Origin of the sequence: Brevibacillus laterosporus (assembly GCF_030489605.1) — a bacterium.
GTDB classification, from domain to species: Bacteria; Bacillota; Bacilli; order Brevibacillales; family Brevibacillaceae; genus Brevibacillus_B; species Brevibacillus_B laterosporus_E.
Genome location: NZ_JAUKFY010000002.1, coordinates 230,686 through 346,028 on the forward strand (window position 1 = coordinate 230,686; position 115,343 = coordinate 346,028).

Here is a 115,343-nt window from a genome sequence, read left to right on the forward strand (position 1 = left end):
ATGCAAAAGGTATTCTCGGTCGCTCGACCTGGTCTTGTCAAGCTTATGACATTAGCTCCTGAGCTGGTTACCGAAGAAGAGGTTTTTGATCTATTGCGCGAACAAAAGGTCATTGCCTCTGTTGGACATTCCTTACAAGATTATGATGGCGCATGCCAATGCTTACGCAAAGGGGTAAATCATGCGACCCATTTAGGAAATGCGATGAAGGGCTTGCACCATCGCGATGTGGGTATTATCGGGTTAGCCATGCAGAATCCGGAAATGACATTTGATTTTATCTGTGATGGTATTCATCTGTCTCCTAACTTCATCCGTATTTTGGCAAAAGCATGCGAATTAAATCAAATGATGTTAATTACCGATGCGATGCGTGCAGCAGGCCTAGATGATGGTGAATATGATTTGGGTGGACAAAATGTGATCGTACGTGGGGATGAAGCGCGTCTTTCTGATGGTACATTAGCGGGAAGTGTTCTTACCCTAGATAAAGCATTGTCTAACTTTATGAAGTTTACAAACATCCCTTTGGAAAAAGCAATTTACTTGCTTACAATGAACCAAGCAAAAAAATTAGGCATCAGTGATACAAAAGGTAGCATCCAAGTAGGCAAAGATGCTGATCTAGTTCTGTTATCGAAGGAATATCAGGTTATGGCTACTTGGGTGGAAGGAAAAATCGTATTTGAAAAGACGGAGGAATAGATGATGCAGGTACAGGTTTTTGAGGATTATAATTCACTCAGCCGTTATGCAGCAGATATTTTTTTAGAACAGATTAAGAAAAAATCTGATTCCGTTCTGGGGTTAGCTACGGGCGGAACACCAGAAGGATTTTATCGGCACCTGATTACTAGTTATAAGGATCAAAAGCTGGACTTTTCACGATTACGCACTTTTAACCTGGACGAATATTATCCGATTAAGCGTGAGCATCCACAAAGCTATTGGACATTCATGCATGATCATCTGTTTGCTTATGTCAATATACCAACAAGCAATATCCACCTTCCCAACGGCGAAACGACCAATGTGGATGCAGAGTGCAACCGATATGAAGAAGAGATAGGAGCCAACGGAGGAGTAGATATTCAAATACTAGGAATAGGTGAAAATGGTCATATTGGCTTTAATGAACCAGGAGCTTCTTTCGATTCGCGCACTCGCATGGTCGAGCTGACTGAGAACACGATCCAAGCCAACTCTCGTTACTTTGACAGTGTGGAGGATGTACCGCGTCATGCGATCACAATGGGGATTGCTAGCATTATGCAAAGTAAAAAAATCGTTATTCTCGCAGCGGGTGTGAAAAAGGCAGAGGCAGTAGCGAGAGCGATTCAAGGTGAAATTACCGAAGCGCTGCCAGCTTCAATTTTACAAAAGCATCCTGATGTAACCTTCCTTCTAGATAAGGAAGCAGCCTCCCTGCTCAATCATAACTAGCACATAGCGCTAAAAAGACTGTCTATACCAAGTAGACGGTCTTTCTTTATGTAGAAGAGAAGAATTGTTGAATCGTTCATAGTGAAGAGGACAGGTCTGAGTTGAGTTGCTTTTTTTATATAAAAAGGTTTTTAATTTTAATTTTGTATAAAATTACATTTCACTATATTTACCACAACATATCAATCTCCGTCTTAAGTTGGATAAAAGCTCCACCTGCTGGCTGTTCTGTTATTTCAGAAAATTAGAGAGAATAGAATAAAAAAGGAAAGAGCTGGGAGGAACAGATGTGAGACGTGTTGTCGTATCGGTTTTGGGTGCCTCTATGTTGATAGTTAGTGGCTGTGGGGGGCATGTGGAGCCAGTAGCTAGTGTACAAGAGGAGAAAAATAACAAATGGGTGGAGACCTATAAGATTGAACAAGCACCAACGTCAACTTTACAAGGATATTCGGGAGTAGTTGAAGCAAATAAGCAGGTCATGCTAGGCTTCGGCAGTTCAGGAAAAATCGCACAAGTAAACACCGAAAAAGGGGCACAGGTACAGCAAGGTCAGGTCTTGGCCTCTTTAGACGCGAAAGCATATCAGGTTGCTGCTCAGGCTGCCGCAGGGCAAGTACAGTCTGCAACTGTTGCCGCTCAGGAAACAAGGAAAGGAGCCTCTCAAGAAGCACTCGCGCAGCAAAAAATCAGACTGGAGCGAGAGCAGCAAATTGCAGCAGAGGCCAAAAAAGCCGCGAAGCAGGGCGATGTTTTGTTTCAAGGCGGTGCGCTTTCAAAAAATGATTATGAGGCTCTTCTTCTCAAAGAAAAGCAAGCAGAGATGAGTGTAAAAAATGAACAGATTGCCCTTCAGGAGCTTCAAAGAGGAGCAAATCCAGATCAGCTAGCTAGAGCAAATGCTGCCATTACGCAGGCAAACAGCGAGGCTGTACGTGCACAGGAGAGTTTGCAACAAACCAAAATCATTGCCCCGTTTTCAGGAACGATCGTAGCTGTGCATGAACAGACAGGTAAGGTCGTCGCTGGGGGACAAAGCGTAATTGAGCTTGTTGATTTGAAAACCGTTAAGGTGGTTTTGGCTGTTGAAAACGACGAGGTAGGATTTTTTGCTGAAGGGAAGCAGGTAGAGGTACAGGGTGCTTCGGGTGTGAGCAGTAAGGGGACTATTCAGTTTGTCTCACCTGTGATTGACCAAGCAAACGGGAAATATCGAGTGGAAATTAATATGAATAACTCAGATAAAAAATGGCGAGGAGGTATGATTGCAAATGTAAAGGTACCTCGCCCGTTGCAGGGATTTTTATTGCCTCTAGAATGTGTAGGACTTGCAAATGAGACCCATTTCGTCATGAAGGTGGAGAATGGCATTGTTAGGAAACAACCTGTGCAAGTCGGACAGATTATTAATGGAAGTATTGAAATTGTAAAAGGTGTCTCAGCAGGGGAACAGGTGGTAAAAAGCGGAATCACCTATATCGTTGACGGTGAGAACGTAGCAGTGAAGGGAGTAAAACAATGAATAAACTCCTATCATTCTTTCTCCAACGAAAGCTTATTGTGTATCTCTTAACTCTAATGATTTTATTCGCTGGCTTTGCTTCTCTAGCTTCCTTTAAAGTATTTCTGGTTCCAAAAACGAATTTGCCTTGGATTATTGCTACTATTTCTGGCGGGTCACTTCCTCCCGAGGAAATGGAGAAAAAAGTAGCCGAGCGAGTAGAAAAAGAAGTGAAGGGAATGGAGGAGGTAAAGGACTATTTTTCATCCTCTTCTAGCGGCAAGGTTCAAATCACTTTGGTAGCTAAGGAAGGAAAAGGGGAGGCAGCAAAGCAAAAACTGGAGAGCATTATTAATCGTGAGCGTTCCAATTTTCCCAAAGAAGTCGAACATAGTAATATCTATCAGGCCAATTATGGTGATGAAACCCTGATGGTGTTGGGTTTAACAGGCAATGATCCTCAATCATTATATAATTATGCTCAGGATACGCTAAAAGAGCGAATTGAGGCAGTATCTGGAGTGAAAGGCGTAGAGATTAGCCAAGGAAGCTTTGAAAATAAAATCGCAATCATCTTATTGCCAGAGAGACTCTCGGCTTATCAGGTAACCCCTGCACAGATCTATCAGGAGCTACAAAAACAAAATTGGAAGCAGGCGCTAGGGACACTTGATAACGCCGGCTATCAGACGGTTATCGAATTGGATAAGACACTACATCATGTAGAGGAATTAAAGTCTGTAATGATCCCAACACCAAGGGGAATGACATTGCTGGACCAATTGGCAACCGTGAAAGATTTACGGGGAAGCGAGAGTGATCAAACTCTTGCCATCTATAAAGGAAAACCCTACGTAGGTATCTCGGTAAAACGTACAGAGGGCAGCGAAATTATACCGACCCAAGCAAGGGTAGAACAGCTTATTGCCCAGATCAATCAAGAAGCAAACGGAATTTATCATCTTACATCCATTTTTGAAGCGGCTTCTTTTATCGAGCATTCAATCAGTAATCTAAGCAGAGATGTTATGATCGGCGGGGCTCTCGCTATTTTGATCTTGTTTATCTTTTTACGTAACTGGCGGGTTACGATGGTCATTGCTACCACGCTGCCGCTTTCGATTTTAATGACATTTATTGCACTGAAGATATTTGGCTATAATTTCGATATGGTAACGCTTATTTCTCTTAGTCTGTCCGTTGGTTTAATTGTTGACGCTGCGATCGTGGTACTGGAGAGTATCTACCACTACCGAGAGCAGGGAAAAGCATTGCGAGAGTCGATTTTACTAGGTACGAAAGAGGTGCTTACGCCTGTATTATCGTCACAGATCACCATGGTAGTTGTATTCTTACCTTTAGTATTGGCAGGCTTTGATGAAGCGTTGACCCCTATTTTCACTACGATTGCTTTTACCGTGACAGCAGCTATTGTATCATCTACGATTGTATCAATTTTCTTTGTGCCGATTTTCTCAGATAGCTTTCTAAAAAATGATAAGCAAAAGGTGAATGGAGAAAATCACAAGGATAATATTCTAGTGCGGGGCTTTGACCGTATCTTGCATCTGTGTTTGCGTCGACGATTTGTTACACTTGGTCTAGCTTTTCTCATGTTTTGCAGTATCTTTGTACTGGCCCCCCATGTTAAAACCAATCTGGGAATTGATGTGAATGAGAACTTTATCTTTGCAGACATTACGTTGCCGCATGGAACGTCCTTGGAAGCTGCCAAACAAGTCATTTCTCAAACGGAAGAAAAATTGTCTGCGATAAAAGAAATAAAAGATGCATACATTGGTGGAAATCTAGAACGGTTGCAGTTAAAAATCGCATTATTACCGAGAGCAGAGCGCTCACTGAGCAAAGAAGAAATTAGCAAGCTGGTCATGGAAAAAACAAAAGAAGTAACAGGTGTAGAACGCTTTTCCTTTAGCACCGATAGTCCAGACGGTGGTGCAGTAACTGTTGAAGTCGAGATTACTGGCAAGGATTTAGAGAAGGCAAAAGAATTAAGTGAGCAAGTATCAGCAATGCTTGTTGGTATAGAGGGTATTTCAGGTGTTCGCAACGATTTTAGTGAGGGGAAAGAAAAGATAACTCTTATTCCTATAAAAGAAGCAATGAATCGATTACAGGTGGAGGAACTTGTTCTAGCTCAGCATTTATCCAGCATGATGGGTGAGCAAAAAGTGGCTGAACTTACAACCGACGGAACAAATGTGGATGTAATGGCTCGTTTGCCTGAGCAAGAAATGAAACATCCTGAGCAACTAAAGAAGCTATTGATTCCCACACAAAATCAAACGATGATACCATTAATAGATGTCGTCGAATGGAAATATGGTAAGACACCGCAACAAATTAATCACCGAAACGGGGAACGTGTCATTAAAGTGTCTGCCGATCTTGTAGGAATCGATCCAGGGAATGCTACCCGTTTGTTACAAACGAAGCTGGATCAATTGGTAGTGCCGGCTGGCTTGCAAGTGGAGCTAGCAGGCAGTCTTAAAAATCAAGAAAGCAATATGTCCAGTGCATTGTTTGTATTTTTAGGCGCTATTGCTTGCATCTATCTGATTATGGTTGCGCAATTCGGACGTTTGTCGCATCCATTTATCATAATGCTGACATTACCTATGGCTGGGGTAGGCGTTGTTACTGGTCTAGTTTTGACACAACGCATGATGACAGCTATGTCCATCATTGGCATCATTATGTTAATCGGTATTGTCGTCTCCAATGCGATTTTGTTAATCGATCGCATCAATTTACTTAGAAAACGCGGCGTGTCGTTACAAGCAGCAATTATTCAAGGGACTCATGAGCGAGTGCGCCCCGTTTTGATGACTAAAATTACCGCCATTTTGGGTATGGTACCCATGGCTTTGGCATTTGGAGATGGGGCTAGCTTAGAAGCTCCACTTGCAACTGTAGTAATAGCTGGACTTGTGTTTCACACGTTAGTTACACTAGTGCTGGTGCCGGTGCTGTATTCCGTATTTGAAGAAATTCGGGATTGGCGGGACCATAAAAGAGACAAGCGCATGCAAAAACGATTACAGAGATCATTAGTGGCATCTGCAGAGGGTGCAGCAGTGGAAGAAAAATAGAAATGTAGCATAGGGATAAAAGAACGAAACCAAGAAGGGCTCTCTTTACGCCATTAGGAGTGAGGAGAAGCCCTTCTATTTATTTCGACCAGTTCTAAAGATTTCTTATGACATGCTAGATTTGTTTGTAGATATCCTCTAAAATATGGAAAAGGGAGAGGGGAATTACATGACAAACGTATTTGCTCTACATATACCAGCAGAACTAGATAAGGATACATTTACCCGTTTATTAGATCATGTATCCCAAGAAAAACGTGAAAAAATTCTTCGATTTCAAAGACGTGAGGATGCTTATAGGGGATTGCTGGCTGATTTACTCGTTCGCTATATTTTGCTTACACATCATTTTATTCCTAAAGAGGAGATTGAATTTCAATACAATGAGTATGGTAAACCTTACCTGCCACATACAAATTGCAATATTAACTTGTCTCACTCCGGTGAATGGGTAGTGTGCGGTACAGGCATTGAACCTGTAGGAATTGATGTAGAACAGCAAAAGCCCATAGATATGGAAATTGCTAAGCATTACTTTTCAAAGCAAGAGTACATGGATTTAGTAGAAAAATCAGAAGGAGAAGAACAACTTTCTTATTTTTATGACCTTTGGACGTTAAAGGAGAGCTATATCAAGGCAGTTGGGAAGGGACTGTCCATTCCTCTTTCCTCTTTTTCCATTAGAAAAAATGAGAATGGTGCCATTGATTTTAGCGAAGAGACACCGTCACAGACGAATTGGTTTTTTAAACAATATCAGCTAGCTAAAGGATATCCGTTGTCTGTATGCAGTGCCAGTAATCAGTTTGCAGAAGAAATAAAAATGATTCGAGTAGACCAATTGATTCAATATTTTGTCTCCTAAATCTAATGAGAATGTCATTTGTAGCGAAAAGGAGGGAGGAAATATGTATCAAGCATTGCTACATCACGGTCAATCAGGCTTAAAAGGGGTTACATTAGGAGTACGAGCTAAACGGATATTGGCTGCTGATGAGGTGCTAGTTCGGCTGAAGGCATCCGGTTTAAACCGTCGGGATTTACTCACTATTATGTGGCGAAGCGAACAAGACGCTCCGCTCGTTCTTGGTGCTGATGGTGCTGGAGAAATTGAAGAAATAGGTAGTGAAGTAGAGGGATGGCATGTAGGTGACGAAGTAATCTTGCATGCAGGTGTAAATTGGTTAACCAAAAGCGATGCTCCTCCTGTCTCGTTCGAAATTTTAGGGACTTCCTTCGATGGTACCCATGCGCAGTATATCGCAGTTCCTGCTTCCCTGCTCGTGAAAAAGCCTGACTATCTAACATGGGAAGAAGCCGGGGTACTATCTGTAGCAGCTCTTACTGCTTATCGGGCAATACGTACAAAAGGACAGGTCAAAAAGGGAAATACGGTGTTGATTCCTGGAATTGGGAGTGGAGTAGCTACCTTTTTACTTCAAATGAGTAAGGCCTTGGAATGTCGTGTCATTGTTACTTCCCGAAGCAAAGCGAAACAAGAAAGGGCTCTGCAACTAGGTGCTGATGTTGCAATTGATACAGCAACCGATTGGAACGAGGCCTTACAGGGCGAGAAGGTTGACGTCGTGTTTGACAGTGTGGGTCCCGCTACATTTCAGCAATCATTGCATCAACTGCGCCCAGGGGGGACATGCGTTACATTTGGTGCCACTACCGGTGATATCATAGAATTTAATCTAAGAAGCTTTTTTTACAGCCAATGTAATATTCTAGGGACCACACTTGGCAGCAAGGAAGAATTTATTGAGATGCTAGGCTTTATGGAACAACATCAAATCCGCCCGATTATAGATCACGTCTATGAGCTAGAGCAAGGTGCAACTGCCCTTCAACGACTACAGGATTCGGAACAGTTTGGCAAAATCGTATTACGCAGAAGAGAAGCAAGGGATTTATCCTAAGGGCTAAGACGCTTAGATTTTCGAAGAAAAAGAAAGAATTTCTCAGATAAGATTTGATGAAAAATATAATCCACATATGCTTGTAGCAGTTTTCTGCAAGATTTACTTCTAACTCTCTTCATTCTCGCGTATGCATGTACAAATAGGGCGGAAAGGGAGAGTTACGAATGAAAGTATTTGTAATTAGTTTGCGCAAGTTGCTATATGGCTCTGCTGTAGGGGTTGGCTTAGTACTTGCCATCGTACTGGTAATATGGAAAGATCCATTACATGTCGCAACCCTGTTCCAATTTGATCGGGAAAGCATGGAGACAACAGCAAAAGTAGCAGACAACCCGTTTGCCTCCGAAAGGCCTCAGGTAGCTATGGATGTACAGGTAGAGAATAATGAAATAGCTGTTAATCTCATTACAACAGGCTTTACCTTTACGGAAGAGCAGTCCAACGCGGAACAAAAGTTGGAGTCCATGCATGGGAAGGGACATGCACATCTATATGTGGATGGAAAAATGATTCAGAAGATTTATCAACCCCAATTTACTATTAAAAATATGCCTAAAGGGGAACACGAATTGAAAATAGAATTAGCTTACCCGAATCATCTATCCTACAAGGTAGAAACAGTAAAAATACTGCAAATCAAATAGATGGGAAAGAAGTGCCTCGATGGTTGATACCTTATCGGGGACTTTTTGCTATATAAAATGACCAATAAAAGATATGATGGTATATAGCAGGAAAATTTATGGTTCGTTGAAATGTTCTGATTAATGTGCCTGGGAGGTCGAAAAATGGCTGATCTACGTTCTATTACAATGGGAGATTTATTAGATGAGACAGCAAATATGTTTCCTGACAAGGAAGCCATTATTTATCATGAGCGTGAACTTACGTATACATATCGGGAGTTTCAGTTGGTATGCAATCAATTAGCTCGGGGATTTATGGCCTTAGGCATCCGGCCAGGCGAACATATAGCAATTTGGGCTAATAATGTTCCAGAGTGGGTATTAACTCAGTTTGCCGCAGCTAAAATAGGTGGTGTACTCGTGACCGTTAATACAAACTACCGTACACATGAGCTTGAATATTTGCTGCATCAATCGGATGCTACTACATTATTATTAATTGATCAGTTTAAGGGTGTTTCGTATGTTGACATGTTGCATGAAATTTGCCCTGAACTGCAATCCGCTACACCTGGAGAGCTTCAAGCAGAACGCCTCCCTCAATTACGACGGGTTATCTATCTGGGGGAAGAGCGCCAGCCAGGCATGTATTTATTTAGGGATCTTTATGAGCTAGCTGAACAAGTGACAGAAGCGGAGCAGATTGATCGTCAAAAGACGATACATCCCGATTCGGTAGTTAATATGCAATATACTTCAGGTACGACCGGGTTTCCAAAAGGTGTCATGCTTAGTCATAACAATATTATTAATAATGCAATTCAAGTAGCTAGTTGTCAAAATTTATACTATAAAGATCGTGTATGCATTCCAGTGCCTTTTTTCCATTGCTTTGGCTGTGTCATGGGAACTTTAGCCTGCGTAGCAACGGGAGCGACGATGGTTCCTATCATTACGTTTCAGCCCAAAGTTGTTTTGGAAGTGGTTTCTAAGACCAGGTGCACTGCACTGTATGGAGTGCCGACTATGTTTATTGCTCAGCTGAATGAACCCGCCTTTGCGCAGTATGATCTAAGCTCATTACGCACCGGTATCATGGCGGGTTCTCCTTGCCCTGAAGAAGTAATGAAAAATGTGGTAGATAAAATGGGGATTCGTGATATTACTATTGCATATGGGCAGACGGAATCATCGCCAGTCGTGACTCAGACGAGAGTAGATGATAGCATCGAGCTTCGTGTGTCTACAGTAGGTCGTAAGCATGATCCGGTTGAAATTAAGCTAATGAATCCGGAAACAGGGGAAGAGGTGGCTATAGGCGAGCAGGGTGAACTTTGCACGCGAGGCTATCAGGTTATGAAAGGATACTATAAAATGCCGGAACAGACAGCTCAGGCGATTGATTCTGAGGGCTGGCTCCATACTGGAGACTTGGCCACCGTTGACGAATCGGGGTACTATCGCATAACAGGACGCCTGAAAGACATGATCATTCGCGGAGGGGAAAATATTTATCCGCGTGAGATTGAAGAGTTTCTGTATACTCATCCCAAGGTGTTGGATGTCCAGGTTATTGGTGTTCCTGATCCCCACTATGGTGAACAGGTATTGGCATGCGTTAAAGTACGGGAGGGTGAAACCCTGACATCAAATGAGCTTAAAGATTTCTGTCAGGGGAAAATTGCTCGCTTTAAGATTCCATATTATGTACAAATTGTAAGTGATTACCCAATGACAGCCTCTGGCAAAATTCAAAAATATAAGCTGAGAGAACAAGCCATTGAGATCCTTGGTTTGAATCAATCTGCCGCTACTAGTGAGTCATTCAAGAAATAAATACTATGTCAAAGCATATTTCGGCCTGAATAATGTTTGGTTGACAAAAAAAGTTTTTTATGCTATATTTTACTTTATAGGATTAAGGTATATAATAGGATTCTCCTAGCCAGGGGAATCCTATTTTTTTTATAAATTGAAGGAGAGTGTTTGCATGAAAAAAGGTGAGTCAAGTTTAACTGCGTTAATATCAGCATTTGGCAGAGCCTATCATAGTCAATTTGATACCCCTAAAATCTTTAATGACTATATAGCTAAAGACTTAATTTCACAGAAAGAATGTAATGACATCAAAGAAAATATGGTTCAAGGCATACATTTCTTCAACAAAGATATTGCGCAAAAATTTAGAGAGAATACAGAAGAAATATTAAAATGGATTACACAGGTCCAGCTTTCTCCAACACCCTTAGCACGTGCTGCGTATTGTGAAAAAGTATTACTTCATGAAGTTATGTTAGGGTTAAAACAATATGTCATACTTGGTGCCGGTTTTGACACCTTTAGTTTTCGACATCCAGAATTGGAAGACAGCTTAGAAATATTTGAAATTGATCACCCTGTTACACAGGAATTTAAAAAGAAAAGGTTGGATGAATCTAATCTTAAAATTCTGAATAATCTTCATTTTGTTTCGGTGGACTTCACTAAAAAGTTTTCCTATCAAAAACTAATAAATGAAGGATTTGATAACAAAAAAACTTTCTTTAGTCTTTTAGGTGTTACTTATTATTTAACTAAAGAGGAATTTTCTGATTTGATAGCTCATTTATTCACCAAGGTCCCATCGGGAAGTTCCATTGTTTTTGATTATGCCGACGAAAACTTATTTAAAGAAAAAGGCATCTCTAATAGAGTTGAAAACATGGTCAAATTGGCTTCAGCAAGCGGTGAACCAATGAAATCTTGTTTTTCTTATTTTGAAATGGAAAAAATATTGGAAGAATCAGGTTTACTGATTTATGAACATTTGTCTCCGGCTAAAATTAATGAACTTTATTTTGAAAATCGAGACGATTACCTGTCAGCTTTTGAAACCATTCATTATCTTCATGCTATTAAAAAATAAAACACATTTATAGATATACTTTCACTTAAAAATGGGAAGCCCCACAATCTGACTGAACAATCTCTTATTAGAGTTTGATCAGTCTTTTTTTATGAAAAAGGCTTTCTTCTTACCGTCTACTTTAAGGGAATAATATCAAATTAGACAGTTGGAGGACTTTTTTGATTGATAAACATGTAGTTTTACCCATTGCATAGTCTCTGCATTTAATAAAATTAAATCGTATTTTTGTATCTGAGGAGATATTTTGATGGCTAGCAAAATTCTTGATCCACTTGTAACGAAATTTATTTTGCCAGAGCATATAGAAATGTTACGTCAGCTTCATGAGGATAAGAAACGGATCATTCCCAGATATGAACGTTTCTATAAGGTTAACACGCATTTTAGTAGAGGAGAAATCGCTCGTATAAAGGCGGGGCACTCCCAGCGTCCGTAACACCAGAGGCAAAAGTGTGTAAAAGACTAGGAACAATTTTAGGAAATTCCACAAATGGTTAGAAAAGGAATATATCTGAACGAAAACGAAGAAATATATCGAAGTTCCTTTTACAATATTAACAATTTCAAAAGCCCTCTTGACACTCGGTATATGTTGTAACTATAATGGTTACATCGAGAGGGTGTCAGTAATGAAAATAAGTAGCAGATTTTCCATAGGGGTTCACATTCTTTCGTTGCTATCTACAGCCAAGGATGCGCACTGCACGTCGGAATGGATTGCTGGTAGCGTTGGAACGAATCCGGTTATCATTCGGAAAATACTCGGACAGCTAAAGAAAGCAGGATTGGCGGACGTTCGAGCCGGCAAAGGCGGTGCTTTTTTGCTTAAAGGGCTGGAAGAAGTTACGCTGCTGGATGTTTACCGGGCGGCGGAAGTCGTGGAGGAAGGGGAGCTCTTTCATCTTCATGAACAGCCGAATCCCGACTGTCCGGTCGGTGCGAACATTCAAGCCGTTCTGGAACTGATCGTAAGACGGGCCCAAAACGCTATGGAAGCGATCCTGGCTGACATAACGATGCATGAGTTACTTTCCGAGCTTGCCGAACATAGTAACATGAAAAAGTGAACCCATTTTTTTGGAATTGTTGTAACTGAAATGGTTACAATATCAAATCTCGAAATAAATGGAAAGGAGGTTCCCGGAATGAAAGTTGAAGTTTGGTCCGATTTTGCTTGCCCCTTCTGTTACATCGGCAAACAACGGATCGAAGCGGCGCTTGATAAATTTGAACACAAAGATGATGTTGAGCTTGTTTTCCGAAGCTTCGAGCTGGATCCGAAAGCACAGAGGGACGTGGATTACGACGTGCATGGCATGCTGGTCGCCAAGTACGGCATGAGCCGGGATCAAGCGATTGCAATGAACGAAAATCTTAGCAGTAAAGCGAAGGAAGTCGGGCTTACATTCCAATTTGACACCTTGATTCTGACGAACACATTCGATGCCCACAGGTTGGCGAAGTACGCATTCAAGCAAGGGAAAATGAACCCGATGGCGCAGGAACTGTTCCAGGCATACTTTACCGACTCCCGGCATTTGGGTGACCACGAAACGCTGGTGGAATTAGCGGTGAAGATCGGTTTGGATCGCGATGAAGCGCTCAAGGTGCTTGCCAGCGATGATTATTCCTCCGAAGTGCGTGCAGACGAGGAAGAAGCAAGCAGGCTTGGCGTCAGCGGAGTGCCGTTCTTCGTCATCGACCGCAAATACGCCGTATCGGGGGCGCAATCAACCGACGTGTTTCTGAATGCTTTGCAGACAGCTTGGAAGGAATCTCAGTCGTTGAACGTGTTGGACGATACCGGAAGTGAATCTGAGTGAACAGCTTGTGCTGACGGCGTTACGTTACGGTTTTGATAATCGTTATCAATATTAGGAAGAGGGAGATTTACCGATGTTTAGCAAGAAATCTTCAATAGGAGTTATTTTGATGTTTTGTTTCACGCTATTGCTGAGCGCATGCTCCAGCGAGCCGAGTAAGACGAAAACCGCGAGCGAAGGAACCGAGAAACCGGCGGCTGAACTTAAGATCACGCCGTTCAACCCTGGGGAAAACGGTCTCTTCTCCGTCACATCGAGCCTGATCGAAGGGCCGAGCGAGGTGCTGCTCGTTGATGCTCAGTTCGAAAAGAACAACGCCGAGCAACTGGTTAAGATGATCCGCGAAACCGGCAAGAAGCTGACTACAGTTTATGTCAGCCACAAGGATCCGGATTTCTACTTCGGCCTGTCGGCGATCCGCGAGGCGTTTCCTGACGTAAAGATCGTTGCCACTCCGGCTACTGTTGAAGGGATCAAGGCAACCATCAAGATCAAAAGCGAATTCTGGGGTCCGATCATGAAAGAAAACGCCCCGACTGCGCTGATCGTCCCTGATGTCCTTGAAGGGGATAAGCTAACGGTTGATGGACAAACCGTGCAGGTGATCGGTCTTGACGGTTCGGATCCGTCTCACACAGTTCTTTGGGTTCCGTCGAAAAAGACAATCCTGGGCGGTGTGCCGATCTATGAGAACCTGCATGTCTGGATGGCAGACAATCAGACTCCAGAGAGCCGTGACCACTGGCGCGAGATTCTGGATCGGATTCTTGCCCTGAAGCCTGAACGAGTTATCCCGGGCCATTACATGGGCAAGAGCTCTGAAGATAAATCCACCGTCTCCTTCACCCGTGACTACATTGTAGAATTTGAAGCTGCGGCAAAGCAGGCTAAGAATTCCACTGAGTTGATTGCTGCGATGAAGAAGGCACATCCGGAATTGAAGAACACAAGTGATTTGGAACTGAGCGCCCAAGTAATCAAGGGTGAGCGTTCCTGGCCGTGATATAACGCCGAAACCGCCCGTTAGGTGTGGATATGGTAACCACTGTCTACGGCTTCTAAAGGCGCCCGGGTTTAGACCCGGGCGTTTTCATAATTTTGGTCTGTTTGACGGGGACACGTCGATAATTTCTTATTGTAATCTATCATCAAACATTAATTGGATTTGAATACCGAACGGGTCCTCAATTATACCGTATGCTTTGCTAAACACATTTTTAGATAAAGGGAGAATGACTTTCACTCTATCATCTGTAAGTAAGCTATTATAAAAATGTTCAATTTCCTCCAAGTCAGCACTTTGAATACATAATGAAGTGTTATTACCAACTGTATATTCTTCACTGGTATTGATTGTATCTTCTGCTATCATTACTTTTGTTTTTCCGATTGATAAGACAGAGTGAGAAATATAATTCTTATTTTCATCAGTAAGCTGTATTGAGCTGTCACGTTTTGCCATATCTTGATAGGTAACAAGTAACAATTCCTCTGCATTAAAATGGTTTTTGTAAAAATTTATAGCTTCTTTTGCATTTCCGTTCATTGATAAGAAAATAGCTATTTCTAGTGTTGTACTCATAGTACCAATCTCCTTTTATTAAATGATTTTAGGTAGATATCTTAACTATTTGATATATTACCTTGAACTTATGATAATCTATAAAGGTATCAAAACATGACACCTTTATAAGGGGATTTATATGAAGAAATCAGAAAGATTAAATGACATGATGAGATACTTAAACAATCGAGAGTTCTTTAATTTAAATGATCTAATGGATAAATACAATATTTCAAAAAGTACAGCTCTACGTGATATTCGTTCATTAGAACAATTAGGTATGCCAATTTTTTCGGAACATGGCAGAAAGGGACGATATGGCATCCTAAAAAATAGATTGTTATCTCCCATTATTTTTACTATTGATGAAGTGTATGCTCTGTACTTTGCAATGTTGACGTTAGACTCTTATCAATCAACACCATTTCATTTGAGTGTCAATAAACTGAATGAAAAGTTTGAAAACTGTCTTTCGAAAAATCAAATACAGCAGATTCACAAGATGAAAAAAGTCCTGCAATTTGAAATATATCAGCATAACAATGTTAGCCGTTTTTTGGATAAAATTCTAAAAAGCATTCTAAATGAGAGCGCCTGTAAGATCCAATATGTAAAAAACAATCAGAACAAAAGTTATCATGTTCAATTTTTCAAAATTTCCGCTAAGTTTGGGCAATGGTATGCTACTGGAATAGAGGTAAATACAAATAAATATAGAGTTTTCAGATGCGATCGAATAACCTTTATAGAAGAAGAGGAAATCAAATCTCATTTTTCTATAGATGAACTCGTTAGTCGTTCATTAGAAATTTATCAATCTGAGATGAGGATTGACTTTGAAGTAGAGATAGCAGAACAAGCAAAGGATATTTTTTATAAAGAACATTATCCTTCTATGAAAATAGAAAATGGGAATAAAACAGTCATTAGGGGATTTTATAATCTAGGAGAAGAGGAGTTTATCGCTAACTATTTTATGAAATATGGTAAAACTGTTATATCAGTGAAGCCTGAATCATTGAAACAAATAATCCAAGAGAGAATAGAGAATCTCTTCCATCACTATCAAAAATTATAAATCATCATGCAGATCACATTACTGCAGGATATGCTGGTTCCTTTTGTTTGCGAACGATCCGAAACTGAAGGGACGGATTATAAAATAACAAGAAACCGTCATCTAATCTAAACGATAGATGACGGTGTGAATGTACATTTACTTGCTTGCAAGGATTATTGATGCAGCATAAAAAAGCAATAACAAAGATATTTCCTGTGTGCTGCTGGTAAAACCTTCACGGTCAATCATAACAGCTTGTACATAGGCGGAACGTTCGCAGTTGGCCAAAATAGATTCCTTTCTTTAGGCATAGTTTGGGGGGAGGCTTTAGCATTCGTAAACCATTTTCAAAAATTTAAACTTACCTCCATGATATTTTTATAGACTTTATAGTAAAAACGCCCTCAGTCTGGATACTGAGGGCACCTTTTTATTAGTTAACAGAGTCGAAAAGTTTTAATTGATGAAACCATGTCATTAAAATCTTCATGAATGTTGAAGAGACGAGATCGGTTTCTTGCATTTTCAAGTATCTTTGTTCTGCCTGTAAAATTTATGTGCTCATATAAAACCACAAGAGTTCTAGGTGCTACACGTACAGATGAAATTCTGTCGTTCCAAGCATCCCCCACGTATGACAATCTATCTCCTGTGTTCAGAGTGAAAGACGCGCCGTTTCCGTCTATATGTTCAAAAAAACGATTGACGCGTTGCTGAACCTCTACATAATGATACGGGTCATAGTAATGCGGATTATAATGATACGGATTATAAAACATGAACACCTCTCCTATACTTTTTTGATCCATACAATGTATGCCTAATTGTCATATATGTGCATTGACACAGGTCATTTGTGAAATACGAGGAAGGATGGGGCATAGGAGCTTTTTAAGAGGCCAGAGTTAGCCAGAGCAGCTATTTTTTCAGTTCTCTTATCTGATAAATTCTTTTTCAACAAGACCTTCGTGGATTAATAGATTTCGAGAAATTTACAAGCAGTAGGTTTTCCGTAGACGAAGAATAAGGAAGGAACTTCAAATAGCGGGATTCTAAATGAAAAAAGGCCACCTGCTGGTGACCCCTTTTTCTCTGTGTCTTAACTATTTACTATCTACCATACAGGCATCTTTTGTTCATAAGCCACAATTTTGTCTTCTTGTTGTAGAGTAATTTCAATGTCATCCAAACCATTCAACAAGCAATACCGGCGATAAGAATCTACCTCGAAAGGATAGGAGAGACCCCTGTCATCCTCTACTACCTTATTTTCTAAATCAATGGTCAATGTATAACCTTCTGTAGCTTCCGTACGTGTAAACAATTCCTCTACCTGTGCCTCTGTTAATTTGATTGGCAAAATTCCATTTTTAAAGCAGTTATTATAAAAGATATCTGCAAAGGACGGTGCAATGATTACTCTAAATCCAAAATCTAATAACGCCCAAGGTGCATGCTCGCGTGAGGAGCCACAGCCAAAGTTATTGCGTGCAAGAAGGATCGTTGCTCCCTCATAACGCGGCTGATGGAGAACAAATGAATCGATTCGCTCGCCGTCAATCGTAAAGCGCCATTCATAAAACAGGAATTGACCAAAGCCTGTACGTTCAATGCGCTTTAAAAATTGTTTGGGGATAATAGCATCTGTATCAATATTGGCCCGATCGACGGGAGCAGTCAAGCCAGTTGCTTTTCCAAATGGTTCCATAAATAGTGCCTCCTTTTGCATGCTGGGATCAGCTTTTGATTTTCTACAACAACGTCTTGATTGACTCATCCGTTTCAAGACAAGCCGTTTAATTACAAATTACGAAGTCCTAACGTATTTTCACACGACAGAAGCAGTGTTTAGCCATTGACGGACATCAACGAATCTACCTGCAACTGCGGCGGCAACCGCCATTTCAGGACTAACAAGATGTGTTCGTCCATCGCGCCCTTGACGCCCTTCAAAGTTACGGTTAGAGGTGGAAGCACAACGCTCACCTGGTGACAAAATATCTGGATTCATTGCAAGACACATGGAGCAACCAGATTCCCGCCACTCAAAGCCAGCCTCGATGAAGATATGATGTAATCCTTCCTGTTCAGCACGTTCCTTGACTGCTTGTGACCCTGGCACGACCATGGCATTAACCTTGGAGGATACCTTTCGACCTTTAGCTACTGCAGCGGCACGGCGTAAATCTTCAATCCGTCCGTTTGTACAGGAGCCAATAAACACGCGATCAATAGTGATGTCGGTCATGGGAGTCCCTGCAATTAATCCCATATAAGCAAGGGCATCTCGTGCCGCCTTTTGTTCGGTTTGGCTCATAAATTCTTCAGGATGAGGGACGTTCCCAGTAATGCCGGTACCCATCCCGGGACTAGTTCCCCAGGTTACTTGTGGCTCAATCTCGCTTGCGTGAAGCTCAATGTAAGCATCATATTCGGCACCTTCATCCGTTGCCAGTTCTCTCCATGCAGCAACAGCTTGGTCAAATGCTTCTCCTTGAGGAACATGGCGGCGACCTTTTAGGTATGCGAAAGTAGTATCATCCGGAGCGATCAGACCTGCACGTGCTCCAGCCTCAATGGACATATTACAAACTGTCATCCGTTCTTCCATTGTCAATTGACGAATAGCTTCCCCTGTATATTCAATAACATAACCTGTGGCAAAGTCAGTGCCGAATTTTGCGATAATAGCCAAAATTAAATCTTTTGCAGAGACACCTAGCGGCATTGGGCCTTTTACATGGACTTCCATTGTTTTTGGTTTTGCTTGCTGCAAGCATTGCGTTGCCAATACATGCTCAACCTCACTGGTTCCGATTCCAAAAGCAAGAGCCCCAAAAGCTCCATGTGTAGAGGTATGACTATCCCCACAAACAATTGTTTTACCTGGATGAGTTAACCCAAGTTCTGGTCCAATGACATGGACAATTCCTTGATCTGGGCTGTCTAAATCAGCAAGTGGTACTCCAAAATCTCGACAGTTTTTGGTTAAGGTCTCCATCTGTGTCAGTGAAATGGGGTCTTCTACAAGGTAGCGATTCTTCGTGGGTACGTTGTGATCCATCGTTGCAAAAGTAAGATCGGGGCGGCGTACCTTTCGATGAGCTAGACGTAAACCCTCAAAAGCCTGTGGGGATGTTACTTCATGAACGAGATGTAAATCGATATATAATAAGCTAGGTTTTCCCGGTTCTTCGTGAATGACGTGCTGATCCCAGATTTTTTCAAAAAGTGTGCGTGCTTTCATCCTATTTCCTCTCCTCTGCATTGTAATCGCGTTCCTGCTTTTTTTTAGTTGTATCATGGATAAGTAAATAGCACAAAGATATAATGATTATAGAATGGATAGGAATTACCTATATGCATGGAAGGAAGCAAAGAATAGGCGGAGATAGAGATGGAATTGAGACAAATACGATATGTGATGATGGTAGCTCAAGAAAAAAGCTTTTCTCGCGCAGCGGAGAAGCTTCATTTAGCACAACCATCGCTTAGTCAACAAATTGCAAAATTAGAACGTGAGTGGGGCGTTCTGTTGTTTCAGCGATTGCCACAACGAGTCGAGTTAACTGATGCGGGCAATCGATTTCTACAATTAGCCACTGAGCTTATTGTGAGGGCAGATTCATTAGAACGTGAAATGCTTCAATTTGCAGAAGGGAACGCGGGGAGAATCGTAGTTGGCAGTCTTCCGATCACAGGGGCTTTTGTGTTGCCCGAAGCTTTTTCAGCCTTTACGAAACGCTATCCTCGCATCGAGGTTACTTTAATAGAAGACACATCGAGCAATCTGGAACAAATGCTGGTCAATGGTAAGCTGGATATGAGCTTGCTAACAATGCCGATACAACATCCAGCAATATTAACAACGCCGGTATTACAGGAAGAAATATATTTATCTTTGCCACCTCAGCATCCATTTGCAAAGGAGCCGATTGTTGATTTAAAGGCTTTGGCAGATGAACCATTTATTTTATTAAAAGAGGGGCAAGGATTTCGCACAATCTCACTTTCATTGTGCGAGCAGGCTGGGTTTATGCCTAAAGTAGTCTTTGAAAGCTCCAACATTCAGACGGTGCAAGCCTTAGTAGCATCAGGCATGGGAGTTTCTTTTGCGCCTCATATGATTACAGGGGCAATGAATGGTAACGTCCGTCCCGCTTATGTGCATCTATCTACGCACCCTAATCGAACCTTAGTAGTCGCATCCCACAAAGATAAGCATTTATCTGCTCCAATGCTAGCATTACGAGAAGAGATAGCCTTAGCCGGAAAGCAGTACTCACTAAACCTGGTGTAGAGACAAAAAAGTGGCAGGTGTGTTACACTATCAACAAAACATGCATGGAAAGGAAGGATACACACATGAAAGAGATTAAAACAGAAGAAGCATTCCAAGAAGCCATCCGTTCTTCCAAACCGGTTGTGGTTAAATTTTATACAACTTGGTGCCCTGACTGCTTTCGGATCGATCCGTTTATGCCGGAATTAGAGGAAGCTTACAAAGAGCAATTGGATATGATAGCAGTTAACCGTGATGACCTTCCTGAATTGTCTCAGCAGTTAGAGATCATGGGTATCCCCAGCTTTGTCACGTTCAAGAATGGCAAGGAAGTCATACGTTTTGTAAGCAAATTAGCTAAAAGTCGTGAAGAGATCGAGCAATTTTTAGATCGTTCCGTGCAAATTAGCGCAGAACTTTAAAATAAAAATTCGCTCTTATATAATGTAGGGACGTTATAGCTTTGCTAACAATTTGAGCAGGTTTTGCTGGAAATGCTCATATCTATAAGCAATGAGGAAAAACAAAGAGTTCTTTCAAGGAGGGTTGAGCTTGCGAAGCAATGTATGCATCGCGCATCGGGGTTGGTCAGGAGTTGCTCCGGAAAATACTTTGGCGTCTATCCGAACGGCACTTGAACACCCAAACATAGATGGGATTGAATTTGATGTTCAGCTGACAAGGGATCAAATTCCTGTGGTTATTCACGACTATTCGTTGGAACGCACCACGAATGGAACTGGATGGGTTAAGGATCATACGTTTGCCGAGTTGCGTTCTCTCGATGCAGGCAGTTGGTTCAACAAGCAATTTGCCAGCGAGACGATCCCTTCCTTGGAAGAAGTGCTCATTGCCAATCGTGAGAAAAAATGGCTTAATATAGAGCTAAAACAGATGGTGGCAAGCAGGGAGCAGGTGCTGGAAGAAAAAGTGATCCGTTTAATCGAGCAGTATGATATGGAAGAACATGTGATCATTACATCATTTCAACATCAGAGCGTCTATCACGTAAAAAGATTGGCTCCACGCTTGCAGGTGGGACCGTTGATTTATGGAATGCCACTTTTATTGCACGAACAAGCCCAGCATATCGGGGCCGACGTGTTATCGCTCGCATATCCTTATCTGACTCAAGAGATTGCGGACCAAGCGAGGGATTGGGGATATCATATCATAGCTTGGACGGTAGATGATCCAGAACATATGCGACAGGTAGCTGAATTTGGATCGCATGTGCATATCTGCACCAATCATCCCGATAGATGGCTTTCAAGGAAAGGAAGTACGGCATGATTTCAATGAAAAGAGAGGGAGAGTGGCTTCTTGGCACGCTAGGTGAACAAGAAGCTGCTCTTTCTTTTGGAGACTTACTTCGAAAAAGATGGGGATTTCCGAAAAAAACAGCGCACCTTTTATTTCAAAACAAAGAGATTACGGTCAATGGCCAACCAGCAACCCAAGTCCAAAAAACAGAAAGCGGGCAACATATTGCGATCCGCGTTTGTCAGGAAGAGGAACTGGGATTAGAGCCAGTCAAGGGTAATTTACAGATTGCGTATGAAGACGATCATATCTTGATTGTTGATAAACCGGCGGGCTTGCTTTTACATCCTACCGAGCCTGCTCACCATAAGACATTAGACCATTGGGTAGCCGGCTATTTTCAAGAACAGAACATAAAGAACAAGGTTCGACATATTCATCGTTTGGATCAAGATACATCTGGACTCGTGATGTATGCGAAACATCCACTTGCTGGAGCTATGCTTGCTGAGAGATTGGAAAGACGAGATATTTCCCGGCAATACGTCGCTTTTGTGGAAGGAATCATGCAGGAAGAACAAGGTAAAATAGATGCGCCTATAGGAAAAGATCGTCATCATGCAACGAGAAGACGTGTTTCGCCTCAAGGTGACCGAGCTATTACGCATTTTCATGTAATGGAACGCTATCGTGATACTACGCAAGTATCTTGTCGTCTTGATACAGGACGAACGCATCAGATTCGCGTTCATTTCGCTTATTTGGGATATCCGTTGCTCGGAGATATTTTATATGGAGCTAGAAAAAATCAAACACTGCAAAATAGACAAGCATTACATGCAGCGAAACTTTATTTTATTCACCCGTTTGGGGAGCAGCAAGTGGAGGTCACAGCAAAGCTGCCGCAGGATTTACAAGAGCTTAAGAGCCGATTATAAAGCAATAAAAAGTCATTTTAGGACTAACCCAGAAAAAACTGAAAGCCAGGAAACGAATGTCCGTATAATGAATACAATGCCTAGAGATCACATGAAAGGGCGATGGTATGAAAAAAACCATCATCGGAGTGCTAACCTGGCGATCAGGACGGACGTTTGCAGAACCTGGCTATTTTAAAAAGCTATTCCAAGCGTCAAAGCGATTGGGAGTAATTTTGTACCTGTTTTCCCCTCAAGATGTAGATGAAAAAGCGAAGCTAGTGCAAGGATTTTTTTGGTCCCGTGAAAAAGGGTGGCTTTCTAAACGCTTTCCTTGGCCGGATGTAGTGATTGATCGCTATCGTTACCGATCTGATCAAGCTTTTAAGAAGTATCTAGATTTTCGTAAGCGAAATCATATGCATTATGCAAATAATCGACTCGCCAACAAATGGAAGGTACATCAGGTCTTATCCGCAGAGCCTTCTATGGTAAAGTGGCTACCAGAAACATATTTGTATACAGAAGAGAGAATAGCGAAATTGCTTGGAAGCTATTCTCTTGTGTATATAAAGCCAGTCAATGGTACCGGTGGAAGAGGAATTGTAAAGGTCGAACGTGTAGGGAATCATTATGAGCTTTTGGGAAGAAATGATCAGCGAAAGAAAATCAAAGCTTCATGTAAAACACTCATTGAAACAACCAAATGGCTGGATACATGGAAAAGGAAGGATAAATGGATTGTACAGCAAGGCTTGCATATAGAACTGCTACCTGCGAGATCAGTTGATGTCCGTTTACTCATTCAGAAGGAACAAACAGGTGTCTGGGATGTGACTGGAATGGGTGTTCGAATTGGTCCAATTCACTCGGCTACCTCTAATCTGCATGGTGGGGGACAGGCAAAAGAACTAGCTTCGTTTTTGGAGTCGTTATTTGGGGCAGAAAGAGCACAGATGATTAAAAAAGAGTGTCATCAATTAGCGAAACGGACAGCTCTCACAGTCGAACGACATTTTGGGCGAATGATGGAGCTTGCCCTTGATATTGGCATCGATGTAAATGGATTTATTTGGCTCATTGAGGTAAATCCCAAACCTGGCCGGGAAATTTTCCGGGAATTAGGACAAATGAAAACCTACCAGCAAGCGATTGAACGTCCCATTCAATATGCAAAGTATTTGGCTTCACAACAATAGCACAGCTTTGGTTCCCGCGAGTTACCTCGAATGCAATGGGAATACAAATATTCAGGCGACCGAGTTTTAAGGAACTGACCGGCTACCGCCTGCTTTTTTTCGTTTTGAGGATGGACAAGGAATACTATATGTTATAAAAGCTGATAGGAGTAGAAGGAGAAACGAATGTATGAGAGCTGAAAAATTCTTTACACATCCCGCGGGTATAGCTGTTGCTGCCACAGTCACTACCTTTTTATGGGGAAGTTCTTTTCCGTTTATTAAAAAAAGCTACGAGCATTTACAAATCGCAAAGTCAGATATCTTTGAACAGATGCTATTTGCTGGATATCGTTTTGTGCTGGCTGCCCTTGGAATTTTATTGGTGATGCTTTTGCTTCGTAAACAGTTAGCGTACCAAACCGGCTCCTTGAAGCGATTGGTAAAGGTAGGAGCTTTTCAAACATTTTTGCAATATATCTTTTTTTATATCGGCCTTAGCTATAGTTCAGGGATTCAAGGCTCCATTATTGCAGGAACCACTTCCTTTTTTCAGATTATCCTAGCTCATTTTATGTATAAAAATGATTCATTAAGTATTCGAAAATGTGTGGGATTAGCGATTGGATTTCTAGGTGTTATTCTTGTTAATTTACCGAGTGGAGGTTTAATGGCAATCACATTTGGAATAGGAGAGATTTGTTTATTGGCTGCTATGTTTTGCGGTGGATTGGGAAACATTTTATCAAAGCAGGAAGCAGCTCATCTCGATATTCTATATTTGACCTCTTATCAAATGCTACTGGGGGGATTAGGTTTACTTGCAGTTGGAGCTAGTCAGGTAGGAATTATGCCTTTTCAGTTTGATTGGGACACCAGCCTGATGTTGTTCTATTTGGCATTTATTTCAGGTGCTGGTTTTGTGTTATGGAACAATATTATGAAGTACAACAAAGTAGGGAATGTTTCCATGTATTTATTTTTGATTCCCGTGTTTGGAGTTCTTCTTTCTTCCGTTATGCTACAAGAAGCCATTCATCTGATGGTATTAATTGCTCTGGTTTGTGTAGCTGGAGGCATTATCATTGTGAATAAACAAAGGTCCGCAACATCAGCTACACATCCTGTGGGGAAAGCTGGAAAACCATTGAAATAATAGACATGTGCATTCACCCACCCTCTCCTTTAGGCATATGGTACAAAAGGGGAGGGGTGTTTGAACAGATGCAGGTTGAGTTTGGATGGCTTCATGGGATATACGTTTTTTTTATCCTGCTCATTATTTTGCTAATGGTGCTGAGGAGAGATACAAGTCTTATCAGTATAGTAGGGATTGCTGTATTGGGTTTTGTGGCAAGTGGCTCCTTGTATACAGCAGTAGAGGGAATCTTTAATAGCTTCATTTATGCTATCAACGAGCTATTACCTACCATTCTAATTATTTGCGTAATTGTTGCTATGAGCTTAGTATTATCGGCTTCTGGAGTAAATGAAACAATGATTACGCCTATGACGTTTTTTATCAAGGCACCAGGCCCAGCTTACTGGATCATAGGGGTTTGCATGATGGTAATCTCATGGTTTTTCTGGCCATCACCAGCAGTGGCTTTAATTGGTGCTGTAATACTCCCTGTTGCCGTTCGAATAGGGTTGCCAGCAATAGGCGTTGCCATAGCAATGAATTTATTTGGTCATGGGATAGCATTATCTAGCGATTTTATTATTCAAGGTGCACCCTCCCTAACTGCAGGAGCTGCTGGGATAGCAGTGAAGGATGTCATTCGTGCAAGCGTTCCTTTAATCATGGTCATGGGACTTGTTTCAACAAGTGTTGCGTTTTATTTATTACGTCGAGATATGAAAAATGGAAAATTGCAGGCCGATTCAGGCTTGTTACCGAATAAAGCTTTTGTGGAGGAAAAAGGGGAAGTAGGAAAGGGGATTAGGGAGGATGCTTCAGCAGATATTCCCTTGCTCTCCAAGCGACTGCGTATTGCTTTTTCTATTTTAGTTCCCGTCTTGTTTGCCTTAGATGTTCTAGCTATGTGTTTCTTTGATCTAAGGGGAGGGGATGCAACAGCTTTAGTTGGTGGCACAGCAATGTCTATTATGTTGTTCGTCACTATGTCTACACACAAAAAAAGGGGCTTGGAGAAGACTACAGAGTATCTCATCCAAGGATTCCAATTCGGCTTCAAAGTGTTTGGGCCTGTTATTCCAATAGCAGCCTTTTTTTACATGGGAGATAGTGGCTTTATCAAGGTATTTGGTGAACTATTACCTGTTCGATCTCAGGGAATAGTTAACGATCTTGGGGTTGCTTTGGCTCAGACCATTCCGTTAACCAAGGAAGTAGCAGCAGCGACTGTTACGGGAGTCGGAATAATAACTGGTCTAGATGGCTCAGGATTCTCAGGTATTAGTTTGGCAGGATCGGTGTCCCATCTTTTTGCTTCCTCGGTGTATGATGGTGTTGCCACTCTTACGGCTTTAGGTCAGGTTGCAGCCATTTGGGTTGGGGGCGGTACTCTAGTTCCCTGGGCTTTAATCCCAGCCGCAGCCATTTGTGGCGTCAGTCCATTTGAATTAGCGAGACGTAACTTAATTCCAGTTTTAATCGGATTAGGGGTGACAACAATCGTTGCTATTCTTCTACTTTGAAAAAAAGACCAGAGAGGCGTGAAGATACTCTGGTCTTCTTGATGTACCGATGGTTTTTCGTTAGGTGGACTTCTCTATATTGCATTTGATTAGCAAAGTGGATCTCCAAATTTGCCTTCAAAAATGGTTTCGGCTAATTCTCGTCTAGAATTAGGCGTCTCGCGTTCTTGAAAAGCTTCTGATAATGCCTCTTTTTCTCCCTGATAACCAATAGCGATAACAACTTCAATTTCGTACTCATCTGGAATCTTCAATAGCTCACGGGCTTTGTCAGGATAAAAGCCGCCCATCGCGTGAGTGACCAGTCCCTGACGAACACACTCTAGTGCTAAATAACCCCATGATGTGCCCGCATCAAAGGAATGAGAACGAAGCGGTTCATTACGTGAGGAAAGCTTACGAGATAAGAGAAGGGCAAGAACTGGAGCCTTGTCACACCAAGCGGTATTACCAGGCATAATAAAATTCAGGAAAGTAGCCCGATCTTCTGGTGAGCGTGCCAAAATATATCGCCAAGGCTGTTCATTACTGCCTGATGGAGCCCACCGTGCCGCTTCAAATATGCGATATAATTTTTCTGGTTCGACAGGTTTTTCCGCAAATGAGCGTGGAGACCAGCGATTTAAATAAATAGGATCAATAGCATGCTGACTTTTGCGATGAAGTTGTCCCCATGTAGATTTTTCACTATGTTCCATTGGATTTGTCCTCCTTTTTTATTGAAGCAATGTTTAGCTGAATTTTCTGTCATTACAATTGATTTAAGTATAACAATGCAATTCCTTTTTGGCACTTCTAAAACTGTTTAAGGGAAAAATTATTCTTTTTAGGGTAAAAATATCTTAGTGTATATATCAAGGGAGGCTAGTGAGCTTTGTTTACATAATAAAATTATAAACAACCTTTTCCTACATGATTTCCACATTTCCTCCATACTCCTGCTTTATGTACTCGCTAAGATAACGATAGAAAGGCGGGAAGAGTATGCAAGAATTAAAAGCAGCACGCTTAGAAATCTGTGCTATGTTAAATCAGTGTCAGTCTTGCAATTTGCCTCTGCTTCATCGCCGTCCTGGTCAAAAAAAGCGGAACAATCAGTTCTGTGCTACCCATTGTAGTTTTTACAGGGAAATTCAGATGAAGCGACGTAGTATGGAGCGTTTGCAAATACAACGGAGAGCACAGCTTGGAGTGCCACGCACAGGGACAATGGAACCAGATGAGGAACGTGTTTTCGTTCTTAGTTAAAATAACATAGGCAGGTTTACTTGCTTTCAGTTACACAGAGTGAAAAAAAAGTCGACAAAAGCCCCCAAAAAGCACATAAAATGTATCTTAGCTTAATTTATCTAATTGTAGGATGACTAAACAAACAGGGGATATGTTAAGAGAGAGGAAGCTTTATGTAAATGGGTGAACCGACCACTAGTAGGGGGTGTTATTTTTTACTTCACAATGTTTTGTGAGAGTAAACAATAGCAGCCCTTCTTTTATACATAAAAATAAACGCTTGTCTATTCTTGTAGAAAATGTGCAAATAAATTAACTTGTACAAGCGACTGTTTCACTCTATCCTATAGATAAGAATTCAAATCGGAACTGGAAGCAAGAGGAGGTAACCTATATGTCAAAAGATTTGCTTGAAATGCTAGAGGAGCTACATGAAGATAAACAAAGATATGTACATTACTTAGAACAAAGTAAAAAATCTCTCTCGCAACTTACAATGACAAAGGGAGACACTCATTGCGCAGAAACTCTTAAACTTCTGCAAGCCACCGAATCGGAAGTAGAAACCTTACAAAAATTAATTTCTTACATTGACTTTAAGATAAAACTTTTACGAGTAAAAGAATACGCTTCCTAGGAACCTCATCGCCCCAGATGGGGTTCCTTTTTCATAATAAATAGATATGATTTTTACATAAAAAGTTGTCAACTGTTCGTATCCTGCCTGCATCTGCTACAATAGGAGCATCAGCTATTAAACGATGACGGAGGGAAATACACATGTCACAAAACCAGGATCAACAACCACAAGATCAGCTTGCAGAACCTAGAGTAAATAAGGAAGCTAAGGTTGTCATTATTACTTTTATCGGTTTTATGGTTATTTGTGTGTTTATTATTGGCTGGTTTATGTTTCTCCGCTAGGATACAAATGAAGAAAGCAGGTGTAGTAATATGTCAGAAAGATCTCTACAACTGGGTGATATCGTTACAGTAAAACATCGAACAGGCGAATATATCAGTGAGATCATAGAGCTTATGCCAAGTAAAGCGTTAGTCAAAACATTAGCAGTGCTCACACACCCTACACAAGGTGATTTACATAATTTATACGAAACGAATGTACCTTTGTTTCATCAGCGCAAAGCAATGGCTTTTCTTGAAAAGGTATACGTTCCCACAGCCGTTTTGCGACCATATTCTGGAGAAAGTGTGCCAGCCTATCCCGATTCTTTGCACCAGGCATTGCAAAAGCTAGAAGAGCAATTGCGGGAGCGCGACGATGAATATGCTAATCTTGCGCTACATCAATTGACTCAGCTTCGCGAGGAATATTTTTCATAAAAGACAACCCTCTTTGGTCATAAAACACGGAAAAACAGGGAACCCTAATTAGGGATATAACTCTGATTTCTATCAAACCAAGGGGGTTTTCATGTATGGCAGCAGGATTAGGTGCACATGAGGTGCTAGATTTACATGAGGTCTTAGATGGCATGATTAACACTGGTAACAATATGCAGATGTATCGTTCGTATGTTAGAGATCCACAATTAATGAGTATATTGGAAAATCAACTGCAATTTCATTTGCAGTCCTACAACATGCTCATTTCTATTCTGCAACAGACAAATTATCAGAGACCCATCCAAGAGCGTCATTTGAAAATTCTAGGGTATTCACAACCTAAATATGGTTTACGTCAACCTGCTCCGGTAGCTCCTTCTGCTTCTCCACAGGAAATAGATGATCGCGATATTGCCAGTTGCATGTTGGGATTACATAAATCTGCAGCGACTATTAAAATGATGGCGACATTGGAATGTGCAGATCCAACCTTGCGACGGGCACTATCGCAAGCTGCTGTTAATTGTGCAGATATGGCATATGAAGTATGGCAGTACATGAACCAGAGAGGCTATTATCAGGTGGCTACCTTGAAAGAAGTAACCACGCAGACCATGATCAATACATATCAGCCAACTATGAACCAATCGTTTGGTCTGCATTCTCCTCTCATGAATCAACCAGTTGCAAAGCCATCTCCACAACTGGTCTCACAAGTCCAACACATGAATCAACCAAGCGCATCGATTTTACCTCAGCATACGTATGCTAATTATTCTGGGACTACAGCAAGTGCTGATGTGCAGCACAGCAATCAAAATGTAGCAAGTGGAGTAGGAAATCAAGCTTTGCATGCTCAAGCACTAGATCATACCATTTCTCATGGGGAGCAACAACCATCCGCTGCGAGTATTTTTAGCAATCATGTGGGACATGCTCCGCACACAACGGAATAACTAAGGACAGTACATCCCGATAAAAGCTACCCTACTTTTTTTACAAGGGCTTTTACTCGGGATGTTTTTGTTAACTCGGGTATCATCGAAAGTTTGGCAATGTTCATGTATCATGTTTTGTACTATAATAGGGGAGTGTTTATATAAAAGGAGAGTTTTTAATGTCTCGGGTTGTCATAGATGCAATGCTTTTTGGAATAGTTGCTCTGGTTCTCTTTGGGGCAATGGTCTATTACATTAAAAAATGGAAATGAGAAAAAACGCTAATCTTATCAAGTGAGGAGGGATTAGCGTTTTTGCATTTAATAAAGGTGTATTTCTGCGGCTTATTTCATATGTAGTAATGCCGTACTATCTCCATTCATAATGATATCAATGTGATTTGAAATTTTTTCAATGTCCCATTCCACCATGCCACATCGAGCAGGGCTGCAATGATGTCGTCTGAAAATCGTTTCTTCAGCTCCTTGGATGGATTCCCCCCTACAATCGTATAAGGTTGAACGTCTTTGGTTACTACTGATTTGGCAGCAATAATTGCACCGTCTCCAATTTTCACTCCTGGCATGATACAAGCATCCATACCTATCCAAACATCGTTTCCAACCACGGTGTCCCCTTTAAATGGAAGTTCCTCGATAGTTGGTGTAAACTTTTCCCATCCATGCCCGAAAATGTTGAAGGGATAGGTAGAAAAGCCGTCCATCTTATGATTAGCCCCATTCATGATAAAAGTTACGCCAGAAGCGATGGAGCAAAATTTTCCGATGATCAGTTGGTCTCCATATATTTCATAGTGATGCAATACTTGATTTTCAAATTCTCCATTTCGACAGTCGTAGTACGAATAGTCTCCCACAATGATGTTTGGCTTGGTGATGGAACTTTTGATAAATTGTAAGCCCTGATACCCCTCGATCGGATATTTTACGTTTGGATTCGGTCCCGTCATTTTTATTTACTCCTTTTGGATTAGAATGAAAATCCCTAAAATTTTATACAACAAAAAACTCCTATCCACTATCCGGATAGGAGAAGGTTGGCTAATCATGATACAGAAATAATCCACCTGATAAAGGCAGAATCATTTCATCTAACTATTAAAAAAGCCCGCACTAATCCTATCTAGAAAGTGTTTCGTATAATACGAAATTTTCATTAAAAATAGGATTAGTTGATCATTGGACTTTTGTTCACCCTTTCGAATTACATTTTCTCTAATATATTTGAGCAGATGTACTTTGTCAAGAAATGTTAAATGGTTTCTTGAACAAATTGAAAGGAATAGCGCAGAAGAGTAAATCAAGAAATTTAGGATTCCTGATGCAAGGTATAAATACATTAAATTTTTCGTTTTCATAAAAAAGAAAGGCGATATTCATCGCCTTTCCCATTCAGATGCTTAATTTAATTTAATAATTTTAATTGTGACTCCACTTACATTGCTGCTATTGATAGTGAAAGCATTATTCAGTAAATTTCTCAGTTGCAGAGTGGAGTTAGACGGTATTGTTACAATAGCTTCTCTTGAAATTTGGATAGCACCTGTAGAGTCAGTATTTGAAGTTACTGCGGAAGTTTTGAAATCAGAAATTTCTTTGTTATTAATTGTCAAGCCAACTTCGATATAATCCGGTTGCAATGCGCTGATTGGATTCACAGATACAAGGAAGCAAATAGAATAGTCTCCTCCTTGAGTAATGCTGATAGTGGTTGCATCAGCTTGTGAAATTCCTCCACTAGATGGACCAGTAATATCAAAAGGTATGGCTTCATTTGAAGATATTAACATAGTTTTGCTTAATTGGAAGAAACCGTAAGCAGGAGAGAACACTCCAGCTAGGCCAGTCGGGCCGGTTGGGCCAGTCGGACCAGTCGGACCGGTAGCGCCAGTAGCACCAGTAGCGCCGGTGTCTCCAGTTGGACCAGTCGGACCGGTGTCTCCGGTAGCGCCAGTAGCACCAGTAGCGCCGGTGTCTCCAGTCGGACCAGTCGGGCCGGTGTCTCCAGTTGGGCCAGTAGGACCGGTGTCTCCGGTAGCGCCAGTAGCACCAGTAGCGCCGGTGTCTCCAGTCGGACCAGTAGCGCCGGTGTCCCCAGTCGGACCAGTCGGACCGGTGTCTCCGGTAGCGCCAGTAGCACCAGTAGCGCCGGTGTCTCCAGTCGGACCAGTCGGGCCGGTGTCTCCAGTTGGGCCAGTCGGACCGGTGTCTCCGGTAGCGCCAGTAGCACCAGTAGCGCCGGTGTCTCCAGTCGGACCAGTCGGACCGGTGTCTCCAGTAGCGCCGGTGTCTCCGGTAGCGCCAGTAGCACCAGTAGCGCCGGTGTCTCCGGTAGCGCCAGTAGGGCCGGTGTCCCCAGTCGGACCAGTAGGACCGGTGTCTCCGGTAGCGCCAGTAGGGCCGGTGTCTCCAGTCGGACCAGTAGGACCGGTGTCTCCAGTCGGGCCAGTAGCGCCGGTGTCTCCGGTAGCACCAGTCGGGCCGGTGTCCCCAGTAGGACCAGTAGCACCAGTGTCCCCAGTAGCGCCAGTAGCGCCGGTGTCCCCAGTAGGACCAGTAGCACCAGTGTCCCCAGTAGCGCCAGTAGCGCCGGTGTCTCCAGTAGGACCAGTAGCACCAGTGTCCCCAGTCGGACCAGTCGGACCGGTGTCTCCGGTAGCGCCAGTAGCACCAGTAGCGCCGGTGTCTCCGGTAGCGCCAGTAGCACCAGTGTCCCCAGTCGGACCAGTCGGGCCGGTGTCTCCAGTTGGGCCAGTCGGACCGGTGTCTCCAGTTGGGCCAGTCGGACCGGTGTCCCCAGTCGGGCCGGTGTCTCCGGTAGCACCAGTCGGGCCGGTGTCTCCAGTTGGACCAGTAGCACCAGTGTCTCCGGTAGCGCCAGTAGCGCCGGTGTCCCCAGTCGGACCAGTTGGACCGGTGTCTCCGGTAGCGCCAGTGTCTCCGGTAGGACCAGTCGGGCCGGTGTCTCCAGTTGGACCAGTAGGGCCGGTGTCTCCAGTTGGGCCAGTCGGGCCGGTGTCTCCAGTTGGGCCAGTAGGGCCGGTGTCTCCAGTTGGGCCAGTAGGGCCGGTGTCTCCAGTTGGGCCAGTAGGGCCGGTGTCTCCGGTAGGGCCAGTAGGGCCGGTGTCTCCAGTCGGACCAGTCGGACCGGTGTCTCCGGTAGCACCAGTCGGGCCGGTGTCTCCGGTAGCGCCAGTAGCGCCGGTGTCTCCAGTAGGACCAGTAGCACCAGTGTCCCCAGTCGGACCAGTCGGACCGGTGTCTCCGGTAGCGCCAGTAGCGCCGGTGTCCCCAGTCGGACCAGTTGGACCGGTGTCTCCGGTAGCGCCAGTGTCTCCGGTAGGACCAGTCGGGCCGGTGTCTCCAGTTGGACCAGTAGCGCCGGTGTCCCCAGTCGGACCAGTAGGACCGGTGTCTCCGGTAGCGCCAGTAGCGCCGGTGTCACCTGTAGGACCAGTAGCACCAGTGTCCCCAGTCGGACCAGTAGGACCGGTGTCTCCAGTAGCGCCAGTAGCGCCGGTGTCTCCAGTAGCGCCAGTAGCGCCGGTGTCTCCAGTCGGGCCGGTGTCTCCGGTAGCGCCAGTAGCGCCGGTGTCTCCAGTTGGACCAGTCGGGCCGGTGTCTCCAGTCGGGCCGGTGTCTCCAGTCGGGCCAGTAGCGCCGGTGTCTCCGGTAGGACCAGTAGGGCCGGTGTCTCCAGTTGGACCAGTAGGGCCGGTGTCTCCGGTAGCGCCAGTAGCGCCGGTGTCCCCAGTCGGACCAGTAGGACCGGTGTCTCCGGTAGCGCCAGTAGCACCAGTGTCTCCGGTAGGACCAGTAGGGCCGGTGTCTCCAGTTGGACCAGTAGCGCCGGTGTCTCCAGTAGCGCCAGTAGGGCCGGTGTCCCCAGTCGGACCAGTAGCGCCAGTGTCCCCAGTCGGACCAGTCGGGCCGGTGTCTCCGGTAGCGCCAGTAGGGCCGGTGTCTCCGGTAGGACCAGTCGGGCCGGTGTCTCCAGTTGGACCAGTAGCGCCGGTGTCTCCGGTAGCACCAGTGTCTCCGGTAGCGCCAGTAGCGCCGGTGTCCCCAGTCGGACCAGTCGGACCGGTGTCTCCGGTAGCGCCAGTAGCACCAGTGTCTCCGGTAGGACCAGTCGGGCCGGTGTCTCCAGTTGGACCAGTAGCGCCGGTGTCTCCAGTCGGGCCAGTCGGACCGGTGTCTCCAGTCGGACCAGTCGGACCGGTGTCTCCAGTAGGACCAGTCGGACCGGTGTCTCCAGTAGCGCCAGTAGCGCCGGTGTCTCCAGTAGCGCCAGTAGGGCCGGTGACCCCAGTTGGACCAGTCGGGCCGGTAGCGCCAGTTGGACCAGTCGGGCCGGTAGCGCCAGTCGGACCAGTACCTCCACTAACCTGTAATAATTCGATGTCATCAACAACTATATCCGCAGTAGTTAGGGCAGGAATTTTATTAATAATAAGCAAAGCTTGAGTTGCTGTTGCTGGAACAACAGTAGTGGTGTCGTAAATTGTAGTCCAAATATTAGCTGCGTTATCTGGAAGATGACCTATAGGTATTGTAATATTAAGTCCAATACCAACAGGGGTAGCTGCTACATCTAAATAAATAAGAGCAATGTTTACTTGAGGACTCAATAAATTACCTAATTTTGCAATGGATAAAAACAATTCGAAACTATCTCCAGGTGTTACAGGTACTGATTGAAACAATAGACTATTTGCTGTATTTCCAAATAATCGTGCACTAAAAAAACCGGTGTGACTTTGTAGATTAGTAATTGCTACATTTGCAAAGCTCCACGGGATCAGGGTTCCCGTTTCAAAATCACCATTTACAATTTTGTTACTAAAGGGCAACTAGACCACCACTTTCATGAAAAAGGTTTTGGTGCTAGTACATCGTATGTTGCCCATTCTATTAAGGGAACGGTAAGTATCATTAGTTCGAATCCCAATTTTGAAAGAAAAGGATTGCCTAGAGTAATAGATCATATGAAAACCACATAAAGAAGATTAAAAGCTTAATCAAACAAAGCTTATAGATGTAAAAAAGCAGTGATAATAAAAGATCTTATATTATTAAAAATAATTTTATAATTCGTTCTTACAAAAAACGCTAGTCTTTCCTAAATATTGAGCTTCTTGGAAAAGCAGAGGAGAGATGAATAAAATCAATCTATATAATTAAGGAAGCAAAAAAAGGTGAATGGGTAGAATTAATTTAAATAGAGGCTTGAATAAAAGCAGAGGGGGAGTACATTCTTTCAAAGAATAACTTTTGACTCCTAATTTGCGACCAATAGACAAAGAGGTTTGTAAAAATAATAGAGGATTCTATCAATAATAAAGTGATTCTAATTTATAATTTTTATTTACATGAGATAATACCGGCGTAGCTGATACTACGCTGGTATCATCTACATTAATGCACTCCCGTTTTAAGGCTGTTTAGCTGCGTATGTAAGGATTTTAGCAATCTGAGTAAGGTTTCCACATCTTCAGGATCCATGCTTTGTAAAGCAGTTTCCATAACATGATGACTAGAAGAGTGATTATTGATCGTTTGAGATAACTTGTGTCCTTCAGGGGTCAACGACAAAATGATTTCGCGTTCATCTTCTTGAGAAGGTTCTCTGGTAAGATATCCAAGCGTTACTAGTCCATCTATAGAGATACTCAGAGTGCTTTTAGCTGTTAATAAGCGATCTGTTAATTGTTTTAATGTTTTTAACTCAGGATGGAAGCGAATTACATTTAAGATGGCTAATTGCTGCAAGGTAAGGCCAGCATGAGCAGCATCTAGCTGGGTCAATTTAGATGTGATCCTATTGATTGCCCAAAATGATTGCAGAAACGCAAGGGATTGTTTCATTTCTACCCTCCTAACTACTCACTTTTGATTCCTGTGATTTCTGACAAATAGTTTAAGTTTGAATTATTTGGTATCGAACGATTGCATGCATAAGTTTAGCTGATGCTTTATAAATTGTAAAGGATGCTTTCAACACATATAGTGAGCTTGCATATAGTATAGGAAACGAAAATAACCAAGAAAGTGCTCGGTAGGTTGACTGGGTGTATTCATCTGACATCTAACCGTATGTCACGCAGGGGTGTTGTTCGTATATGACAATGAAGAGGGGGGATTTCATATGCCAAACCATGTACGCCATATTTTTGCAGCAGTCTATACCTCAAAAGGGTATTACAGCTTTTACGATTCCATTTTACAAGATATAAATTACCTGTACCTACTAGATGGTCCCATCGGCACTGGGAAGTCGGCTGTTCTTGCATCGATCCAACATAGGCTGGCTGAACAAGGGGATACCATACAAGTGGTTCATTCTCCGTGGGAGCAAAAAGATATAGATGCTTTGCTATTACCAACCCAACGAATCGCCATTTTAGATGGAAATATTTATGAGAAGGCAGTTGCTGACAAATCAAGATTTAAACTTTCGGTTATTGATATAAAAGAAGCCTGTGATGTAATAAGGCTTACCCAATCAGAGAATCAAAATAAGGAATACGAAGTACAAATGGAGGCTGAATTAGAAGAAGCGTATGCTTCTTATCGTGATGCGTTGTTTATCCATGATGATTGGGAGAGAATTTATATAAGTAATCTAGATTTCGAGAAAGCCAACAAGGCAGCAGAAGAAGTCTGCCAAACAATCTTTGGTGATGTTTTTTTACAGAAGGAATCGCGTGTGCAAGAATGTTATTTTGGAGCAGCCACGCCAAATGGTAATGTGGATTATATTATGAGCCTTACGGAAGAGATCGTGCGGTATTTTATTAAAGGACGTCCTGGTTCAGGGAAGTCTACATTGCTAAAGAAAGTAGTTCAGGAAGCCAAACAGCGTGGTTTTGACATGGAAATTTATCATTGTGCCTTAGACCCAAATAGCTTAGACATGGTTATTGTACCGGAGGCTAATGTAGCGATTTTTGATAGTACAGCTCCGCATGAATATCTTCCCAGCCGAAGCTCTGATCGCGTTATTGATATGTATGAACGCGCAATTACTCCGTTTACGGACCAGAAGTATGCCTTTCAATTACGTTCCATATTGAAAAAATATAAACAGACAATTCAAAGAGCGAAGGAGCATTTGGTTCAGGCTAAATGGTTCCGAGATCAGATCGTTAATGAAAATAAGCAAGCAGTTTATTTTGAAAAGCTAGATGGGATTACAGATCGGTTACTACAGCAGTTGAAGGAAGCCTAATTTGAAAATCTGCAAGTAAACACAAAACGCGTTCCCGCTTGTGCCGTCACTCAGGAACGCGTTTTGTAATGAATAGTGTAGTACGAAAAGTTAAGGAAGAACGACTAAATGAGTAGTCAAAGGTAATTCCCGCCCGCTAGAAGGATGGTTTAAAACTTTACCATTATAGTAAAAGACACTGGAACTTCCGCCGTCTAGGTTGTATGCGTCACGTACCTTAAACTCAAGCAGTTTACGTTGTGCTTCCTCTAAAGTAACCCCTTTACTGCCACCTTTATTGCGTCCGTCAATTACGATAAATAACAGATCACCATTTTCAAAATTTCCGATCAGTGTACGTGGTTCCCGCCGGTTTGCCCATGCTTTTGGAATTGCTTTTTTCTGACCATTTTCCAAAAGGATTGGCAAGAAGCTCGCTCCCTGCATGATGCCGTTCTTTTTCACTTGCTCCTGTGATGTAAGACGTCCACTGTGCAAGCGACCATTTTTATTAAAGCCTACAAAGCTTAGATTCGGATTATTGGAAAATGTCTTGACCTGTCCATCTACCACTGTAATGCCGAGTGGGGCAAGTTTACCATTGCGTTTATCAAAACCACCTGCATTCACTGCTAAGACGGCACCTTTTCGTTTTGCTGCATGACTTGTTGTTTCCCCCCTGCTATAAACGCTATCGTTGGCCAAGACCATTTTCAGCGCATTGGGGTTATACAGATGGACTTTTGCCATGTAGCCGCTATATCCAGCTTCTTTAAGCGAGTACACTTTAATTCGCGAATTTTTACCAAAGTTTTGTCCAATTGGATCTCCTAACAGGTTTGCTAGGATTTCATCTAGTAATCCAGTAGATAGCTTCGTCTGGTTTTTGCTAGCTGCTACCAGATTATCAAGCTGCTTCTGATAATGCTCTGCTTCTTTTTTATCCTGATCAGCCGTTTTACGCATGCTTGCCAAGATGTCTTTCGTTTCATTAGAGGCTTTTTCCAGCTCCGAAATTTGGGCAGCGAGTTGAGCGCTTTTTAACGATAGCTTGTCCATATTGGCTTCCAAGGGTGAGGGCTTGGCAAAAGCAAGCAGAATCCCACAAAGGGGAGCCAGCAATAAAGCAAAAAACAGATTCAGTCTAGAAAGCACGAGCTGCATCCTCCAGTTTTTTCAGTGAGCCCTTCAGTTCTGCCAATTGTTTATCTAATGTTGTAATTCGTTGTGACAGAGCTTGCTTCGTCTTGTCTGTTCCAGAGATGGTCTCACCGGTTAATGCTAATTCCTCTTTAATTCCATTCATCTCGGACTGTACATTTCCCATTTGTGTTTCAATCATCTTCATCAACTCATCATTTTTGGCTTCCACCATGCTAATGCGCTGATCCAGATAACTCTGTGAAGCAGTAATATAACTTTGCGCAAGCTGAAAGCCCCCAAAGCACAGTCCACCCCAAATTAGCACGATACCAACGACTAATATTCCCTTACGTTTGGGAGTGCTTAGTCGTTTTTGCTTTGATGGTCGAACGGCTGCTGAAGCTGATTTTGTTTGCTCCATGTAGCTTTGATTCATTTTATTCCCTCCCATTCAAGAAATCAGGACAGTCCCTTGCAGTTAGGGAGCTTTTTACTAGTTCTCTTTTTCGAAAAAGCTTGTCCAAACAAACGGCATCTAAACAAGACACCATTCGTGTAATTTAGCGTTAGTACGACATTTCTTACACGACACTCTATTATAGCATGGAATGAATTGCGTGTATTTTACCAATCAAATGGAAGAACTAAGAAAAGAGGTTATTTACAGCAGTTATCTGCTAAATCCGTGGCATTTCGCTGTTTTTCGACTTGTACAGTATGAGATAGATTGCTTGCAAGAATAAAGCTGGATTGACACATTTATGTAAAAAATGGAAACAGACAGTTTCGTTATCTAAAACTGTCCGTTGGTTACATTCCTCTTTATTGTTCTGATAATTGTTTGATTGACAGAACGGAGTGCTGTTTCGCTGCATTTGGATCTGATAAGACCGTACACTCACGAAAGCTAAAATGCTTACATCCTAAGCATTTTTGATAATCTAATTGAGTTAAAGCGTACTCAATAGCTTCACCTGTATGCCCAAAAAAGTGCTCCTCCCCAATTTTATCTGCCAGACCTGTTTTTGTTATAACTTCTTTAGGCTGAGTCTGTATTCCTGATATGAGAATTTTTCCGCCGTTTCTTGTAAAATCGTTCACTACGTTTGAGAGGTTAGACTCACCAGTAGTGTCCATAAATGGCACCTTTGCCATCTTCAGGAGGAGTATTTTAGGGCGATAATGAATGGTTTGCATAATTGATGATTCAAACATAGCAGCTGCACCAAAGAATAGTGCTCCTTTAATGGTAAAAATAGCTATTTGAGGACAATCGTGTCCTTCCCTTACCATATGAGGAGACATTTTTTCGTGTTTTACTGCAGGATCAGGCAGTACCTTTGCAACGGTTAATATGTCCCTCATTCGCTTTACAAACAATATAATTGCCAATATTAAACCTACTTCAACCGCAGTTACTAAATCGGTTAATACAGTTAAGAAGAAAGTGATTACTAAGACAAGCGAATCACTTGTTTTGGTTTTTACGATATGAACAAATGCCTTGCGTTCACTCATGTTCCAAGCCACAACCATTAAGATGGGGGCCATGCTGGCTAAAGGAATGGAAGAGGCCCATGGAGCAAACAGCATTAATACGATTAACACAACGAGACTATGGATCATCCCTGAAATGGGACTCTTGGCACCGCTTTTTATGTTGGTAGCTGTACGAGCAATGGCTCCAGTCGCAGGGATTCCACCAAACAAGGGGGTAATCATATTTGCAATTCCTTGCCCAATCAGCTCACGATTGCTTTTATGTCGAGTTCCAGTCATGCCATCAGCCACTACCGCAGATAACAGAGATTCAATTCCTCCGAGTAAGGCAATCACAAAGGCAGGCTTAAGTAACTGAACAATTCGATCCAAGGTGATATCAGGTAGCTGAAAGTGGGGAAGAGTGCTGGGAATTTCCCCATATGTCGAACCTATTGTAGCTACTTTCCCTTCAAAAAAACATGCTGCCAGTAAACTGGACACGATAAGTCCGACGAGTGACCCAGGTATTTTTGGAAACAGCTTGGGTGTAATCAAAAGAATAGCGAAACAAATAAGTGCGGTTACAATGCTGTATGGATTGATCGTGGAGAGATGGATTCCAAGCTCCCGCATATTTGAAAGAAAGTCTTGATGTCTTTGGACTCCTGTTAACCCCAAAAAGTTTGCAATTTGGCCAGTAAAAATAATGACAGCTATGCCAGACGTAAACCCTATGGTAACGGGGCGCGGAATGAAGGCAATAAGTGCACCTAGCCTAAATATTCCCATCAGAACGAGCATTACTCCAGCTAAGAAGCCTGAAATTAATAAATTCTCATACCCGTACTGCATGACAATCGCAAATAAGATGGGAATAAAAGCCCCGGTAGGTCCCCCGATTTGAAATTTAGACCCACCAAATAAAGAAATAAGAAAACCTGCAATAATCGTTGTGTAAATTCCATATTGAGGGCTAACGCCAGCAGCAATAGCAAAAGCCATTCCTAAAGGAATGGCAATAACACCTACAATTAACCCTGATATGAGGTCATGTCGAAAATAAGTACTGTTGTAGTGCTCAAATCTTCCCGACAATTTCATTTTTAACCCTTCTTTTTTTATATATTTGATTATTTGAATATAAGGGGAATATACACCCGCCGATCCGTTTTTGTCAATGTAGGAAAAGAGTTGATACATATGGAAAAATTTGGTTTACAAACAAAAAACAAGAAAATCCTGTTCCAGTGAGATTCTCTTGCTTTTTTTATGGTTATTCATCCCGCATGTTTTTAAGTAAAGAAATGGCATCTACTAAATGATTGTCAAAAATCTGCTTGGAAACCTTAAGCAGATCTTTAATGAGGGGATCTCTCAGTGAGTAGATCACAGAGGTGCCTTCTTTTGTTCCACTTACCACATTTTTATTTCTAAGGACAGCTAACTGTTGGGACACAGCAGAACCTTCCGTTCCTAAAATAGCTTGAAGTTCATTAACGTTTTTATCACCTTCGCATAATACCTCAAGGATTCGAATACGCAAGGGATGGGCCAAGGCTTTAAAAAATTCTGCTTTAAATTGTTGAATTTCTCGGTTCATATATCTAAACTCCTTACAAACAATTTTAATGATAGGAATATAAGAATAAGATAACACAGATGGATAGAAAGTTGTAAAAGAGTCTATTGCTACTATCATATTTATTGATTGATTCTAATTATCTATGCTGTAGATACCGATTTTAATTGTATCAGGAGAGCGGTTTTCTTACCATTTTATTTTATTCATATTATGATCATATATATATAATTTTGCATACTGTTCAATTTGTGTACACATTTTTTCCATTAAGGCAAATTTTGCTAGATTTTTTTCAAAATATGGGTTATGATCTTAGTAGAAAGTGATTTTCTATTTTTACCCAAGGGGGAGATATTATGAGCATCGCAATCGCTGTACTACAATTCCTTGGCGCAGTAATCCCTTTAGTAATTGATCTTCTAAAGGCGATCGCTTAGGACTATTCATTTTCAAATTGTTTTAATGTCCTTATTCTTACCATTTTTGCCAAAAGGCCAGCTTCTTATGAGCTGGCCTTTTGGCATTTTTTAACTAGGAAACCATCTTGGGAGTTGCTCAGTTATCATCCCAACTATTTTTTTAACAGTGTCAGGAAATTTCACTATTAGAGGCTAGAATGGAGAAAGAAAAGGGGGAGAATTATGTTTAAGAAATTACATTGCCTTGCCATTTATACGAAGGACTTGGAGTCAGCTATTATTTTCTATGAGAAAATGGGGTTAGTAAAAAAGTGGGAGGCTGTACAAATTCCGGGTAAACCATGGAAACTGGTAGGTATGGGGTTTGAAGAAGGCCATGCAGAGTTAGTTTTGAAAAATAACCCTGAATTAAATTTTATAGAGCCGGAGATTTTTGTAGAAGATGTCACTGCATTCTATGAACAATGGAAAGACGATCCTTCCATTCATTGGATTCGTCCGCCATTTTCCAATTCATTAGGTGGTCATGCAGCTATTATGGAGGCGCCGGATGGTAATGTGTTTGTCTTAATCGGGAAGTAGCCTGATAAATATGCTACAATAAGAGGAATGTAACTTTTATTGATCTTTATAACATGGGGGGAAATAGTGATTGAACTTTATTGGAAAACACTCGCTAAATCTATTGCTGCTGATTGTCGGGCCTACATTTTTCCTGAATCTATTTATTAAGGAAGGCACTGCAAAAGATATCATTAGTGTCGTTAGTTTCCTTCTAGTATTGCTTGTCGTTATTTGTGGAAGAAGATATCAGAGGAAGAATTCAGAATAAAAGAAAAGATGTGATAAATTCCTTCTTTCTCGGTTCTTATGTGCGACCTTTCTACATACATTGTTGTCAGAAGAAAGGAGAGGGGCACATGGAAGCTACAATTGCTCGGTATTTTGCGATCAAACAACAGCAAAAAGAGCTAGAAGAAGAACTGGCAGAGCTAAGACGCATTCTGTTGGCTGTTTATCCAGAACCGTGTGAGATTGAGATGGGAGACTACCGTCTGAAAATTAGTAAACAAGTGAAGAAGGATTTTAATGAAGAAAACCTGCTTAAAGCCATAGAAGATCCGCAAATATGGAGGCTGATGTCCAAGGTGGATGTGGCAAAAATAAACAGCCTACTTAAGCTAGGTGTCATTAAAGAAGAAACACTCGCAGATACGTACACGGTGAAACAGACCTCATATGTTCAGGTATCTAAAAAGTAGCTAGGACCGAAAAGTCAAATTATTATCTTACATATAGAAAAAGGCGTGCGGCTGGCAACAGTGAAGCACGCCTTTTTACATCCTACAAGATTATCAGCTTACACTTGTACAGCTTCCACAGCTTTTTGAATAGCCTGCTCTAAATCCTGCAAAATATCATCAATTGATTCCGTACCTACGGAAAGACGAATCATCCCAGGGGTCACGCCGGCTTTAGCTTGTTCTTCCGGGGTAAGTTGGAGATGAGTAGTACTAGCCGGATGTATGATCAACGATTTGGAGTCTCCTACATTAGCCAAATGAGAGAACAATTGAACAGATTCAATTACTTTTTTGCCAGCTTCTACTCCGCCTTTGATTCCAAAAGTCAACAAAGCCCCATGACCATCTGGTAAATAGCGCTGACTAAGTTCGTAGGTGGGTGAGCTAGCAAGTCCTGGATAACTCACCCACTCGACATCGTTGTGTTGTTCTAAGTATTGAGCGACAGCAAGTGCATTTTGACTATGCCGTTCCATACGCAAGTGGAGAGTTTCTAGGCCTTGCAAGAATAAAAAGGAGTTAAAAGGAGATAATGTCGCTCCTACATCTCGCTGTAGCTGAACACGCGCTTTTACGATATAAGCGGCATTCCCAACCGCCTCTGTATATACAATTCCATTGTAGGTAGGGTCTGGAGTGGAAAGCCCAGGGAATTTGCCGTTACTCCAGTCGAAATGACCGGAGTCTACGATAATTCCCCCGATAGATGTGCCGTGACCGCCAATAAATTTGGTAGCAGAATGGATAACGATATCTGCGCCATGCTCAATCGGTCGGCACAAAACAGGGGAGGCAAAGGTATTATCCACTAAGAGCGGTAATCCATTTTCATGAGCTATGGTAGCAATAGCGTTTAGATCGGCAACCTGCATTTGGGGATTACCAATCGTTTCGCAGAAAAACGCCTTGGTTTTGTCCGTAATCTTTGAACGGAAATTGTCTGGGCTGGATTGGTCAACAAAATGAACGGTAATTCCAAGCTTTGCAAAGGTATGGGCAAATAAATTGTAGGTTCCCCCGTATAAACTGCTCGAGGAGATGATTTCATCACCGGCTTGCGCAATATTTAACAAGGCAAACGTAATAGCGGCTTGACCAGATGCAGTAGCCAGTGCCCCAATACCGCCTTCTAGTAGGGCAACACGTTTCTCAAATACATCCTGTGTTGGATTCATGATGCGGGTATAAATGTTCCCGGTCTCCTGTAAAGCGAATAGATTAGCTGCATGGCGGGTGTCACGAAACTCATAGGAGGATGTTTGATAGATAGGGACAGCAAGGGCGCCGGTAGTTGGGTCTGCCTCTTGACCTCCGTGAAGGGCTAGTGTTTCTCTTTTCCAATTGAGACTTGACATAAAAAACCACTCCTTTTCCATGTAGAGTAAGGTGATTCTCTCGGTTACAATGGTTGGCGTATTAGAGAGGGAAGACAGGCTTCTTAAATAGCAAAAAGCCCTCCTCTGAGTAGAGGAAGGCTGCGTTACTAATTTCGCATACATTCATCTCTCAGAACCCTTCAGATTCTGCAGGATTTAGCACCAAGAACGTTATGTTCCGGTTGCCGGGCTTCGTCGGGCCAGTCCCTCCACCACTCTTGATGAAAATAAAAGTTTGTTCTATTGTAAGAAGCTTGAAGTGATAAGTCAACAAGATTTTGCGCATTCTGAAAGAACGGAATACAATTCAACTTTCGTTTGTGATAAACCTTGAGAGCATCATATTTTACCTTGATTAAACTTCTAAAAATTTAGCTACATATCGACAGCAAAACAGATTAATTTGCAGGATACATGAAATGAATAACCATGAATAAAAATACAAATAGGTATAATTATACATAATGAGATGCATAACTTGTATAGTGCTTACTTTATGGAAGGTAAAGTAGAGTTAGCTGAAAACATGAAAACCTACATACAAGCATCACTTCCTTTTTTTGTGCACATTTTTACATTTTCCTATTTACTCTTTTTCGTTCTTTTTGCTACTATAGGGAAAGGTGTCTTGCCCCAATTTTTGGGGTGAATTGGCACGGGTGGGCCGAGGGGTTGTTTTGCTTAAAGAAGGGAACAGATATTGTACTCATTTTTTCGTAAAAGATTTGACGTAAAGGGTCATCAAACAACGGTTCGCAACGAAATTTTGGCTGGTTTCACCACGTTTTTCACCGCTGTCTACATCATTGCCGTTAATTCAATGATCTTATCGGATGCAGGGATACCATTGGAAGCAGGGATTGTTGCGACCATCATTATCTCCTTCATAGGATGCTTGATCATGGGTTTTTGGGCGAATGCTCCTGTAGCACTTGTTCCTGGCATGGGCATTAATGCGTTTTTCTCCTATACGATCGTTAAATCTATGGGATTGTCATGGGAAAGCGCTTTGGCAGTTGTATTCATGTCAGGTGTTTTATTTATCGTGATTGCTTTTACGCCAGTTGCCAAAATCTTAGCGAAAAGCATTCCGCTGTCTTTAAAAGAAGGAATGACGGTTGGAATCGGGTTGTTTCTTACCTTTATTGGTTTGCAAAAAGGCGGCTTAATCGTACCTAATCCATCTACATTTATTGCTTTAGGTGATCTGGGCGATACGAAGGTAGTGCTGGGATTGGTCAGCTTAGTAATTGCCATCGTGCTTTTTTTACGCAATGTAAAAGGAAGCTTTTTAATCAGTATTATTGTTAATACGCTGATTGCGATTGCCCTTGGTACGGTAGGTGGTACGAGTCAGGGAAGTGATTTCTCGTTTTCAACGTACCTCACTGTGTTTGGAGCATTTTCGTTTGACGGCATAGTTACTACTGGATTTTGGCTGGCTGTGTTTCCGCTAACCATGGTGATTGTTTTTGAAAATATGGGGCTTTTGCACAGCATGGTTCCAGAAAGTAAATTTGCTCGTACTTTTCAAGCAAATTCCATTTCAGCTATGCTTTCTGGATTGTTTGGTACGAGTCCAACTGTGTCTTCAGCAGAAAGCTCTGCAGGAATTGCCGCTGGCGGGAAAACAGGGATTACAGCAATTACGGTAGGGATTCTGTTCTTGATCTCGATCTTTTGCATTCCTGTCATTCGATACGTGCCGGATACAGCAATTGCTCCCATCTTGATTCTGGTTGGTAGCCTAATGATGCAAAGTGTGAGTCAGATCAAGTTCACTGACATGTCAGAAGGCTTGCCAGCGTTCTTGATCATTGTGCTGATTCCCTTTACAGCGAGTATTGCAGATGGAATTGCTTTCGGATTTATGGCGTATCCAATTGTTAAACTGGCGATGGGTAGACGTAAAGAAATTCCCCTGCCGCTTTTAATCATTTCGTTTATGTTTTTCCTATATTTTGTGTTGCTAGCATTACAGCTTCATTAAGGTTAAAGGCAGTCATTTTCTCTTTTGAGAGGATGGCTGCCTTTTTTTTGCATATGGGGATGGGAAGTATGAATGAAGGATAGATGCACGGATAGTCACAGATGCTAGATGGAGCACGCATTTTTCTTTTTTACTAGTTTTAGACGCTTACGAGGCTGAATATACTGAAGAGAAATACATCTCAAACTGTAAACAGTAAAGAAGGTGAGATTTCTGTACGAGACGACGAGCAGATATCGCTATTACAGAGAAGCTTTCGCGAACCTATCTATGCCGTTTGCCTATATTGATCTTGATCTATTGGATCAAAATATCGCTGAAATTGTAGCCAGGTGCAATGGTAAACGTATACGAATTGCCAGTAAATCCATTCGTTCTATTCCTATGCTCCGTTATATTTTAGATTATGATCCTTTGATCCAAGGCATCATGTGTTTTACAGCATCAGAAGCACTGTTTTTGTGGGAGAACGGATTTCATAATCTGCTGCTTGGCTACCCTTTGGCGGACAGATCTTCGCTACTTGCGATAGGGAGAGCTGTACAGCAGGGCGCACAAATTACGTTAATGGTTGATTCATTGGAGCATATTTACTTGGCGGAGGAGGTGGCCAAACAGCTAAGTACTCCCTTGTTGCTTTGTGTGGAGATGGATGGCTCTGACTCATTTTTAGGCCTGCATATTGGTGTATATCGCTCTTCTTTACGAACAGTCGAGCAAGTGATGCAGATGGTTGAAAGAATTGTAACCAGTCCCTGGCTTGTATTGGATGGAATGATGAGCTATGAGGCTCAAATTGCTGGTGTCGGTGATAATATGCCGGGACACGGTTTCAAAAATGGTGTTATCTCTTATCTAAAAAAACGTTCTATTCGCTTGGTACGGGAAAAGCGGAAACGTGTAGATGACGAATTGCAGCGACGGCATATTCCGATTCGCTTTTTTAATGGAGGCGGTACCGGAAGCATGGGCTCTACTTGCTACGAGAATGCAGTGACAGAAGTAACGGTAGGCTCTGGTTTTTACGCTCCTGCCTTATTTGATTACTACAGAGAATTTCATTTCCAGCCAGCCGCTGGATTTGCTGTTGAGATAGTGCGACAGCCTAGATTCAATATCTATACTTGTATGGGCGGCGGGTATGTGGCCTCTGGAGCGATAGGGAAAGAAAAACTCCCCCTCCCATATTTACCACCGCAGGCTGCGTTATTGCGCTTGGAAGGAGCAGGAGAGGTTCAAACGCCTGTACGTTATGAAGGGGATCAAAAGCTTGCAATTGGAGATCCTATCTTTTTTCGGCATAGTAAGGCGGGAGAATTATGTGAACGCTTTTCAACATTACATTTGCTGCGAAAAGGGAAAAGGATAGGGGAAGCCATAACGTATCGGGGAGAGGGCAGGTGTTTTCTATGAGAACAATTGCAATGCAACCATGGAAGAATTGGGCAGGATTAGCTGCTAGCACACCACAGCAAACATTTTATCCATCCTGCTTGGAGGAAGTGGTACAAGTTGTAAAAAAAGCTAGTCAACAGGGGAAAACGATTCGTGTAGTCGGCTCAGGACATTCCTTTACTGCGCTTGTAGAAACAGATCAAATTCTTCTATCATTAGATGATTTGCAAGGTGTAATATCAATTGATGAAGGGGAACAGACAGCGACAGTGTGGGCAGGGACAAAGCTCAGGCTTTTGGGAGAATTGCTATATGAGCGAGGCTATTCCCAAGAGAATTTAGGAGATATTAATGCTCAGTCCATTGGCGGAGCGATTAGTACAGGAACGCATGGCACGGGGATTCGGTTCGGAAGTGTTTCCACGCAAGTAGTTGGTTTAACTGTAGTAACTGCTCAGGGTGATTTGTTGGAATGCTCTGAAAGCTGTCATCCTGAACTTTTTCGTGCACTGCAAATCTCTCTTGGAGCACTTGGGATCATTGTCAAAGTGAAGATACGTGTGCTTCCTGCGTACAACATTTATTATAAGAGCAGGCGGATGAATTTAAACGACTGTTTAAAAGATTTGACCAGCTTTAATGATCGTCATCGTCATTTCGAATTTTACTGGTTTGTTTATACAGATGTGGTACAAGCAAAATTCATGCAAATTACTCAAGAGCCGGCTACTAAAAACAGTGCTTGGAATCAGTTTAAAAAAATAGGTATTGAAAATGGTCTATTCTGGTTTTTATCAGAGGGATGCCGTTTATTTCCTCAGTTGTGTGCACCCGTAAGCAAACTTTCCGCAAGAGCTGTTCCAGATATGGAGGAGGTGGGGCCTAGTCATAAATTGTTTGCTACTCCACGTTGGGTTCGATTTAGTGAGATGGAGTATAGTGTGCCTGCTGATAAAATGAAAGAAGTATTTCAAGAGATCAGAGAATGCTTGCACAAGCATCGTTTTGCCGTCCACTTTCCTATTGAATGTAGGTATGTGAAAGGAGATGAAATTTGGCTTAGCCCGGCTTACAAGCGAGATTCTGCATATATTGCGGTGCATATGTACAAAGGAATGCCCAATAAGGCATATTTTCAGGAAATGGAACGTATTTTTCTCAAATACGATGGGAGGCCGCATTGGGGGAAGCTGCATGAATTAACGGCAACTGATTTACAAGAGCGACTACCCATGTGGAATCAGTTTATCGCAATTCGCAAAGAGATGGACCCGAATGGATTATTTCTGAATCTCTACTTGTCACGGCTGTTTGGAGTATAGTAGTTATCCATCGAAAAAAGCGTTCGTGATCCTGTAGAGGAGAGAACGCTTTTTTCGATGGCAGAGATAAGTTGTACTCTTGGGCTTTTAACAATTGAATTACGAGGCGATAGTAGATTCTGAATGAGAAGCCATCTTGGGATGGAATTCTTTCTCCGATTTGGAAACCACTACAGTAGCAACACCGTTACCAATTAAATTAGTGACAGCCCGCGCTTCAGACATGAACCGGTCTACACCTATTAATAATGCGATTCCTTCAACTGGAATCATTGGAAAAGCAGCTAGAGTGGCAGCAAGAGTAATTAAACCAGAGCCTGTAACACCGGCAGCGCCTTTTGAAGTGAGCATCAGCACAGCCAATAAGGTAATTTCCTGCCAAATTGTAAGGTCAATACCATAAGCCTGAGCAATGAAGATGGCTCCCATTGACAGATATATGGAGGTTCCGTCAAGGTTAAAGGAATACCCAGTTGGGATCACTAGGCCTACTACGGACTTGGAGCAACCATACGATTCAAGCTTGCGCATCATGCCGGGCAGGGCAGATTCTGAGGAAGAGGTACCAACAACCAATAAAATTTCTTCCTTAATGTATCGGATAAAGGAGAAGATATTAAATTTGTAGGCTTTTGCGATTAGACCTAATACTACGATGATAAAACAGCACATGGTTATGTAAACAGAGCTCATCAGGAGGCCTAGGTTAATCAAAGATTTGATGCCAAAATTACCGATTGTGTAGGCCATTGCTCCAAATGCTGCGATTGGGGAGAGGCGCATGATCATGTTAACAACGCCGAAGAATCCTTGTGCCAGCTTCTCAAATAACTGTAGAACCGGCTTCGCCTGCGACCCCATTGCCGTTAATGAAATTCCGAACAGAACCGCAAAGAATAAAATAGGAAGCAATTCGCCCTTTGCCATTGCACCTACTACATTGTCTGGAACGATATTAACAAGGAAGTCCAAAAAGCTGCCACTTTCAGTTGCAGATGAGGTGTATTTTGAGATATCTGTGCTAGCAGCTTTTGATGTATCAATGCCCACGCCTGGTTTTATGATGTTAACGACAAAAATTCCAATCGCAAGTGCTAGTGTTGTTACAATTTCAAAGTAGAGCAAAGCCTTTCCGCCTATTCTGCCTACCTTTTTCATGTCTCCCATACCAGCGATACCATGAACGATCGTGAAAAATACAATGGGTGGAATAACCATCTTAATCATTTTAATAAAGACGTCTGCAAGGACTTTTAGTTTAGCTCCAAATTCAGGGAAGATAAAACCAACAATAATGCCTAAAATTACACCCGTAATAACTTGGAACGTTAAATTTTTCAATATTTTCATGGATAGTTCACTTCCTTTGTTTGTAAGCGCTTTATTTATCTGAATTTATTGTAAAAGCTTTTGGGAAGTTATAAAAGAATATGGTCTTATTGTTCTTTTTGGTTTTTTTGGTCATGAACAAATCAAGATGTTCAGTTAAAAGGAACAATCGGCACAGACCCAATTGAAGAGGAAATGTGTAACTTACCGGTTTGGAAAATAAATCGAGATAAACTAACAATTGTGTCGGGCCATTGTAGTTTTTGTGCACGAATGATTTTTGATTAAAGTAACGGTATTAGTTGAAGAATAGTCACAAAAATGATCTAGCTTTTTTAGAAAAGAATTCTGATTACATGGAAAAGAGCATGCTTTGATTTAGCTTTTTCAAAACATGCTCTTTTCTTCTGTTCTTTTCTCAGGGTCATAGCAATTTATTGATTGCTTTGAACATTCCAGAAGAGATAGATTTTAAATATTATAAATTTATATATAATATGGAAGTTTATGGCTGTACAGACAGCAACTCCTCCCATTATAATCAACTGATGTATAGAGGCAATGTTTCGTAGTCAATAAAACAGCATGTAATCATCAAATGATCAAAAGTATAAAAAAGTTCGAGCTGTCGAACCAATTCTTCTTCCTTCGCAGAAAGTAACGGATTTGGAAACAAAAGCTCGGCTAGCCGTACCAAAGGGGTTTGGAGGGAGTTTTTATAGAAAAGTACGATAGGTAAGACACCAAATAAAGCTGGACAAGGTAGGATTAGGAGGATCACCATGAATCAAACAAAAAAAGTGGTTTCTAAGGTAGCAGCCATCGCGCTCGTGTCGATGGGTATAGCAGGATGTTCCTCCTCAGAGTCTCAACCACCGTTACCAGAGGATCGTAATTGTGGCACGTGGGATTATGACGGAGATGACGATGTATACAAGTGTTCAGATAGGAGCTCGTCTTATCATGGTAGCTACTATCATGCAGGCTCCTATTACAGTAATAAAAACCAGCTGTATGAGAGCAACTCATATAAAAGCTACAGGAATAGCTCCAGCTTTAAAAGCTCATCTCGAAGCGGATTTGGTAGCGGGTCTCATTCTTCCGGTGGCTGAGACTGGTCCAAAAGAGCGATCTTTAGAGCAAACAAAAGGATATAACATACAGGAGTGATGCTTTCATGTCTTTAGTCATAAATTTTTTAAGCTATGCTGGCACAGCTTTTGCCATGATGTTAATTGGATTGGTTTTATTTGTTGTCAGCACTACAAGAGTAAAAGAGTTTGAATTAATTGCGAATAATAATCAGGCAGCGGCACTGACTCTTGGTGGAAAAATGCTTGGTCTTGCGTATGTACTCGGTTCTGCTGTGGCCAATTCCGTCTCCTTGGTGGATATGGTGATTTGGAGCGGTGTTGGAATAGTAGCCCAAATCATTTTCTCTTATTTAGCTGAACTCATTACGATTCGATTTAGCATTCGGGAGGCAATAGAAAAGAACAATACGGCTGTCGGAATACTTTTAATGATGCTATCGTTATCAATTGGCTGGATAGTAGGGCAATGCTTGACCTATTAGGCTGATACGAAAAAAGATGTCGAAGCGAATCAGCTTTTGCGCTTTCCCGGGTGATGAATTTCCCAGAATAAAAAATTCATTCGGGAAAGCGTAAAAAGCTTGAAATGCTATCCCACATAAATGACGTAGACACCGCGATCATCATCAATTTCGGTAGAATCTACCTCGAAATGTCCTAGCTCTGGAATATGGATATAATCCTTCAACAAATAACGGACCACATCCATATGATGACGGACGGTTATGTGGCTTAGAAGCTCTGTATCGCCAGCGGCTAGCAGTCTCCGAAACTCAATGAGAACCCCTTTATTCCTGTTAAACAGCTCGTCGGCAAAGTATTCTGCACTTCCTTGGTATTCATAAATGAGGATTTCTCTGTTTTCCTCCATCTCATTTGAAAGAAGCTGATATTGCTTCCCATCTTTAATGAGATAGTGGCATAAGTGGCGAGCTAAAATACCATCTTCTCCGATTTCTGTAGAATGGTATTCGGCAAAGGCCGTGAATTCATCTTCCTTTTGTTTGATATAGCACGTACACGTATGGATATAAATCACCCTTTCATCTGATAGATTGATTATGACATACGATCTTACGATAGAAAAGGATGCGACTCTCCTTCATGAATCATAAAGAGAAAAGAAAGCAATTTTATCAGCAGATCCCACATTATTGGGCAGATTTATATGGTCAGGAGTATAGCTTATACGACATGTATTTGGTGACAGAGCAAGAAGCCTCTATTATTCGAAAAACGACTAATCGGGTAGGGCATTTATTCTTTAAAACAGCAGAGTTAATGCGTCAGTTAGATGATGATCTACTGCTTTCGTTAGGTTTTCCTGCCAGCTCCTTGCGTTTTTTGCGTATTCACCGCATCAATGTAGAGAGTGTTATTGCAAGGCTAGACCTTGTGCAGGTCGAGAAACGATATGTTGTCCTCGAAATCAATAGTGACACGCCCACATTTTTGAAGGAATTATTTTTTGTAAATGATCGGATTTGTAAGGAATTTGGTTATAAAAACCCCAATGAAGGGGAGGAAAAAAGGCTCAAGCGGGCTGTTCAAGCTGCGATTTTAATGAGCCTTGAGGGCATGGTGCCAAGCCATGTAGATACGCCGCATATCGTATTTACCTCGCATGCTGATAACCCGGAAGATCGGTATACAGCAGAGTATTTACGTGAATTGGCAGCGTTACCTAGCCTCTATGTACCTCTTCATGAACTGCAAATCGTCGAGGGAAAGGGGCTATATGATGCTGACGGCCAACGCATTGATCTTTTATACCGTCAAACATACCCCATTGAGCAAATGCTAGCTGACTATGATCCGATTACCAAAGAACCCGTGGGTGAGATGCTGCTTGAATTAGTAGCTCTTCGTAAGCTGGCTATACTTAATCCAATCTCAGCCTTTTTGTTGCAAAGTAAAGCGATCCAGGCTGTTATTTGGGGACTGCACGAGGAGCAGCACCCGTTTTATTCAACTGAGGAGCACGCCTGGATTGCTGAGCATTTTTTACCCACTTATTTAGAGCCCGATCTTTTCCGAGAACAGGGGGTAGCTTATGTACAAAAGCCTGCCTTTGGAAGAGAGGGGGATACCGTGCAGATTATTAAGGATGATGCCATTCTTCATGAAGATAGTAACAAATCGTATGCCGACTTTTTGTCTGTTTATCAGAAACATGTACCGCTTCCAACTACTTATGTCCAGACCGTTGAAAAAATCGTCAAGGGACACATCATGGTTGGAAGCTTTCTTATCAATGGTCAGGCCTCTGCCTTTGGATATCGGTTAGGCGGGCCTATCACAGATAATATGGCGTATTTTCTCCCTTGCGGCTATAAGTGATAGAGATAAGCTCTTATTTTTGTACCTTCAAGTCAGCTATTTTTTGCATGAGCTCCTTACCGATGAATGGTTCAAACTGCTTGTATATGGGCTGGAGTGTAGCAAACCAAGCTTCTTTTTGTGCAGGTGTCAGCGTTTGAATATGAACGTCCTTTTTTCGGCGCAATAAAGCTAATTGCTGTCTGTTCATCTCAATTGCTCGTTGCCGGTTCCACGCTGTTGTTTCTGCTAAAGCTTCTGTTAACAGATCTCGGGTATGTGGATCAAGCTCTTCCCAAAAGTCTTTATTTACAATGACCGCATAACCCAAATAACCATGGTTACTGATGGTGATATAAGGCTGTACCTGATACAAATGCTTCGTGAAAATGTTCGAAATCGTATTCTCTTGTCCATTGACGTAACCCGATTCAATATTGCGATAGACCTCCGTGAAGGGCATTGCTGCGGTATTAGCCCCTAACAGCTTAAATTGGCCTTCAAGGACTTTACTGGGCAAAATGCGAAAGGTATGCCCAGTAAAATCAGCAGGGCGAAGCAAGGGATGCTGATTGCTGCTTACCTGTTTAAAGCCATTACTCCAAAAGGCCAAGCCATGCATGTTTTTTTGTTCCAGGGTTTGAAAAAGAAGACGGCCAATCTCACCATCAAAGACTTGATGAATGGAATTCTGATCGGGGTAAGCAAACGGCAAATCTAGCGCAAGCCATTGCGGTATCACATTAGACAGATTAGAAAAGGCCGGGGCGATCATCTGAATCTCACCCTTGGCTAAAGCTTCAAATTCATCCTTGTCCGAATAGAGAATGCCATTTGGGAATACTTGTACCTCAACCAGATCGTTTGATTTCTCTTTGACTAATTGAGCAAATTTCTCAGCGGCTAAGCCTTTCGGAGTATTTTCTGCTACTACATGACTAAATTTTATGATAACTCGATGTTTTAGTCCGCTTTGTTCCTCGTCAAGAGGTTTATTTCCAGGGATTAATTCTGTACGAAAGCCAATAAACAAAGCCGTTAAAAGCCCGATCAGGATAAAGGAAAAAATACCGACAACTGATTTCAAAACATTCACCTGCTTTCCTGGTTGAAGAATCCGCCAATCTATTTCAAAATAGAAAAAATAAAGATCATAGCGGAAGGATTGTGAAGGTTCTGCTCAAAAACCTACAACTTCATTGGAAAATTACGATTCTCTCCTTTGGTATTGTACTATTTTCTCTCTTAATTGGGGGAATTATTATTATCGGAAAAATGTCAATGGAGATAGAGTCACAGTTAGGTCAGCGGTTGCTGGTTACTGCGCGTACCGTTGCTGAAATACCTGCGATAGCAGAAAATATAGTAAAACCAGATGGCTGGAAGTCGATTCAATCAACGACGAAACGCATCCAAATTGTAAATGATGTGAGCTATATTGTTGTATTATCGATGAACCGAATTCGTTTATCGGATGTTATGGAGGAGCGAATTGGCACAGCTTTTACCGGGAAAGAAGCCGGACCTGCCTTTGCGGAACACACCTTTGTGCAGAAGGTAAAAGGGGAACTTGGGGTGGCTTTACGGGCTTACGTTCCTGTTATGAATGCAGAACATCGTCAGATTGGAGTTGTCATGACAGGACATATGCTGCCAACTTTATATGAAATGCTGACGAATCAAAAAGAGAGTATCTCCATCACGTTGTTTCTATCTCTCTTGTTTGGCGTAATCGGCTCATGGCAGTTAGCCCGGCATATGAAAAAGCAACTGTTAAATCTAGAGCCCCAGGAAATTGCCCGGTTACTAATTGAACGCACTGCAACTTTTCAAGCTATGCATGAAGGTGTTATTGCGATTGATAATGCTTTAACGATTACAATTTTTAATGAGCACGCCAAGCGAATCTTTCGTGTTACGGGGGATGTGATCGGTAAAAAAATTAATGATGTAATCCCCGATTCCAGACTGCCGGAAATTCTACGTTTAGATCAACCTATCTATAATCAGGAACTGCAAATGCAGCATGCGGTAATTTGGTCCAATCGTGTTCCGATTAAGGTGAATAATAAAACGGTAGGGGCACTTGCAATCTTTCAGGATCGAACAGAGTTTGCCAAAATTGCTGAAGAATTAACGGGAGTGAAAGCGTTTGTAGAAGCACTGCGGGTACAAAATCATGAGCATCGCAATAAAATGCATACCATTGCAGGTCTGCTCCAATTAAATCAAGCAGAGAAAGCCTTGCAATACGTTTTTGATGTTTCGGAAAAGCATGAGGAGCTAAGCAGCTTCCTGACTGAAAATATTTATGACGATAATCTTTCAGGTTTATTGCTCAGTAAAGTGGGGCGAGGCAAAGAGCTGGGCATACAGGTGGAAATCGACCGAAAAAGTAGATTCTATGCATTTCCAAACAGGATGGATCACCATGACTTTGTGCTGATCATTGGTAATCTAGTTGAGAATGCTTTTGACGCTTTAACCATGTCGAAGAGGGAAGACAAGCATTTATTTATCAGCATACACCAAGACGAGGAAAGCTTATCATTAATGGTAGAAGACAATGGATCTGGAATGGATGCCGCTACTAAAGCACGCGTGTTTGAACGAGGTTTTACAACCAAATATGAGCATAATCAGGGGTTAGGACTATATTTGGTAAAAACGCTAGTTACAAAAGGGCGTGGGGAAATTACGGTTGACTCTGAACCGGGATATGGAACTACCTTTTTCATTCAGCTTCCCATGAAAGGAGAGAAATGAGAATGTTTCGTGTCGTTATTATCGAGGACGATCCGATGGTCCAGGAATTGCATCGCTTGTTTATCCAACAGGTGGAAGGATTTACGGTAATAGGAGTGGCTTCCAATGGCTTGGAAGGACTTTCTATGATCCAAGAGCTACAGCCGGATTTGGCCATCATGGATATTTTCATGCCCTCCCAAAATGGTATTGAGACATTAAAACAATTGCGCAGTGGCGATAATCCAGTAGAGATAATCGTAATCACTGCTGCTAAAGACATGGAGACTATCCAAACTATGATGCGTCACGGCGCATTTGACTATATTATGAAACCGTTTAAATTTGAACGAATAAAGCAAGCGCTTGATAATTTCAGTAAATATTTAAAGCAGACAGGCGAACAATCCACAATGTCACAATCCGAACTAGATTCTCTCTTATTTGGGCAAACCGCTAAACAAGAGCATCAGGAACAGGAATTGCCAAAAGGCTTAAATACGATCACCATGCAACAAATTAAACAATTCATGGTTGAGCAAAAGCAGTCCATGTCGGCTGAGGAGGTAGCTGAGCATGTGGGGCTTGCCCGTGTTACAGCTAGGCGTTATCTCGAATACTTGGAACGTATACAGATGGTAGATCGTGATGTTCAATACGGTGGAGTTGGCAGGCCTGTTAATCGCTATTTAATCAAGAAATAAGAGGTGCGAGTGGTAAAAGATTGCATCTTGCATGAGCTATAATGAAAATATTTATTTGTGTCTTTATCGCTTGTAAATATTTTTTTTGGTACAATATAAAAATATGTGCGAACTTATGCTATGATATACAAATTACACAAATTATTGCAAAGGAGAATTAGGTAGCAATGGATATAATTCAAGAGCTAGAAAGCAGAGGGCTGATCTACCAAACAACAGATAAAGAAGAGCTAACAAAGCGTCTTCAACAAGGTAAGCTCACACTGTATACGGGCTTTGACCCAACTGCCGATAGCTTACATATTGGGCACCTTCTTCCCATTTTAACCTTACGCCGCTTTCAGCAAGCAGGTCATCAGCCAATCGCCCTAGTAGGTGGGGGGACAGGCATGATTGGCGACCCAAGCGGTCGTTCTACAGAGCGTTCATTAAACACAGCAGAGGTTGTAAAAGGCTATTCCGACAAGCTAAAAAAACAATTAGAGCGTTTTTTAGATTTTGATCGTGAGGGTAATCCAGCGATCATGGCTAATAACTATGATTGGCTAGGGCAGCTAACCCTAATTGAATTCCTTCGTGATATTGGAAAACATTTTTCGATTAACTATATGCTCGCTAAGGATTCTGTAAGTGCTCGTTTGGAAAACGGAATCTCTTTCACTGAGTTTAGCTATATGATTATGCAGGCGTACGATTTCTGGAAGTTAAACCAAACCCATAACTGTGAATTGCAAATGGGTGGTAGTGACCAGTGGGGAAATATCACTGCTGGTACAGAATTCATTCGACGTGCGAACCAAGATAATGAAAATCAGACGGAAGCTAAAAAAGTATTTGGCTTGACGCTACCATTGGTTCTGAAGAGTGATGGCACAAAATTTGGTAAAACAGCAGGTGGAGCAGTATGGTTAGATGCTAGCAAAACCTCTCCATATAAATTCTACCAGTTCTGGTTAAACACCGATGATCGTGATGTTGTGAAGTTTTTAAAATACTTTACGTTTTTAAGCATGGAAGAGTTGAATGCGTTGGAAAATGCAGTAGCAACTGAACCGGAAAAACGTGAAGCGCAACGTACCCTGGCTCGCGAAGTAACTAGTCTGGTTCATGGGGAAGCAGCAATGAAACGTGCGGAAGAGATCTCTGTTGCTCTGTTTAATGGGGGACTAAAAGAGCTAACACCATCTGAAATTGCTGATAGCTTCAGCGATGTGCCATCTACTACTCTAGAGGATGGAGAGCTAACAATGGTAGATGTGCTAGTTCAAGTAGGGGCAGCTAAATCAAAACGTGAATCCCGCGAATATCTGAACAACAATGCTATCACGGTAAATGATGTTCGTTTCACTGATTTAGAAACCAAGCTGGCCGATATTGAGCTTTTAGGCGGTCAGTACCTGGTGATTCGCCGCGGCAAGAAAAACTACTATCTAGTTGAGTACAAAGGATAAGAACTGTTTTTAAAATATCCTTACTGGGAATAAAAAAGGGCTGTTGCTGATAATGACGACAGCTCTTTTCTTACATAAAGGAAGAATTTTTTGGCTTTAGATCAGCCTCTCTATGTCAAATAGCTTTACCTAGTAAGATGAGGAAGGGCTTGTGCTAGTTTTTACACAATAAAAAAGCTTGGTAGAGCAATTTCTCTCACCAAGCCTTTGTTTGATTTCTATAGCTTAAAAGCTCTCATTGATGACGATTTCACTAAGAGGCAAACGGCCAGTAGCATGTGCAGGGGTACTTGCTTTTCCCAATGTTAGCATCATGACCGGGTAATAACGATCTGGAATATTGCATTCCTTTACAATACCATCACGATCGATTCCACCCATTGGGCATGTATCATAGCCTTTTGCTTTTGCTGCAAGCATTAGTTGCATGGAAGCAAGAGAGGCATTCAAAATAGCTTCCTTCATGCCAATTTCAGAGTTGTTTGCATAAGCACCTTCTACTTGGTTTACCATGATATCAAACACTTGCTGGTTAATTAGTCCATCTTTTAAAGCTTTTCCGTAGATATCGCGTACAGCTAGATTTGCTTTAACATCACCTAGAACGATAATTACCGCAGATGCATCTACGACTTGCTGCTGATTGTAAGCAAGTGGGAGAAGCTTCTCCTTTTTCTCCTGATTTGTAACTACTAGGAAACGCCAATGCTGCAGGTTCCAAGAGGAAGGAGCAGATGCAGCTAGTTCTAGAATTTCATCAAGCTCGGCACGAGGAATTTCTACTCCAGTCTCGTATTTGCGCACACTATGACGTGCTTTCATTACCTCAACAAGTGTTTCGAATGTAGCAGTATTCATAGGGAAATCTCTCCAATCATTAAATGAAGTAGGATAACTGTAACATAAATCGAAGTTACTTACAATAATATAGTGTGCTGGGCATGATTTATTAATGGTTATTGAAGCTACTGGTTATATTCTAACCAAAATGTGTATAAAGTAAATGGTGCGATTATAACTGAGTCAGTGAGAGACATTCTGTTTTTACGATAACATAGGTATAAAGTCCTGTTTATCATATAGATAGATAAAAAATCAGTAAGAAAAAAGTTGTATTTTTGAAAAGTAGAATAACAAAGTCTGATTTGTAGCGTCTAGTAATTAGGAGAACAGAACATATAACTAAAATAACTAAAAAGAGGGGTTGCTTAATTCAGTAGGATGGATAACGCTTAATTTTACTCAAAAGATAAAAAACATGGTTCTAATTAAAGGGGAGATTGAGGTGAACGTTTGTTGACAAAGAAAAAATGGATACAGGCGCTTTCGGGTATGCTACTACTTACATGTCTTACTCCTTACCCTAATGTAAAAGGAGTGGACACAAACCAAGGCTTACAAGAAACCTACTCGGAACAGCGTACAACTCGATATAATTTACAGAAAAAACAAATAATGTTCTCCAATCAAGATCGTTATTGGATCGAACGAATACAATCTAGACCAGGCGTAAAGCAAAGCAAGCAAAAAATTTCCCTGTTTATTCCCGGAACGCGAGGGGAATTCCGTTACCTCACAAGCAATGGGGCCATAACAAAATGGACGAAAGCGTCTTTACAGGGAAACTTACCTGTACATACCGGGTATATCAAGACAGATCAGTATTCGATCATTTTAAGTAAACCACATATTTATATACCACGGACACATAATTCAATTGAGATTGTACCTAAAAATATTAATCAAATTAAAATAATTGCGAAAAAGACATATGGTGGATTTAACGTAAGTATTGAAATGCCTGTGGAATCTCATATGTTTGGAGAAGTGTGGGCATTAGAATCGTTTCAGCCATTAATTGACTGGGATGCGCTAAATATGGAGGTCATCTGGAAGAGTATTGATTTTGAAGATCGGTTACGCTGGAGCTGGGATGGTTTTTACGATCGGACACCTACTACATATGTTCCAACAGGTCCTAATTATTTCTGGCGCAATCCCGATAACTATTTTGCTACTTCTTTTGTGATTACCCGAGGAAGTAGGGCAGCGCATGATCTTGGCTGGATGATGCTTCATACCATTTTGCCAAATCAAAATGCACGAGGATTTTGGCCATCAGCTCCTAAATCAACATGGTTATGGAATGATTACCAAGTAGATGCTGGATTTTATGATACACGATTTAATACGGATATTGCCTATTTGTTATTGAAAGCGTATCAATCTTATCATGATGAGCGATTTTTACAAGCAAGCATGCGATATGCTGAGTTTTTCATACAGCATAGCCAGCAAAATCATTTTCTAATTGAAAGAAATGGTCAAACAGGGATATTGGTAAGTGATTATTCCCATGAAAAGCCACATAAATTAACTCATAGCTCCTTGAACCATCAATTACAGGAGATGAATTATCTGTATGAGCTATATATGCAAACAAAAGAAGAACGATTCAAAGAGCTTGCCGATAAAATGCTGTGGGGAATTAAATTAACGCGGGATGCTTGGGTGATGCCAGATTCTAACTTACATTATGCATATATGCCTGATGGTACGATGGGACTAAAAGATTATCCATTCCTAACGTACAATGATCTGCATGTCGTTCAAAGTGTTCTTATGCTTATACAAGGCTGGGAAGATCCCGACTTAGCATATTTGATGCAAATGAAAAAGCAATGGATGGATGCAAATAAGGTAACAGGTTATAGAAAATAGGGAAACATCTGCAAGTAGATTAGCAATCAAGCGTGCTGTGAGAACGAGAAGCAAAACTAAAAAAGGTGCGAGGCAAGGGCGTAGGCTCTTGCTTTTTTTTTGCATTTTTTGATCCAACAAATAAAAGACGAAATGCTTATTTGGAGATAACGCCAAATGGGGAGCACTTCGTCAGTATTTTGTCTGTTTGTTCATGTTTTTCCTCCATTTGTCATGGGCAAGCGAGATTGAGTTTCTGACGAATTGAGTTTTGTCTGTTAGGCGTATTGCCAAAGGAGGCTGGGTGAGAAAAATGGGGTTGAATGAATTTTTCTTTTTTGCATCTGCAAGATGTAGGTATCCAACGTTTGACTCAGGTGAATAACCGAGTGATCTAAAAAGCTACCCTTTTCTGATACCAATTGAACCAACTCATTTTTTAATTGATTGATTACTTTTTGTAGCTCGATTTCATCCTCAAAGGGCTCAGGGACATCCGTCCGTATTTTTAGCTGTTTTGGTTCCATCGAAAATTTCTCCTCTCAACTTTTTCTTACCCTTACTATATCTAGCGTATCAAAGGAAAAGGGCTTATTCGGTAATTAGAAACGTTTTACAGCCTTCGACAGCCATCGTCTGGTTTCTTTCAGACATAATTCTACAGATGCTCACTAGTAATATTATTATTATTTATAACATTCATAAAAGATAAAAAGGTTAAGAAATAAAAACATGATACGATATCGTCTGAAACCTGATAATACTCTATTTCATTCGATGATTACACCGTTATATAAGCTTATTGCTAATGGAAATTCCCAGTTCCTAATGTGTTTTGCGTTAATGTTTATTATGATTCTAAAAAAGTAAATAAACAAACAGACCCTTCTTTTTACAATGTGATCAGAAGACCAAACCTTCAAAATAAGAAAATGTCGAGCGGATTGGTAATTCTGCTTTTTTCTACTTCGTTTTCAACATATAAAGTGGAATGTCGGAGTAATACTCTGTTATCCTGTCAAAGTTTTGCGAATTACTACGAATGGATGGATGAAAGGAGAGGTTCAGCAGTGGCTAACTAGTGGGGAAGTCACATAAGAGACGCTTCTATGTGAGGGGCCATATACGATGGGGGAGTGAGATACAATCATCAGAATTCAGATAAATTCGTCACTTGCATATAGTGGAATATTAAGCTTTTGTAATATGATTTTATTTATATTTACTAACATGACATTTTATGGTAACGTTAGTTTGCAACTAGAAAATGAAGTAAAAATTAACATTTTATTAATCAGGATTGAACAAGGCTGAAATGAAAACATTGAGGCTGAGGGCTGTTAGCGCTCAGTTGCATTAGATGAATAGGTATTTAGATGTGAAAGCTGGTGATTTCATGATTTATCAACATTTGAAGCAACAAAACGAGCATAACCCTCATGCAATAGCCATTATCAAAGAGACAGAAGAGATACCTAATCAGGCTGTGGTAAGTGAAGTGGATCATTTGATTCAAATGTTTCAAAAATTTGGTTTGAATAAAGAGACGCCCCTAGCCATTGTTCTTCAAAAAAGTGAGGTTATCTGGGCAGCGATCATAGCCGCTAGTCATCTGAAAATTTCGGTCATGTTAGTTGATCCTCATTTAAAAGAAGAGGAAATGCAGAAGATCATGACAATGTATAAAACAGATTATGTATTACGGGAAATAAATAGTAAGACTGTAGATTCACTTGGATACCATGAATGGTACGAGCTTTCCTGTTTTAAGCATGTTTTTTCAATTGGGAACATAGGCGAGCATGCAGCGTGTTGGAACGAGTACCTAAAGCCAGAGGTAAATCAGAGCCATCTGGTGTTTCTAACGTCGGGATCAACAAAGATGCCGTCTGCAGTGGTTAAAAAAATGGAAAGTTTTATGCTTGATGGAAAACGAATAGGTGAGGCTCTTGGAATTGTCCCTGAAGATCGTATCTTATGTGCAGCGCCCACCTATCATATTTATGGCACAATTTGCGGGTGTTTTGTTCCTTTCTTATGTGGAGCATCTGTATCTTTTACTGGCGCCTATGTTTTACCATCTAGCTTGGAAAAGAAAATATACAAGCAGGCTTGTAATATACTAATGGCTTTACCTGCTCATTATAAAATGCTGGTAGAACATGTTCACAAGCCACTAGATCAGGTTAGGATTGCGTTATCAGCAACTTCTCCATTGCAGGGTGACCTGCTTTTGACCTGTAAGGAAAAGTTGAACCTATCTATCCAAAACATATATGGGTCGTCTGAAGCAGGGGTTGTTTCCATTCAATGCAATCGACAATCTACCGGTGAAGCTACTAACGTAGGCGTTCCTGTTGATGGCGTACATATAATGCTTGATGATGCGAGCCCGTTTGAATTTGATGGAAAGACGGTTTATGAACTACTCGTCAAAAGCGAATCGCTTGCTAAGGGATACTTACGTAAGGATGAGCTGGATGATAGTGGTTATGTAGTGGAGGATGGATGGTGGAGAACCGGGGATTTGGCCTATCTAAGTAAGAAGAATGAGCTTCATTTGGTTGGCCGTCTAAATATTACGATAAATGTGAATGGTAAAAAAGTGAATCCTTACGAAATTGAGGAGGTACTTATTCAGCATCCCGCAATAGCAGATTCAGTAGCGGTTGGCGAACATGACCCTATCCGTGGGGAAATGGCGGTAGCCTATGTAGTAGCTAAAAATCACATTACGGAAGCAGAGCTGCTGGAATATTGCCGTGAAAAACTATCAGATTTCAAAGTGCCAAGACGAATTGAATTTCGAGATGATTTGCCTAAAACGGCGGCAGGCAAGGTGCGTCGAAAAGAAGTGAGATAGCATAAAAAGGGGCGAACCAACGTGGGAACTATAAATTCAGCAGATTATGGTCTAGTCATTAAAAACGATCTGGCGGAGATTATAAAATCACATTATGGTCAGGAGATTGATCCCGCTAGTATTTCAAACCATCTAGATATTATCAAACAATATAATTTAGATTCCATTGTTATTATGGAATTATTAGTAACGCTCGAAAAGCGATTTGATATTCAGATAGAAGATGATGAGCTTAGTTCAGAGTTAGTACGGACAATTAATACGGCAGTGATTTATATTCAGTCGAAAAAAAGATAAAGAGGAGTCCTTGATATGTGCGGGATAACAGGCTGGATCGATTGGGAACATAACTTAATGCATCAAAAACATATTTTACAAAAGATGTCTGATTCTATTCGTCATCGGGGACCGGATGCTGAAGGATGTTGGATCACGGAACACGCAGCTTTAGCGCATCGGCGTTTAATAGTAATTGATCCTGAGGGCGGGGTTCAACCCTTTATCTATCACGAGTCTGAACCTTTATATGCTATGACTTATAATGGGGAGATATATAATTATCTTGAACTGCGCCGTGAATTAATTGAACGAGGACATCGATTTAAAACCAATTCTGACACGGAAGTATTGCTTTATGCTTACATGGAATGGTCAGAAGATTGTGTCAAACATTTGAATGGTATTTTTGCCTTTGCTATTTGGGATCAGATGAAGCAAAGTCTGTTTTTAGCACGAGATCATGTAGGCGTCAAGCCCCTATTTTATTATCAACAAGGAAGCTCCATTTTATTTGGTTCTGAAATAAAGGCAATTCTTGCTCACCCGGAAGTGAAACGCGAAGTTGATTTCCAAGGATTGGCTGAATTGATTGCTCTTGGAGGCATACGTACGCCCGGCAATGGAATTTTTTCAAATATTTTCGAAGTAAAGCCTGCTCATTCCATAACCTTTACAAAGGAAAGGATAAGAGAGGCCCGATATTGGCAGCTCCAAAGTAAATTACATACTGAAACGGCAGAACAAACTGCTGAACATATCAGATACTTGCTAGAAGATACAGTTAAGCGCCAATTAATTGCTGATGTTCCGGTTGTATCCATGCTATCAGGTGGATTGGATTCAAGCGGCTTAGTTTCGATTGCGGGACGTCAATTTTTTGAGAAAGGTCAGCAGCTATCTACATACTCTGTTGACTTTGCAGGAAGTGATCAGGATTTTGTAGCGGATAGAGCTCGTCCTAGTTTAGATGCACCGTATGCAAAAATGCTGTCTGAGTATGTGGGAACGAAGCATCATTTTATTACGCTTACCTCTGAAGAATTGCTCGAAAATTTACTTATTCCCATGCGTATGCGTGATTTACCCGGCTATGGCGATATGGAAACATCCTTACACTTATTATGCAAAGAGATGAAGAAGGATGCTACGGTAGCTATTTCGGGTGAGTCGGCAGACGAAATATTTAGCGGGTATCCATGGTTCCACCAAGAAGAGTATTTGGATTCTCGTATGTATCCATGGCTGTTAAACACATGGGATAAATTTGCTTCTTTATTACAGCAGGATGTGATTGAGGGCATTCAACCAAATCATTATGCAGCGATGAGATATGCTGAAGCGACGAAGGAAGTACCCCTGCTTGAAAATGAAACAATAACACAGATGCATCAACGCAAAATGTCGTATTTATTCATCACTCGCTTTTTGGTCGGTTTGTTGGAGCGCAAAGATCGGGCAAGTATGTATGCGGGCTTTGAGGTCCGTGTTCCTTTTTGCGATTACCGTTTAGTGGAGTATGCATTTAATATTCCATTTGAGCTAAAGACCGTGGGTAACATCGAGAAAGGGATACTTCGTCAAGCCTTCCTAGGTTCTATACCAGAAGAAGTGCGACTTCGTAGAAAGAGTGCTTATCCATCGACCCAAGACCCAGTCTATTTCGCAGGTGTTCAGTCTATCTTTCAAGAGATGATGTCAGATCCGAATGCACCTCTTCATGATTTATTGGATAAAAAGAAAGTGATGCATGTAGTAGATGGGAACTCCTCGCTGCTGCAGGGAAAAATGCACTCTAGTCAAGGACTGTTACTCAAACTAATGGAGTACTTTATTCAGGTAAATATGTGGCTAAGCGAATATAAAATTGTGCTACAATCCGCTAACCGCAATCTGCATGGCTCAATGTAAGTATTGAGATACCAGCACAATATTGAGTATGTATGACTAATCTTTATTCCTTTCTACCTTGAGGTGTTTTCAGGTGAATCCATCGGTTGTATTTATGTATTCGGGTCAAGGCTCACAGTATTATCAAATGGGAAAAGCCTTATTTGAGCACAATAGTATTTTTAGATCGTACATGAATGAATTAGATGCGAAAGTGCGCGAGCTGATTGGCATATCGGTACAGAGTGAGTTGTATGGAATCAATAGGAAAATGACAGAGCCATTTACTCGTACGCTACATACGCATATTTGTATTTTTATGGTGGAATATGCCACTACGATGGTTTTGATAGAAAATGGAATTGTCCCAGATGCTGTTATTGGCGTTAGTATGGGGGAATTTGCAGCATCGGCAGCAGCAGGTGTATGTAGTGTGGATACAGCACTCAAATCTGTTGTGAAGCAGGCCCAATTACTAGAAAAACATTGTGATGAAGGGGCGATGTTAGCTATTCTGGATCGTCCGTCCCTTTTTTTGTCTGATTCGGTGTTATATGAGAATAGCGAAATGGTTTCTATTCATAACGAGAATCATTTTATTGTATCAGGTAGAAAAGAACATATGGCGATGATAGAACAGCATGCGAAGAAAAATGGAATCATGCATAGCAAATTACCGGTTACGCATGGGTTTCATTCTTCTAGCATTGATCCTGCATCAGATGAATACGTTGCTTTTTTACAAAAGCAACTTTTTCTTGATCCTAAAATCCCTTATATATCGAGTGTGTCCGGCAGATTGCTCAGAGAATGGGACACGGATTATTTTTGGCAGGTGATTCGAAAGCCCATTCAATTTACAGAGGGGATCACCTTCTTACAAGAAGACGATGACGATCGAATTTATATAGATGCAGGTCCTTCAGGAACGCTGTTTACTTTGTGTAAATCGATGTCCAATCTAAAAAAGAATCAAATGGTGCTACCCATTATCACACCATATAAAACGGAGCTGCAAAATTTGGATTACATCTTAACGAATTACGCTCGCAAAAGTAGGATTACAGTAAAAAAGGAGAATAAAAGTATGCTTGCTTTTGTATTTCCTGGACAAGGATCGCAAAAAAAAGGAATGGGAGGAGATTTATTTGATCAGTACCCTGAAATCACGCGTCAGGCTGATTCAATTTTAGGATACTCCATTAAAGAATTGTGCCTAGAAGACCCATTCGGAAGATTGCAACAGACCGAGTACACACAGCCTGCGCTGTATACGGTAAACGCATTGATGTATTTGAATACTGTTAACGAAACAGGGAGAAATCCAGATATCCTAGCAGGGCACAGTTTAGGTGAATATAATGCGTTGTTTGCAGCAGGGGCTTTTGATTTTGTAACCGGATTAAAACTGGTGAAAAAAAGAGGGGAAGTAATGAGTCAAGCTGTTGGAGGGGGCATGGCAGCAGTTATAGGAATAGATGAGAAGCAGATGAAGCATATCTTGCTTCAAAATCAATTAGATAGCATTGATATTGCGAATTTTAATTCCCCTCGGCAGTTGGTCATTTCCGGACTACAATCAGATATTGCTCGGGCCAAGCTGGTGTTTGAAACGATTGAAGGCACCGCGTATATTCCGTTACGAGTAAGTGGAGCATTTCATTCAAGATATATGAGGGAGGCAAGAGAGCAGTTTAAGAATTATATGGATTCATTCGCGCTTTCTGAATGTACCATCCCTGTACTGTCAAACGTCAACGCAAGATTCTATCAAAAAAACGAGATGAAAATAAATTTGGTCAGACAAATAACTGAGTCAGTCCGCTGGTGTGAGACAGTGCAAGTGTTAATGGGATTTGAAGGAATTGAAATCAAAGAAATTGGACCAGGAAACGTGTTAACAGGACTGATGCGAAAAATAACAGCAGAAGCAACCCCCATCTACTTACCTATTGAAGCGAAGCATCAGCCTATAAATTCTGCTATTTTTCAGCAATCCAATAGCGATAGCGATGAAAAGCACTTCATTCAACAACCAAACGGTAAACGAATTACAGCTATCGGATGCAAGCAATTTATGCAGGATTATCACTTGAAATACCCCTATGTAGCTGGCGGTATGTATATGGGGATCTCTTCCAAAGATGTGGTGGTGAAGCTGGGGAAGGCTGGGATGATGGGCTTTTTCGGTACTGGAGGTTTACAGCTGGCTCAAATCGAGGAATCGATTCAATACATTCAAAAGGAGCTAACTAGCGGACAAGCGTATGGAATGAACCTACTTCACACTCCAGATCAACAAGAAAGGGAAGATCAACTGGTTGAGTTGTATATTCGGCATGGCATCAACGTCATAGAAGCATCTGCTTACATGAGCATAACTCCAGCATTACTAAAATATCGTGCGCATGGAGTCAAAAGGCTCCCGGATGGAACTGTAATGAGCACGAATCGAATCATAGGCAAGGTATCAAGAGCAGAGGTGGCTGAACTATTTTTACGTCCTGCCCCAGAGTACTTAGTCGAGAAAATGGTTAGGGAAAATCAAATTACCAGAGAACAAGCTCAATTGCTCAGTAAAATCCCTATGGCGGATGACTTGTGTATCGCAGCTGACTCAGGGGGACCTACCGATGGAGCAGTAGCATACGTTTTATTGCCAGCTATGATACAGCTACGTGATGAGATGATGAGAAAATATAAGTACTCTAAGAAAATTAGAATTGGCGCAGCAGGAGGAATTGGTACTCCTGAGGCTGCTGCGGCAGCTTTTATTCTAGGAGCGGATTTTATCTTAACGGGTTCTATTAATCAATGTACCGTAGAAGCAGGAACAAGTGAGGCTGTTAAAGACTTGCTACAGCAGGTACACATTCAAGATACCGCTTATGCACCGGCAAAAGAGCGGTTTGAAATAGGAGCTAAAGCTCAGGTTGTAAAAAAGGGAGTGTTTTTTCCTGCTAGAGCAAGTAGGCTGTTTGAATTATATTCTCGATATCAATCGCTTGACGAGATGAATGAAAAAGATAAAAAACTTATTCAGGTTAAATACCTGAAACGTAGTTTTGAAGAGGTTTATGAGGAATGCAAGCAGAACGCCTCCCCAGTTGAAATAGATAAAGCAGAAAAAAATCAGAAGTATAAAATGGCTATGATTTTTAAGTGGTATCTGGCTCATTCTTTTCATGTAGCAATAGATGGCATTTTGGAACAACAAGCAGATTACCAGATTTATTGTGGGCCAGCGTTAGGAGCGTTTAATGACTGGGTAAGGGGAACAAGTTTGGAGAGCTGGAAAAATCGTCATGTAGATGAGATCGGTGTAAAAATAATGGAAGAAACTGTTAAAGTTTTGAATGGGAAATTTCAAAATCTTGTGATGTGCTAGTCTGATTGGAAAATTCATTACTGAAACGAGGTATATTTCATGTTATCCACCTTACATCATTATTCTCATGGGTATTTGGCAATTCCAGTGCTTTTATCGTGCAAAAAACGAGGTTTATTTGATCTTTTGCAAAAGAGCCAGCCTACTCCGTTTAGTCAGCTTGTACATGAGCTGCACGCTAATAGTGGCCACTTACGCAGTGCTCTTCAGTTATTAGAATCTCTACAAATCCTATATCGAGATAATAAGGATACGTATGCTTTACTGGCCGGATGGGATGTAGTAGAAACAATTCCGGAAGATGTTATGGAGCTTTTCGAGTTTCCGATGAAGGAATACTTCAAAAAATCCCAGAGAAAATATCGATTGCAAAAATGGATTGAGCTGTCCGGTCAACAATGGAATGTCGACAACGTGATGTATTCACATTTTTTAGACGGGATCATTTTGATTCCTTTGTTATGCTCGTTGAATGAACAAGGATTCATTTTCCGGGATTCTCCTCAGCAAAATGAACTGTTGCTTCAAAACCTATCTGGTATCGCTAAGCAAGAAATTACGCAGTTATTTCTGCAAAAGAATTGGCTGGATCAAACAAGAAAGAACGGGGTTTTAACGGAAAATGGCAAGTGTATGCTAGACACGATTTTGAATACGGCATCCATTCAGTCCTATCGTTCCATAATAAAAAATATAGATCAACTATTATTTGGTGATTGCCAAGCTATTGTTGCTAGTATGAACCAAGCGTATGAGACATATATGGAACGTATGCTAGAGATGCTAGAGTGCGGCACTCAGCAAGAGGAGTATTTTCATGATTTAGAGCAGATAATCATTTCTATTTTTAATAGAGAACCGATAGAGGAGCAGCCGAAATATATAGCTAATATGGGATGTGGCAATGGATTGCTTCTAAAAAAAATATACGAGACGATCAAAATGAAGTCGCGAAGAGGCAAGAGGTTCGATGAATGTCCCTTGACGTTGATTGGAATTGACAACAAGGAAGAATCTCTAGCAAAAACCGCTATCACTTTAAAGGATATCAACCATGTTTTGCTTAAAGGGACGCTTGATAATCTAAATGAGCTGATGACTGACTTGCGAAAAGAAGGAATTAGTGACACAGAACATATTTTACATGTTCACTCATTTTTTAATCACGATCGACCTTTCATCGTATCAGCAGAAACAGATGAAGCAGGTTATCAGGCTGCAAGCTTCACAAAGTCAATTTTTGTAGATCAATATGGACGTGAATGTTCTTCTGCATTAGGAATGAAAAAACTGCACGAACACCTGCAACTTTGGTCACATCTAGTTAATAAGCATGGCGTGATCCTTTTAGAAGCGCATAGTTTGGAACCGAAAACGATTAGTCCATATATAGATAAAGGTGAAGGCTTACATTTTGATGCGATTCATAGATTCTCGCACAGACTGTTAGTAGAAGCAGATACTTTTATGTTGACTGCCGCTGAAGTAGGATTGTTTCCTCATAAACAATATTTCCATAAATATCCAAAAGACGTGCCTTTTTCACGCATTACGTTACATTCGTTTGAGCAGAGAGAATATCGGATTAGGATGGCACATGAGGATGATATTTCAGAATTAAGGCAGCTTGAGCTGCAATGCTGGGGGGAGGAACTAGCGGCTCCTGCTGAAAGGATTCTACACAGAATAAGGAAATATCCACAAGGGCAGCTAGTCCTTGAAGTAGATAATCGAGTAGTCGGTGTTATTTATTCACAAAAAATTAGAGATATCAACGATATAAAGGCATTTCAAAGCAATACTGTTGAACAGATTCACCATCCTGAAGGGACAATTATACAACTGCTAGCTATCAATATCCTGCCCGAGATGCAGGATCGCAAGCTGGGAGATCAGCTTTTAGAATTTATGCTTCAGCGTTGCAGTTTGATAAGCGGAGTTAGGAGTGTCGTTGGGATAACAAGGTGCAAGGATTATCAGCGATATTCTAAGATCGCTAAGGACAAATATATCACTCTTCGAAATAAAAATAATAAATTAGTCGATAAAACATTGCGATTTCACGAAATGCATGGAGCAAGGATTAAGGAATTAATTCCCAACTATCGTCCATTAGACGATGCCAATCTTGGCTATGGGGTACTTGTTGAATACGACATGTTAAATCGGGGAAATGATGAGCCTCCTGCTATAGAACGAAATCAAGAATGTCATGAGAAGAATAGTCATTCTTTTCAAACGGAGAGCACGGATCGTTCTGAGACTATTACAGCTTTCGTGCTAGATTGTATAGGTTCTCTTTTGAATGAAGAGAGAAAGGATGTTCTAGCTTATGTAGATCGTCCTCTTATGGAGCTTGGCTTGGATTCAGGAGATTTGCTGGAATTAAACGATCAGCTAGGTACGAGGTTTCTACTCGAACTCGAAACAACATTCTTTTTTACATACAATACCGCTAGAAAAATCATTTCGTATCTCATAGAAAATGCAAATGAAATAGCGCAGGCATCTGCAGCAGAAGAATCTGTTTTAAAAAATGAGGCAGTTTCAAGGGGTCATTCTGATGAAGAAAAGGATGACATTGCAATTATAGGCGCGGCTTGTCGTCTTCCTGGAGGGGTGAGCAATCTCGATGAATTGTGGAAATTATTAATCAACAATCGTTGTGCTGTTAGACAGTTGCCCGAACAAAGATGGGCTTGGCCCGATACGATTCATCCTGCTGCGGAGCATAAGGGAATTGACCAAGGTGGATTTTTGGATGATATTGCTGAATTTGATCCGCTGTTTTTTAGAATTTCCCCTTCAGAGGCGGAGATTTTGGACCCTCAGCAACGTTTACTTATGGAATTAAGCTGGGAGTGTATAGAAGGGGCTAATTATTCTGCAAGTGCAATCTCAGGTAGTAATACAGGTGTATTTATAGGAGCAAGCGGCTCCGATTATAGCAAGCTTATAGATCGCTGCAGCGATGAGGTTCAAGCTAAGTATGGAATAGCTACATCCATGGCGATTCTGTCTAATCGAATCTCTTATTTTTATAATCTTCATGGTCCTAGTGTTCAAATCGATACAGCTTGCTCCAGTTCTTTGGTTGCCGTTCACCAAGCCGTTACATCTCTACAAACCGGAGAGTGCGAGCAGGCTTTAGTAGGCGGGGTCCATCTGATGTGTCATCCTGCTAACAGCATTGCTTATTATAAAGCTGGAATGCTGTCCACAGATGGAAAATGTAAAACGTTCGATAAATCTGCAAATGGCTATGTTCGCGGGGAAGGTGGAGTGGTACTACTGTTAAAGCCTGTGAAACAGGCAAAGCGCGATGGCGACTCTGTCCTCGGTGTCATAAAAGGAACAGCTATTAATCATGGAGGACAGGCAAACGGAATAACTGTGCCCAATCCAGCAAAGCAAGCTGCTTTAATCAAGAAGGCCTTCCGATCAGCCAATATTGCCCCAGAGTCTGTAGGCTATATTGAAGCACATGGGACAGGCACTCCATTAGGTGATCCGATTGAATTTGCAGCCTTGAAGGACGCGTTTTTAGAACTTTCACAACGAAATGACAACAGAAGTGAACCCTATTGTGGGTTAGGCTCGATTAAAACAAATATCGGACATCTGGAAGCTGCCGCCGGGTTGGCAGGCTTAGTTAAGGTTTTAGTCAGTTTACGCCATCGTATGATACCGGCATCGTTGCATTTTCAGGAGTTAAACCCGCACATTCCTATTGAGAACTCCCCATTTTATATTGTAACGAGTAATCAAGAGTGGAGGCCGCCTTATAGAGGAGGCTTGCGCAGAGCGGGAATTAGCAGTTTTGGCTCGGGTGGTTCAAATGCTCATATTGTGATTGAGGAATATCAGTCCATCCATAGGGTAGATACGAAAAGGGCTGCCAGTAATAACAATCCTGTCATGATCGTGCTGTCGGCTAGGAATGAAAATCGTTTACAGGAGCAAGTGAAGCAATTATTACACGAAATTAAAGAGCAAAACCTCACAGATGTTCATCTCAAAGATATGGCCTATACCCTTCATGTTGCAAGAGAAGCAATGGAAGAGAGATTTGCTACCGTCATATGCGATATTGATGAATTAGAAAAATCATTAATCGATTACCTTGATGGGAAAGGAACACTGAAAAACAATTATCAGGGGAATGTGAATAAGAATAATTCGATTTCCAGTTTATCGATTGGAAATGAAGAGAAGCATGAGATGGTTAATCACTTTATTGGTAACAATGATTTGCATCAATTGGCTTATTTATGGGTGTCCGGGCTAGACATTGATTGGAAGGCGCTGTACAAATCCGAGGAAGATCATCGAAAAATGTCACTACCAACATATCCGTTTGCAAGAGAGCGTTATTGGATATCAGAGATAGATTCTAGTTACGGCATTAGCCAGACAGAAAAAATATCAGCGGATACACGAAATATGCTTCATCCGCTGTTGCAGCAAAATACATCTAATTTATCAACGATTCGCTTTTGTTCCACGTTTACAGGCAAGGAATTTTTTCTAAAGGATCATGTAGTAGGTGGCTGCAAGGTTTTACCTGGCGTTGCTCATTTGGAAATGGCGCGCAAGGCTATGGAGCAAGCTCTGGAAAAAAAGCATGATCAGGTGATTGAACTTCATAACGTGATTTGGAAAAAGCCCCTCCTCCTAGAGAAACAAGCGAAGCAAGTGCAGATTCGCGTTTTTTCAGGAGTACAAGGTGAGATAAATTATGAGATTTACAGCGAGGAAATACCAAAAGGTGGAAAGTTTAATGTGTTTAGCTCAGGCTATGCAGTATGCAGGGCACAAAAGGAAGCATTAGTCTTGGATATCTCCGGCATACTCTCCGCATGTAAGCAGCATGTGCTGACAGCTAGAGAATGTTACCAAGCTTTTCAGCAGGTGGGGATTACTTACGGCAGAAGCCATCAGGGAATACAGCGTGTGCATATAGGAGAGGATCAGGTATTGGCCGAGCTAGTCTTGCCTGCTTGCATAGAACCTACCCAAGAACAATTTGTCCTGCATCCTAGTTTAATGGATGCTGCTTTACAGGCATCCCTTGTATTTCAGATGCGATTAAAGAATAGCTGCAACGCGTCCGTACAGCCATCATTACCTTTTGCTTTGGAAAAGCTCGAAATCGTTCGCCCGTGCACATCCAAAATGTGGGCTCATGTACGGCATAGCGAAGATTATATCAGTGGAAATGAGACACAGAAGTATGATATCGACCTTTGTGACGACACTGGAAACGTTTGTGTCCGAATGTTTGGGTTTTCGTCAAGGGTATTAGAGGGGAATATTGCAACCGGTGGCTCTACTGATTCTACACCGAGAGAAACTATAATGACCTCGCCATTTGAAACTGTGATGATATCCCCGATTTGGGAAGCAATCCGTCATGAAGAAGGACAAAAGCTTCCTGCTCTCAATGACAACCTCGTCATAGTTGGAGGCACTGAAACCATCTGGAACGAAATCGGAAAGCAATACCCGCATGCGCGTGTGCTATCCATTCATCATGATGATTCAGTTGAGGAAATGGTCCAGAAATTAAGCGAGCTCAACCCGATCGACCATATGCTATGGATTGCACCGGAGGAGCAGCTGCCATCCCTAACAGACGACAGCATCATCGAGGGACAGGAAAAAGGGGTGATTTATCTCTTTAAAATCATCAAAAGCTTGCTAGCCCTAGGGTACGATAGCAGGGAAATAGGCTGGACGGTAATTACCCAAAAAGCTCAGCCTCTTCATAAATACGATGAGGTAAACCCAACCCATGCCAGTATTCACGGCTTAATGGGGACGCTGGCCAAGGAATATAGCCATTGGAAAATCCGAGTGATCGACCTAGAATTCCTAGCGATCTGGCCCATGCAGGAGCTGTTTACCCTGCCAAGTGATGCAGACGGGAACCCTTACGTTTACCGGGAACAGCAATGGCATCAGCAGGAGCTGGTTCCTGTCCGTTATAACAAGCAGGAGGAAACGCTGTATAAAACCGGTGGCGTGTATGTCGTGATCGGAGGCGCCGGGGGAATTGGCGAGGTATGGAGTGAATACGTGATTCGGATGTACGAGGCCAAGGTGATTTGGATTGGCAGAAGAGAAAAGGATGCCAATATTCAAGCAAAGATAGACCGGCTAGCATCAATCGGCCCCGCACCGAGCTATTTCGTGGCAGATGCAACAGACCAGGAAGAGCTGTACCGCGCCTACGAAGAAATCAAACAGCAATACGGCTCCATTCATGGAATCGTCCATTCTGCCATCGTGTTGCTGGATAAAAGTCTGGCGAATATGGAGGAGGAAAGATTCCGGGGTGGACTTCGTGTCAAAGTGGATGTGAGTGTGAATATAGCAGCGGTATTTCAGGATGAGCCGCTTGATTTCGTGTTATTTTTCTCGTCAATGAATTCGTTTGTAAAAGCCGCTGGACAAAGCAACTATGTAGCAGGCTGTACCTTTAAGGATGCTTTTGCCAGCCAATTAGCCCTGGAATGGCCGTGTGCCGTAAAGGTGATGAACTGGGGGTATTGGGGAACGGTAGGTACGGTAGCGTCCGAGGAATATCAAAGACGGATGAAAAGCAGAGGGGTTGGTTCAATTGAGCCTCCAGAAGCAATGAGTGCATTAGAAGCCCTCTTGGTCGGACCGATGAATCAATTAGCGTTTGCAAAAATGACTACGTCTTCTACGTGGGTAGATGTTAATCGAAAAAAGTGTATAACGATTCATCAATAGAAAAATTCGTATTCGTCAAAAATCAATCAATGGAGAGATAAAACATGAAAAATGATGATCAATTCATTTATGTGACGAAGCAATTGGACGATATGGATAAGCTTCTAATCAAATTATTGTGGGAAAAATGTCGAGGGATAAAGATGTTTACATCTAACTCCTTCAATCTAGCAACTGTTATAACAAAAATAGGAATTATCGATTTATATAAAAAATGGGTAGATGAGACGTTTGCTATATTTACGAGGAGCGGGTATTTGTCATTTGACGGTGAAACGTATACGGTCACGAAAAATACATCTATTGAAGATACCAGCGCTTGGAAAGAGTGGGAACATCGAAGGGAAGCGTGGCTAAAAGATGATAACCTAAAATCCCAGGTTGTATTGGTAGAGACGATGCTAGGTGCGTTACCTGACATACTTACAGGGAAACAACCTGCCACCGATATCATGTTTCCCCAATCATCCATGTCTTTGGTGGAAGGAGTATATAAGCACAATTTACTCGCAGATTACTTTAATGATGCACTTGCTGAAAAAATAGTCGTGTTTATGCAGGAGCGTGGCATACAAAGCAGCGTTACAAGTAAACCAATTCGAATCTTAGAGATTGGAGCCGGGACGGGAGGAACCAGTGCCAGCGTTCTTCCCAGACTAAAGCCGTATCAGGAGTATATCGAGGAATATTGCTATACAGATCTTTCTTTGGCTTTTCTTAGACATGGAGAGAAGGAATATGGCCCAGAGTATCCATTTGTCACATTTAAGATTTTTAATATTGAACAACCTGTTGCCACTCAGGATATTGATCCGAACGGATATGATCTGGTCATTGCTACAAATGTTGTGCATGCCACGAAAAATATCCGTCATACGCTACGCAATGTAAAAGCGGCAATGAAAAATAATGGTTTATTGCTATTAAATGAAATAGCTGATCGTTCTGTGTTTACACATCTTACCTTTGGCTTTTTACAAGGCTGGTGGATGTATGAAGATACAGCTCTACGTATTCCGGGCTGTCCAGGCTTATATCCAGATAGCTGGAAAAAGGTACTAAAATCGGAAGGATTCCATTCTATTGACTTCCCCGTAGCTGAACAAAACGAATATAAGCAACAGATTATCTGTGCAAAAAGCGATGGAGTCAGCATACAACTTCAAGACTTTGGCCCAGTTACAGCTATGGCAGACAACAAAAAAGATGAGAGAAAGACACTGTATACTCATAAGGAGCATCAACAAAAGCAGTCTGAATGGGAAAGTCCGAAAGACAAGCTGGAGCATATGAATATAACGGATCAAATGATCGAGGAGCATCTTATCCAAATAATTCGGGAAAGCATTTCTGAAGAATTAAAGATCAATGAGGCAATGATTCATAATGATCAGAGTTTTTCGGAGTACGGTGTAGATTCAATTATAGGCATTCAACTTATTCAGCGCATTAATAATAGATGTCATACACGGCTACAAACGACTGTTGTCTTTGATTATAATAACGTGAATCAATTGGTTCACTACATGATAACGGAATATAGACCGACACTAGGAGCTCTATTGGACACACAAGAACCTTTGGATGTCTCAAGCTCAATTAAGGAGAACAAAGAAGGGGACATGCAAAACAGTCAACGAACAGTAACCGCAACTAGCGAAAAAAGGATCGAAAAAAGTGATTTTATAAAAGCTAGCATGAATCATCCGAATGAACATTCAACCCTTATGAGGGAACGGTCTAAGTTTCATAGGGTGCTTATTAAATCCCCAGGAGGAATCGATGATATTCAGATTGTAGAGTCAGATATTTTGGAATTGAAAGAAGATGAGGTGAGAATTTCGATTCGAGCTTTTTCCTTAAATTTTGGGGACCTATTATGTTTACAAGGCTTATACCCGACTATGCCCCCCTATCCGTTTACTCCTGGATTTGAAGCTAGTGGTGTAGTAGTTGAAGTGGGGAGTGCGGTGAGCACGATCCGTCTTGGAGATGAGGTAGTGTATTGCGGGGGAGAGCATTTGGCTGGACAGGCCAGTTTACTTACATGTAAGGCAGCCTATGTTTTTCCCAAGCCTGCTTCGCTGTCCTTTGAGGAAGCGTGCTCCTTACCCGTTGTATCAATGACGGTGATAGCTGCTTTTCGTAGGGCACAGGTAAAGAAAGGCGAAAAAATTCTCATCCAAACAGCAACGGGCGGAGTTGGACTTATTGCTGTCCAACTGGCTAAGCATTATGGAGCTGAAATTTATGCGACTGCAAGCTCTGAGCATAAGCTAGAGTATGTAAAGCAAATGGGTGTATCACATGCAATTAATTACATTGAGTCTGATTTTGAGCAAGAAATCTATCGACTGACGAATGGCCAAGGGGTTGATATCGTCATCAATACGTTAGCAGGAGATGCGATTCAAAAAGGCTTAGGCTGTCTAGCAATAGGTGGTAGATACATTGAAATTGCGATGACAGCACTGAAAAGCGCCCGAGCCATTGATTTGTCCATTTTAAGCAACAATCAATCTTTTATAAGCCTTGATCTGAGAAAATTGATGCTGGAGCAGCCTAACGCACTACGTGATTATCGAAACGAGATGCTTCGATTAGTGAAGGACAATGTGATTCAGCCGACTATCTATAAAGTATTTTCTTTTGACGAGATAAAAGAAGCTTATCAGTGTATGAAAAATCGAGAGAATATCGGAAAAATAGTTGTACAGCTACCGAAACAATATCAATATATACCAGCCCTAGCAATCCAGAGAGAACCAATAGCGATTATTGGGATGAGTGGACGATTCGCAAAATCAAAAACGGTTGATGAGCTATGGGAGCATCTATCAAAGGGCCGTGATCTTGTAGAAGAGGTATCGCGTTGGGATTTATCACAGTATTACGATGAAAGTGCCTCCTATTGTAATCAGGGCAGTTTTGTGGATCGTATCGACCAATTTGACCCACTCTTCTTTAATATTTCAGGTGTTGAGGCCATGTATATGGACCCGCAGCAACGAATCTTTTTGGAGGAATCCTGGAAAGCATTAGAGGACGCTGGATATGCCGGAGCGGGAGTCCAGGGCAAGAAGTGTGGAGTGTATGTGGGCTGTAGCGGGAAAGACTATCAAAATTTATTCGATACGAAGCCTCCTGCCACTTCATTTTGGGGAAATGCGGCTTCCATCATTCCGGCACGCATTGCATACTATCTCGATTTACAGGGTCCGGCGATAGCTGTAGATACTGCGTGCTCCAGTTCGTTAGTAGCGATCCATCTTGCTTGTCAAAGTCTTTGGACCAAAGAAACAGAGATGGCATTGGCCGGCGGTGTTTTCCTTCAATCGACTCCTGCTTTTTATCTGGAGTCGAATCGAGCAGGGATGCTGTCTCCTGCTGGTCGCTGTCATACCTTTGACGAACGGGCGGATGGTTTTGTTCCCGGTGAGGGAGCTGGGGTCATCATACTGAAGCGTTTGTCTGATGCCATCGCGGATCGGGATCATATTTACGGAGTGATTCGTGGCTCGGGAGTCAACCAGGATGGCAGTACAAATGGCATTACAGCACCTAGCGCCAAATCGCAAGAACGATTGGAGCAAGAGGTATATGATACCTTTAACCTTCAGCCCAGACACATTCAAATGATCGAGGCCCATGGAACAGGCACGAAGCTGGGTGATCCAATCGAATTTCAGGCCTTGACGCGGGCATTTACGAAATACACGGATGAAAAAAATTATTGTGCAATCGGATCAATAAAAAGTAACCTTGGACATTTAGCCTTTGCGGCTGGAGTCACAGGCATCATTAAAATTTTATTGTCTTTACAGCACAAACAGATTCCGCCAACACTGCATTTTCAGAAGGGAAATCCAAATATCGAGTTTGAAGATAGTCCCTTTTATGTCAATACCTCACTGACAGAGTGGACGGCAGAACCAAACAAGAAGCGCTGTGCAGCCATTAGCTCATTTGGCTTTAGTGGAACAAATGCACATATGGTTATCGAAGAAGCGCCGAGCAGACAATTAACACCTTCATCAAAACCGGGCTATTTACTAACATTATCCGCTCGTACACAAGACCAGTTAAAGCAACAAGTGGAGCAAATCGTTCAGTATTGTGAAAAAGCAGAGCAGGTTCACTACGGAAATATGAGCTACACCTTATTGCTGGGAAGAAAGCACTTTAATCACCGCCTAGCCTTTGTGGTTCACAAGCGCAATGAACTCGTAGATGTTTTGAAAAGATGGCTAGAAAAAGGAAAAGCACCAGATGTATATACCTCTATCGTAAATAAAAATGAACAACGCGAGCAAATCGCATTAAAGCGCTACGGAAATGAATGCCTGCGAAATATAAATGGGGATATGGCTGCCAATGAATATATTGAACAACTGTCTATTCTCGCGTCCTTGTATACCCAAGGGTATGAATTAGATTTTGAGCATTTGTTTGAAGAAGATCACTTTGCGAGAATCCCGCTTCCAACTTATCCGTTTGCCAAAGAGTTTTACTGGGTGCCTGAAAGAGACGAGGATTCCATTGGGCATGACAATAAAGCAAGTCAGGAACCATCCAATGAACTGCCTTCATTATTGCCGTCACATACATCTGAGGTACAAGAGGAAGTGATCCAGTCTGATAAGCTTTCCGCAATTGATGAAGAAGCTATTATGGTAGCGCCTGTTTGGGAACCTCTATGTTTTGGCAAGCAGCAAATGATTCCTGCGTTACATGAAAATCTCGTCATAGTTGGAGGCACTGAAACCATCTGGAACGAAATCGGAAAGCAATACCCGCATGCGCGTGTGCTATCCATTCATCATGATGATTCAGTTGAGGAAATGGTCCAGAAATTAAGCCAGCTCAACCCGATCGACCATATGCTATGGATTGCACCGGCGGAGCAGCTGCCATCCCTAACAGACGACAGCATCATCGAGGGACAGGAAAAAGGGGTGATTTATCTCTTTAAAATCATCAAAAGCTTGCTAGCCCTAGGGTACGATAGCAGGGAAATAGGCTGGACGGTAATTACCCAAAAAGCTCAGCCTCTTCATAAATACGATGAGGTAAACCCAACCCATGCCAGTATTCACGGCTTAATGGGGACGCTGGCCAAGGAATATAGCCATTGGAAAATCCGAGTGATCGACCTAGAATTCCTAGCGATCTGGCCCATGCAGGAGCTGTTTACCCTGCCAAGTGATGCAGACGGGAACCCTTACGTTTACCGGGAACAGCAATGGCATCAGCAGGAGCTGGTTCCTGTCCGTTATAACAAGCAGGAGGAAACGCTGTATAAAACCGGTGGCGTGTATGTCGTGATCGGAGGCGCCGGGGGAATTGGCGAGGTATGGAGTGAATACGTGATTCGGATGTACGAGGCCAAGGTGATTTGGATTGGCAGAAGAGAAAAGGATGCCAATATTCAAGCAAAGATAGACCGGCTAGCATCAATCGGCCCCGCACCGAGCTATTTCGTGGCAGATGCAACAGACCAGGAAGAGCTGTACCGCGCCTACGAAGAAATCAAACAGCAATACGGCTCCATTCATGGAATCGTCCATTCTGCCATCGTGTTGCTGGATAAAAGTCTGGCGAATATGGAGGAGGAAAGATTCCGGGGTGGACTTCGTGTCAAAGTGGATGTGAGTGTGAATATAGCAGCGGTATTTCAGGATGAGCCGCTTGATTTCGTGTTATTTTTCTCGTCAATGAATTCGTTTGTAAAAGCCGCTGGACAAAGCAACTATGTAGCAGGCTGTACCTTTAAGGATGCTTTTGCCAGCCAATTAGCCCTGGAATGGCCGTGTGCCGTAAAGGTGATGAACTGGGGGTATTGGGGAACGGTAGGTACGGTAGCGTCCGAGGAGTATCAAAGACGGATGAAAAGCAGAGGGGTTGGTTCAATTGAGCCTCCAGAAGCAATGAGTGCATTAGAAGCCCTTTTGGTCGGACCGATGAATCAATTAGCGTTTGCAAAAATGACTACGTCTTCTACGTGGATCAATGTTAACAAGGGACATTCTTTTGTTTTGGTGTAATAAAATTACTCTAATGTAAAATAAAAGGATTCTGGCTTATCGAATCTTGATGTGTGGAGAGATGAACATGCAAGCATTCCAACGTAAAGAAATATATGAAGAGAAAAAACAAATGGAAGTAATGCAGGGATTATTGATGAAGCTGCTGATGACTCAATTGTCAACTGCAGGCTTGATCTCAAGTAACCCTCACTCTCGTTTTCAAGCTCAAACCAAATTACCTGGTTTTTATGACAAATGGCTGGAGGTAAGTTTAGAATTTTTGGCTGAGAAGCAGTATATTATTCAAACTGGGGAAACATTTCACATATGTAACGAAGCTCTGGTGTCTCAGGAATTACTATGGAACGAGTGGGATCGTAAGAAGCGAGAGTGGCTGGAGGATAGCAGCATAAGGGCGAAGGTACTATTAGCTGAAACGATGCTACGTGCATTGCCCGATATTTTGACTGGATCAAAAAAAGCTACCGATTTCATGTTTCCTCATTCCTCTATGGAATTGGTTGAGGGAATTTATAAACATAATCAGATGGCAGATTATTTTAATAATGTGCTAGCTCATACCGTCATTTCTTATGTACAGGATCAGATAGATCGCAAATCCGATGTAAAACTTCGGATAGTAGAGATCGGAGCTGGTACGGGGGGGACAAGTGCTAGCGTTTTACAAAAATTAACTCCCTATCACGGCTACATTCAGGAATACTGCTATACCGATATTTCCAAAGCGTTTCTCATGCATGGCGCAAAGGAGTATGAGTCTAGCCATCCTTTTTTAACCTTTCAAATGCTAGACATCAATAAATCGATCACCGAGCAGAAGGTAGATATGGGTAGTTATGATGTGGTCATCGCAGCCAATGTCCTGCATGCAACCCCCAACATTCATCAAACGCTAAGACATGCGAAAGCCTTGTTAAAGAGAAACGGAATCATTGTCATAAATGAAATCACAGAGAAGACATTGTTTCATCATCTTACATTTGGGCTGCTAGAGGGATGGTGGCTGTATGAAGATGACAAACTTCGAATCCCAGGCTGCCCGGCGCTATGTGCAGAAGGCTGGAAAAAGGCATTAACAGCAGAAGGCTTTACCTCCGTCTCATTTCCGGCAATTGATGCTCAGGAGCTGGGGCAACAAATTGTCGCTGCCAAAAGTGATGGACTTATACGATACAAACAAGACTTTTCAAAAGAAACAAGCACTGATCAAAAAAGAAAGGAGAGAAAGCCTGCGGCATCCAACCAACAAAGGATTGCTTCTACAGAGGATCAGGGAATCAAAGCCAAAATGCTTGATTATGTAAGGAACACGATTATTCAAAAGCTTTCAGAATCACTACTAATTGATGCGCAAATGATTGATCAGCATGAATCGTTTTCTGATTATGGAGTAGATTCCATTACAGGGGTAAAGCTTGTACAAGCAATTAATCAAGCATTGCATATTACATTAGATACGACTACGTTATTTGATTATAGCTCTGTCACTTTATTAGCTTCGCATATTATTGCTGAGTATAATACGGTCATTATGCAGCCGTTATCTAAAAATATGGTACAGGATGCAAAACCAATCACAACGCCGGCAAAGGAAACAAAGTATCAAGAGGATATGACTTCTCAGCCTGTTTCCATTGGCAAAGCTGAATCTGACAGTGGTATTGGAAATACAAGGAATAAAACGGATATCGCGATCATTGGTATCAGTGGGCGCTTCGCAAAATCAGAAACAGTCCAAGAGCTATGGAAGCATCTTGCTAGTGGCAACGATTTAGTCGAGGAAGTATCTCGCTGGAATTTATCAAAGTATGATAAGCAGGGTATGAGCGACTGTCATCAAGGCAGCTTCTTAGATCATATCGATCGGTTTGATCCGCTTTTTTTCAATATCTCAGGCTCTGAGGCTGAATATATGGACCCACAGCAACGAATCTTTTTAGAAGAAACATGGAAGGCCTTAGAGGATGCGGGGTATGCTGGCGCAGGTGTTCAAGGGAAAAAATGCGGCATCTACGTAGGATGCGGTGCGAATGATTACCAACAGCTGCTTGGCCATAATCCACCACCGCAGGCCTTCTGGGGTACGGCAAATTCCATCATTCCGGCACGGATTGCTTACTATTTGGACTTACAGGGTCCTGCCATCGCTGTAGATACAGCATGCTCAAGCTCTCTGGTAGCCATTCATCTAGCCTGTCAGGGTTTATGGGCAAACGAAACTGAGATGGCCATAGCGGGTGGCGTATTCATTCAATCAACACCGGGAATCTATCAATTTACAAATCGTGCTGGAATGTTATCTCCTACAGGCCGCTGCTATACATTTGACGAACGTGCGGATGGCTTTGTGCTTGGTGAAGGAGCCGGGGTGGTCGTACTTAAACGACTTTCAGATGCGATAGCTGACCGAGATCATATTTATGGGGTTATTCGCGGCTCAGCTATTAATCAGGATGGGACAACCAATGGAATTACAGCGCCAAGTTCGAAATCTCAGGAACGTTTACAGCGAGAAGTATACGATACGTTTCATATCAACCCGCAGCACATCCAAATGGTTGAAGCGCATGGCACAGGAACAAGGCTTGGTGACCCCATCGAATATAAAGCTTTGACACGAGCCTTTAGCAACTATACAAATGAGAAAAATTATTGTGCAATTGGATCAATAAAAAGTAATATTGGTCATTTAACATTTGCAGCAGGGGTAGCAGGACTTATTAAAATCTTATTGTCCTTACAGCAAAAACAAATTCCACCAACGCTGCATTTTGAAAACGGTAATTCAAATATTAATTTTGAAGACAGTCCTTTTTATGTAAATACTAAGCTTAGTAATTGGTCTGTGAAACCAAACATGAAGCGTTGCGCGGCCATCAGTTCCTTTGGATTTAGTGGAACAAATGCACACATGGTTATTGAAGAAGCGCCATATGTAAAGAAGGCTTCTGAAATCAAACCAGGCCATGTAATCACTTTATCTGCTCGTACACCGGCTCAGCTACATCAGCAGGTGAAACACCTTATCCAGTATTGTGAACGTACGGATCAGGCTGATTACGGCAATATGAGCTATACATTGCTCATGGGAAGAAAACACTGTAATCATCGTCTAGCTTGCGTTGTGCATGAGCAGAATGAGCTTGTGGATGCCCTGAAAAAATGGTTAGAAACAGGAGAAGCCACTGGGGTATATGCTTCTGTTGTCGATAAAAAGGGGCATCAGGAACAAATAACGATGAAGCAATATGGGAATGAGTGCATTCAAAAAGTAAGGATTGAAACAGATGCCAATGCTTATCGAAAACATTTGTCTATCGTAGCCTCCTTGTATACGCAAGGCTATGAACTTGAATTTGAGCAATTGTTTTTACAAAACCATTATTCGAGAATACCTCTTCCAACCTATCCGTTTGCAAAGGAACGTTATTGGATACCGGAAGAAGAGGAGAATCAGCCTAAAAATGATGGGCAGATCAACAAGATCGTTCTTGAGCCAGTCTGGCAGGAACAACAAATCATTCAAAAAAAGCACGTGCCGACTTACGATCAGCACCTTGTAATGCTTGGTGAACCATTTGCCCATTTACAGGATCAGTTGGCAGCACAATCAAATGGGATTACCTTTATTCCGTTACATTCAGATAACGTCAGACTTGAACAAAGGTTTGAGTGTTATGCCGTAGGAGCTTTTAAAACCGTACAACAGATTATCCAGTCCAAACCAAAAGGGAATGTTTTGATTCAAATAGTTGGCTCTTATCAAGGAGAACAGCAGGTTTTTTCAGGACTTGTAGGATTATTGCAAACCGCCAGACTGGAAAATCCAAAAATTCTTGGACAAATGATTGAAATAGAGCAAGGAGTCAGCCATACCGAACTGTTTGAAAACATAATCAATGAGAAGCAATATCCTGAGGACAGGCATATTCGATATGAAAAAGGAAAACGGTGGGTCGCTGGTTGGAAGGAACGAGAAGACGCAGCGAAAGCCATTACGATTCCTTGGAAGGATCAGGGTGTTTATCTTATAACAGGTGGAGCTGGCGGATTAGGACTTATTTTTGCAGAAGAAATTGTGCAAAAAAGCAAAAATGTAACGTTAATCCTTACCGGCAGATCTGAATGGAAGGAAGAGAAAACAGCGAAGTTACAGGAGCTGCAATCTCTAGGTGCCAAAGTTATTTATAAACAAGCTGATATGACGAAGAAAGATGAAGTAGAGAACTTGATTAGACAAATTAAGGAACAGATTGGAAGTCTACATGGGATCATTCATAGTGCGGGAATCATTCAAGATAATTATATATTGAAGAAAAATACGGATGAGGTACTAAACGTTCTCTCTCCCAAAGTAGCAGGAACCATTTATCTGGATGAAGCTACCCAAGACATTCCATTGGATTTCTTCCTTTTATTTTCATCCATGTCCGGGGCCATAGGCAATCCGGGACAAGCAGATTATGCAATGGGGAATGCGTTTATGGACTGCTACGCTGAGTATCGGAATCAATTAGCCCATGCAGATCAGCGTAAGGGTCTAACCTACTCCATTAACTGGCCGCTTTGGAAGGATGGCGGTATGCACGTTGACCGAGAAACGGAAAAAATGTTACAGCATAGTACCGGTATGATTGGGATTGAATCTAAAACTGGCATTGAAAATATCTATCAAATGTTTACAGCTAAAAAGAATAGATTGGTGCTTATGCAAGGTGACGTACCTAAGCTCAGGTCTTATTTTACGACAAAACAAGCGGTTAAAATGGAGCCTGCCATTGAGCAAGCTGTTCGTCAGATTGATAAGGCTGATTTAGAAGAAAGAACCCAGATGAAATTGAAAAGTCTGCTGGGGGAACAATTGAAGATAAGCGTTGATCAAATTGATGCTTTCGAGACTTTAGATCAATATGGAATTGATTCACTGGTCATCATTGAACTGAATCAAAAGCTTGAAGGGATTTTTGGAGAGTGCTCAAAAACGATTTTCTATGAATATCAAACAGTGCAGGAATTAACACAATATTTTACCCAACAGTATCTGGAGCAGTGTCTGGAATGGACAGGGCTAGCTCAGATGCGGAAGGTCGAGACACAGATATCAGCACCAGAACAAAGCGTGATAAAAGAATTACCTGGTCAGCAGATCACTGGTAAACGAGCAAAAGAATCACCTAGCTATGTGCCTTTGGAGCAAAACCCATCAGATCAGCTTGAACCGATTGCAATCATTGGCATGAGTGGTCATTATCCACAGGCAAGCACTTTGCAACAATTCTGGCATAACCTTGCTCAGGGAAAGGATTGTATAGTAGAAATCCCCGAAGAACGTTGGTCAACGGAAACGTTCTATGAACCGAATCGAAAAGACGCTTTTGCTAAGGGAAAAAGCTATTGCAAATGGGGCGGCTTTCTCCAAGATTTTGCCAGCTTTGATCCTTTGTTCTTTTCTATCTCACCTCGTGAAGCAATGAATATGGATCCGCAGGAACGTTTATTCATTCAAACTTGCTGGGAAGTCCTTGAGGATGCAGGATATACCAAGGAACTGCTAGCTTCGCGGCATAAGGGACGAATCGGAGTATTCGCTGGCATTACGAAAACAGGGTTTCAGTTATACGGTCCACCGCTATGGGAGCAGGGGGAGGAGTTATTCCCGTATACCTCGTTTAGTTCTATTGCGAATCGAGTATCGTATTTACTTAACCTAAGAGGCCCAAGCATGCCAATTGATACGATGTGTTCCTCTTCTCTGACAGCTATACACGAAGCGTGTGAGCATATCCGTCATGGAGCATGTGAGATGGCTATAGCCGGCGGGGTTAATCTATATTTGCATCCATCTACTTACATTCAATTATGTGGACAACAAATGCTTTCTGCACAAGGAAAATGCAAAAGCTTTGGACAAGCTGCCGATGGTTTTGTTCCTGGAGAGGGTGTGGGGGCGGTTTTATTAAAGCCTCTTTCAAAAGCTCTTGAAGATGGTGATCAGGTTCATGCCTTAATCCGTGCAACGAGCATTAATCATGGTGGGAAAACTAATGGGTACACGGTACCAAATCCAGTAGCCCAAGGTGAACTTGTGCGAGAAGCAATGGAGAAAGCAGGAATAGATGCACGAACCATCAGTTATATTGAAGCTCATGGCACAGGGACGGAGTTAGGAGACCCTATTGAGATCACAGGTCTTCAGCAGGCCTTTAGCAAAGATACGCAAGATACGAATTTCTGCGCAATCGGCTCTGTGAAGAGTAATATTGGTCATTTAGAAGCCGCAGCAGGCATAGCAGGGCTAACAAAAATTATTCTTCAAATGAAGCATCAGCAGCTAGTTCCAAGTTTGCATGCACAGGAATTAAACCCAAATATCAATTTTGCCAAAACTCCCTTCACAGTTCAGCAAAAGCTCGGTGAATGGAAGAGACCTGTCATAGAAATGAATGGGGTAGCCCAAGAATGCCCCAGAATAGCGGGTATATCATCCTTCGGTGCGGGAGGAGCAAATGCACATGTAATCGTGGAGGAATTTATCCCGCGCGAAGAAGTGCAATCTAGGGGTTCACACCACAACCATCCGGTTATCATTGTTCTTTCTGCCAAAAATGAAGAACGCTTGAAGGAGCAGGTTAACCAATTATTAGCTGCACTTCAGGAGCAAGCTTATGCCGATCGCGATTTGCCACATATAGCGTATACGTTACAAACAGGAAGAGAGGCAATGGAAGAACGTCTGGGAATGATTGTGGAGTCTATCGGTGAGCTTGAAGAGAAGCTTAGGGGCTTGTGTAATAATCAAGCAAATGTGGAAAATGTGTACCAAGGGCAAGTGAAGCAACATAAAGAGACAGTATCTATCTTTCTTGCAGATGAAGAATTACAAGAGGCTGTTCAAAAGTGGATAGAGCGTAAAAAATATGCAAAAATACTGCGTCTATGGGTAAAGGGCTTGCATATAGACTGGAACGAATTATATGGGGAAATTAAGCCCCGGAAAATAAGCTTGCCCACCTATCCTTTCGCCAAAGAACCATATTGGATTTCTCCATCTCGCCGGGGTTCATTAGCATCTACCTTTGTAAAAACCACAACGGAATCGAGTCATCACGGCAAGATGGAATCACGTACGGATTGCTTTGTCACAAAACATTGGAAGTTAGCCAGTGTGAATAAAACGAAGGAATTACATGGAACCATTGCCATTTTAACAACGAATGAAACAAAGGCTTTAGCGAAGCGAATCTCCGAACGTATTACCAATACACGAATCATGAATGCGCATGAAATACCACGACAGCCAGACCAAGCACAAGAGGAGTGGAAACAATATGCGGGTATTATTGATCTAGCCGGATGTGGTGCTCCAGATCAAACCGACATGAGTTGGCTATTCACTCTTCAACATATAATCGGGCTAGGAAAAAAAGAAGATATTGTGCTTTTATGTGTCACAAAAGGGCTGGAAGCTTTTAAAAATGGCTCAATAAATATAGCAGGAGCTTCACGCGTTGGGTTGTATCGTACGTTACAAAGTGAATACAGCTATGTTTGTTCAAGACACATGGATGTAGAACGACATCTTGACGATCATGTGCTTGCAGATCAAATCGTCGAGGAGTTATTTGCAGAAAGTCAGGATGTGGAGGTCTGTTACCGGGATGGACATCGATACCGAGCTTATCTCGATGTAGAGCAGGCTAAAATGGATTGGAGTAGTCAAAAGCTGAATTTCTCTCCTGCTCATGTGTTATGGATTACAGGAGGAACAAGAGGACTCGGATTATTATGTGCGAAGCATTTTGTGGAAAACTATGGTGTGAAGCAAATTGTGTTAACCGGTCGGGAACCGCTGCCACCGCGGGAAGCATGGGACTTATATAAAGAACAACAATCACCTACAGCTCATAAAATCAGAGCCATTGAACAATTGGAACGGTCAGGAGCCCAAATCCAAGTATTGTCCATAGCTTTATCAGACGAGGATGAGGTACGCAGTAGTGTAGAGAAAGTGAAGCGCTCAATGGGGCCAATAGGTGGGGTGATTCATTGTGCGGGTTCTGTAGATCTGGAAAACCCGGCATTTATACGAAAATCCTTAGAAACAATTAATCAGGTGCTGGAACCTAAGATTCAGGGTTTAAACGTACTCTACAACAGTCTCAAAGAAGAACCATTACAATTCTTTGTATTGTTTTCATCCGTTTCTGCCATTGTTCCCAGCTTAGGAGCAGGTCAAAGTGATTATGCGATGGCTAATGCCTATATGGACTATTTCAGTGAAGCTCATGCTCATTCCTGCCCAATTGTAAGCATTCAATGGCCAAGCTGGAAAGAGACCGGTATGGGAGAAGTAAAAAGCAGCGCCTATGAACAATCTGGAATGATCAGTATGACAAATAAAGAAGGGCTTTCCCTCCTAGATCAGATTTTAGCTAATAAGCTAGGACCGGTTATTCTTCCTGCTGTGATTCAATCGCCCATTTGGAAACCAGAAACGCTTATGCAAACGCAGAAAAAAGCTACTGGTGTACAGCATGTTCAGGTAAAGCAAGAAACCCTGACTAACGAGGAATTTGTTGATGACGAGCTAATGAAAAAAACGCAAGCGTGGCTACTCGCCTTATTTTCAAAGGAATTCATGCTAGATGCTTCCCAGATTGATGCTGATAGCCTATTTCAAGAATATGGAATGGATTCTATCTTATTAGCTCAAATTGTTACGAAAATGGACCGTGAATTAAAGGTTGTGGCCTTAGATCCTTCTATCCTGTTGGAATATCCGACAATAGGACGTCTGGCTTCCTATTTGATCGAATCCTACCCAGATGTATTAGCGACATTATTCTCAATCAAAAGCGAAAAAACTCATGTAAAGCCTATGATTGAACATAGGTACGTCGCAGAACCAGAACGATCCAATGTAATCGATGAGCATGAAAATAAGCTGAATCATACGGATAAAATCGCCGTCATCGGCATAGCTTGTCATTTTCCAGATGCGAGGAATGCAAGAGAATATTGGGCAAATCTAATCGCGGGAAAGGACAGTATTCGTGAAATACCAAAATCTCGTTGGGATAGTAAAAAGCTTTACACCTTAAACGATTACACCGAAGGAAAAACGAAAAGTAAATGGGGAGGCTTCTTAGATTCCATTGAAGATTTCGATCCTGATTATTTCCATATCTCAAAATCATTAGCCGCTCAAATTGATCCCTTGCAACGACAATTATTAGAGGTGAGTGCAGAAGCGCTTCTTGATGCTGGCTACAACGAAAAAGAACTGTGGAATAAGCAGGTAGGAGTTTTTGTAGGCTCGAGAGCTAGCAACTTTTCTCAAAAGCTGGATCAAAGCACGAAGGATACCATTGTGGGGACTGGGCAAAACTTCATTGCAGCGCATTTAGCCCATGTATATAACTTTAAAGGACCTAACATGGTGATTGATACGGCTTGCTCAAGCTCGTTAACAGCCATTCATCTAGCTGTAAGAAGCATTCAAAATAAAGAAAGCGAGCTTGCTTTAGCAGGGGGAGTAGACATTTTATTAGATGAATCACCTTATATTGCTATGAGTGCAGCTAATGTATTATCTCCGGATGGACGTTGCAAAACCTTTAGCGCTGAAGCGGATGGAATAGGTCTTGGAGAAGGCTGCGGAGTCATCATTTTAAAGCCTCTACAGCAGGCCATTCGAGATAACAATAAAATCTATGGCGTGATTGAGGGCTCAGCGATTAATAATGATGGCAACACAATGGGCATTACAACTCCAAATCCAGAGGCGCAGAGAGAATTGATTGAAAAAGCGATTGTAGATGCAAACATAAACCCAGAGACCATAAGCTATGTGGAAACACACGGTACTGGCACTTTGATTGGGGACCCGATTGAATTAAAAGCTTTGACCCAAGTATTTAAAAAGCACACGATGCAAAAACAGTTTTGTGGTGTAGGCAGTGTGAAAAGTAATATCGGGCATTTGATGAGTGCTGCAGGGGTAGCCAGTTTTATTAAGGTATTACTATCGCTTGTTCATGAGGAGCTTCCTGCCACATTGCATTGTGAACAACCGAATCCACGTTTTCATTTTGAAGAATCCCCATTTTTTATCGTGCAGGGGCCTATGAAATGGACAAGTAAATATGCTGTTTTGCGTGCAGGAATTAGTGCGTTTGGATTGGGCGGAAACAACGCTCATATCATTGTGAGTAATGAAGGCGTTCCCCGAACACATCGAGTACCTCCGGAAAGCATCAATCCAAACATATTATTCCAAAGAAAAAGATACTGGCCAGAAGGAAGCCAAGACGCAACTAATATAGAAGAACATGAACGAAATGACAAACGAACCGAGGAAAACCTTGCTTATTATAAGCCGATCCGAGTTAAGCATAAGGGAGAATAAATGAGATGAAGCAAACACAAGTACAAGAGACTTTTTTACAGCGGTTGTATCATAGTCACTATTTAGTACAAGATCACCGTGTTCATGGCATTTGTGCTGTTCCAGGCTTAGCTCTCATGGATATGGTTTATCGTGTAGCGGCTCTGTATGTCGATAAACAGCCTATAGAGTTGAGACAGGTTTTGTTCAAGCAGCCCATAGTGACATCAGAGTATTTTGACAAGAATATTTATGTTACGTTTACACCTATTGATTCTTACTGGAAAGTGACGATTACCAGCCAAAAAATAAAAGATGATGTGATTATCGATCAGCAAATGGAAGTAAACATGGAATGCTTTATGTATGTTATGAATAATAGGAACAACTCCCAAGCGCTCGATGTGAAAGCCTTCATGAAGCAATCCGCCAAGCAGTGGGATATGGATCAAATGTACGATTTAGTGCGAAAGACGAAAATCTTCCATGATACTTTCATGAAAACGGAAGGCACGGTGTATCAACGGGGGAATCGGGAATTAATGGAGCTTAGACTCAGTAGCCTAGCTGAAGCCTATCTCGATAAATTTTATGCCCATGCCGCTTTTTTAGACGGAGCATGTTTAGCTGGAGCGTCTTTTATGGTGACGGGGATGCAATATAATATTTTTCAGGAGAATACGCCTTATATACCGTTTATGCTTGAACGTTTTTGCATCTATAAGCCACTGCCAAATAAGGTGTATACGTACACCGAGCAGACAACACTTCAAGAAAAGATATCAACTGCCCCAGATATTGTATCTCGTGATATTACAATTTTTAATGAAGGAGGTGATGTATTAGTCGAATATAATAAATTCACTGTAAAACGAGTTAGGGAGCCACAGCTTATTAAAAAATTAACGAAAACAAGCTCCCTTCAAATAAGTGACACCGCAAAGGCTTATCCAATTGCGTATGCAGGCGGACAGGGTGAGATGATACAGCCAGCAAGGATCATAAACCAAGGAAGAGAGAGTCCTCATCTAGCCTCTATTCAAATATATTTACAGCAAGAAATAGCAGACGTGCTGAAAATAAATGCAGAGAGCGTGCAAACGAACACCGGTTTTTATGAGCTGGGACTAGATTCTACGCAATTACTAGGTCTTGTAAAGGTTTTGGAGAACAAAGTAAAGACAGCGCTGTACCCAACTCTGCTGTTCGAATATTCGACGGTAGAAAGTTTATCTCAATATTTGCTAGACAATTTTGAACCAGTTTTTGCCACAGAATATGGTACCGCTAAACCGCCGGAGTCACGTGCGGATTTAATTCGCTCATACCTGCAACAAGAAATTGCCTCCGTACTACAAACAAATCCTAAAGACATCCCGTTGCATACAGGCTTTTATGAATTAGGATTAGACTCAACCCATTTACTAAGTCTTGTCAAAATTTTAGAGAAAAAGGTAGATGCCCCCCTCTATCCAACTCTATTATTTGAATATTCAACAGTTGCTCATCTGTCTGAATATTTGCTGGAAATTTGGAGGGAAGCTTTTATAGCTGAAGCCAAAGTGGATACAGAAGAAACAGCTGTTTCGCCTTTGACGAGCCAATTACAAGCTGAGCAAGCTACTGTTCTTTATATTAATCGATACTGGAAAAAGTTAGGGTTAAAGGAAAATAGCTCTTCCAATAACAGTCGCAAGCAAGTTGTCCTCTTATTTCATGATGATATGGGCCTACAAGCTGAATTGAAGCGACATTTGCAGATTGAGAATGTGTTTGCCTTGAAATCCGATGAGGTGGACATTATTGATCAATTTGAAGTTAAGTGCAAGGAATGTCTTATCCATATTCAGGAACTGTTACAGCGTAAACCCGTAACGGACATTCTCATTCAGATTGTAGCTGGTTCAAGTGAAGTAGATAAATACGCTGATGCTTTAGAAGGAATGCTCAGGACAGCTTACCTAGAACAACCAAAAATACACAGTCAAATCATTCATTTTGAAAATTTGAATAAGACGCGCGCACATGAAATCGCAGTCTTGCTGGAAAAAGAGGCACGTTGTCACGATAAAGGGGTAGTTAGCATTCAATATCGGGACAAGGACTTAAGCCGGTATGTTTATCAGCTAAGAGAAATGACTCCTGGATCTACCCCCCGATCTCATTATGTAATGGAGCATGGTGTATATGTTATTACAGGCGGGTTAGGTGGCTTAGGGTATTTAATTGCCAGTGATCTAGCACAGCAGAGAGGTATTAAGCTTGCTTTATTAGGACGTTCCCAGTTGGATCAAAAGAAACAGCGACAAATCTATCGCTTAATGGAAATGGGAGCGGACGTGCGTTATATAGAAGTAGACTTATGCATACAGGAAGACACAGCTCAAGCTTTTCAGTCCATTAGAGAAGAGCTGGGACCCATCACAGGTATTATTCATTGTGCTGGCGTGATTCAAGATCGATTGCTCCTTCATAAGGATTCCAATGACTTGCAAGCTGTGCTCTCACCAAAATGGAAGGGAACATGGAATTTAGACCGAGCCACAGAGAATGATGAGTTGGAATTTTTCGTTCTTTTTTCATCAGTTTCAGCCATTATGGGAAATATAGGTCAAGCTGATTATGCTTGTGCCAACGCATCTATGGATTTGTTTGCTTTACAGCGACAGGAACTGGTGAAGAGCGGCAAGAGATGCGGTCAAACCTTTACAATAAACTGGCCGCTATGGGCAGATGGTGGAATGCAGCTTCAGGAAGACTTGTTACAAATGATGAGCACTTCAACAGGGTTATCTGTATTGCCAAGTAACGCAGGATTAGCAGCACTGGACCATATCTTATCACAACACAGCATTCAAACGATCGTGTTATATGGTGACGAGCGTACTATTAGGAGCCAGATTCAAAAGCTAAACGCATTGGGTGCAGAACAAGACGAGGAAACAGCCAGCGTCATAACGAGAATTTGCTGTGATCATTTTACTTTTCCAGAAGATTTGAATACTTACTGGAAAAATATGAAGGCTGGACAGCCGATCAGTAGACATGAATCAACTATCGCAGAGTTTCAGTCATTGAGAGGGCAAGGAAATGATTTCCATCATCTTCTGATTCGCACCCAAACCTCCAGACAGGTTGAAGCAGTTATCTGTGGAAACGGGAAAAAAACGGTTCTGTTATTCTGCGGTTTCGGTTTAACCGCTTCCCAGTGGTACTACCAAATAAAAGAGCTGCGAGGGGATTGTCAATTCATTATTATCCACCCGCCAGGAGTCGGTTTAAGTGAGGATAACGGCGATCTTACTTTTCAGGGTATTTCTAATACGGTTTGTGAGGTATTAGATATCTTACAAATACCTTCTCCTCTTTATGTGGTTGGAACTTCCTGGGGAGGAATGCTTGCCCAAACCTTTGCAGCGCAATTTCCTGAAAAGGTTGTTTCCTTAGCATTGGTAACAAGTTTCTGCGACATGAATCAATTATGGGATGAACAATCCTTGAAAGACGCCTTTCAGCTTGATTTCTATGTGAATTATCGAAAAGGTGCGTATGAATTGATTCAAGCCAGCAAATTTGTAAATCCAGTTGCCTTCCAATATAACGACATCGAAAGACAAGGTAAATTAAATACCTACAAAATCCTGGGAGATATTTCTGTGCCAACATTGATCGTATCAGCGAAACGAGACATCATGGGCTTCTATTATCAAACAAATCAATTAGTAACAAAAATTCCGCAAGCTAGATTAGTCGAGATAAACGGTGGTCATGGATGTAATATCACTCATTATGAGGAGTTTAATCGTATTCTACTTCAGTATTTACAAGAACATGAATAGGGGATGGTTACATTGGTTAAAAAAACGGTGATTAAAACGTATCCGTTATCGAAAATCCAGAGTGTCTTTTATCAACACTATGCCCAGCTTCCCGATTCCTATGGAAACAATGAAAAAATCCTTTATCGTATACATTCCAAGATTAATATAGATGTAATGAAGGAAGCCTTCTTACAGGTGATCAAGCGACATGAGATGTACCGTACCAATTTTCTCATGGAGGATGAGCCGGTGCATAAAGTGTACGAGGAAGCGATTCTGGATTTTGAAGTGGTGGATGCTAGCGGTTGGCCACAAGAGCTCGTAACACAGGTTTTAAGTGAGGAAACCTACCGTCCCTTTCAATTGGAAGAAAATCCTCCTTTTCGCATTCGGTTGTTCCGCTTTTCAGAGGATGATTTTATCTTGCTTCTAGTGTGGCATCATGTTGCAGTAGATGGATGGTCTGCTTCTCTTACAATCGATGATTTTGGATTATTATACAAGAATTTATTGGAAGGAAATGAATTTGAGCTTACTCCGATCAGAAAACAATTTTCAGACTTTGTTTCAGCCCAAAACGCAATGTTAGAAAGTCCAGAAGGAGAAAGACAGCGTTTATTTTGGAAAGAAAAGCTGTCAGGAGGGCTTCCTGTCCTGAAGCTTCCAGCAGATCGAGATTTTCCGGAGGTGCGTACGTATACCGGAGGGACCGTATCGTTTCGTCTTGAGAAAACAGTAAGCGATAAAGTTTTTGCTTATTGTCAACAAAAAGAGACGACCCTTGATCGAGTTCTGCTTTCCTTATATTTCGCTTTTTTACATGGTTATTCACAGCAAGAAGAAATCATAATTGGAACACCTAGGTATGGACGTGGATCGACAAGCTATTATAATACGTGTGGTGTTTTTGTCAATCTAATTCCATTGCGATTGAAAATGCCGGAAAATGCCACGTATGCTGAGCTGGTGCATTATGTTGATGAACAAATTAAACAATGTCTGGATTATCAGGATTTTCCCATGACGCTTATGATGGAAGAGCAGGATATAAAAACCGGTCTAACTCCTTTGTTTCAAACCTGCTTCTCTATTCAAAAATGGCCTAGACAAAACACAACGTTTCATTTTGGGGATTCCACACATGAGATCAATTTACACGGCTTACAAATGAGCCACTACTATACAGAAAAGAAAATCTCAAAGTTTGATCTTGCCCTGTATGTGGAAGAAGATCGTAAGAAAGGCATTTTACCTATCTTTGAATATAATGCTGATATTTTTGACAAAAAAACAATAGAGAAGCTAAGTCGTATTTTCATAACATTCATCACATCTGCCATGGAAGATGATCAGGTGAAAATTTCCGACTTGTGCTCATACCTTCAAGCGATTGAGAAATAGAAAAGGAACCCAGATACAGAGAGGATAGGTTGAAAATGACTCAAGCAGCCCTTTTCGAACAAAAGCTGATGCTGCCTGGCAAGCATACATTTATAGTAAATGGAAATGATCTGACCATAGCAGATGTGACCCATATGGCAAAAGGTACCTCTGAAGCATTTACTTTTCACATTTCAGAAGAAGCCAAGAAGAGAATTGAAGAGTGCAACGAGCTAAAACATGAGATTATGAATCAGCAGTATCCCATTTATGGGGTTACGACCGGCTTCGGAGACAGTGTGCACAGACAAATTTCTGGTGAGAAAGCATGGGATCTGCAACGAAATTTAATTAGATTTCTATCGTGTGGGGTTGGTCCAGTAGCAGATGAGATTGTGGCAAGAGCAACCATGTTCATACGTACGAATTGTTTGGTGAAAGGCAATTCAGCGGTACGATTGGAGGTCATTCAGCAATTAATAGCATATATGGAACGGGGAATTACTCCAATTATTCCTGAACGCGGATCAGTTGGAGCGAGTGGTGATTTAGTTCCGTTAAGCTATCTTGCCTCTATACTAGTTGGGGAAGGCAAAGTGCTTTATAAAGGGGGGGAGTGTGAGGTAGCAGAAGCACTTGAAGCCGAGGGACTCGAGCCTTTGACTTTGGAAGCCAAGGAAGGACTTGCTTTAGTAAATGGGACCTCTTTTATGTCTGCCTTTGCTTGCCTCGCTTACTCGGATGCAGAAGAAATCGCATTTATAGCCGATATTTGTACGGCGATGGCTTCAGAAGCATTGATTGGAAACCGGGGACACTTTTATTCAATCATTCATGAACAAAAACCGCACCCTGGACAAATGACAAGTGCGAAAAATATATATAGCTTGCTAGAAGGTTCTCAATTATCTAAAGAATATTCGCAGATTCTAGGAAATAATGAAAAATTGGATTCAAAGGCCTATCTTGAATTAACACAAAGCATTCAGGACCGCTATTCGATTCGTTGCGCTCCCCATGTTACTGGCGTGCTGTATGACACATTGGATTGGGTGAAAAAGTGGGTAGAGGTGGAAATTAATTCAACGAACGATAATCCTATTTTCGATGTTGAAACACGCGAGGTTTACAATGGGGGAAATTTTTATGGCGGTCATGTTGTACAAGCTATGGATTCGCTTAAAGTAGCGGTTGCAAATATTGCAGATTTACTAGATCGACAATTGCAACTGGTGGTCGACGAAAAATTCAATAAGAATTTGACCCCCAATTTAATACCGCGTTTTAACAGTGACAATTATGAAATCGGCTTGCATCATGGCTTTAAGGGTATGCAAATTGCAAGCTCCGCCCTAACGGCGGAGGCTTTAAAGATGAGTGGTCCGGTAAGTGTGTTTTCCCGTTCTACAGAAGCTCATAATCAGGATAAGGTGAGTATGGGCACAATTTCCTCACGAGATGCACGTACCATTGTTGAATTGACCCAACATGTAGCGGCAATTCATCTCATCGCGCTTTGTCAGGCATTAGATTTGCGAGATAGTAAAAAAATGTCTCCCAAAACCACAAGGATTTATAACATGATCCGAATGCAAGTCCCCTTTGTTGAACGTGATAGGGCATTGGATGGAGACATTGAGAAAGTGGTCCAGCTTATCCGCTCTGGAAATCTAAAGAAAGAAATTCAGGATCAAAATGTTGATCACTAGCTGAAGCAGGTAGTTTGCTGATAGATTTGTAAGACTTCCCAGCGAGTTTGGGAAGTCTTTTATTATTAGCAGGACTTGCAAAAGAAATCGAATTTCTCATATGATACAAGGGTATTATACTTTTTAACAAATAGAAATTAGGTGAATAACTATGATTAAGCATATTTCAACGGTAGGTGTATACGTAGAAGACCAACAAAAAGCATTAGCTTTCTGGACGGAGAAAGTAGGATTTATTGTATATGCGAACTTTCCTATGGGGCCGAAAGCGACATGGCTGGAAGTAGGGCCAGAAAATGCCCAGACACGTCTCGTTCTTTATCCAAAAGCAATGATGAAAAACTGGGCAGAATTAAAGCCATCCATCGTGTTTGAATGTGACGATATTTATAAATTGTATGAAGATCTGCAAGCAAAAGGCGTAGACGTTGACAAACCGAATGAAATGGAATTTGGCATCTTTACCTTTTTCAGAGACGAGGATGGCAATCAATTCGGTTTAAAACAGCCAAAATAAGTAATGCTTGAATGAAAATGAACCCAAGGAAAAAGCGGGTTCGTTTTTTCTTTATTAAAAATCCTTTGACAAGTAAACATTTTTAAATTGCAATTGTAATAAACTAGAATAAATGTAATGAGGGTCTGTAGCTGAAACCGTGAAGATAGCTGAAAAAGATTTGCTGCCTGCTGACGCATTGGATTGTATTGGTAGATTCACGGCATTTGGCCGGATCGTGACAGCAACGGATAAACAGCGTATGAATGCATTGCCGATTGGTTTAATCGGTCCGCACATCCGTCTGAAAAGAATCGTAAAACAAGGTGACTATATTGCGTATGACGATGTAGAGTTTATGGAGGAAAACGTAATCTTACATCTACGAAGAATGATGGATGCACAGATGTAAGAAAGTATAAAGAATGCCCGCTACTAAGAGGAGTTGCGGGCATTCTTATCGATAAGGTATTAGCTTTTACCAGATGAAGTCGTTTGGCCCAATTCTCTCGACTATGCTGCATAAGAAAGGCAGACGGCAATATGATTTTCGTCTGCGTGTTCCTTTGAGCTATTTTTCCATTATAGTGAAATTGTTTATAAATGCTTTAGGAGGCTCAGCTATTAGCAATGTAACTTCCTTGCTTTGGAGATCATACCGATAAACGCCACGTTTTTTTTGATAGGTACCAAGCAGCAGCAAGCCCTGATCTCCAGGTTCAAAAAACGCATCAGAAATCTGTTCAAATGGTGTAAAAGGAGTTTTGGAAGACGTAGCAAGCTCAAGGAACTGATAGCTTCTGGGAGTAAAGGTGGTAGTAGCACTGCTATAAAAGGCTTGTTTTTGATCAGAAGATAGTGCAAAGAAAGGTAACTCCTCTTTTGTCTCAAACCATTTCTTGATTTTATTTCCCTTATCATCAAACTCGAATACTGTGTAGAGAGGGGGCTTTGCTCCGTCCTTTAGCTGTTGCTGATTTGCTTTTTCAAGATTGGTGAAACTTTCCCCAAATGAGTATAGCCCAGCATATAACCGATTGGTTCCAGGGATGGGTTTTGCAAATTTAACGGTGGTGTCCTCCTTGTTAGGGTCCCACCAGAATCGGAATTGCTTATGATCCAAATCATAGGAAGCGAGTGGCATGATATGATTGTCTGTTGCCTTCTTGGAGGAAGCCGCCAAAATTACTTGTTTGTCAATAGTAAACAATTCATTGATCGCGAATAAATCAGTTGTAAGCGTCTGAGATTGCTTTGATGTCAAATCATACACCTGTAACTGATCGGCTAATCCAGATTGATCGCGTCCGGTATAATAAATCACCTGTCGTTTGACATCCACGGCAGTTAAAGGATACTGCGATGTATAAGGGACTTGTCCACGCATCAATAATTTTTTAGTAGACAGGTCATATTCATAGGCAGTGGACAGAAGCTGATCACCTTCGCCTGCTGTTATCGTGATGGAGAGATAAGGTGATTTGGTAGAGCTACAAGAAACAAGTAAGATAGTAAGTATCATGAAGAAAAAGAGGAGTTGTTTTTTCATTGATTAGAATCTCCTGAATAATGTGGTGAATTTCGATATTACTTATTTTACATAATAATAGCGACCAGGGAAACTAGTATAGTCTGAGACTTTTTCACCAAAATCCGCAAGAGTAGGCTGCCAAACATCCAGGACTGCATCTGGCAGGGCACCTATATCATTTTTATATACATAGACAATGCGATCATTATTAAAATTGCGAACACGAATAGAAGTATTGCTCTTTGGGTTATCGTATACCCCTTTGGTAGCGGCATCATATTTTTTTAATCGATTATCATGATCCCCGATCGCATCAGTGAAGTTGGTGACACGTCCTGTACCTTCAACATTGGTAGCAGTCGCAATAATCTTGTTTTTGTGGGCACCCCACGGGCCATATGTACCTGGGGATGCTGGTCCCTTGGCCCAAGCTGCCAACACATTTACTCCGTCTAGGGTTACCTTATACAGATCACCCTCCACATTATAGTAGGCAAGCATTCCCTCTTGAGGTACAATCTCGTTACATGCGATTTCTGGGTGTACAGGCAATTGGGCTAGCTCCTCATCGGTTACAATTTCTGAGTGCTGCATTTTTTCTACTATTTCAGGTGAATATTCTTCACTGGCAGAAAGGGTTTTTACCTGCGAAGATGTGCCCTCTTCCTTCACCGTAAATGTACCATTTGTGAATTCAAGAACGGTTTTACCAGGCATCTTTTCAGGCAGGGCCTCTACTGTAAGCTTGTCCTTAGAGGCAGTTGATGTAGCGGTACTATCCCATGCAAAAACGCTAGACGTGCTTAATAAGCTAACAAGACCGATTACTGCAAGTGACATTTTTTTCATAGAATAACAATCCTCCTAAAAATTGTGATATAAATCAAATTTCTTATATATTATTTTAAGATTCAGAAAAATTCAATAAATTTTACCGTTATTTATTGGCGATATCGTCTTTTCAGGACATCTGCCTTCTTTTTTGTAAGGAATACTCTAGTCATTTACGATGCAAATAAAAAAGCCTGGAGAATGAAACTCCAAGCTTTTTAACTGAGCCAGCTCGTCTTTAATCAGTTGTTTTGAGTTCTTTTATTTTACGTACAATTCTTGTTTGACTAATGGTTTCATAGTAAAATTGTCGTTTTCTTCGTAGGATGATCAGTACGAAATGAAGCACTAACACGGACTGATACAAGAGAATTACTCCAAAAATTATGATGAAGAGCAGCGGATAGTAAGATGGGGTGGTTGGCAATCCATTAAGAATAAAATATCCTATGGAGGTAATTCCAATATTCCCGATATAGAAGGAAATGTTCCGCTTGGCGATCTCTTTTATTGTTAGCCCCTGATGGGCGGTGGATACAACTCGAAGACGCAATAGCCATAGTCCGACGGTTTGCCCTTTGCATAAATAGGTCATTCCTGCAAAGTAAAGAATGAAGCAGGTAAAAGTAATGATCGGATACTGAAATGTCGTAACACCCCAGTTCGTAGAAGGCGTATTTCTAACAAACAAATCTGTAAACACAGACGTTAGCTTTTCTACAATCAGAGAATCAATCATGAAGGCTAACAAACGATGTATGTAACCAACAGGCTTCTCGTCTAAGTTAATTCCTTGATCTAATTGATCCTTAGGAGGGAACATGATCAGTAAAAATGGCGCTATGAAAAATCCAGCTACCGCCCCGGACGTATTTAGCATCAAATCATCAATATCAAATAGACGATATGGACAAGTATAAAAGCCATAAAGGGCAGTTAGCTGTGTTATTTCAAAAAAAAGTGACGTTGCAAAGCCTACACCTAATGCAAACTTCCAACCTTTCTTAAAGAAATACCGTACATAAACACCTAATGGCAACAATAATAGAAAGTTAAAGGCTGCTTGCAAAAAGGCACGTTCTCGTAAGGCCGACAGATAGGTAGCTGGTTTGGACCAGACAAGATTTGTCTCCTTGAGAAAGTCCTGTACAAAGGAAAATGGCTGTAAATTGTAGTAAACGGTTCCCGGTGATTGGATAGAACAAGTATCGATAATGTCCGGCAAAGGCAGAATCACTAGAAAATAGGCACATAGCGCGTAAAACAAAAAGGAAGACAGGAAAAGGACACGATACTTATTGATGTAGCCATAGCGTCTATAGCTGAAGATCATATAAGGAACAGTCAAGACGAAGGCTACAAGGAGAAAGATGAATAATGCAGTTTGAATTGGTACGAGATAGGCTCCCATTTTGACACTCCTTAGATGATGGAATAGAGGAAGTTTGCAGACAGGCACTCCCAGCTCTCATTTTAACAAAAAAAACAATATTTGAATCGTGTACTTTACAACTCCGGAGAAAAAAGTGTTAGACAGCCTTCCGTACATAAACTTCGAAATCAACATAAACGAAATGCTATCTTACCTAAAAAAGCCTTGAAATCTTGGAAAGACTCAAGGCTAGTACCTATCGATCACGCTATAACATTATTCATGTTTAGGATTTTGGGATGCTTTGTGTTTGTTGTTTCTTTTGTCCTAGAAAGGAGGTACCAATCACCCCGACTATGATCATCGCTGCTCCTACGTAATGGTAATATCCCAATTCCTCTTGTAGAAAAATGACCCCGGCTAGCATAGAGATCAGTGTTGAAAGGTTGTTAAATACGCTCATCTTAGTAGCCTCGATTTTAGATAGAACTAATTGGATAAAAAGGCAGTGCCTACAGAAGACAGAATACTCAGATACATCATGGCTGACACAAAGCGCATATCGCCCCAAGGTGCAAAAAAAGTTGAAATGGTGCCATTACCAAGGTGCTGGTTCAGGGAAAGGATGTTAAAGCAAACGAAACCTAATGACATCATGATAAAGGTTAACTCTAAGGGACTCCAGATTTTTGTTAAGGAACGTGCGAGTACGCTATATGCTGCAAACGAAAGACATGAAAGCACGATAAGCAAGGTTCCAACCCCCGAAAAGTGAATAGAGGAGCTTCCTTTCATGACAAAAATATAAATGACCCCTGCAACCGATAGAAAAAGGGAAGCTTTTTGCCAACCGCTAGTTCGCTCTTGAATAAATAAGGATGCGATCAATAACGTAAAAATAGGAACGGTTGCTTGGATAATTCCCGCCTCTGAGGAGGTGGTGTGCTGTAATCCGAACACCTGAAGCACAAAGAAAATCGCTGGATAAAATAAGGCGAGTGGTATCATTCTTTTTAAATCAGTCCATTTGATTCTAACAGGGATCAAACCGCATAGCACTGGAATTAACATAACGACGAACGAGATTGTAAAGCGATGAGCAACCACATCTAACGGGGTAGAAACCTGTAAGGCCAATTTTACAAAAAGAAATGAAAAACCGATAATGATGCTGTATAAAATAGTTGCTGAATAGGCATTGACTACTGACTTGTTTTGCATGACAATCATCTCCTGAAAATAATTCTCGGCCGATATCTACACTATATCGAAGGAGAAAAATCGTCACAATGTAAAGAAAACGAAACTGTACCGGTACAAATAGCTAAGGAAGGTGCCCTTTTTGCGAAAATATATAGAGATTGTTGCTGATCTGGAGGAACGTATTCTTGGGGGGAAATAAAGCCAGGTCAAAGATTGCCATCTATTCGACAACTGTCTGAGATCTATCAATGTAGCAAAAGTACAATAATCCGAAGCTTTACCGATTTACAACGAAGACACCTTATTTATTCCGTTCCGCAGAGTGGGTATTATGTGGTGGGACGAAAGGAGCCTGCTTCATTAGCAGACTCTACATCATTCGTGGATTTTTCATCTGCTGCACCTGATCCGAGCGTGTTCCCTTATCTTGATTTTCAGCATTGTATTAATAAAGCGGTAGATACTTACCAAGACGATCTTTTTAGGTATGGAACGTCACAAGGATTGCCTACCTTGTTGCGACTATTGCAAAAGCAGCTGCAGTCGTATCAGGTTTTTACAGACATACAACACCTATGCATCACCTCTGGAGTTCAACAGGCACTCGCTATTTTGGGCTTGATGAGCTTTCCCAATCAAAAGCAAATCGTATTGGTCGAACAGCCTACATACCATTTGCTGATTCAGCTTTTGGAGCTACATAAGATTCCCGCGCTTACCATTAAACGAACTGCATCAGGTATTGATTTTCAAGAGCTAGAGAGGCTTTTTCAACAGGAACCGATCAAATTTTTCTATACGATGCCGCGTTTTCATAACCCATTAGGCACATCGTATTCGCAGAAGGAAAAAAAGCAAATTGCTTACTTAGCACAAAAATATGATGTGTATATCATTGAGGACGACTACCTAGCAGATCTCGAACATAACACGAAGTCAGATCCGATTCATACTTATGCCAAATCGCATGTGATTTACCTAAAAAGCTATTCTAAAATCCTGTTCCCTGGTCTACGGGTGGGCGCAGCAGTTATTCCTGAGCCATTGCAGGAGGCCTTTTATGCTTATAAAAAACTGCTGGATATTGATAGCTCCATGCTGTCCCAGGCCGCACTCGAAATTTATGTCAAAAGTGGGATGTTTGATCGGCATCGGCAAAAAATTCGCCTTACCTATGCCAGACGAATGGAGCAGGTAAACAAGATGTTTCGCGAATGGCAAAAAAGTCATAATGTAGTGGAAGCTCCGTTAAATGGTGGTGTGCACTCGTATATTAAGACAAGAGAGCGAATATCGGAAACCAAGGTAAAAACAAATCTGCTCAAACGCGGAATTATTATAGACACTGTAGACCGTTACTACATGAAGTACTCCGAAAAAGATCTATTATGGCGAATCAATGTTTCCTATGTAGAGGAAGCTCGGATTGCGAAGGCACTAGGGGAGGTTGCGGAGGTTTTGCACTTATAAAGCAAGATTAATAGAACCACTGTTTTGAGGATACAGGTAGCTAAAGGCTGCTGGTTCGCCACAGCTATCAAATTCTCAGGAAGGATAAAAGCACCAACAACACATCAGAAAAGAAAAGGAGACCTTCTATCTTTTTGGATAAAGGTCTCTCATTTTTATCTTTTCTGATTAAACTCTCTTCGCAAAATGGCAAAAATAACAGCGTCTACAAAACAGCCCTTTTCGAAAAAATATTCCTTCAGAAAGCCTTCCTCTCGAAGTCCTATTTTGGTTAAAAGTCTTCTGGATCCCTCATTCTCCGGATTAATAAAGGCCTCAATCCGGTTCAAATTCCATTGAGAAAATCCAAAATCAATAATTGCTTGAATCGCTTCAGTCATGATTCCCTGCTGCCAAAACGCAGGAGACAGCTCGTAACCAATCTCTGCTTTGGCATGTTCCGTGAGCACATTATGATATCCGCAGGTTCCAATCACTACATCGTCCGCTTTTTGTGTAATGCCCCAACGAATCCCTTGCTTTGTTAAATAACGTTCGTTAAATAAAGAAATGAGGTTTTCTGCTTGTTCTAGTTCTGAGAACGTTTCTAAGTCATAATATTTCATTACTTCATCTTTTGAGAAATAATGGAATATGGCAGGTGCATCAGAGGGCTGCAATTGACGAAGAATGAGTCTCTCTGTTTCAAGCTTTGGAAAAATTTGTTCCGGATTCATTATACCTGTTCCTCTCTTGATCTTCGTTTATTGGTTTATTGCGAAATAATCAGATAGTTGGAATTATTTTAGCATAAGGGGAAAAATATACAATCCAATTGGATAAAAGATGCAAAGATTGAGGCAAGTTTGCTACAATTTATGATATAAGACCACTGGCAAAGGATAAAATCGGAGTATTTAGAAAAGAATAAGCAACTAGGAGAGTGAAACATGTACCAAACGATTCAAAACGTGCGTGTCTGGGGAACGCCGCTGGATAATGCTGTCTCCCAAGCTGTAACTTGCGCTCAGCATGGAAATGTTGTGCAGGTTCTATTGATGGCAGATCATCATAAAGGGTACTCCCAGTCGGTTGGGGGAGTTGTCGTCTACGAAGGACAAATCTCTCCATCTGGAGTAGGCTATGATATAGCTTGCGGAAACAAGGCGGTTCGTACTAATTTACTGTATCGGGATATTAAGCAAAAAATGCCTGCTATTATGAACAAAATTGCCAAGCGCATCTCTTTTGGAATGGGCCGCGTTAATAATGAAAAAGTAGATCACGAGCTGTTTGATGATGATAACTGGCACGTGTATAAGCAAATTGGCAAAAAAGAATACCAATCCCTTTATTCATTGGCGCACAGCCAATTAGGGACGGTAGGCAGCGGTAATCATTTTGTCGATATTTTTGTGGAAGAAGCTACGGACGCTGTATGGATTGCGAATCACTTCGGCAGTCGTGGGTTTGGTCATAAGACTGCAAGTGGGTTTCTTAATTTGGCTCACGGCCGTGGCTTTTCTGACAAGGCACCAGGAGAAAGCATGGATCAAGCACCGACTCTGCTAGATTTAGATACGGAAATTGGTGATATGTATCTGCGAGCGATGTGCTTAGCCGGTAAGTACGCTTATGCAGGACGGGATTATGTGATTGATCAGGTATTAAAAATTTTAGGAGCCTCTAGTACGTTTGAGGTGCACAATCATCATAATTTTGCATGGAAGGAAATACATGATCAGAAGGAGTATGTTGTCGTGCGCAAAGGGGCAACTCCTTCCGCACCGGGCCAGCTTGGATTTATTGGCGGTAGTATGGGGGATATTTCCGTCATTGTTCAAGGAAAGGATTCGAAGGAAAATAAAGAAGCTTTTTACAGTACGGTGCATGGTGCAGGTAGAATTATGAGCCGAACAGAGGCCGCCGGTCGGCTTAATTGGAAAACTCGCAAGCGGAGCGGAGGAAAAATTACCGAAGAGCAGATGAAAAAAGCGGTGCAGGATTTTGGGGTAGAGCTTCGAGGTGCAGGCCCCGATGAAAGTCCTTTTGTTTATAAAAAGCTACAGGATGTCCTGCAAGCTCACGCCGAAACTCTGGATGTTTTACATGTGTTAAAGCCTGTAGGGGTATGCATGGCGGGGGCGGATGAGTTTGACCCGTATAAGGATTAACATTACGACAAGAAAAGACTGACTTTTCTTTTTACACTTTCTTCTCCTTCAGCGTTTGCTTATCCTTTCATTTGGATATTTAATAGAGGGGGGACAGTTTTTTCGTTCCTTGTTATACAAGAGAAGGAAAAGGGAGGAGATATCTATGAATAACATCATTGAAACCATGCTGAACCATCGCTCTATTCGACAGTACGAGGATCGTCCATTATCAGAAGAACAAATTACTACCATTGTCAAATGTGCCCAAGCGGCTTCTACCTCCAGTTACATACAAGCCTATTCCATCATCGGAATTACAGATAAAGAGACAAAACGTAAGTTGGCAGAGTTATGCGGTAATCAACCGTATGTAGAAACCAATGGGCATCTATTCGTGTTTTGCGCCGATTTACACCGTCATCAGGTGATTGCCGAGATGGAAGGTAAAGACCTGTCTACAGCCATTGAAAGCACAGAAAAATTCATGGTAGCGGTGATCGATGCGACCCTTGCAGCGCAGAATGCGGCTCTTGCAGCAGAATCGATGGGACTTGGCATATGCTATATTGGTGGTTTGCGCAATCAATTGCAGGCCGTCACAGAGCTTTTAGACATCCCTACTCACGTTATGCCACTCTTTGCTATGACAGTAGGCTATCCATTACAGGAGTCGAGCCAAAAGCCGCGTTTGCCGATTGGGCATGTGTACCATCAGGAGAAATATAATCAGGATAAACAGAGCTATCAACAGCAATTACAGGAATATAACGCGACGATTTCCAGCTACTATCAGGAACGTACACAAGGCGAACGCTCAGATACATGGACAGAACAGATGGCTAATCTGCTAGCAAAACCTGCCCGTATGTATATGAAGGAATTTGTAGAGAAGCAAGGATTGAACAAAAAGTAGGATAATAGGACAGCACGTAGTCAGGAAGCGTGCTCTCAGTTAAATCGGAGGTAATCTCATGAAGGTGTTAGTTATTGCTGCTCATCCGAATATAGAGGAATCGGTTGTTAATTGCGCTTGGATAGAGGAAGCAAAGAAGCATGCAGCGATTACCGTACATGAACTGTATAAGGAATATCCTGATGAACATATAAATGTAGAAGCAGAACAAAGGCTATGTGAGCAGCATGACCGAATTGTTTTTCAGTTCCCGTTCTATTGGTACAGCTCGCCGTCGTTACTTAAAAAGTGGCAGGATACCGTTCTCACACATGGCTGGGCGTACGGTACGAATGGCAACAAATTACACAACAAAGAATTAATCCTAGCGATAACCACGGGAAGCTCGGAGGACAAATATCGTGCTGGCGGCATTAATCAGTATTCCATGAGCGAATTATTGAAGCCTTTCCAAGCCACAAGTAATTTAATCGGTACGACATTTTTGCCTGCGTATATTTTCCATGGTGTATCTCAAGCAGATGAGCATACTGTTCGAAAGAGTGCAGAAAAGTATGTCCAATATATTGCAGCAGAGCGTCAGGTGTAAAGCTTGCGAGATCCAAGACATCCTATTGCGCAGGGGTCTTGGATTTTTTCATGCCTCTTACTTGAACTGTTATGATCTATGGAAATGGAAGAAGGGAAGCTGACCCGTAGGGCCAAGCTGGAAGGAATTGATGGGAAAATCCTTTCATGTGCAAGGTGTCCGACTTAAATTTGTGCAGGTCGTAATACTTCCCTCAATCAAGATAGGATAAAAGTGGAGTAGGACGAATATGAGTTATCCTTACCAATTTCAACATAGTGAGCAGTTAGTCGTTCCCGGAATTTTCAGAAGCATGCACAAAATCTCTGTGTTCAGTGTTAAAATAAGAGCGCAATGACATCTATTACGCAAGGAAGTCGATCAATGGATCGTTGTTACTAGACTCATTCCTTAGCTAGCAGAAAAGAGGTAGAAGACATGGAACAAGTGCAAAACATCTTTTGTGTAGGTCGTAACTATCGTTTGCATGCAGCAGAACTAGGTAATCAGGTGCCGACATCTCCATTTCTTTTTATGAAGCCAACCCATGCTCAGGCGGTTGCGGATGGTCAAGATATCCTGTTGCCAAATGATCAGGGGGCCATTCACTACGAAGTGGAGCTGGTCGTACATATAAATCAAGCTTATCAAAAGGGAATGAAAGCTGACGAGTTAATCGATCGTGTTTCACTAGGCATTGATTTTACCATGCGAGATTTACAGGACCAATTAAAAGAGAAGAAGCTTCCTTGGCTGTTGGCGAAAGGCTTCCGTAACTCCGCTATTCTTACTGCAAGTACACCAATTAGCAGCATTGCTGAGCTAGAAAAGGTGGATTTTAGCCTGTTGAAAAATGGTCAGGAAGTGCAACGGGGCAATATCACAGACATGATCTTTGACATTCAGTCCTTGGTTGATTTTACAGGTGAGCATTTTGGTCTAGGAAAAGGAGATGTCCTATTTACAGGCACACCGGCAGGCGTAGGTGCAATTGCAGATGGCGACCATCTGGAGCTAGTTTTTGGAGATAAGGTGTTAGGCAGTTGCGTGATTAAACTGGGCTGATGGATAAAAGAGTCGGGTAAATCATGAATGTAGAAGGGCATGTAAAAAGAATGCCGTAATTTTGATTTTTTGTAGGTAGTTACGTTTTTTTATAAATTTTGATTGTTAATGATGAGTTCCCGTTTCACTTTTTAACAGTGAAACGGGAATTTTTTGTAGAGAGAAAGGTTAAAGACATAGGGACAATATTCCAAAATGGTGTGACTTATCACATTTATCTTAATAGTAGCCCAGCTATGCTTCTTGTTGTGGCTAAAGTTTTATAAACATGGACTGTTTACTTTCTCTCCTCCCAGCAAATGGAAATAGTAAGCATTTCTTGCAGTTAGGCGAATCCTGACTGCTAAAGTGTGATCAAAGAACTATTTCTCTGTTGCAAAATAAAGCAATGCTATGACCGGAAAAGCTATTCCAATCCATAATGCTGCACTCCATCCGCCTAAGGAGTATGCCCATCCTCCGACAGAGGACCCAATAGCACCACCTAAAAAGAATATAGCCATGAATAACCCGTTTAAGCGACTACGAATTTCTGGACCCAACGAGAAAATTGATCGTTGACTGAGCACAAGGTTTGCGGAAACTCCCATGTCCAACAGAATAGCTGCGACTACTAGAACAGCTATTCCGACGGGCGAGCTGCTTTGGATTATGAGTGGCAGTAATAAAGAAACGAAGACAACAACGAGAGCTATCCCTGTAGCAAGTCGAGTCCAGCCTCGATCAGCCAGACGACCACCTACTGGTGCAGCTATCGCACCCGCCACCCCGACAAGTGCATATATTGCTATAGCTTTCTGAGAAAACTGAAAAGCAGAGCTAGATAATAATAAGGGAACTGTCGTCCAGAATAAACTGAAAGTCCCGAAAACACATGCATGGTAGATCGCACGACGGCGTAAGGTCGGGGAAGTTCGCAGCAGTTGCCACATGGAACCGAGTAAGGCGGAATAGTTTGTGTTTTCCGTTGGCATTCTTGTAGGGAGTACTTTTGATAATATGATCGCGAGGACAACAATTACTGCGGCAGACAAGGCGAATATTGCACTCCATCCCCAGATATCAGCTACTAGGCTTGATATCGGACGTGAAAGCATGATACCAAGTAACAGACCACTCATGACATTGCCAACAACGCGGCCGCGTGTAGCTTCCGATGCAAGGTAGGATGCAAAAGGCACAAGCACTTGTGCTGCGACCGATCCCAACCCGATGAAAAATGATGCCACTAAGAAAAGGACTCCGTGTTTCACAAATACTGTGGCCGCCAGGGCTCCTGCACTTAGAAGTAACGTTGCAACCACCAGCTTTCGGTTTTCAACAATATCTCCTAAAGGGACAAGAAATAGTAAGCCGACAACATATCCAATCTGGGTTAACGTTACAATCAAGCCAGCACTACTAGTAGAAAGCCCAATTGCAGTGCTAATTAACCCAATCAAAGGCTGTGCATAGTAAAGATTAGCTACAATGACACCACATGCTGTTGCAAGAAGTATGGTTAGCCCTGCTGAAATACTCTTATCAATATTTTTCGAATTAGACATAGTATTTTACTCCTTATCAAGATTTTTTAATGAAATACTAAACGTTTAGTTTTTAAATTAAACCAATAATATACTGAACGTTCAGTTTTGTAAACGAATTATTTTATTTTTTGTGCATGTTAAGTATACTAAACGTATAGTTTATATTTTTGAAAGGGATGATTACTGTGCAGGGCAAAAGAGGGAGACCGCGTAATGTCGAAACGCATAAGTCTATCCTTTCCGCATCCTATGAGTTATTGTTGGAAAGTGGCTTTAAAGCAGTGACAGTCGATAAAATTGCAGATCGTGCAAAAGTTAGCAAAGCTACGATTTATAAATGGTGGCCTAACAAGGCTGCCGTGGTAATGGATGGTTTTCTTTCTGCTGCCGCAGCCAGATTGCCTGTGCCTGATACGGGCTCGGCATTCGGTGATATTCTAATTCACGCCACGAGTTTAGCCAGGTTCTTGACAAGTCGGGAGGGGACCATTATTACAGAGTTGATAGGAGAAGGGCAGTTTGATTCAAATTTGGCGAAGGAATATCGTACCCGATATTTCCAGCCCCGTCGACTCCAAGCTAAACACCTTCTGGAGAAGGGAATTCAGAGAGGAGAATTGAAAGAAAATCTCGATATTGAATTAAGCCTCGATCTTATTTACGGGCCGATTTTCTATCGTTTGCTCGTAACCGGCGAAAAGTTGGATGATTCCTATGTGCATCATTTGGTGACGAACGCATTTGAAGGAATCCGATCAACCAAATAACATTCGCACGCAATTTTATTTACACCAGATTGCCGATTCTCTACTTACGTATGACTTGAACATAAGAAAATCTAATAAGGCTCCTTGATCTAAAATCTCGTTTGACTCTCTCATTAGCAAATCCTTCAGGTGATTGCTTCTTAGAAGCAGTTGAATCCTATTTTACTAATCAATATCTTGATAAGTCTAGATTTTCAAATCTATATTTTGAATAGTGATTTAAATATTTGTTTTTATAAAAAAATTCCAGTCATCACCAGTAATTAGGTAGAGACTAGAACTTTTTTATAGTACTTTAAGCAGACGAAAGCAGAGGATACATTGTTTTCTTCAGCAGATGTCAACATCATGTACTATCTTCAACGTCTGGAGATTTGATTTTAAGCGATTCAGCCGAAATAGGTTAGAAGAAGAGAACCTATTACATCAGTTCATGATTCCTGAGGGGAGAAGTGGATTACAATATAAAAATAGGCATGAAATAGTTGTGAACGGTTGTTAAAAACATCATGTATGATGAACAACTAAATAACATTTTTTAAGGAGTAAATCATTAGAGTTTTATAATGTGCAGTTTTAAAAGAAAAATTTTTAGAAACTGTTAAAGATTTTACTTCTAATTCCGATAGTAATAATAGTCAAGCTTATTTTGAACTACAATCTGGGGAAAGAGTAGTTTGATTGGCTATGAACAGGTAAAAGGAGTGGACCCTTTCACTGGTAATAACATTCTATTTTGAAGTAGTATGTATGGGGGAGAAGTGCCATAAGAAGGTAGAAGCATGCATCGATCCTCTGAAAAATATGCTATCTCAAGAAGAGTGATTATTATATATTAGCTTGGGCATAGGACGGCTCAAGACTACACAACTAAAACACGGAGGTATTATCATGAGAATCAATCACAACGTATCAGCACTAAACACACACCGCCAACTAGGTGTAAACACTGGCGCATCAGGTAAAAACCTGGAGAAATTGTCCTCTGGTCTTCGCATCAACCGTGCAGGTGATGACGCAGCAGGTCTAGCGATCTCTGAAAAAATGCGTGGCCAAATCCGCGGTCTAGAAATGGCTTCTAAAAACGCGCAAGACGGTATTTCCCTGATCCAAACAGCAGAGGGTGCCTTGACTGAAACACACAGCATCCTGCAACGTATGCGTGAACTAGCCGTTCAAGCATCTTCTGACACAAACGAAGGCGTAGACCGTCAAAAGCTCCAAGCAGAGGTTGATGAATTGTCTAAAGAAATCAAACGTATTTCTACAGACACAGAGTTCAACAATCAAAAAGTATTGGATGGATCTTTTGAAGACAAAACGTTCCATATCGGTGCTAACCAAGGACAAAACATCAAATTGAGCATCAACAACATGAGCAATAAAGATCTTGGTGTAAATGGTAACAAAGGTGCAGATTTAGAATTGGCTGGTACGGACATTATTGTTAACAGCAAAGTTACAGATAATGATCTTACTGTTGAATATAAAGCTTTGGGCGATAAAGACGCAAAAGCTGTTGAAAAAACAACGGCTACATACGATGAAGCCAACAAAAAAATTGTTATTACATTAGCAC

General features: G+C 41.6%; 79 protein-coding genes, 3 pseudogenes and 1 riboswitch (2 of these 83 only partly in view). Of the genes and pseudogenes, 58 read left to right on the forward strand and 24 right to left on the reverse strand.

Translation table 11 applies throughout. The annotated features are described in order from the left end of the window. The 13 genes from nagA to QZ995_RS03035 form a co-directional block, all read left to right on the forward strand. On the forward strand, positions 1–705 hold the 3' portion of the coding sequence (gene nagA / locus QZ995_RS02975; protein WP_301802820.1) for an N-acetylglucosamine-6-phosphate deacetylase. The gene continues 465 nt to the left of window position 1, outside the view; only the last 705 of its 1,170 coding nucleotides appear in the window; the start codon falls outside the window, past its left edge; the stop codon is at positions 703–705. A 3-nt stretch (positions 706–708) separates the two neighbouring features. Next, positions 709–1,443, forward strand: coding sequence for a glucosamine-6-phosphate deaminase (gene nagB, locus QZ995_RS02980; RefSeq protein ID WP_301803199.1), 735 nt, complete (start codon positions 709–711; stop codon positions 1,441–1,443). Positions 1,444–1,732: 289 nt separating this feature from the next. Next, positions 1,733–2,965, forward strand: a complete 1,233-nt coding sequence (locus QZ995_RS02985) for an efflux RND transporter periplasmic adaptor subunit (protein WP_301802822.1) — start codon at positions 1,733–1,735, stop codon at positions 2,963–2,965. Then, complete coding sequence (locus tag QZ995_RS02990; protein ID WP_301802823.1) at positions 2,962–6,057, forward strand: efflux RND transporter permease subunit; 3,096 nt, start codon at positions 2,962–2,964, stop codon at positions 6,055–6,057. Before QZ995_RS02985 ends, QZ995_RS02990 begins: the two co-directional genes overlap by 4 nt. 169 nt (positions 6,058–6,226) lie before the next feature. Further along, complete coding sequence (locus QZ995_RS02995; RefSeq protein WP_301802825.1) at positions 6,227–6,922, forward strand: 4'-phosphopantetheinyl transferase family protein; 696 nt, start codon at positions 6,227–6,229, stop codon at positions 6,920–6,922. A gap of 43 nt (positions 6,923–6,965) precedes the next feature. Next, a complete protein-coding gene (locus tag QZ995_RS03000; RefSeq protein ID WP_301802826.1) occupies positions 6,966–7,979 on the forward strand; it encodes a zinc-binding dehydrogenase in 1,014 nt (337 codons plus the stop codon). Positions 7,980–8,146: 167 nt separating this feature from the next. Further along, positions 8,147–8,626 (forward strand): hypothetical protein, encoded by a 480-nt coding sequence (locus tag QZ995_RS03005; protein WP_022583825.1) that lies wholly within the window; start codon positions 8,147–8,149, stop codon positions 8,624–8,626. A 144-nt stretch (positions 8,627–8,770) separates the two neighbouring features. After that, positions 8,771–10,444 (forward strand): AMP-binding protein, encoded by a 1,674-nt coding sequence (locus QZ995_RS03010; protein ID WP_301802831.1) that lies wholly within the window; start codon positions 8,771–8,773, stop codon positions 10,442–10,444. A 154-nt stretch (positions 10,445–10,598) separates the two neighbouring features. Then, positions 10,599–11,513 carry a class I SAM-dependent methyltransferase gene (locus QZ995_RS03015; RefSeq protein WP_301802833.1) on the forward strand — a complete coding sequence of 305 codons (915 nt, stop codon included), beginning with the start codon at positions 10,599–10,601 and terminating at the stop codon, positions 11,511–11,513. A 250-nt stretch (positions 11,514–11,763) separates the two neighbouring features. After that, positions 11,764–11,952 (forward strand): hypothetical protein, encoded by a 189-nt coding sequence (locus tag QZ995_RS03020; protein WP_301802836.1) that lies wholly within the window; start codon positions 11,764–11,766, stop codon positions 11,950–11,952. Between the two features lie 193 nt (positions 11,953–12,145). Further along, a complete protein-coding gene (locus tag QZ995_RS03025; protein ID WP_301803205.1) occupies positions 12,146–12,583 on the forward strand; it encodes an Rrf2 family transcriptional regulator in 438 nt (145 codons plus the stop codon). Between the two features lie 78 nt (positions 12,584–12,661). Next, entirely contained in the window at positions 12,662–13,339 is a 678-nt protein-coding gene (locus QZ995_RS03030; protein WP_301802838.1) for a DsbA family oxidoreductase, read from the forward strand. Between the two features lie 73 nt (positions 13,340–13,412). Continuing rightward, a complete protein-coding gene (locus QZ995_RS03035; protein WP_301802841.1) occupies positions 13,413–14,342 on the forward strand; it encodes an MBL fold metallo-hydrolase in 930 nt (309 codons plus the stop codon). 129 nt (positions 14,343–14,471) lie between these two features. Here QZ995_RS03035 and QZ995_RS03040 read toward each other — a convergent pair whose 3' ends face one another. Beyond that, positions 14,472–14,921: a VOC family protein gene (locus tag QZ995_RS03040; RefSeq protein ID WP_301802843.1), complete on the reverse strand. Its 450-nt coding sequence runs from the start codon at positions 14,919–14,921 to the stop codon at positions 14,472–14,474. A gap of 121 nt (positions 14,922–15,042) precedes the next feature. Here QZ995_RS03040 and QZ995_RS03045 point away from each other — a divergent pair, with 121 nt between their 5' ends. Beyond that, positions 15,043–15,981: a helix-turn-helix transcriptional regulator gene (locus tag QZ995_RS03045; protein WP_301802844.1), complete on the forward strand. Its 939-nt coding sequence runs from the start codon at positions 15,043–15,045 to the stop codon at positions 15,979–15,981. A gap of 419 nt (positions 15,982–16,400) precedes the next feature. Here the strand turns inward: QZ995_RS03045 and QZ995_RS03050 are convergent, their stop codons facing one another. The 3 genes from QZ995_RS03050 to leuC form a co-directional block, all read right to left on the reverse strand. Continuing rightward, positions 16,401–16,772: a peptidase inhibitor family I36 protein gene (locus tag QZ995_RS03050; protein ID WP_366919673.1), complete on the reverse strand. Its 372-nt coding sequence runs from the start codon at positions 16,770–16,772 to the stop codon at positions 16,401–16,403. Between the two features lie 305 nt (positions 16,773–17,077). Next, complete coding sequence (leuD, locus tag QZ995_RS03055; RefSeq protein WP_301802848.1) at positions 17,078–17,671, reverse strand: 3-isopropylmalate dehydratase small subunit; 594 nt, start codon at positions 17,669–17,671, stop codon at positions 17,078–17,080. A 120-nt stretch (positions 17,672–17,791) separates the two neighbouring features. Next, complete coding sequence (leuC, locus tag QZ995_RS03060) at positions 17,792–19,210, reverse strand: 3-isopropylmalate dehydratase large subunit (protein WP_301802850.1); 1,419 nt, start codon at positions 19,208–19,210, stop codon at positions 17,792–17,794. A gap of 150 nt (positions 19,211–19,360) precedes the next feature. On the opposite strand from leuC, the gene QZ995_RS03065 reads away from it, so the two are divergent. The 7 genes from QZ995_RS03065 (at position 19,361) to QZ995_RS03095 (ending at position 26,264) form a co-directional block, all read left to right on the forward strand. After that, positions 19,361–20,263, forward strand: a complete 903-nt coding sequence (locus tag QZ995_RS03065) for a LysR family transcriptional regulator (protein ID WP_301802854.1) — start codon at positions 19,361–19,363, stop codon at positions 20,261–20,263. Between the two features lie 44 nt (positions 20,264–20,307). Beyond that, the gene (locus QZ995_RS03070; RefSeq protein WP_212931365.1) at positions 20,308–20,667 is read left to right on the forward strand and encodes a thioredoxin family protein; all 360 of its coding nucleotides are present in this window, start codon (positions 20,308–20,310) and stop codon (positions 20,665–20,667) included. A 130-nt stretch (positions 20,668–20,797) separates the two neighbouring features. Continuing rightward, a complete protein-coding gene (locus QZ995_RS03075; RefSeq protein ID WP_301802862.1) occupies positions 20,798–21,538 on the forward strand; it encodes a glycerophosphodiester phosphodiesterase in 741 nt (246 codons plus the stop codon). Beyond that, the gene (locus QZ995_RS03080; protein ID WP_301802865.1) at positions 21,535–22,446 is read left to right on the forward strand and encodes an RluA family pseudouridine synthase; all 912 of its coding nucleotides are present in this window, start codon (positions 21,535–21,537) and stop codon (positions 22,444–22,446) included. The genes QZ995_RS03075 and QZ995_RS03080 overlap by 4 nt, the downstream gene beginning before the upstream one ends. A gap of 107 nt (positions 22,447–22,553) precedes the next feature. After that, the gene (locus QZ995_RS03085; protein WP_301802868.1) at positions 22,554–23,624 is read left to right on the forward strand and encodes a YheC/YheD family protein; all 1,071 of its coding nucleotides are present in this window, start codon (positions 22,554–22,556) and stop codon (positions 23,622–23,624) included. Positions 23,625–23,793: 169 nt separating this feature from the next. Next, positions 23,794–24,759 (forward strand): DMT family transporter, encoded by a 966-nt coding sequence (locus tag QZ995_RS03090; protein ID WP_301802870.1) that lies wholly within the window; start codon positions 23,794–23,796, stop codon positions 24,757–24,759. 68 nt (positions 24,760–24,827) lie between these two features. Continuing rightward, a complete protein-coding gene (locus QZ995_RS03095) occupies positions 24,828–26,264 on the forward strand; it encodes a hypothetical protein (RefSeq protein WP_301803207.1) in 1,437 nt (478 codons plus the stop codon). An 89-nt stretch (positions 26,265–26,353) separates the two neighbouring features. Here the strand turns inward: QZ995_RS03095 and QZ995_RS03100 are convergent, their stop codons facing one another. Beyond that, complete coding sequence (locus tag QZ995_RS03100) at positions 26,354–26,962, reverse strand: nitroreductase family protein (protein WP_301802872.1); 609 nt, start codon at positions 26,960–26,962, stop codon at positions 26,354–26,356. A 286-nt stretch (positions 26,963–27,248) separates the two neighbouring features. Here QZ995_RS03100 and QZ995_RS03105 point away from each other — a divergent pair, with 286 nt between their 5' ends. The 5 genes from QZ995_RS03105 (at position 27,249) to QZ995_RS03125 (ending at position 29,797) form a co-directional block, all read left to right on the forward strand. Then, complete coding sequence (locus QZ995_RS03105) at positions 27,249–27,512, forward strand: hypothetical protein (RefSeq protein ID WP_031414643.1); 264 nt, start codon at positions 27,249–27,251, stop codon at positions 27,510–27,512. Positions 27,513–27,888: 376 nt separating this feature from the next. Continuing rightward, the gene (locus tag QZ995_RS03110; RefSeq protein WP_301802875.1) at positions 27,889–28,131 is read left to right on the forward strand and encodes a hypothetical protein; all 243 of its coding nucleotides are present in this window, start codon (positions 27,889–27,891) and stop codon (positions 28,129–28,131) included. 143 nt (positions 28,132–28,274) lie between these two features. Then, complete coding sequence (locus tag QZ995_RS03115; RefSeq protein WP_301802876.1) at positions 28,275–28,418, forward strand: hypothetical protein; 144 nt, start codon at positions 28,275–28,277, stop codon at positions 28,416–28,418. Positions 28,419–28,448: 30 nt separating this feature from the next. Continuing rightward, positions 28,449–28,838, forward strand: coding sequence for a sporulation phosphorelay system protein KapB (gene kapB, locus QZ995_RS03120; RefSeq protein WP_301802878.1), 390 nt, complete (start codon positions 28,449–28,451; stop codon positions 28,836–28,838). Between the two features lie 95 nt (positions 28,839–28,933). Beyond that, on the forward strand, positions 28,934–29,797 hold the full coding sequence (locus QZ995_RS03125) for a spore coat protein (protein WP_301802879.1): 864 nt from the start codon (positions 28,934–28,936) through the stop codon (positions 29,795–29,797). Positions 29,798–30,123: 326 nt separating this feature from the next. On the opposite strand, the pseudogene QZ995_RS03130 reads toward QZ995_RS03125, so the two are convergent. The 3 genes and pseudogenes from QZ995_RS03130 to QZ995_RS03145 form a co-directional block, all read right to left on the reverse strand. Beyond that, positions 30,124–30,749, reverse strand: a pseudogene (locus QZ995_RS03130) (Vat family streptogramin A O-acetyltransferase). Positions 30,750–31,199: 450 nt separating this feature from the next. Continuing rightward, positions 31,200–34,652 carry an NTTRR-F1 domain gene (locus QZ995_RS23945; protein ID WP_437124708.1) on the reverse strand — a complete coding sequence of 1,151 codons (3,453 nt, stop codon included), beginning with the start codon at positions 34,650–34,652 and terminating at the stop codon, positions 31,200–31,202. Positions 34,653–35,217: 565 nt separating this feature from the next. After that, complete coding sequence (locus tag QZ995_RS03145) at positions 35,218–35,667, reverse strand: MarR family winged helix-turn-helix transcriptional regulator (RefSeq protein WP_301802880.1); 450 nt, start codon at positions 35,665–35,667, stop codon at positions 35,218–35,220. Between the two features lie 280 nt (positions 35,668–35,947). Between QZ995_RS03145 and QZ995_RS03150 the strand changes: the two genes are divergently transcribed. After that, positions 35,948–37,030 carry a hypothetical protein gene (locus tag QZ995_RS03150; RefSeq protein WP_301802883.1) on the forward strand — a complete coding sequence of 361 codons (1,083 nt, stop codon included), beginning with the start codon at positions 35,948–35,950 and terminating at the stop codon, positions 37,028–37,030. A 90-nt stretch (positions 37,031–37,120) separates the two neighbouring features. Here QZ995_RS03150 and QZ995_RS03155 read toward each other — a convergent pair whose 3' ends face one another. The 4 genes from QZ995_RS03155 to QZ995_RS03170 all read right to left on the reverse strand — a co-directional run bounded on the left by QZ995_RS03155 (position 37,121) and on the right by QZ995_RS03170 (position 41,234). Then, positions 37,121–38,164 (reverse strand): phosphodiester glycosidase family protein, encoded by a 1,044-nt coding sequence (locus tag QZ995_RS03155; RefSeq protein ID WP_301802884.1) that lies wholly within the window; start codon positions 38,162–38,164, stop codon positions 37,121–37,123. Further along, a complete protein-coding gene (locus QZ995_RS03160; protein ID WP_301802886.1) occupies positions 38,154–38,588 on the reverse strand; it encodes a hypothetical protein in 435 nt (144 codons plus the stop codon). The genes QZ995_RS03155 and QZ995_RS03160 overlap by 11 nt, the downstream gene beginning before the upstream one ends. A gap of 386 nt (positions 38,589–38,974) precedes the next feature. Next, entirely contained in the window at positions 38,975–40,735 is a 1,761-nt protein-coding gene (locus QZ995_RS03165) for a SulP family inorganic anion transporter (RefSeq protein ID WP_301802888.1), read from the reverse strand. A gap of 172 nt (positions 40,736–40,907) precedes the next feature. Beyond that, on the reverse strand, positions 40,908–41,234 hold the full coding sequence (locus QZ995_RS03170; RefSeq protein ID WP_031414665.1) for an ArsR/SmtB family transcription factor: 327 nt from the start codon (positions 41,232–41,234) through the stop codon (positions 40,908–40,910). A gap of 623 nt (positions 41,235–41,857) precedes the next feature. Here QZ995_RS03170 and QZ995_RS03175 point away from each other — a divergent pair. Further along, the gene (locus tag QZ995_RS03175) at positions 41,858–42,217 is read left to right on the forward strand and encodes a VOC family protein (protein WP_301802895.1); all 360 of its coding nucleotides are present in this window, start codon (positions 41,858–41,860) and stop codon (positions 42,215–42,217) included. A 338-nt stretch (positions 42,218–42,555) separates the two neighbouring features. Next, positions 42,556–42,897, forward strand: coding sequence for a hypothetical protein (locus QZ995_RS03180; RefSeq protein WP_301802898.1), 342 nt, complete (start codon positions 42,556–42,558; stop codon positions 42,895–42,897). 98 nt (positions 42,898–42,995) lie between these two features. Here the strand turns inward: QZ995_RS03180 and QZ995_RS03185 are convergent, their stop codons facing one another. After that, complete coding sequence (locus QZ995_RS03185; protein ID WP_301802900.1) at positions 42,996–44,294, reverse strand: homocysteine synthase; 1,299 nt, start codon at positions 44,292–44,294, stop codon at positions 42,996–42,998. A gap of 141 nt (positions 44,295–44,435) precedes the next feature. Further along, positions 44,436–44,543, reverse strand: a riboswitch (SAM riboswitch). Positions 44,544–45,015: 472 nt separating this feature from the next. Here QZ995_RS03185 and QZ995_RS03190 point away from each other — a divergent pair. The 3 genes from QZ995_RS03190 (at position 45,016) to QZ995_RS03200 (ending at position 49,022) form a co-directional block, all read left to right on the forward strand. Next, complete coding sequence (locus QZ995_RS03190) at positions 45,016–46,305, forward strand: NCS2 family permease (RefSeq protein ID WP_301802901.1); 1,290 nt, start codon at positions 45,016–45,018, stop codon at positions 46,303–46,305. Between the two features lie 270 nt (positions 46,306–46,575). Next, on the forward strand, positions 46,576–47,718 hold the full coding sequence (locus tag QZ995_RS03195; protein ID WP_301803213.1) for an alanine racemase: 1,143 nt from the start codon (positions 46,576–46,578) through the stop codon (positions 47,716–47,718). After that, positions 47,715–49,022 (forward strand): D-arabinono-1,4-lactone oxidase, encoded by a 1,308-nt coding sequence (locus QZ995_RS03200; protein WP_301802904.1) that lies wholly within the window; start codon positions 47,715–47,717, stop codon positions 49,020–49,022. The genes QZ995_RS03195 and QZ995_RS03200 overlap by 4 nt, the downstream gene beginning before the upstream one ends. A 99-nt stretch (positions 49,023–49,121) precedes the next feature. Here QZ995_RS03200 and QZ995_RS03205 read toward each other — a convergent pair whose 3' ends face one another. After that, a complete protein-coding gene (locus QZ995_RS03205) occupies positions 49,122–50,372 on the reverse strand; it encodes a dicarboxylate/amino acid:cation symporter (protein ID WP_301802907.1) in 1,251 nt (416 codons plus the stop codon). A gap of 876 nt (positions 50,373–51,248) precedes the next feature. Here QZ995_RS03205 and QZ995_RS03210 point away from each other — a divergent pair. Together QZ995_RS03210 and QZ995_RS03215 are read left to right on the forward strand one after the other, a co-directional pair. Further along, positions 51,249–51,521: a hypothetical protein gene (locus QZ995_RS03210; protein WP_301802909.1), complete on the forward strand. Its 273-nt coding sequence runs from the start codon at positions 51,249–51,251 to the stop codon at positions 51,519–51,521. 7 nt (positions 51,522–51,528) lie between these two features. Then, positions 51,529–51,927 carry a DUF350 domain-containing protein gene (locus QZ995_RS03215; RefSeq protein WP_064018651.1) on the forward strand — a complete coding sequence of 133 codons (399 nt, stop codon included), beginning with the start codon at positions 51,529–51,531 and terminating at the stop codon, positions 51,925–51,927. A 107-nt stretch (positions 51,928–52,034) separates the two neighbouring features. Here QZ995_RS03215 and QZ995_RS03220 read toward each other — a convergent pair whose 3' ends face one another. Beyond that, a complete protein-coding gene (locus QZ995_RS03220; RefSeq protein WP_301802916.1) occupies positions 52,035–52,484 on the reverse strand; it encodes a hypothetical protein in 450 nt (149 codons plus the stop codon). Positions 52,485–52,549: 65 nt separating this feature from the next. Between QZ995_RS03220 and QZ995_RS03225 the strand changes: the two genes are divergently transcribed. Further along, a complete protein-coding gene (locus QZ995_RS03225) occupies positions 52,550–53,785 on the forward strand; it encodes a glutathionylspermidine synthase family protein (RefSeq protein WP_301802919.1) in 1,236 nt (411 codons plus the stop codon). Between the two features lie 13 nt (positions 53,786–53,798). On the opposite strand, the gene QZ995_RS03230 is transcribed toward QZ995_RS03225, so the two are convergent. After that, on the reverse strand, positions 53,799–54,851 hold the full coding sequence (locus QZ995_RS03230; protein ID WP_301802922.1) for a DctP family TRAP transporter solute-binding subunit: 1,053 nt from the start codon (positions 54,849–54,851) through the stop codon (positions 53,799–53,801). Between the two features lie 80 nt (positions 54,852–54,931). Between QZ995_RS03230 and QZ995_RS03235 the strand changes: the two genes are divergently transcribed. The 3 genes from QZ995_RS03235 to tyrS all read left to right on the forward strand — a co-directional run bounded on the left by QZ995_RS03235 (position 54,932) and on the right by tyrS (position 58,664). Next, positions 54,932–56,530 (forward strand): ATP-binding protein, encoded by a 1,599-nt coding sequence (locus tag QZ995_RS03235; RefSeq protein ID WP_301802925.1) that lies wholly within the window; start codon positions 54,932–54,934, stop codon positions 56,528–56,530. Positions 56,531–56,532: 2 nt separating this feature from the next. Beyond that, positions 56,533–57,213: a response regulator gene (locus tag QZ995_RS03240; protein ID WP_301802929.1), complete on the forward strand. Its 681-nt coding sequence runs from the start codon at positions 56,533–56,535 to the stop codon at positions 57,211–57,213. Positions 57,214–57,380: 167 nt separating this feature from the next. Beyond that, positions 57,381–58,664: a tyrosine--tRNA ligase gene (tyrS, locus tag QZ995_RS03245; RefSeq protein WP_031414693.1), complete on the forward strand. Its 1,284-nt coding sequence runs from the start codon at positions 57,381–57,383 to the stop codon at positions 58,662–58,664. A 225-nt stretch (positions 58,665–58,889) separates the two neighbouring features. On the opposite strand, the gene QZ995_RS03250 is transcribed toward tyrS, so the two are convergent. Further along, a complete protein-coding gene (locus QZ995_RS03250; protein WP_301802932.1) occupies positions 58,890–59,522 on the reverse strand; it encodes a nitroreductase family protein in 633 nt (210 codons plus the stop codon). A 438-nt stretch (positions 59,523–59,960) separates the two neighbouring features. Here QZ995_RS03250 and QZ995_RS03255 point away from each other — a divergent pair, with 438 nt between their 5' ends. After that, positions 59,961–61,385, forward strand: coding sequence for a D-glucuronyl C5-epimerase family protein (locus QZ995_RS03255; RefSeq protein ID WP_301802934.1), 1,425 nt, complete (start codon positions 59,961–59,963; stop codon positions 61,383–61,385). A 257-nt stretch (positions 61,386–61,642) separates the two neighbouring features. Here the strand turns inward: QZ995_RS03255 and QZ995_RS03260 are convergent, their stop codons facing one another. After that, on the reverse strand, positions 61,643–61,891 hold the full coding sequence (locus QZ995_RS03260) for an aspartyl-phosphate phosphatase Spo0E family protein (protein WP_301802937.1): 249 nt from the start codon (positions 61,889–61,891) through the stop codon (positions 61,643–61,645). Between the two features lie 869 nt (positions 61,892–62,760). Between QZ995_RS03260 and QZ995_RS03265 the strand changes: the two genes are divergently transcribed. The 12 genes from QZ995_RS03265 to QZ995_RS03320 all read left to right on the forward strand — a co-directional run bounded on the left by QZ995_RS03265 (position 62,761) and on the right by QZ995_RS03320 (position 100,792). Then, entirely contained in the window at positions 62,761–64,227 is a 1,467-nt protein-coding gene (locus tag QZ995_RS03265; RefSeq protein WP_301802940.1) for a class I adenylate-forming enzyme family protein, read from the forward strand. 21 nt (positions 64,228–64,248) lie between these two features. Then, positions 64,249–64,524, forward strand: a complete 276-nt coding sequence (locus tag QZ995_RS03270; protein ID WP_301802942.1) for an acyl carrier protein — start codon at positions 64,249–64,251, stop codon at positions 64,522–64,524. A gap of 15 nt (positions 64,525–64,539) precedes the next feature. Then, positions 64,540–66,414 carry an asparagine synthase (glutamine-hydrolyzing) gene (asnB, locus tag QZ995_RS03275; protein WP_301802945.1) on the forward strand — a complete coding sequence of 625 codons (1,875 nt, stop codon included), beginning with the start codon at positions 64,540–64,542 and terminating at the stop codon, positions 66,412–66,414. 73 nt (positions 66,415–66,487) lie between these two features. Further along, on the forward strand, positions 66,488–69,781 hold the full coding sequence (gene fabD / locus QZ995_RS03280; RefSeq protein ID WP_301802948.1) for an ACP S-malonyltransferase: 3,294 nt from the start codon (positions 66,488–66,490) through the stop codon (positions 69,779–69,781). Positions 69,782–69,820: 39 nt separating this feature from the next. Then, positions 69,821–76,540, forward strand: coding sequence for an SDR family NAD(P)-dependent oxidoreductase (locus QZ995_RS03285; protein WP_301802951.1), 6,720 nt, complete (start codon positions 69,821–69,823; stop codon positions 76,538–76,540). Positions 76,541–76,584: 44 nt separating this feature from the next. Further along, positions 76,585–82,584, forward strand: a complete 6,000-nt coding sequence (locus QZ995_RS03290; RefSeq protein ID WP_301802954.1) for an SDR family NAD(P)-dependent oxidoreductase — start codon at positions 76,585–76,587, stop codon at positions 82,582–82,584. 67 nt (positions 82,585–82,651) lie between these two features. Next, positions 82,652–92,995, forward strand: coding sequence for an SDR family NAD(P)-dependent oxidoreductase (locus QZ995_RS03295; protein ID WP_301802957.1), 10,344 nt, complete (start codon positions 82,652–82,654; stop codon positions 92,993–92,995). A gap of 5 nt (positions 92,996–93,000) precedes the next feature. Beyond that, on the forward strand, positions 93,001–96,813 hold the full coding sequence (locus QZ995_RS03300; RefSeq protein ID WP_301802958.1) for a type I polyketide synthase: 3,813 nt from the start codon (positions 93,001–93,003) through the stop codon (positions 96,811–96,813). Between the two features lie 3 nt (positions 96,814–96,816). Beyond that, positions 96,817–98,196 carry a condensation domain-containing protein gene (locus tag QZ995_RS03305; RefSeq protein ID WP_301802960.1) on the forward strand — a complete coding sequence of 460 codons (1,380 nt, stop codon included), beginning with the start codon at positions 96,817–96,819 and terminating at the stop codon, positions 98,194–98,196. A 35-nt stretch (positions 98,197–98,231) separates the two neighbouring features. Next, entirely contained in the window at positions 98,232–99,884 is a 1,653-nt protein-coding gene (locus QZ995_RS03310; RefSeq protein ID WP_301802962.1) for an aromatic amino acid ammonia-lyase, read from the forward strand. Positions 99,885–100,035: 151 nt separating this feature from the next. Further along, positions 100,036–100,401 (forward strand): VOC family protein, encoded by a 366-nt coding sequence (locus QZ995_RS03315; RefSeq protein WP_301802966.1) that lies wholly within the window; start codon positions 100,036–100,038, stop codon positions 100,399–100,401. Between the two features lie 139 nt (positions 100,402–100,540). After that, positions 100,541–100,792 carry a hypothetical protein gene (locus QZ995_RS03320; RefSeq protein ID WP_301802968.1) on the forward strand — a complete coding sequence of 84 codons (252 nt, stop codon included), beginning with the start codon at positions 100,541–100,543 and terminating at the stop codon, positions 100,790–100,792. Between the two features lie 159 nt (positions 100,793–100,951). Here QZ995_RS03320 and QZ995_RS03325 read toward each other — a convergent pair whose 3' ends face one another. The 4 genes and pseudogenes from QZ995_RS03325 to QZ995_RS03340 all read right to left on the reverse strand — a co-directional run bounded on the left by QZ995_RS03325 (position 100,952) and on the right by QZ995_RS03340 (position 105,335). Then, the gene (locus tag QZ995_RS03325; RefSeq protein WP_301802970.1) at positions 100,952–101,929 is read right to left on the reverse strand and encodes a hypothetical protein; all 978 of its coding nucleotides are present in this window, start codon (positions 101,927–101,929) and stop codon (positions 100,952–100,954) included. Positions 101,930–101,971: 42 nt separating this feature from the next. Then, the gene (locus QZ995_RS03330; protein WP_301802973.1) at positions 101,972–102,760 is read right to left on the reverse strand and encodes a hypothetical protein; all 789 of its coding nucleotides are present in this window, start codon (positions 102,758–102,760) and stop codon (positions 101,972–101,974) included. A 220-nt stretch (positions 102,761–102,980) separates the two neighbouring features. Continuing rightward, positions 102,981–104,153 carry a VanZ family protein gene (locus QZ995_RS03335; protein WP_301802975.1) on the reverse strand — a complete coding sequence of 391 codons (1,173 nt, stop codon included), beginning with the start codon at positions 104,151–104,153 and terminating at the stop codon, positions 102,981–102,983. A 247-nt stretch (positions 104,154–104,400) separates the two neighbouring features. Next, positions 104,401–105,335 (reverse strand): annotated as a pseudogene (locus QZ995_RS03340) (DMT family transporter). 121 nt (positions 105,336–105,456) lie between these two features. On the opposite strand from QZ995_RS03340, the pseudogene QZ995_RS03345 reads away from it, so the two are divergent. Then, positions 105,457–106,787, forward strand: a pseudogene (locus tag QZ995_RS03345) (PLP-dependent aminotransferase family protein). Positions 106,788–106,942: 155 nt separating this feature from the next. Here the strand turns inward: QZ995_RS03345 and QZ995_RS03350 are convergent. Beyond that, positions 106,943–107,503: a GNAT family N-acetyltransferase gene (locus QZ995_RS03350; protein ID WP_301802977.1), complete on the reverse strand. Its 561-nt coding sequence runs from the start codon at positions 107,501–107,503 to the stop codon at positions 106,943–106,945. A 213-nt stretch (positions 107,504–107,716) separates the two neighbouring features. Here QZ995_RS03350 and QZ995_RS03355 point away from each other — a divergent pair, with 213 nt between their 5' ends. From QZ995_RS03355 to QZ995_RS03370, 4 genes are all read left to right on the forward strand, one after another. After that, positions 107,717–108,940, forward strand: a complete 1,224-nt coding sequence (locus QZ995_RS03355) for an RtcB family protein (protein WP_301802979.1) — start codon at positions 107,717–107,719, stop codon at positions 108,938–108,940. Positions 108,941–109,085: 145 nt separating this feature from the next. Next, positions 109,086–109,835, forward strand: coding sequence for an oxygen-insensitive NADPH nitroreductase (nfsA, locus tag QZ995_RS03360; RefSeq protein WP_301802983.1), 750 nt, complete (start codon positions 109,086–109,088; stop codon positions 109,833–109,835). A 58-nt stretch (positions 109,836–109,893) separates the two neighbouring features. Continuing rightward, on the forward strand, positions 109,894–110,424 hold the full coding sequence (locus QZ995_RS03365) for an NAD(P)H-dependent oxidoreductase (RefSeq protein ID WP_301802986.1): 531 nt from the start codon (positions 109,894–109,896) through the stop codon (positions 110,422–110,424). Positions 110,425–110,841: 417 nt separating this feature from the next. After that, positions 110,842–111,468 (forward strand): fumarylacetoacetate hydrolase family protein, encoded by a 627-nt coding sequence (locus QZ995_RS03370; protein WP_301802989.1) that lies wholly within the window; start codon positions 110,842–110,844, stop codon positions 111,466–111,468. Between the two features lie 362 nt (positions 111,469–111,830). Here QZ995_RS03370 and QZ995_RS03375 read toward each other — a convergent pair whose 3' ends face one another. After that, positions 111,831–113,015, reverse strand: coding sequence for an MFS transporter (locus tag QZ995_RS03375; protein WP_301802992.1), 1,185 nt, complete (start codon positions 113,013–113,015; stop codon positions 111,831–111,833). A gap of 158 nt (positions 113,016–113,173) precedes the next feature. Here QZ995_RS03375 and QZ995_RS03380 point away from each other — a divergent pair, with 158 nt between their 5' ends. Together QZ995_RS03380 and QZ995_RS03385 are read left to right on the forward strand one after the other, a co-directional pair. Beyond that, on the forward strand, positions 113,174–113,764 hold the full coding sequence (locus QZ995_RS03380) for a TetR/AcrR family transcriptional regulator (protein WP_301802995.1): 591 nt from the start codon (positions 113,174–113,176) through the stop codon (positions 113,762–113,764). An 891-nt stretch (positions 113,765–114,655) separates the two neighbouring features. Next, positions 114,656–115,343 carry the 5' portion of a flagellin gene (locus QZ995_RS03385; protein ID WP_301802997.1) on the forward strand. The gene runs 509 nt beyond the window's last position, so 688 of the gene's 1,197 nt are visible here — the first part of the coding sequence; its start codon is at positions 114,656–114,658; its stop codon lies off the right edge, out of view.

Excerpts from the sequence above, each read along its gene's own strand:
- QZ995_RS02990 (WP_301802823.1), top strand. The coding sequence starts at position 2,962 with ATGAATAAACTCCTATCATTCTTTCTCCAACGAAAGCTTATTGTGTAT.
- tyrS (WP_031414693.1), top strand. The coding sequence starts at position 57,381 with ATGGATATAATTCAAGAGCTAGAAAGCAGAGGGCTGATCTACCAAACA.
- QZ995_RS03195 (WP_301803213.1), top strand. The coding sequence starts at position 46,576 with ATGCCGTTTGCCTATATTGATCTTGATCTATTGGATCAAAATATCGCT.
- kapB (WP_301802878.1), top strand. The coding sequence starts at position 28,449 with ATGTCAGAAAGATCTCTACAACTGGGTGATATCGTTACAGTAAAACAT.
- QZ995_RS03250 (WP_301802932.1), bottom strand. The coding sequence starts at position 59,522 with ATGAATACTGCTACATTCGAAACACTTGTTGAGGTAATGAAAGCACGT.
- QZ995_RS03185 (WP_301802900.1), bottom strand. The coding sequence starts at position 44,294 with ATGTCAAGTCTCAATTGGAAAAGAGAAACACTAGCCCTTCACGGAGGT.
- QZ995_RS03070 (WP_212931365.1), top strand. The coding sequence starts at position 20,308 with ATGGAAAGGAAGGATACACACATGAAAGAGATTAAAACAGAAGAAGCA.
- QZ995_RS03265 (WP_301802940.1), top strand. The coding sequence starts at position 62,761 with ATGATTTATCAACATTTGAAGCAACAAAACGAGCATAACCCTCATGCA.
- QZ995_RS03315 (WP_301802966.1), top strand. The coding sequence starts at position 100,036 with ATGATTAAGCATATTTCAACGGTAGGTGTATACGTAGAAGACCAACAA.
- QZ995_RS03370 (WP_301802989.1), top strand. The coding sequence starts at position 110,842 with ATGGAACAAGTGCAAAACATCTTTTGTGTAGGTCGTAACTATCGTTTG.
- QZ995_RS03115 (WP_301802876.1), top strand. The coding sequence starts at position 28,275 with ATGTCACAAAACCAGGATCAACAACCACAAGATCAGCTTGCAGAACCT.
- QZ995_RS03300 (WP_301802958.1), top strand. The coding sequence starts at position 93,001 with ATGAAGCAAACACAAGTACAAGAGACTTTTTTACAGCGGTTGTATCAT.
- QZ995_RS03050 (WP_366919673.1), bottom strand. The coding sequence starts at position 16,772 with ATGGATCAAAAAAGTATAGGAGAGGTGTTCATGTTTTATAATCCGTAT.
- QZ995_RS03165 (WP_301802888.1), bottom strand. The coding sequence starts at position 40,735 with ATGAAATTGTCGGGAAGATTTGAGCACTACAACAGTACTTATTTTCGA.
- QZ995_RS03240 (WP_301802929.1), top strand. The coding sequence starts at position 56,533 with ATGTTTCGTGTCGTTATTATCGAGGACGATCCGATGGTCCAGGAATTG.
- QZ995_RS03310 (WP_301802962.1), top strand. The coding sequence starts at position 98,232 with ATGACTCAAGCAGCCCTTTTCGAACAAAAGCTGATGCTGCCTGGCAAG.
- QZ995_RS03010 (WP_301802831.1), top strand. The coding sequence starts at position 8,771 with ATGGCTGATCTACGTTCTATTACAATGGGAGATTTATTAGATGAGACA.
- QZ995_RS03020 (WP_301802836.1), top strand. The coding sequence starts at position 11,764 with ATGGCTAGCAAAATTCTTGATCCACTTGTAACGAAATTTATTTTGCCA.
- QZ995_RS03170 (WP_031414665.1), bottom strand. The coding sequence starts at position 41,234 with ATGAACCGAGAAATTCAACAATTTAAAGCAGAATTTTTTAAAGCCTTG.
- QZ995_RS03305 (WP_301802960.1), top strand. The coding sequence starts at position 96,817 with ATGGTTACATTGGTTAAAAAAACGGTGATTAAAACGTATCCGTTATCG.
- QZ995_RS03100 (WP_301802872.1), bottom strand. The coding sequence starts at position 26,962 with ATGGAACATAGTGAAAAATCTACATGGGGACAACTTCATCGCAAAAGT.
- leuD (WP_301802848.1), bottom strand. The coding sequence starts at position 17,671 with ATGGAACCATTTGGAAAAGCAACTGGCTTGACTGCTCCCGTCGATCGG.
- QZ995_RS03295 (WP_301802957.1), top strand. The coding sequence starts at position 82,652 with ATGCAAGCATTCCAACGTAAAGAAATATATGAAGAGAAAAAACAAATG.
- QZ995_RS03145 (WP_301802880.1), bottom strand. The coding sequence starts at position 35,667 with ATGAAACAATCCCTTGCGTTTCTGCAATCATTTTGGGCAATCAATAGG.
- QZ995_RS03175 (WP_301802895.1), top strand. The coding sequence starts at position 41,858 with ATGTTTAAGAAATTACATTGCCTTGCCATTTATACGAAGGACTTGGAG.
- QZ995_RS03335 (WP_301802975.1), bottom strand. The coding sequence starts at position 104,153 with ATGGGAGCCTATCTCGTACCAATTCAAACTGCATTATTCATCTTTCTC.
- QZ995_RS03365 (WP_301802986.1), top strand. The coding sequence starts at position 109,894 with ATGAAGGTGTTAGTTATTGCTGCTCATCCGAATATAGAGGAATCGGTT.
- QZ995_RS03215 (WP_064018651.1), top strand. The coding sequence starts at position 51,529 with ATGTCTTTAGTCATAAATTTTTTAAGCTATGCTGGCACAGCTTTTGCC.
- QZ995_RS03380 (WP_301802995.1), top strand. The coding sequence starts at position 113,174 with ATGATTACTGTGCAGGGCAAAAGAGGGAGACCGCGTAATGTCGAAACG.
- QZ995_RS03290 (WP_301802954.1), top strand. The coding sequence starts at position 76,585 with ATGAAAAATGATGATCAATTCATTTATGTGACGAAGCAATTGGACGAT.
- QZ995_RS03090 (WP_301802870.1), top strand. The coding sequence starts at position 23,794 with ATGAGAGCTGAAAAATTCTTTACACATCCCGCGGGTATAGCTGTTGCT.
- QZ995_RS02995 (WP_301802825.1), top strand. The coding sequence starts at position 6,227 with ATGACAAACGTATTTGCTCTACATATACCAGCAGAACTAGATAAGGAT.
- QZ995_RS03325 (WP_301802970.1), bottom strand. The coding sequence starts at position 101,929 with ATGAAAAAACAACTCCTCTTTTTCTTCATGATACTTACTATCTTACTT.
- QZ995_RS03105 (WP_031414643.1), top strand. The coding sequence starts at position 27,249 with ATGCAAGAATTAAAAGCAGCACGCTTAGAAATCTGTGCTATGTTAAAT.
- QZ995_RS03045 (WP_301802844.1), top strand. The coding sequence starts at position 15,043 with ATGAAGAAATCAGAAAGATTAAATGACATGATGAGATACTTAAACAAT.
- QZ995_RS03095 (WP_301803207.1), top strand. The coding sequence starts at position 24,828 with ATGCAGGTTGAGTTTGGATGGCTTCATGGGATATACGTTTTTTTTATC.
- nfsA (WP_301802983.1), top strand. The coding sequence starts at position 109,086 with ATGAATAACATCATTGAAACCATGCTGAACCATCGCTCTATTCGACAG.
- QZ995_RS03030 (WP_301802838.1), top strand. The coding sequence starts at position 12,662 with ATGAAAGTTGAAGTTTGGTCCGATTTTGCTTGCCCCTTCTGTTACATC.
- leuC (WP_301802850.1), bottom strand. The coding sequence starts at position 19,210 with ATGAAAGCACGCACACTTTTTGAAAAAATCTGGGATCAGCACGTCATT.
- QZ995_RS03005 (WP_022583825.1), top strand. The coding sequence starts at position 8,147 with ATGAAAGTATTTGTAATTAGTTTGCGCAAGTTGCTATATGGCTCTGCT.
- QZ995_RS03200 (WP_301802904.1), top strand. The coding sequence starts at position 47,715 with ATGAGAACAATTGCAATGCAACCATGGAAGAATTGGGCAGGATTAGCT.
- QZ995_RS03000 (WP_301802826.1), top strand. The coding sequence starts at position 6,966 with ATGTATCAAGCATTGCTACATCACGGTCAATCAGGCTTAAAAGGGGTT.
- QZ995_RS03285 (WP_301802951.1), top strand. The coding sequence starts at position 69,821 with ATGTTATCCACCTTACATCATTATTCTCATGGGTATTTGGCAATTCCA.
- QZ995_RS03205 (WP_301802907.1), bottom strand. The coding sequence starts at position 50,372 with ATGAAAATATTGAAAAATTTAACGTTCCAAGTTATTACGGGTGTAATT.
- QZ995_RS03025 (WP_301803205.1), top strand. The coding sequence starts at position 12,146 with ATGAAAATAAGTAGCAGATTTTCCATAGGGGTTCACATTCTTTCGTTG.
- QZ995_RS03110 (WP_301802875.1), top strand. The coding sequence starts at position 27,889 with ATGTCAAAAGATTTGCTTGAAATGCTAGAGGAGCTACATGAAGATAAA.
- QZ995_RS03080 (WP_301802865.1), top strand. The coding sequence starts at position 21,535 with ATGATTTCAATGAAAAGAGAGGGAGAGTGGCTTCTTGGCACGCTAGGT.
- asnB (WP_301802945.1), top strand. The coding sequence starts at position 64,540 with ATGTGCGGGATAACAGGCTGGATCGATTGGGAACATAACTTAATGCAT.
- QZ995_RS03260 (WP_301802937.1), bottom strand. The coding sequence starts at position 61,891 with ATGGAACCAAAACAGCTAAAAATACGGACGGATGTCCCTGAGCCCTTT.
- QZ995_RS03350 (WP_301802977.1), bottom strand. The coding sequence starts at position 107,503 with ATGAATCCGGAACAAATTTTTCCAAAGCTTGAAACAGAGAGACTCATT.
- QZ995_RS03035 (WP_301802841.1), top strand. The coding sequence starts at position 13,413 with ATGTTTAGCAAGAAATCTTCAATAGGAGTTATTTTGATGTTTTGTTTC.
- QZ995_RS03375 (WP_301802992.1), bottom strand. The coding sequence starts at position 113,015 with ATGTCTAATTCGAAAAATATTGATAAGAGTATTTCAGCAGGGCTAACC.
- QZ995_RS03160 (WP_301802886.1), bottom strand. The coding sequence starts at position 38,588 with ATGAATCAAAGCTACATGGAGCAAACAAAATCAGCTTCAGCAGCCGTT.
- QZ995_RS03065 (WP_301802854.1), top strand. The coding sequence starts at position 19,361 with ATGGAATTGAGACAAATACGATATGTGATGATGGTAGCTCAAGAAAAA.
- QZ995_RS03355 (WP_301802979.1), top strand. The coding sequence starts at position 107,717 with ATGTACCAAACGATTCAAAACGTGCGTGTCTGGGGAACGCCGCTGGAT.
- nagB (WP_301803199.1), top strand. The coding sequence starts at position 709 with ATGCAGGTACAGGTTTTTGAGGATTATAATTCACTCAGCCGTTATGCA.
- QZ995_RS03040 (WP_301802843.1), bottom strand. The coding sequence starts at position 14,921 with ATGAGTACAACACTAGAAATAGCTATTTTCTTATCAATGAACGGAAAT.
- QZ995_RS03180 (WP_301802898.1), top strand. The coding sequence starts at position 42,556 with ATGGAAGCTACAATTGCTCGGTATTTTGCGATCAAACAACAGCAAAAA.
- QZ995_RS03085 (WP_301802868.1), top strand. The coding sequence starts at position 22,554 with ATGAAAAAAACCATCATCGGAGTGCTAACCTGGCGATCAGGACGGACG.
- QZ995_RS03225 (WP_301802919.1), top strand. The coding sequence starts at position 52,550 with ATGAATCATAAAGAGAAAAGAAAGCAATTTTATCAGCAGATCCCACAT.
- QZ995_RS03330 (WP_301802973.1), bottom strand. The coding sequence starts at position 102,760 with ATGAAAAAAATGTCACTTGCAGTAATCGGTCTTGTTAGCTTATTAAGC.
- QZ995_RS03015 (WP_301802833.1), top strand. The coding sequence starts at position 10,599 with ATGAAAAAAGGTGAGTCAAGTTTAACTGCGTTAATATCAGCATTTGGC.
- QZ995_RS03125 (WP_301802879.1), top strand. The coding sequence starts at position 28,934 with ATGGCAGCAGGATTAGGTGCACATGAGGTGCTAGATTTACATGAGGTC.
- QZ995_RS03150 (WP_301802883.1), top strand. The coding sequence starts at position 35,948 with ATGCCAAACCATGTACGCCATATTTTTGCAGCAGTCTATACCTCAAAA.